Source organism: Paenarthrobacter sp. FR1 (genome assembly GCF_051106045.1).
Taxonomy (GTDB): Bacteria; Actinomycetota; Actinomycetes; order Actinomycetales; family Micrococcaceae; genus Arthrobacter; species Arthrobacter nitroguajacolicus_A.
In genome coordinates this window covers 1-113100 of the sequence record NZ_JBPFSF010000009.1, presented here as the reverse complement: position 1 = coordinate 113100, position 113100 = coordinate 1, and the positions used below count along the sequence as shown (strand labels likewise).

At 62.9% G+C, this 113100-nt stretch carries 106 protein-coding genes (1 of these 106 only partly in view); 54 read left to right on the top strand and 52 right to left on the bottom strand.

Features of this window, described 5'->3' with window-relative positions; all coding sequences use genetic code 11:
* From ACR30Z_RS17050 to ACR30Z_RS17020, 7 genes are all read left to right on the top strand, one after another.
* On the top strand, positions 1 to 511 hold the 3' portion of the coding sequence (locus ACR30Z_RS17050; RefSeq protein ID WP_144652266.1) for a TetR/AcrR family transcriptional regulator. The gene continues 212 nt to the left of window position 1, outside the view; only the last 511 of its 723 coding nucleotides appear in the window; its start codon lies off the left edge, out of view; its stop codon occupies positions 509 to 511.
* Positions 512 to 577: 66 nt separating this feature from the next.
* Entirely contained in the window at positions 578 to 2617 is a 2040-nt protein-coding gene (locus ACR30Z_RS17045; RefSeq protein WP_434373747.1) for a PTS mannitol transporter subunit IICBA, read from the top strand.
* Entirely contained in the window at positions 2617 to 3765 is a 1149-nt protein-coding gene (locus tag ACR30Z_RS17040; protein WP_434373746.1) for a mannitol-1-phosphate 5-dehydrogenase, read from the top strand. The genes ACR30Z_RS17045 and ACR30Z_RS17040 overlap by 1 nt, the downstream gene beginning before the upstream one ends.
* Before the next feature lie 171 nt (positions 3766 to 3936).
* Complete coding sequence (locus ACR30Z_RS17035; protein ID WP_434373744.1) at positions 3937 to 4887, top strand: siderophore ABC transporter substrate-binding protein; 951 nt, start codon at positions 3937 to 3939, stop codon at positions 4885 to 4887.
* A gap of 26 nt (positions 4888 to 4913) precedes the next feature.
* A complete protein-coding gene (locus tag ACR30Z_RS17030; RefSeq protein ID WP_144652262.1) occupies positions 4914 to 5921 on the top strand; it encodes an ABC transporter permease in 1008 nt (335 codons plus the stop codon).
* Complete coding sequence (locus ACR30Z_RS17025) at positions 5914 to 6963, top strand: iron chelate uptake ABC transporter family permease subunit (RefSeq protein ID WP_434373742.1); 1050 nt, start codon at positions 5914 to 5916, stop codon at positions 6961 to 6963. The genes ACR30Z_RS17030 and ACR30Z_RS17025 overlap by 8 nt, the downstream gene beginning before the upstream one ends.
* Before the next feature lie 13 nt (positions 6964 to 6976).
* Positions 6977 to 7735 (top strand): iron ABC transporter ATP-binding protein, encoded by a 759-nt coding sequence (locus ACR30Z_RS17020; protein ID WP_144652261.1) that lies wholly within the window; start codon positions 6977 to 6979, stop codon positions 7733 to 7735.
* Positions 7736 to 7834: 99 nt separating this feature from the next.
* On the opposite strand, the gene cycA is transcribed toward ACR30Z_RS17020, so the two are convergent.
* The 5 genes from cycA to ACR30Z_RS16995 all read right to left on the bottom strand — a co-directional run bounded on the left by cycA (position 7835) and on the right by ACR30Z_RS16995 (position 11689).
* The gene (cycA, locus tag ACR30Z_RS17015; protein WP_208760033.1) at positions 7835 to 9295 is read right to left on the bottom strand and encodes a D-serine/D-alanine/glycine transporter; all 1461 of its coding nucleotides are present in this window, start codon (positions 9293 to 9295) and stop codon (positions 7835 to 7837) included.
* A gap of 163 nt (positions 9296 to 9458) precedes the next feature.
* Positions 9459 to 10220, bottom strand: a complete 762-nt coding sequence (locus tag ACR30Z_RS17010) for an ABC transporter permease (RefSeq protein WP_144652259.1) — start codon at positions 10218 to 10220, stop codon at positions 9459 to 9461.
* Positions 10217 to 10996 carry an ABC transporter ATP-binding protein gene (locus tag ACR30Z_RS17005; protein ID WP_434373739.1) on the bottom strand — a complete coding sequence of 260 codons (780 nt, stop codon included), beginning with the start codon at positions 10994 to 10996 and terminating at the stop codon, positions 10217 to 10219. Before ACR30Z_RS17005 ends, ACR30Z_RS17010 begins: the two co-directional genes overlap by 4 nt.
* A complete protein-coding gene (locus tag ACR30Z_RS17000; RefSeq protein ID WP_144652257.1) occupies positions 10993 to 11358 on the bottom strand; it encodes a DUF1048 domain-containing protein in 366 nt (121 codons plus the stop codon). The genes ACR30Z_RS17005 and ACR30Z_RS17000 overlap by 4 nt, the downstream gene beginning before the upstream one ends.
* A gap of 1 nt (position 11359) precedes the next feature.
* Positions 11360 to 11689, bottom strand: coding sequence for a PadR family transcriptional regulator (locus ACR30Z_RS16995; protein WP_144652256.1), 330 nt, complete (start codon positions 11687 to 11689; stop codon positions 11360 to 11362).
* A gap of 103 nt (positions 11690 to 11792) precedes the next feature.
* Between ACR30Z_RS16995 and ACR30Z_RS16990 the strand changes: the two genes are divergently transcribed.
* From ACR30Z_RS16990 to ACR30Z_RS16975, 4 genes are read left to right on the top strand one after another with little or no spacing between them, the layout of a single operon-like run.
* Complete coding sequence (locus tag ACR30Z_RS16990) at positions 11793 to 12299, top strand: GNAT family N-acetyltransferase (RefSeq protein WP_434373737.1); 507 nt, start codon at positions 11793 to 11795, stop codon at positions 12297 to 12299.
* A gap of 60 nt (positions 12300 to 12359) precedes the next feature.
* A complete protein-coding gene (locus ACR30Z_RS16985) occupies positions 12360 to 13964 on the top strand; it encodes an HNH endonuclease (protein WP_434373736.1) in 1605 nt (534 codons plus the stop codon).
* Between the two features lie 60 nt (positions 13965 to 14024).
* Positions 14025 to 14468: a MarR family winged helix-turn-helix transcriptional regulator gene (locus ACR30Z_RS16980; protein WP_144652920.1), complete on the top strand. Its 444-nt coding sequence runs from the start codon at positions 14025 to 14027 to the stop codon at positions 14466 to 14468.
* A gap of 29 nt (positions 14469 to 14497) precedes the next feature.
* Positions 14498 to 15736: an MFS transporter gene (locus ACR30Z_RS16975; RefSeq protein WP_144652919.1), complete on the top strand. Its 1239-nt coding sequence runs from the start codon at positions 14498 to 14500 to the stop codon at positions 15734 to 15736.
* Positions 15737 to 15784: 48 nt separating this feature from the next.
* Here the strand turns inward: ACR30Z_RS16975 and ACR30Z_RS16970 are convergent, their stop codons facing one another.
* The 3 genes from ACR30Z_RS16970 to rraA form a co-directional block, all read right to left on the bottom strand.
* On the bottom strand, positions 15785 to 17254 hold the full coding sequence (locus ACR30Z_RS16970) for a sugar porter family MFS transporter (RefSeq protein WP_144652918.1): 1470 nt from the start codon (positions 17252 to 17254) through the stop codon (positions 15785 to 15787).
* A gap of 494 nt (positions 17255 to 17748) precedes the next feature.
* On the bottom strand, positions 17749 to 19401 hold the full coding sequence (locus ACR30Z_RS16965) for an MDR family MFS transporter (RefSeq protein WP_144652917.1): 1653 nt from the start codon (positions 19399 to 19401) through the stop codon (positions 17749 to 17751).
* A gap of 132 nt (positions 19402 to 19533) precedes the next feature.
* On the bottom strand, positions 19534 to 20007 hold the full coding sequence (rraA, locus tag ACR30Z_RS16960; RefSeq protein WP_144652916.1) for a ribonuclease E activity regulator RraA: 474 nt from the start codon (positions 20005 to 20007) through the stop codon (positions 19534 to 19536).
* A gap of 158 nt (positions 20008 to 20165) precedes the next feature.
* Here rraA and ACR30Z_RS16955 point away from each other — a divergent pair, with 158 nt between their 5' ends.
* Complete coding sequence (locus tag ACR30Z_RS16955; protein ID WP_144652915.1) at positions 20166 to 21470, top strand: MFS transporter; 1305 nt, start codon at positions 20166 to 20168, stop codon at positions 21468 to 21470.
* A gap of 2 nt (positions 21471 to 21472) precedes the next feature.
* Here the strand turns inward: ACR30Z_RS16955 and ACR30Z_RS16950 are convergent, their stop codons facing one another.
* From ACR30Z_RS16950 to ACR30Z_RS16930, 5 genes are all read right to left on the bottom strand, one after another.
* Complete coding sequence (locus tag ACR30Z_RS16950; RefSeq protein WP_434373732.1) at positions 21473 to 22663, bottom strand: FG-GAP-like repeat-containing protein; 1191 nt, start codon at positions 22661 to 22663, stop codon at positions 21473 to 21475.
* A 158-nt stretch (positions 22664 to 22821) separates the two neighbouring features.
* On the bottom strand, positions 22822 to 24105 hold the full coding sequence (locus ACR30Z_RS16945) for an FG-GAP repeat domain-containing protein (RefSeq protein WP_434373731.1): 1284 nt from the start codon (positions 24103 to 24105) through the stop codon (positions 22822 to 22824).
* A 143-nt stretch (positions 24106 to 24248) separates the two neighbouring features.
* Positions 24249 to 26096: an FG-GAP-like repeat-containing protein gene (locus ACR30Z_RS16940; protein ID WP_434373729.1), complete on the bottom strand. Its 1848-nt coding sequence runs from the start codon at positions 26094 to 26096 to the stop codon at positions 24249 to 24251.
* A gap of 16 nt (positions 26097 to 26112) precedes the next feature.
* On the bottom strand, positions 26113 to 27261 hold the full coding sequence (locus tag ACR30Z_RS16935; protein ID WP_434373727.1) for an FG-GAP repeat domain-containing protein: 1149 nt from the start codon (positions 27259 to 27261) through the stop codon (positions 26113 to 26115).
* 51 nt (positions 27262 to 27312) lie between these two features.
* Positions 27313 to 28419: an FG-GAP repeat domain-containing protein gene (locus tag ACR30Z_RS16930; protein WP_434373726.1), complete on the bottom strand. Its 1107-nt coding sequence runs from the start codon at positions 28417 to 28419 to the stop codon at positions 27313 to 27315.
* Between the two features lie 227 nt (positions 28420 to 28646).
* Between ACR30Z_RS16930 and ACR30Z_RS16925 the strand changes: the two genes are divergently transcribed.
* The 3 genes from ACR30Z_RS16925 (at position 28647) to ACR30Z_RS16915 (ending at position 31334) form a co-directional block, all read left to right on the top strand.
* A complete protein-coding gene (locus ACR30Z_RS16925) occupies positions 28647 to 29255 on the top strand; it encodes a TetR/AcrR family transcriptional regulator (RefSeq protein WP_144652909.1) in 609 nt (202 codons plus the stop codon).
* A gap of 281 nt (positions 29256 to 29536) precedes the next feature.
* Entirely contained in the window at positions 29537 to 30727 is a 1191-nt protein-coding gene (locus tag ACR30Z_RS16920) for an NAD(P)-dependent malic enzyme (protein ID WP_144652908.1), read from the top strand.
* 103 nt (positions 30728 to 30830) lie between these two features.
* Positions 30831 to 31334 (top strand): DUF456 domain-containing protein, encoded by a 504-nt coding sequence (locus ACR30Z_RS16915; protein WP_014923055.1) that lies wholly within the window; start codon positions 30831 to 30833, stop codon positions 31332 to 31334.
* Positions 31335 to 31409: 75 nt separating this feature from the next.
* Here the strand turns inward: ACR30Z_RS16915 and ACR30Z_RS16910 are convergent, their stop codons facing one another.
* Positions 31410 to 32405: a polysaccharide deacetylase family protein gene (locus ACR30Z_RS16910; protein ID WP_434373724.1), complete on the bottom strand. Its 996-nt coding sequence runs from the start codon at positions 32403 to 32405 to the stop codon at positions 31410 to 31412.
* Positions 32402 to 33931 carry a purine-cytosine permease family protein gene (locus ACR30Z_RS16905; protein ID WP_434373722.1) on the bottom strand — a complete coding sequence of 510 codons (1530 nt, stop codon included), beginning with the start codon at positions 33929 to 33931 and terminating at the stop codon, positions 32402 to 32404. Before ACR30Z_RS16905 ends, ACR30Z_RS16910 begins: the two co-directional genes overlap by 4 nt.
* A gap of 108 nt (positions 33932 to 34039) precedes the next feature.
* Here ACR30Z_RS16905 and ACR30Z_RS16900 point away from each other — a divergent pair, with 108 nt between their 5' ends.
* Positions 34040 to 35509, top strand: a complete 1470-nt coding sequence (locus ACR30Z_RS16900; protein WP_434373721.1) for a PucR family transcriptional regulator — start codon at positions 34040 to 34042, stop codon at positions 35507 to 35509.
* A gap of 93 nt (positions 35510 to 35602) precedes the next feature.
* Here ACR30Z_RS16900 and purU read toward each other — a convergent pair whose 3' ends face one another.
* Genes purU through glyA form a run of 7 tightly spaced genes read right to left on the bottom strand, consistent with a single transcriptional unit; the run spans position 35603 to position 44556 of the window.
* A complete protein-coding gene (purU, locus tag ACR30Z_RS16895; RefSeq protein WP_144652904.1) occupies positions 35603 to 36499 on the bottom strand; it encodes a formyltetrahydrofolate deformylase in 897 nt (298 codons plus the stop codon).
* Positions 36500 to 36501: 2 nt separating this feature from the next.
* A complete protein-coding gene (locus ACR30Z_RS16890) occupies positions 36502 to 37905 on the bottom strand; it encodes an L-serine ammonia-lyase (protein WP_144652903.1) in 1404 nt (467 codons plus the stop codon).
* Entirely contained in the window at positions 37905 to 38555 is a 651-nt protein-coding gene (locus ACR30Z_RS16885; protein ID WP_144652902.1) for a sarcosine oxidase subunit gamma, read from the bottom strand. Before ACR30Z_RS16885 ends, ACR30Z_RS16890 begins: the two co-directional genes overlap by 1 nt.
* Positions 38548 to 41493 (bottom strand): 2Fe-2S iron-sulfur cluster-binding protein, encoded by a 2946-nt coding sequence (locus ACR30Z_RS16880; protein ID WP_434373719.1) that lies wholly within the window; start codon positions 41491 to 41493, stop codon positions 38548 to 38550. The genes ACR30Z_RS16885 and ACR30Z_RS16880 overlap by 8 nt, the downstream gene beginning before the upstream one ends.
* A gap of 2 nt (positions 41494 to 41495) precedes the next feature.
* The gene (locus ACR30Z_RS16875; protein WP_144652900.1) at positions 41496 to 41912 is read right to left on the bottom strand and encodes a sarcosine oxidase subunit delta; all 417 of its coding nucleotides are present in this window, start codon (positions 41910 to 41912) and stop codon (positions 41496 to 41498) included.
* Positions 41913 to 41929: 17 nt separating this feature from the next.
* Positions 41930 to 43150 (bottom strand): sarcosine oxidase subunit beta family protein, encoded by a 1221-nt coding sequence (locus ACR30Z_RS16870; protein WP_011776430.1) that lies wholly within the window; start codon positions 43148 to 43150, stop codon positions 41930 to 41932.
* On the bottom strand, positions 43147 to 44556 hold the full coding sequence (gene glyA, locus ACR30Z_RS16865) for a serine hydroxymethyltransferase (protein WP_434373717.1): 1410 nt from the start codon (positions 44554 to 44556) through the stop codon (positions 43147 to 43149). Before glyA ends, ACR30Z_RS16870 begins: the two co-directional genes overlap by 4 nt.
* A gap of 151 nt (positions 44557 to 44707) precedes the next feature.
* Here glyA and ACR30Z_RS16860 point away from each other — a divergent pair, with 151 nt between their 5' ends.
* From ACR30Z_RS16860 to ACR30Z_RS16840, 5 genes are all read left to right on the top strand, one after another.
* The gene (locus ACR30Z_RS16860; RefSeq protein WP_434373715.1) at positions 44708 to 45379 is read left to right on the top strand and encodes a GntR family transcriptional regulator; all 672 of its coding nucleotides are present in this window, start codon (positions 44708 to 44710) and stop codon (positions 45377 to 45379) included.
* A gap of 682 nt (positions 45380 to 46061) precedes the next feature.
* Positions 46062 to 47420, top strand: a complete 1359-nt coding sequence (locus tag ACR30Z_RS16855; RefSeq protein ID WP_434373714.1) for an MFS transporter — start codon at positions 46062 to 46064, stop codon at positions 47418 to 47420.
* Between the two features lie 27 nt (positions 47421 to 47447).
* Positions 47448 to 48704, top strand: coding sequence for an aminopeptidase P family protein (locus ACR30Z_RS16850; protein WP_144652896.1), 1257 nt, complete (start codon positions 47448 to 47450; stop codon positions 48702 to 48704).
* A gap of 86 nt (positions 48705 to 48790) precedes the next feature.
* Complete coding sequence (locus ACR30Z_RS16845; protein WP_434373711.1) at positions 48791 to 49606, top strand: IclR family transcriptional regulator; 816 nt, start codon at positions 48791 to 48793, stop codon at positions 49604 to 49606.
* Between the two features lie 216 nt (positions 49607 to 49822).
* A complete protein-coding gene (locus ACR30Z_RS16840; protein ID WP_434373709.1) occupies positions 49823 to 51871 on the top strand; it encodes a glycosyl hydrolase family 28 protein in 2049 nt (682 codons plus the stop codon).
* 144 nt (positions 51872 to 52015) lie between these two features.
* Here the strand turns inward: ACR30Z_RS16840 and ACR30Z_RS16835 are convergent, their stop codons facing one another.
* Positions 52016 to 52495 carry a DUF4383 domain-containing protein gene (locus ACR30Z_RS16835; protein WP_144652893.1) on the bottom strand — a complete coding sequence of 160 codons (480 nt, stop codon included), beginning with the start codon at positions 52493 to 52495 and terminating at the stop codon, positions 52016 to 52018.
* A 155-nt stretch (positions 52496 to 52650) separates the two neighbouring features.
* Here ACR30Z_RS16835 and ACR30Z_RS16830 point away from each other — a divergent pair, with 155 nt between their 5' ends.
* From ACR30Z_RS16830 to ACR30Z_RS16820, 3 genes are all read left to right on the top strand, one after another.
* On the top strand, positions 52651 to 53622 hold the full coding sequence (locus tag ACR30Z_RS16830; RefSeq protein WP_434373707.1) for a hypothetical protein: 972 nt from the start codon (positions 52651 to 52653) through the stop codon (positions 53620 to 53622).
* A gap of 96 nt (positions 53623 to 53718) precedes the next feature.
* Positions 53719 to 54084, top strand: a complete 366-nt coding sequence (locus tag ACR30Z_RS16825; RefSeq protein WP_144652891.1) for an ArsR/SmtB family transcription factor — start codon at positions 53719 to 53721, stop codon at positions 54082 to 54084.
* On the top strand, positions 54081 to 54548 hold the full coding sequence (locus ACR30Z_RS16820) for an SRPBCC family protein (RefSeq protein WP_434373704.1): 468 nt from the start codon (positions 54081 to 54083) through the stop codon (positions 54546 to 54548). The genes ACR30Z_RS16825 and ACR30Z_RS16820 overlap by 4 nt, the downstream gene beginning before the upstream one ends.
* On the opposite strand, the gene ACR30Z_RS16815 is transcribed toward ACR30Z_RS16820, so the two are convergent.
* The gene (locus ACR30Z_RS16815) at positions 54545 to 55201 is read right to left on the bottom strand and encodes a LysE family translocator (RefSeq protein ID WP_144652889.1); all 657 of its coding nucleotides are present in this window, start codon (positions 55199 to 55201) and stop codon (positions 54545 to 54547) included. The genes ACR30Z_RS16820 and ACR30Z_RS16815 overlap by 4 nt on opposite strands.
* Positions 55202 to 55303: 102 nt before the next feature.
* Here ACR30Z_RS16815 and ACR30Z_RS16810 point away from each other — a divergent pair, with 102 nt between their 5' ends.
* Positions 55304 to 55759: an Lrp/AsnC family transcriptional regulator gene (locus ACR30Z_RS16810; RefSeq protein ID WP_144652888.1), complete on the top strand. Its 456-nt coding sequence runs from the start codon at positions 55304 to 55306 to the stop codon at positions 55757 to 55759.
* Here the strand turns inward: ACR30Z_RS16810 and ACR30Z_RS16805 are convergent.
* The gene (locus tag ACR30Z_RS16805; RefSeq protein ID WP_434373887.1) at positions 55756 to 56223 is read right to left on the bottom strand and encodes an Lrp/AsnC family transcriptional regulator; all 468 of its coding nucleotides are present in this window, start codon (positions 56221 to 56223) and stop codon (positions 55756 to 55758) included. The two genes, ACR30Z_RS16810 and ACR30Z_RS16805, sit on opposite strands and share 4 nt — an antisense overlap.
* Positions 56224 to 56572: 349 nt before the next feature.
* Between ACR30Z_RS16805 and gluQRS the strand changes: the two genes are divergently transcribed.
* The gene (gene gluQRS, locus ACR30Z_RS16800; protein ID WP_434373701.1) at positions 56573 to 57460 is read left to right on the top strand and encodes a tRNA glutamyl-Q(34) synthetase GluQRS; all 888 of its coding nucleotides are present in this window, start codon (positions 56573 to 56575) and stop codon (positions 57458 to 57460) included.
* A gap of 36 nt (positions 57461 to 57496) precedes the next feature.
* Here gluQRS and ACR30Z_RS16795 read toward each other — a convergent pair whose 3' ends face one another.
* On the bottom strand, positions 57497 to 58108 hold the full coding sequence (locus ACR30Z_RS16795) for a TetR/AcrR family transcriptional regulator (RefSeq protein ID WP_434373699.1): 612 nt from the start codon (positions 58106 to 58108) through the stop codon (positions 57497 to 57499).
* A gap of 97 nt (positions 58109 to 58205) precedes the next feature.
* Here ACR30Z_RS16795 and ACR30Z_RS16790 point away from each other — a divergent pair, with 97 nt between their 5' ends.
* Both ACR30Z_RS16790 and ACR30Z_RS16785 read left to right on the top strand, forming a co-directional pair.
* Positions 58206 to 58997, top strand: a complete 792-nt coding sequence (locus tag ACR30Z_RS16790) for an SDR family NAD(P)-dependent oxidoreductase (RefSeq protein WP_434373697.1) — start codon at positions 58206 to 58208, stop codon at positions 58995 to 58997.
* Positions 58998 to 59080: 83 nt separating this feature from the next.
* Positions 59081 to 59617, top strand: coding sequence for an HD domain-containing protein (locus ACR30Z_RS16785; protein ID WP_144652884.1), 537 nt, complete (start codon positions 59081 to 59083; stop codon positions 59615 to 59617).
* Between the two features lie 10 nt (positions 59618 to 59627).
* On the opposite strand, the gene ACR30Z_RS16780 is transcribed toward ACR30Z_RS16785, so the two are convergent.
* The 4 genes from ACR30Z_RS16780 to ACR30Z_RS16765 form a co-directional block, all read right to left on the bottom strand.
* Positions 59628 to 60872, bottom strand: a complete 1245-nt coding sequence (locus ACR30Z_RS16780) for a low temperature requirement protein A (protein WP_434373695.1) — start codon at positions 60870 to 60872, stop codon at positions 59628 to 59630.
* 115 nt (positions 60873 to 60987) lie between these two features.
* Positions 60988 to 62286 carry an ATP-binding protein gene (locus tag ACR30Z_RS16775; RefSeq protein ID WP_434373694.1) on the bottom strand — a complete coding sequence of 433 codons (1299 nt, stop codon included), beginning with the start codon at positions 62284 to 62286 and terminating at the stop codon, positions 60988 to 60990.
* A 99-nt stretch (positions 62287 to 62385) separates the two neighbouring features.
* A complete protein-coding gene (locus ACR30Z_RS16770) occupies positions 62386 to 63147 on the bottom strand; it encodes an SDR family NAD(P)-dependent oxidoreductase (RefSeq protein ID WP_434373692.1) in 762 nt (253 codons plus the stop codon).
* A 3-nt stretch (positions 63148 to 63150) separates the two neighbouring features.
* On the bottom strand, positions 63151 to 64071 hold the full coding sequence (locus tag ACR30Z_RS16765) for a fumarylacetoacetate hydrolase family protein (RefSeq protein WP_434373690.1): 921 nt from the start codon (positions 64069 to 64071) through the stop codon (positions 63151 to 63153).
* 141 nt (positions 64072 to 64212) lie between these two features.
* Here ACR30Z_RS16765 and ACR30Z_RS16760 point away from each other — a divergent pair, with 141 nt between their 5' ends.
* Genes ACR30Z_RS16760 through ACR30Z_RS16740 form a run of 5 tightly spaced genes read left to right on the top strand, consistent with a single transcriptional unit; the run spans position 64213 to position 68919 of the window.
* The gene (locus tag ACR30Z_RS16760) at positions 64213 to 65517 is read left to right on the top strand and encodes an L-fuconate dehydratase (protein ID WP_434373688.1); all 1305 of its coding nucleotides are present in this window, start codon (positions 64213 to 64215) and stop codon (positions 65515 to 65517) included.
* Complete coding sequence (locus ACR30Z_RS16755) at positions 65514 to 66809, top strand: alpha-L-fucosidase (RefSeq protein ID WP_434373686.1); 1296 nt, start codon at positions 65514 to 65516, stop codon at positions 66807 to 66809. Before ACR30Z_RS16760 ends, ACR30Z_RS16755 begins: the two co-directional genes overlap by 4 nt.
* A complete protein-coding gene (locus ACR30Z_RS16750) occupies positions 66802 to 67116 on the top strand; it encodes an L-rhamnose mutarotase (protein WP_434373684.1) in 315 nt (104 codons plus the stop codon). The genes ACR30Z_RS16755 and ACR30Z_RS16750 overlap by 8 nt, the downstream gene beginning before the upstream one ends.
* A complete protein-coding gene (locus tag ACR30Z_RS16745) occupies positions 67113 to 68051 on the top strand; it encodes an aldo/keto reductase (RefSeq protein WP_434373682.1) in 939 nt (312 codons plus the stop codon). Before ACR30Z_RS16750 ends, ACR30Z_RS16745 begins: the two co-directional genes overlap by 4 nt.
* Entirely contained in the window at positions 68044 to 68919 is an 876-nt protein-coding gene (locus ACR30Z_RS16740; RefSeq protein WP_434373680.1) for an amidohydrolase family protein, read from the top strand. The genes ACR30Z_RS16745 and ACR30Z_RS16740 overlap by 8 nt, the downstream gene beginning before the upstream one ends.
* On the opposite strand, the gene ACR30Z_RS16735 is transcribed toward ACR30Z_RS16740, so the two are convergent.
* The 11 genes from ACR30Z_RS16735 to ACR30Z_RS16685 all read right to left on the bottom strand — a co-directional run bounded on the left by ACR30Z_RS16735 (position 68920) and on the right by ACR30Z_RS16685 (position 83651).
* Complete coding sequence (locus tag ACR30Z_RS16735; RefSeq protein ID WP_434373678.1) at positions 68920 to 69591, bottom strand: FadR/GntR family transcriptional regulator; 672 nt, start codon at positions 69589 to 69591, stop codon at positions 68920 to 68922.
* Positions 69592 to 69735: 144 nt separating this feature from the next.
* Complete coding sequence (locus tag ACR30Z_RS16730; RefSeq protein ID WP_144652873.1) at positions 69736 to 71244, bottom strand: amino acid permease; 1509 nt, start codon at positions 71242 to 71244, stop codon at positions 69736 to 69738.
* A 144-nt stretch (positions 71245 to 71388) separates the two neighbouring features.
* Positions 71389 to 72804: an aspartate ammonia-lyase gene (gene aspA, locus ACR30Z_RS16725; RefSeq protein WP_434373676.1), complete on the bottom strand. Its 1416-nt coding sequence runs from the start codon at positions 72802 to 72804 to the stop codon at positions 71389 to 71391.
* Positions 72805 to 72817: 13 nt separating this feature from the next.
* Entirely contained in the window at positions 72818 to 73846 is a 1029-nt protein-coding gene (locus ACR30Z_RS16720; protein WP_434373674.1) for an asparaginase, read from the bottom strand.
* Positions 73843 to 74571, bottom strand: coding sequence for a FadR/GntR family transcriptional regulator (locus ACR30Z_RS16715; protein WP_144652871.1), 729 nt, complete (start codon positions 74569 to 74571; stop codon positions 73843 to 73845). Before ACR30Z_RS16715 ends, ACR30Z_RS16720 begins: the two co-directional genes overlap by 4 nt.
* Positions 74572 to 74663: 92 nt before the next feature.
* Positions 74664 to 78062, bottom strand: a complete 3399-nt coding sequence (locus tag ACR30Z_RS16710) for a DEAD/DEAH box helicase family protein (RefSeq protein ID WP_434373672.1) — start codon at positions 78060 to 78062, stop codon at positions 74664 to 74666.
* A 70-nt stretch (positions 78063 to 78132) separates the two neighbouring features.
* Positions 78133 to 79398: a HipA domain-containing protein gene (locus ACR30Z_RS16705; RefSeq protein WP_434373670.1), complete on the bottom strand. Its 1266-nt coding sequence runs from the start codon at positions 79396 to 79398 to the stop codon at positions 78133 to 78135.
* A gap of 23 nt (positions 79399 to 79421) precedes the next feature.
* Positions 79422 to 79646: a helix-turn-helix domain-containing protein gene (locus tag ACR30Z_RS16700; RefSeq protein ID WP_434373668.1), complete on the bottom strand. Its 225-nt coding sequence runs from the start codon at positions 79644 to 79646 to the stop codon at positions 79422 to 79424.
* Positions 79647 to 79752: 106 nt separating this feature from the next.
* Positions 79753 to 80946, bottom strand: coding sequence for a restriction endonuclease subunit S (locus tag ACR30Z_RS16695; protein ID WP_434373666.1), 1194 nt, complete (start codon positions 80944 to 80946; stop codon positions 79753 to 79755).
* A complete protein-coding gene (locus ACR30Z_RS16690) occupies positions 80943 to 82439 on the bottom strand; it encodes a type I restriction-modification system subunit M (RefSeq protein WP_434373664.1) in 1497 nt (498 codons plus the stop codon). Before ACR30Z_RS16690 ends, ACR30Z_RS16695 begins: the two co-directional genes overlap by 4 nt.
* A 96-nt stretch (positions 82440 to 82535) precedes the next feature.
* The gene (locus ACR30Z_RS16685) at positions 82536 to 83651 is read right to left on the bottom strand and encodes a thermonuclease family protein (protein WP_434373662.1); all 1116 of its coding nucleotides are present in this window, start codon (positions 83649 to 83651) and stop codon (positions 82536 to 82538) included.
* Between the two features lie 208 nt (positions 83652 to 83859).
* On the opposite strand from ACR30Z_RS16685, the gene ACR30Z_RS16680 reads away from it, so the two are divergent.
* From ACR30Z_RS16680 to ACR30Z_RS16665, 4 genes are all read left to right on the top strand, one after another.
* Positions 83860 to 84366: a hypothetical protein gene (locus ACR30Z_RS16680; RefSeq protein ID WP_434373660.1), complete on the top strand. Its 507-nt coding sequence runs from the start codon at positions 83860 to 83862 to the stop codon at positions 84364 to 84366.
* A 75-nt stretch (positions 84367 to 84441) separates the two neighbouring features.
* Positions 84442 to 84855 (top strand): hypothetical protein, encoded by a 414-nt coding sequence (locus tag ACR30Z_RS16675; RefSeq protein ID WP_434373659.1) that lies wholly within the window; start codon positions 84442 to 84444, stop codon positions 84853 to 84855.
* The gene (locus tag ACR30Z_RS16670) at positions 84842 to 85051 is read left to right on the top strand and encodes a hypothetical protein (RefSeq protein WP_434373657.1); all 210 of its coding nucleotides are present in this window, start codon (positions 84842 to 84844) and stop codon (positions 85049 to 85051) included. The genes ACR30Z_RS16675 and ACR30Z_RS16670 overlap by 14 nt, the downstream gene beginning before the upstream one ends.
* A 65-nt stretch (positions 85052 to 85116) precedes the next feature.
* On the top strand, positions 85117 to 85578 hold the full coding sequence (locus ACR30Z_RS16665; RefSeq protein WP_434373655.1) for a DUF3817 domain-containing protein: 462 nt from the start codon (positions 85117 to 85119) through the stop codon (positions 85576 to 85578).
* Between the two features lie 169 nt (positions 85579 to 85747).
* Here the strand turns inward: ACR30Z_RS16665 and ACR30Z_RS16660 are convergent, their stop codons facing one another.
* From ACR30Z_RS16660 to ACR30Z_RS16635, 6 genes are all read right to left on the bottom strand, one after another.
* Positions 85748 to 86164, bottom strand: a complete 417-nt coding sequence (locus ACR30Z_RS16660) for a hypothetical protein (RefSeq protein ID WP_434373653.1) — start codon at positions 86162 to 86164, stop codon at positions 85748 to 85750.
* 228 nt (positions 86165 to 86392) lie between these two features.
* Complete coding sequence (locus ACR30Z_RS16655) at positions 86393 to 87208, bottom strand: hypothetical protein (protein WP_434373651.1); 816 nt, start codon at positions 87206 to 87208, stop codon at positions 86393 to 86395.
* Between the two features lie 125 nt (positions 87209 to 87333).
* A complete protein-coding gene (locus tag ACR30Z_RS16650) occupies positions 87334 to 87957 on the bottom strand; it encodes a DUF6318 family protein (RefSeq protein WP_434373649.1) in 624 nt (207 codons plus the stop codon).
* A gap of 235 nt (positions 87958 to 88192) precedes the next feature.
* Positions 88193 to 88570, bottom strand: a complete 378-nt coding sequence (locus tag ACR30Z_RS16645) for an RNA-binding S4 domain-containing protein (RefSeq protein WP_018779945.1) — start codon at positions 88568 to 88570, stop codon at positions 88193 to 88195.
* 159 nt (positions 88571 to 88729) lie between these two features.
* On the bottom strand, positions 88730 to 89833 hold the full coding sequence (locus tag ACR30Z_RS16640; protein WP_434373646.1) for a sulfite oxidase: 1104 nt from the start codon (positions 89831 to 89833) through the stop codon (positions 88730 to 88732).
* Positions 89834 to 89997: 164 nt separating this feature from the next.
* Entirely contained in the window at positions 89998 to 91032 is a 1035-nt protein-coding gene (locus tag ACR30Z_RS16635) for an aldo/keto reductase (RefSeq protein ID WP_434373644.1), read from the bottom strand.
* 278 nt (positions 91033 to 91310) lie between these two features.
* On the opposite strand from ACR30Z_RS16635, the gene ACR30Z_RS16630 reads away from it, so the two are divergent.
* Positions 91311 to 91802 (top strand): flavin reductase family protein, encoded by a 492-nt coding sequence (locus ACR30Z_RS16630; protein WP_434373642.1) that lies wholly within the window; start codon positions 91311 to 91313, stop codon positions 91800 to 91802.
* A gap of 26 nt (positions 91803 to 91828) precedes the next feature.
* Here ACR30Z_RS16630 and ACR30Z_RS16625 read toward each other — a convergent pair whose 3' ends face one another.
* Positions 91829 to 92740, bottom strand: a complete 912-nt coding sequence (locus ACR30Z_RS16625; RefSeq protein WP_434373640.1) for a hypothetical protein — start codon at positions 92738 to 92740, stop codon at positions 91829 to 91831.
* Between the two features lie 135 nt (positions 92741 to 92875).
* On the opposite strand from ACR30Z_RS16625, the gene ACR30Z_RS16620 reads away from it, so the two are divergent.
* Positions 92876 to 93331: a YchJ family protein gene (locus tag ACR30Z_RS16620; RefSeq protein ID WP_144653315.1), complete on the top strand. Its 456-nt coding sequence runs from the start codon at positions 92876 to 92878 to the stop codon at positions 93329 to 93331.
* A 4-nt stretch (positions 93332 to 93335) separates the two neighbouring features.
* On the opposite strand, the gene ACR30Z_RS16615 is transcribed toward ACR30Z_RS16620, so the two are convergent.
* Positions 93336 to 95300, bottom strand: a complete 1965-nt coding sequence (locus ACR30Z_RS16615) for an acyl-CoA dehydrogenase family protein (RefSeq protein ID WP_434373639.1) — start codon at positions 95298 to 95300, stop codon at positions 93336 to 93338.
* A 62-nt stretch (positions 95301 to 95362) separates the two neighbouring features.
* The gene (locus ACR30Z_RS16610) at positions 95363 to 95665 is read right to left on the bottom strand and encodes a hypothetical protein (RefSeq protein ID WP_144653312.1); all 303 of its coding nucleotides are present in this window, start codon (positions 95663 to 95665) and stop codon (positions 95363 to 95365) included.
* Positions 95666 to 95956: 291 nt separating this feature from the next.
* Here ACR30Z_RS16610 and ACR30Z_RS16605 point away from each other — a divergent pair, with 291 nt between their 5' ends.
* The 3 genes from ACR30Z_RS16605 to ACR30Z_RS16595 are packed head-to-tail and all read left to right on the top strand — an operon-like array spanning position 95957 to position 101758.
* Positions 95957 to 97414, top strand: a complete 1458-nt coding sequence (locus ACR30Z_RS16605) for a DUF3375 family protein (RefSeq protein WP_434373638.1) — start codon at positions 95957 to 95959, stop codon at positions 97412 to 97414.
* Positions 97407 to 98288, top strand: a complete 882-nt coding sequence (locus ACR30Z_RS16600) for a DUF4194 domain-containing protein (protein WP_434373637.1) — start codon at positions 97407 to 97409, stop codon at positions 98286 to 98288. Before ACR30Z_RS16605 ends, ACR30Z_RS16600 begins: the two co-directional genes overlap by 8 nt.
* Complete coding sequence (locus tag ACR30Z_RS16595; protein WP_434373635.1) at positions 98285 to 101758, top strand: ATP-binding protein; 3474 nt, start codon at positions 98285 to 98287, stop codon at positions 101756 to 101758. The genes ACR30Z_RS16600 and ACR30Z_RS16595 overlap by 4 nt, the downstream gene beginning before the upstream one ends.
* Positions 101759 to 101846: 88 nt before the next feature.
* Here ACR30Z_RS16595 and ACR30Z_RS16590 read toward each other — a convergent pair whose 3' ends face one another.
* Positions 101847 to 102341 (bottom strand): FBP domain-containing protein, encoded by a 495-nt coding sequence (locus ACR30Z_RS16590; RefSeq protein ID WP_434373633.1) that lies wholly within the window; start codon positions 102339 to 102341, stop codon positions 101847 to 101849.
* Positions 102342 to 102783: 442 nt separating this feature from the next.
* On the opposite strand from ACR30Z_RS16590, the gene ACR30Z_RS16585 reads away from it, so the two are divergent.
* From ACR30Z_RS16585 to ACR30Z_RS16555, 7 genes are all read left to right on the top strand, one after another.
* Positions 102784 to 103854, top strand: coding sequence for an iron-siderophore ABC transporter substrate-binding protein (locus ACR30Z_RS16585; RefSeq protein ID WP_144653302.1), 1071 nt, complete (start codon positions 102784 to 102786; stop codon positions 103852 to 103854).
* A 5-nt stretch (positions 103855 to 103859) separates the two neighbouring features.
* On the top strand, positions 103860 to 104975 hold the full coding sequence (locus tag ACR30Z_RS16580) for a FecCD family ABC transporter permease (protein WP_434373631.1): 1116 nt from the start codon (positions 103860 to 103862) through the stop codon (positions 104973 to 104975).
* Positions 104972 to 106084, top strand: a complete 1113-nt coding sequence (locus tag ACR30Z_RS16575) for a FecCD family ABC transporter permease (protein ID WP_434373630.1) — start codon at positions 104972 to 104974, stop codon at positions 106082 to 106084. The genes ACR30Z_RS16580 and ACR30Z_RS16575 overlap by 4 nt, the downstream gene beginning before the upstream one ends.
* A gap of 1 nt (position 106085) precedes the next feature.
* On the top strand, positions 106086 to 106910 hold the full coding sequence (locus ACR30Z_RS16570) for an ABC transporter ATP-binding protein (RefSeq protein ID WP_144653296.1): 825 nt from the start codon (positions 106086 to 106088) through the stop codon (positions 106908 to 106910).
* The gene (locus ACR30Z_RS16565; protein WP_434373628.1) at positions 106907 to 107959 is read left to right on the top strand and encodes a siderophore-interacting protein; all 1053 of its coding nucleotides are present in this window, start codon (positions 106907 to 106909) and stop codon (positions 107957 to 107959) included. Before ACR30Z_RS16570 ends, ACR30Z_RS16565 begins: the two co-directional genes overlap by 4 nt.
* 161 nt (positions 107960 to 108120) lie before the next feature.
* Positions 108121 to 108957, top strand: a complete 837-nt coding sequence (locus ACR30Z_RS16560) for an SGNH/GDSL hydrolase family protein (protein WP_434373626.1) — start codon at positions 108121 to 108123, stop codon at positions 108955 to 108957.
* On the top strand, positions 108954 to 109775 hold the full coding sequence (locus ACR30Z_RS16555; protein WP_434373624.1) for an SGNH/GDSL hydrolase family protein: 822 nt from the start codon (positions 108954 to 108956) through the stop codon (positions 109773 to 109775). Before ACR30Z_RS16560 ends, ACR30Z_RS16555 begins: the two co-directional genes overlap by 4 nt.
* Here the strand turns inward: ACR30Z_RS16555 and ACR30Z_RS16550 are convergent.
* Positions 109751 to 110038, bottom strand: a complete 288-nt coding sequence (locus tag ACR30Z_RS16550; protein ID WP_090824495.1) for a YciI family protein — start codon at positions 110036 to 110038, stop codon at positions 109751 to 109753. The genes ACR30Z_RS16555 and ACR30Z_RS16550 overlap by 25 nt on opposite strands.
* A 68-nt stretch (positions 110039 to 110106) precedes the next feature.
* Between ACR30Z_RS16550 and ACR30Z_RS16545 the strand changes: the two genes are divergently transcribed.
* The 5 genes from ACR30Z_RS16545 to rpsN all read left to right on the top strand — a co-directional run bounded on the left by ACR30Z_RS16545 (position 110107) and on the right by rpsN (position 112509).
* Positions 110107 to 110586 (top strand): MarR family winged helix-turn-helix transcriptional regulator, encoded by a 480-nt coding sequence (locus ACR30Z_RS16545; protein ID WP_090824497.1) that lies wholly within the window; start codon positions 110107 to 110109, stop codon positions 110584 to 110586.
* Between the two features lie 46 nt (positions 110587 to 110632).
* Complete coding sequence (locus ACR30Z_RS16540) at positions 110633 to 111397, top strand: SGNH/GDSL hydrolase family protein (protein ID WP_144653289.1); 765 nt, start codon at positions 110633 to 110635, stop codon at positions 111395 to 111397.
* A 398-nt stretch (positions 111398 to 111795) separates the two neighbouring features.
* Positions 111796 to 112032, top strand: a complete 237-nt coding sequence (gene rpmB, locus ACR30Z_RS16535) for a 50S ribosomal protein L28 (RefSeq protein ID WP_011776361.1) — start codon at positions 111796 to 111798, stop codon at positions 112030 to 112032.
* A complete protein-coding gene (rpmG, locus tag ACR30Z_RS16530; RefSeq protein ID WP_003798558.1) occupies positions 112032 to 112199 on the top strand; it encodes a 50S ribosomal protein L33 in 168 nt (55 codons plus the stop codon). Before rpmB ends, rpmG begins: the two co-directional genes overlap by 1 nt.
* A 4-nt stretch (positions 112200 to 112203) precedes the next feature.
* Positions 112204 to 112509 carry a 30S ribosomal protein S14 gene (gene rpsN, locus ACR30Z_RS16525; RefSeq protein WP_011776360.1) on the top strand — a complete coding sequence of 102 codons (306 nt, stop codon included), beginning with the start codon at positions 112204 to 112206 and terminating at the stop codon, positions 112507 to 112509.
* The last annotated feature ends 591 nt before the right edge of the window (positions 112510 to 113100 follow it).

Genomic DNA, 113100 nt, shown 5'->3' with positions numbered 1-113100 from the left:
GCGCGATTTTGCGCCGTCCGGGGAGCCCTTGGAAGACGTCCGGCGGATGTGGGACAACCACGTCCAGTTCGGGCTGACCCAACCCCATCTGTATCTGGTGATGTTCGGCAACATCAGGCCGGAAAGCCGCCCAGCAATCGTGGCCGATGCTGAAGCGCTTTTGGAAGAGATGCTGAACAAGGCCGCTATCTCCGGTCAGATCAACGTGCCGCCCCGCGAAGCGGCACGCAGCATCCTGGCTGCCAACGTGGGTGTCACGCTCATGTTGATCGCTGAACCGGTGGAAGAACGGAACCTCGAGCTCTCAACGATGACCCGGGATTCCATGATTTTTGCCGTCTCCACGGAAACCGCCCGTGGCGCTGCAGCGGACGACTCCGGTAAGTCGTCAGTAGTTGTTGCGGCAATCGCCCTGAATGCGGCACTGCAGGCCTCGCATTCGGACCAACTGTCCAGCTCTGAACTGAAGCTCTTCCTTGAATGGCTTCACCGCATTTCCAGCAGCTCCTAAGGCTGTTCTCTCTCGATCTATATCGACTGACCCCGCGCCGCCGCGGGACACACGTTAGGAATTCACATGGCAACAGAGACCGTTGCGAAGCCCCGCACCAGCGCGCGCGTTGGTGTTCAAAAGTTCGGAACATTCCTGTCCGGCATGATCATGCCCAACATCGGCGCCTTCATCGCCTGGGGCCTCATCACGGCCCTGTTCATCGAGAAGGGCTGGATTCCCGTGCCTGCCCTCGGTGGCTTCGGTACAAACGCCGATGGTGATCCCAACGGAGGCATCGTTGGCCCCATGGTCACGTACCTGCTTCCGATCCTGATCGCGTACACCGGTGGACGGATGGTTTATGACGTGCGCGGCGGCGTGGTGGGCGCCATCGCAACCATGGGCGTCATTGCCGGCACGGATTCTCCTATGTTCATTGGCGCCATGATCATGGGCCCGCTGGGCGGCTGGACCATGAAGAAGATCGACGCCATCTGGGATGGCAAGATCCGCCCCGGCTTCGAGATGTTGGTTAACAACTTCTCCGCCGGAATTTGGGGTGCAGCCTTGGCCCTGGGTGGTTTCTATGGCCTGTCCTGGGTTGTCCAGCGCTTCACCGAAGGCGCGGGGGCTGTTGTCGAATTCCTGGTCAACAATGGCCTGCTGCCGCTGACCAGCATCTTCATTGAGCCCGCCAAGGTCCTCTTCCTTAACAACGCCATCAACCACGGCGTGCTGACTCCGCTTGGCATCCAGCAGTCTCTGGAACAAGGCAAGTCCATTTTGTTCCTTCTCGAGGCCAACCCCGGCCCCGGTATGGGCATTCTGTTGGCCTACATGTTCTTCGGCCGCGGTGCTGCCAGGGCTTCGGCTCCCGGTGCCGCAATCATCCACTTCCTTGGTGGCATCCACGAGATCTACTTCCCCTACGTCCTGATGAAGCCGATCCTGATCCTCGCCGCCATCGGTGGCGGCATGACGGGCATCGCCACCCTCGCCATCACCAACTCCGGCTTGGTTGCTCCGGCCGCGCCAGGTTCCATCATTGCCGTGCTGGCTCAGACGGCCCGCGACAGCTACGTCGGCGTGATCCTCTCCGTCATCCTGGCCACTGCCGTGTCCTTCCTCATTGCTTCGGTCATCCTCCGCGCTTCCAAGAACAAGGGGGAGGACGACCTCTCGGCAGCAACGTCCCGGATGGAAGCCATGAAGGGCAAGAAGAGCTCCGTCTCCTCGGCACTGACCGGTGACCGCGCCGGTGAGCGCGCCGGAGCGCAGGGCGGAGCCGTCCTGACCCGTCCGGTCCAGACCATCGTGTTCGCTTGCGACGCCGGCATGGGCTCCAGTGCCATGGGTGCCTCGGTGCTGCGCAACAAGATCAAGGCCGCCGGCTTCCCGGACGTCAAGGTCACCAACTCGGCCATCGCCAACTTGAACGACACTTACGATGTTGTGGTCACCCACGAGGACCTGACCGAACGCGCACAGCCACGCACGTCCAGTGCGGTGCACTACTCGGTGGACAACTTCATGAACAGCCCCAAGTACGACGAAATCGTCGAACTGGTGAAGTCAAGCAACAGTGAAGAAGGCACGACGGCGGCCCCCGCCGAAGAAGCCCGGCCCGCCGCCGCTGCCACAACTCCTGCCCACGGTGCGCATGCCGCTGAGCCGGCTGCCGCCGTCGAGGGCAAGGGTGTCCTGCTCCGCGAAAGCGTGATCCTGAATGGAACGGCAGCCGACCGCGACAGCGCGATCGACGAGGCCGGAAAACTCCTGTTGGACCGCGGCGCCGTGGATGTCAGCTACGTCCACGCCATGCACGAGCGCGAGGAATCCGTGTCCACCTACATGGGCAGCTTCCTGGCAATCCCGCACGGCACCAACGATGCCAAGGAACACATCAACCACTCGGCCGTGTCCATCATTCGGTACCCGGAGGGCATCGACTGGGGCGGCAAGCAAGTGAAATTCGTGGTGGGCGTGGCCGGCATCAACAATGAGCACCTCCACATCCTGTCTTCCATCGCGAAGATCTTCACCAACAAGGCACAGGTGGCCCAGTTGGAGGAAGCAACCACGGTGGATGAAGTCCTGGAGCTGTTCGGAAAGGTTAACGCATAGTGAAGGCAGTCCATTTTGGGGCAGGCAACATCGGGCGCGGCTTCGTGGGGCTGTTGCTGCACGAAGCCGGCTATGAGGTGGTGTTCGCGGATGTCGCGGATGCGCTGATCAGCCAGCTTGCGTCGGCAACCAGCTACGACGTCCACGAGGTGGGCGAGAACCCTGCGGTGAAGACCGTGACAGGTTTCCGCGCACTGAACTCGAGCACGCAGGAAGCCGCTGTCGTGGAGGAAATCTCGACGGCGGAGGTGGTTACCACCGCGGTGGGGCCCCACATCCTGAAGTTCGTGGCACCGGTGATCGCCCGCGGTCTTGCCGCACGGGAACCGTCGTTGCCGCCCCTGCAGGTGATGGCGTGCGAGAACGCCATCAATGCCACGGATCTCCTGCACACGGAGATCCGGGCGGCCTGGGACGACTCCGCAGGCGACCTGGACGCCGTCGCAGTTTTTGCAAATACCGCAGTTGACCGCATCGTTCCCAACCAGGCGCCGGGCCAGGGCCTGGATGTCACGGTGGAAACCTTCTACGAGTGGGTCATTGACCGCACACCCTTCGGTGACAATGTGCCCACCATCCCCGGAGCTACTTTCGTGGACGAGCTGGGCCCGTACATCGAGCGCAAGCTGTTCACTGTGAACACCGGGCACGCATCGGCTGCGTACTTCGGGTACGCGGCGGGGCTCGAGAAGATCTCCGACGCCATGGCCGATCCTGGCGTGGCCGCAAAGGTCAGGGCTGTGCTGGAGGAAACCAAGGAACTGCTGGTGGCCAAGCACGGGTTCGTGGAGGCGGAGCAGGAAGCGTACGTGCAGAAGATCCTGCAACGCTTCACAAACCCGCACCTGCCGGACACCGTGAACCGTGTAGGCCGTGCCCCGTTGCGGAAGCTTGGCCTGCACGAGCGCTTCGTTGGCCCCGCAGCTGAACTTGCCGAGCGGGGCATCACTCCGGTGGCGTTGCTTGAGGCGATGTCAGCAGCCCTTCGTTTCGACGACGGTGCCGACGACGAAGCCGTGGAGCTCGCCAACATGCTGTCCGAGCTGGACGCGGCTTCCGCCGTCGAACGCATCACGGAACTGACGCCAACACACCCGCTGTTCCCAGCGCTGCAGAAGCTCGTAGAGGATCGTAAAGCCGAAGCCTAGGCACTGGACCGAATTGTCACAAAGGCTCTCCAGTGGGAGAAAAACACGTGAGTTCGCTCACTTTCTCCCGCTGGAGGGCCTTTCGGTTTTGAAGTTAGCCTCACCTTACTAATAGAGTCAAAAGGCAATTAGGCAACACATCTATGACTTATTAGTGAGTGGAGTAACGGCGTGAAAATGAGGCTGTCGAGCTACATTGGGGCACTGGCTGCAGGGGCAGCCTTGCTGACCGTCACGGCCTGCGGAGGCGGCGCCACCGCGTCGTCGCAGCCGGAAGAGTCCAGCACCATCACCATCGAGCACGCCCAAGGCTCCACAGCCAACGTCCCCGTGAACCCGGCCAAGGTTGTCACGTTCGACCTCGGCGTCCTGGACACCATGAACGCGCTCGGCGTCGAGCCCACCGGTGTTCCCGAGGCCAGCTACCCGGATGCGCTCAAGAAGTTCTCCGAAGCCAAGTACCCCAAGGTGGGCTCGCTCAAGGAACCCGACTTCGAAGCCGTCAGCTCCGCAGCTCCGGACCTCATCATCATCTCGGGCCGCACCTCCGGCGCCTACGAAGAGCTGAGCAAGATCGCTCCCACCATCGACCTCTCCGTGGACGCTGCCAAGCCCATGGAAAGCTTCAAGGCCCAAACGGAGAAGCTCGGCAAGATCTTCAAGAAGGAAGACGAAGTCGCCTCCAAGCTCGCCGAGGTGGACAAGACCGTTGCCGACACCAAGTCCAAGGCAGCTTCCGCCGGCAAGGGCTTGATCGTCCTCACCTCCGGTGGCGAAGTCACCGCTTACGGCGCCGGCTCCCGCTTCGGCATCATCCATGACGTCCTGGGCGTCCCGACGGCTGCCACGGTCAAGTCCGAAGGCGCCCACGGCGAGGCCGTTTCCTTCGAATACATCAAGGAAACCAACCCGGACATCCTCTACGTCATCAACCGCGACACCGCCATCGGTACCGCCGGCTCCACGGCCAACCCCATCCTGGACAACGAGCTCGTGAAATCCACCAACGCCGCCAAGAACAACAAGATCGTCAACCTGGATCCCGCCGGTTGGTACATCGTGGGCTACGGCTTGAACAACGTCCAGGCCATGGTCACCGCAGTGGCCGACTCAGTCGCCTGATACTTCCCTCCACCTGAAATTCCGTTGTGACAACTACAGCCGTGCGCCCCACGGCACCAGCGAGCCGCAATCGGACTGGCGAATCCGCCAGGCTGATTGCGGCTGCTGCCGTTGTGCTGGTGATTGCGGTTGGCAGTATCTTCGTGGGCGTCAGCGACGTCTCGCTGCCGGCTCTGTTGGCGAACGACGCCGGGGCCTGGGAAATCTTCTGGGTCTCCCGGGTGCCGCGCACCTTGGCCGTGGTCCTGGCCGGGATGGCCGTTGCCGTTGCCGGGTTGATCATGCAACTCATGGCCCGCAACCGGTTCGTGGAGCCGTCCACCGTGGGAACCGTGGAATCCGCGACGCTCGGAATCCTGGTGGTGACCGTGCTTGCTCCAGAGTCTCCGATCCTCACCAAAATGATCGTGGCCAGCGTCTTCGCGATCCTCGGCACGGCGTTGTTCCTGGCGATCCTCCGCCGACTCCCGGCCCGCAACACGCTGCTGATCCCGCTGGTGGGCATCATGCTGGGCGGCGTCATTGCTGCCGTCACCACGTTCTTTGCCTACCGCTTTGACCTCCTCCAAACGCTGAGCAACTGGATGATCGGTGACTTCTCGGGCGTGCTGCGTGGCCGCTACGAGCTGCTGTGGATCGTGGCCGTCCTTGTCTTGGTGGGCCTCTTTGCTGCTGACCGGTTCACCGTTGCGGGCATGGGCCAGGACTTCACCACCAACCTCGGCCTCAACTACGCGCGCACCATGCGGCTCGGCCTGATGATCGTGTCCCTGATTTCGGCCGTTGTTGTGACCACTGTGGGTGCCGTGCCGTTCCTGGGACTCGTGGTGCCCAATATCGTGTCCCTGCTGTTCGGTGACAACCTCCGCCGGGCCGTACCCTGGACCGCTTTGTTCGGTGCCGCGTTCGTGCTGGTCTGCGACATCATCGGCCGGACCATCCGGTTCCCCTACGAGGTGCCTGTCGGCATGGTCATGTCCGTCCTGGGCGCCATCTTGTTCCTCTTCCTGCTCCTGAGGAAACGCAATGCCTGAAACCCCTGTGTCCACGGCACCGGCTGCCGTTTCGTCCGTTCCCTCCCGCACACGTTGGTCTGCCCCAAAGTACTGGCGTGACGCCGTCCGAAGCACCCCGCCGGGACTGGTGATCGGCATCCTGGCGGTTGCCGCCGTCGTGCTTGTTGCTGTTTTCCTGACGATCGACCTCAAGGGCAACATCGCCTACATCCTGCCGCGTCGGGCCATCAAGGTGTCCGCGATGCTCCTGGTGGCCGTAGCCGTTGGCGTCTCCACGTTGCTGTTCCAGACCGTGACGGCCAACCGTATCCTGACGCCGTCCATCATGGGCTTCGATTCGCTGTACATCCTGGTGCAGACCGCGCTGGCCTTCGTGGCGGGTGCTGCGACGCTGGCCACGGCTCCGTCCACGCTCAAGTTCGGGCTGGAAATCCTGCTGATGGTGGGGTTCAGCGCGTTCCTGTACCGGTGGATGTTCACTGGGGCCACGCGCTCGCTGCACCTGCTGCTGTTGGTGGGCATCGTGCTCGGGACGCTGTTCCGGGGGATGTCATCGCTCCTGCAGCGGCTCATGGAGCCGAGCGAATTCATCATCCTCCAGGACCTGTTCTTCGCCAGTTTCAACAACGTGGACCCGGGACTCCTGGGTGTTTCCGCACTTTTGGTCGCTGCCGTATGCGTTGGCGTGTGGCGGATGCGGCACACCCTGGATGTGCTGGCACTCGGCCGCGAGGTGGCCATCAACGTGGGCGTGGACCACAAGCGCGTTGTGATGCGCGTACTGCTGGCGTGCTCGCTGCTGGTGGCGATTTCCACGGCACTGGTGGGCCCCGTGACGTTCTTCGGACTCCTGGTGGTCAGCCTCGGCTACCAGCTCTGCCGCGGATTCCGGCATGCGTGGCTTGTGCCGATCGTTGTGCTCATCGGGGCGATTGCGCTGGTGGGTGGCCAGTTGCTGTTGGAGCGCGTGTTCGGCTTTGCCACTGCTTTGAGCGTGATCATCGAGTTCACCGGCGGCATCCTCTTCCTTTACCTGTTGCTGAAAGGCTCACTGAAATGACCGGGGTCCGCCCATGATTACCGTCCGGAACGTCACCAAGCGCTACGGCGGCACCACCGTGCTGGACGACGTCAGCTGCGAGATTCCCCGCGGCGGCATCACGTCCATCATCGGCCCCAACGGCGCCGGCAAGTCCACGCTGCTCTCGTTGATCAGCCGCCTCCAGCCCATGGATGCCGGGGGAGTCTCCGTTGCCGGCTTGGACGTAACAGCTACGCCCAGCAAGGAGCTGGCCAAGACCATGGCCATCCTGCGGCAGGAAAACCACCTGACCATGCGGCTCACGGTCCGCGACCTCGTGGCCTTCGGGCGCTTCCCGCACAGCGGCGGCCGGCCGACGGTCGAGGACCTGGAGCACGTGGACGAAGCCATCCGACAGCTGGACCTCACGTCCATGGCGGACAAGTTCGTGGACGAGCTCTCCGGTGGGCAGCGGCAGCGCGCCTACATCGCGATGGTGCTGGCGCAGGACACCGAATACCTGCTGCTGGACGAGCCACTGAACAACCTGGACATGAAGCACTCCGTGGAGATGATGCGGCTGCTGCGGCGCTTGGCGGACGAGCTCGGGAAGACCATCGTCCTGGTGGTCCACGACATCAACTTCGCATCCTGCTACTCGGATACCATTCTGGCCATGAAGGACGGCCGGCTCATCCACCAAGGCGCACCCACGGACATCATGCGCGCCGGCATGCTGCACGACGTCTACGACATCGACATCCGCATCGAGGAAATCGATGGGAACCGCATAGGCGTCTACTTCGCCTGACGCTCGCTCACCAGCAGACAACAGAGCCCGACGTCGGCACCCACGGTGGGTGCCGACGTCGGGCTCTGTTGGTTGGAGAGTCAGCGCGTTATTGGACCGTTAGCGCGCTGCCGCGGTTTCGGCCTCTGACATGGCCTTCCATTCGGCCACGCGGGCCTGGTGGAGCGGCGTCTTGCGGACTACTGCATAGGCGACGCCGAGAATCGCGAACCAGATTGGGGTCACCAGCAGGGCGGTCAGCGTGTCCGGCTGCGTGGTCAGTGCCCAGACCAGGAACGCGAAGAACGCGAACACTACCCAGACCATCGGGATACCGCCGGGCATCTTGAACGGCGAGGCCGCGTGCAGCTCAGGGCGGCGCTTCCGGTACACGAGGTAGCTGGCCAGGATGATGGACCAGACGAACATGAAGCACACTGCGGACACGGTGGTCACCATGTCGAACGCCACGCCAACGTCCTTGCCCGCGTAAAGAAGCGCGACGCCGGCCAGCAACAGGACGCAGGAGAGGAACAGTGCGTTTTGGGGTACTTTGCGGCTGGAGAGCCGGCCGAAGAGCTTGGGTGCGTCGCCGTCGTTGGCCAGGCCGTACACCATGCGGGACGTCGAGTAGATGCCCGAGTTGGCTGACGACATTGCCGATGTGAGGACTACCAGGTTCACCACAGTCGCTGCCATGCCAAGACCGGCCAGCGAGAACATGGCGATGAATGGGCTCTGGCCTGCCTTGAACTCGGTCCACGGGGTGACCGACATGAGGATGATGAGGGCGCCTACGTAGAAGAGCATGACGCGCAGGGGAATGGCGTTGATGGCGCGGGGCAGGTTGTGCTCCGGGTTCTTGGTTTCTGCAGCCGCGGTACCCACGAGTTCAATGCCCACGAACGCGAACACGGCGATCTGGAAGCCGGCCACGAAGCCCATGAATTCCTTGGGGAAGAAGCCGCCGTGGTTCCAGAGGTTGGTGAAGCTGGCGGTGCCCGCGTTGGACTGGAAGCCGGTGAAGATCATCACCAGGCCCACCACGATCAGCGCCACGATTGCGATGATCTTGATCAGCGCAAACCAGAACTCGGTTTCGCCGAACGCCTTGACGGTGGGGAGGTTCAGGAGCAGCAGGATGATGATGGTGGCCAGGCCCGGGATCCATAGTTGGATTCCCGGCCAGAGTTCGTTGGCGTAGCCCGCGATGGCGATGACGTCCGCAACGCCGGTAACCACCCAGCAGAACCAGTAAGTCCAACCGGTGAAGAAGCCGGCCCACGGGCCCAAGAGGTCTCCCGCGAAGTCGCTGAAGGACTTGTAGTTCAGGTTGGAGAGCAGGAGCTGGCCCATGGCCCGCATCACGAAGAAGAGCATGAAGCCGATGATCATGTACACGAAGATCACGGAGGGGCCGGCAACCGAGATGGTCTTGCCGGAACCCATGAAGAGGCCCGTTCCGATGGCACCGCCGATGGCCAGGAGTTGGATGTGGCGGTTGCTGAGCGAGCGTGACAGGTGGGGCTCGCTGTCCCTGCTGGAGGCGCGGAGCTGCCCCTGTGTTGTCTGGTCGGACATTAGTTCAAGAACCCTTCGGAAGAACCGACACAATAGTGACGGCCGTTACAAATCTGTTCGATAAAGCTATAGCTAATGTCTGACCAATGGCGAATCGGTCTGCAGGGCGAAAGCTCCGCCCGGTTCCGGGGGAGCTTCGGCCTGTGTTTCGGGCTGGTTTGTGCTAGGCGATCTGACGCTTGTACGCGGCGGTGGCGAAGGCGTAGGAGATGACGAGGATCCCCAAGCACCACGCCAGGGCTACCCAGATGTCACCACCAACCGGACGCTGGGCGAACAGATCCTGGATGGTGTTCACGATGGACGTCACCGGCTGGTTCTCGGCGAACCACCTGACGGGGCCGGGCATAGTCTCCGTCGGGACGAATGCCGAGCTGATGAACGGCAGGAAGATCAGCGGGTAGGAGAACCCGCCGGCGCCGTCCACGGACTTCGCGGAGAGGCCCGCGATGATGGCGATCCACGTCAGGGCCAGGGTGAACAGCGCCAGGATTCCTGCAACGGAGAGCCAATCCAGCACGCTGGCCGAGGTGCGGAATCCCATGAGTAGCGCAACTCCCACAATGATCACCAGCGAGAGTCCGTTGGCCACCAACGACGTCAGGACGTGTGCCCACAGGACCGAGGAACGCGCGATCGGCATGGACTGGAACCGCTCGAAGATACCGCTTTGCATATCGGTGAACAAGCGGACTGCCGTATACGCGATGCCGGACGCAATCGCGATCAGCATGATGCCCGGGAGCAGGTAGTTGACGTAGTTCTCGGTGTCGGTCCTGATAGCGCCGCCGAACACGTAGACGAACAGCAGCATCAGGGCAATCGGCGTGATCGCCGTGGTGATGATGGTGTCCACGCTGCGGAAGATGTGCCGCATGGAACGGCCCAGCAGAACAGAGGTGTCTGCGAAGAAATGGGTGCTCATGACCTGTCCTTAACTGACTCGTTGTTGCCCGTGCCAACCAGGGCCAGGAAGATGTCCTCCAGGCTCGGCTGCTTTTCGACGTATTCGACCTTGGCTGGCGGAAGCAGTTGCTTGAGCTCCGCGAGGGTGCCGTTCGCAATGATTCGCCCCTCGTGAAGAATGGCGATTCTGTCTGCCAGTTGCTCGGCTTCGTCGAGGTACTGGGTAGTGAGCAGGACCGTGGTCCCTTGGTTGGCGAGCTTCTTGACGATCTGCCACACCTCCAGGCGGGCCTCCGGGTCCAGGCCGGTGGTGGGCTCATCCAGGAAGATCACTTTGGGGTTGCCGATCAGGCTCATGGCGATGTCCAAGCGGCGACGCATGCCGCCGGAGTACGTCGCCACCTTGCGGGATCCTGCCTCCGTCAGGCTGAACTGTGCCAGCAACTCATCCGCGATCTGGCCCGGATTCTTCAAGTGCCGCAGTTTCGCCACCAACACCAGGTTTTCCTTGCCGGAGAGGACCTCGTCCACCGCGGCGAACTGTCCGGTGAGGCTGATGGACTGCCTCACCTGGAGCGATTCCGCTGCGACATCAAAACCCTCGACGGCGGCTTGCCCACCATCCGCCTTGAGCAGCGTGGACAGGATCTTCACCATGGTGGTCTTGCCCGCGCCGTTGGAGCCCAGAAGGGCGAAGATGCTGCCCGTCGCTACCTCAAAATCCACCCCGCGGAGAACATGGAGATCCTTAAACGACTTCTCGATGCCCTGGACCCGAATTGCTGTTGCGGTCATGATTCCGCCTCCTTTGCCTTGTTGATGGCCTTTTCCAGGCGCTCGCGTTCCTTGTCGATCCAGCGTTTCCCGCCGTAGGCCTGTGCGAAGCTCTCTGCGAATTCGATGGGGTCGTCGCCTACAAGCTCGCTCACCGGCGTACCGTCGATGGCGGCGCGCTCCCAGAGGTCCGCCAGATCCGTGAACATCTGGACCATGGTGTCGCCCTCGGTGACGCCGCCGTAGTACATCAAGTACCGGTTGAAGGCCGTGGCCACAGTGAGGTACGGCTCGGGCAGGGCGTCCAACCGTGCTTTGGCTTGCTTGTACTGCTTCTTCTGCTCAAGCGATCCGGTGACCAGCTCGATCCATTTTGCCGCCATGTTATTTTCCTTCCTTGCGGAGCTGTTCAAGCCGTTCAGACAAGAAGCTCCATGTGTTCCAAAATTCGTCCAGTTCGGTTTTGCCCTGGGCGTTGAGCGTGTACACCTTGCGGGGCGGGCCCTTTTCGGACGGGCGCTTCTCCACGTCCACCAGCCCCTTTTGTTCGATCCTGACCAGCAGTGCGTACACGGTGCCCTCAGCGATCTCGGTAAAGCCCTGTGCGCGGAGCAGCGTGGTGATCTCGTATCCGTACGCCGCCTTTCCGGTCAGGAGGGCCAGAACAATGCCCTCCAATGTGCCTTTGAGCATCTCCGTCATTTGCTTGCCCATCGGACACCTCCTTCACTACTCGGTATTACTAGCTACCACTACATAGTAGAACTAAGTACCGGTACTTAGCAACACTGAGTTCCGAAAGAAATGGCAAGCTGGGGTGGTGACCGCTGACTCCGCCTCCGCGCCCGCTTTGCTGACTGCCGCCGTCGACTCCGGTACCTTCACCCTGCGGCGTGCCCGCAAGGACGACCTGCCGCGGATCCTCGCGTTACTCGCGGACGATCAGCTCGGTGCCACCCGCGAAAGTGCCGACGACCTGGCGCCGTACGAGCACGCCTTTGACGCGATCGACGGCGACCCGGCGCACCTTCTGGTGGTGGGCGAACTCGACGGCGATGTGGTGGCAACCTTCCAGCTCAGCTACCTACCGGGCTTGTCCCGCAGGGGGTCCTGGCGGGCGCAGATCGAGGCCGTTCGGGTGTCCGGGGTTCTGCGTGGGCAGGGTGTTGGTGCGCTGATGATCGAGTGGGCTATTGAGCAGGCTCGGGAACGCGGCTGCTCCTTGGTCCAGCTGACCACCGACAAATCCCGCGTTGCGGCGCACCGTTTTTATGCGCGGCTGGGGTTCGTGGCGAGCCATGAGGGCATGAAGCTGAAGCTGTAGGGGCTGGCGGCCTCACAGGCTCATTGGGGCAGGTTGTCCACATAGGGCGGTTGGGGTCTGATGGTGTTTCGTGCTGGCTGGAAGAGTTGGGGCATGGAGCTGATTCGGGACGGGCAAGCGGGCGCAGACGCAACGGGCGCGGCGCTTGCTCATGTTGCGGGTTGTTGGTCCAGTGCTTCGCCGCCGCGGGTGTCTGATCTCATCACTCTCCTGCGCTCCGTTCGTCTGGGTGTGGGCAGTGGTGAGTTGGTTGATCAGGTCCGGGGGTTGGAGGATTTGAAGTCTGCCATCACTGGGTTGCAGGCCCGGGCTGCGGTGGCTTTTGACCTTGCCCGGCGCGGGGAGCAAGAAGCCACCGGTGTCCCGGCGGCCGAGCGGGGTCAGGGGGTGGGTGCGCAGCTGGCGTTGGCGCGGCGGGAGTCCCCGAACAAGGGTTCCCGGCTGTTGGGGTTGGCGAAGGCGTTGGTGTCGGAGATGCCCCGCACCATGGCGGCCCTGGAATCAGGCCAGCTCAACGAGTGGCGGGCCACCCTGCTGGTGAAAGAAACGGCCTGTTTGTCCGTCGAGGACCGGTCCGCGGTGGATGAGGAACTCGCCGCCGATACCGGGACGTTTGAGGGCAAGGGCGACAGGGCGATCATCGCCGCGGCGAAGGCTGCGGCGTATCGGCGGGATCCGCGCTCGGTGGCCCAGCGCGCCGCCCACGCCGCGACCGAGCGGGCCGTGAGCCTGCGCCCGGCCCCGGACACCATGACCTACCTGACCGCGTTGCTCCCCGCCGCCCAGGGAGTGGCAGCCTACGCCGCCCTGACCCGGGCCGCTGATATTGCCCGGACCGGTGGTGATTCGAGGTCTGGTGGTGGTTCGCGGGCTGGTGGTGATTCGCGGTCCCGGGGCCAGGTCATGGCCGACACCCTCGTTGAACGGATCACCGGTAAGAGTGGCGGGATCAGCGGCGTTGAGCTTCAACTGGTTATGACCGACCGGGCCCTGTTCCAAGGCGATTCCGAGCCCGCCCGGCTCCAGGGGTACGGGATCGTCCCCTCGGAATGGGCCAGAACACTCGTCGGCGCAGGGCAGGAACCACCCGAGCCGGATCAGGCCGGTGGGATGGCAGGTCTCATGCAGGACAGTGACTTCGCCGTCTGGGTCCGGCGGCTCTACACCGCCCCCGCCACCGGTGAACTCCTGACCACGGATTCGAAGGCCAGGTTCTTCCCGCCACGGCTGCGGCGCTTCATCGAAACCCGGGACGACACCTGCCGCACCCCCTACTGCGACGCGCCCATCCGCCACATCGACCACATCAACCCCTGGCACGCAGGCGGGGCCACCACCCTGAGCAACGGCGCCGGGCTCTGCGAAGCCTGCAACCACACCAAAGAAACCCCCGGCTGGAGAAGCAAAACCATCCCAGCAGACACACCGGGCACCCACACCCTCGAAATCACCACACCCACAGGCCACAGCTACCGATCCACAGCCCCACCCCTGCCGGGACATGCACGCTCGGCGACTTCACCGCGCGCGAGGACCAAGGCGGCCCTGGCTACATCGGTGCCGGTGGAAGCATCGGAGTCGGGAAGTGCTGATTCGCGAAGCCCTGATTCGCGAAGCGGCCTGCGACCGCGCCAGGAGTTGGAACGGAACCGCGCCCACACTTAGGCAGAGGGGTGCGGTCCAAAGCTTGACTGTTAGGGCACCTAACTATTAGGCTACCTAAACATGAGCGATACTTTCGATCCCCGTCTCACCGACCTCGCGCAGGAATTTCGTGAGGCACTGCGTTTGGGTGTCTACATGTTTCGTCGACTGGACCCGGAGGGTGACCTTACTGCCGCGCAGCTGAGCTTGCTCTCCATGATCTCGGACGGTGGTCTCCGTGTGGGAGACATCGCCAAGAATTTGGGGATCAAAGTCCCGAGTGCCACCGAGCAGATCATCAAGCTTGAGCGCGTCGGCCTGGTGACCCGCCAGCCTGACCCCGACGATTCCCGCGCTGTCCAAGTGGCCATCACCCAAGCCGGGACCGCCGCCGTCGAGTATGCCAACCAGCGGCGCAATGCCATGGTGGCCGAGCTGCTGCAGGGCCTCAGTAAACAGGAGATCGAGCAGCTAGCCGCGGCACTTCCCGTCATCAGCAAGATCAACAGCTCATTCCAGAAATAGGAATTAACGCACCGACAAGGAGCAATTGAATGTCACGCCAGTTGGCTGACGCTTCAGCAAGCGCCGAAACAACCATCGAAACCACCCTTGAGGCCGAAAAGGCTTCACTGCTCAAACAGCCCAAGGCGGTGTGGGCCACGGCCCTCGCGGCCGTTTTCGCCTTCATGGGCATCGGGCTCGTGGACCCGATCCTCCCGGCGATCGCCAAGAACCTGGAGGCGTCCACCAGTGAAGTGTCGTTGCTGTTCACCAGTTACTTCCTGGTGACTGCGGTTGCGATGCTGATCAGCGGGTTCGTGTCCTCGAGGATCGGTGGAAAGAAGACGCTGTTGATCGGTCTGGCGATCATCGTGGTCTTCGCGTCGTTGTCCGGGCTCTCCGGCAGTGTCGAACAGTTGGTGGGCTTCCGTGCAGGGTGGGGTCTCGGCAATGCATTGTTCGTCGCAACTGCCCTGGCTGTGATCGTTGGTGTGGCCAGTGGCGGAACTGGCACCGCCATCATCCTCTACGAAGCCGCCCTCGGCCTCGGCATCTCGCTCGGCCCACTGCTCGGTGCCTTGCTGGGAGGTTGGCAGTGGCGTGCACCGTTCTTCGGCACGGCAGTCCTCATGGCGGCCGCGTTCATTGCCCTGCTGGCTTTGCTACCCAAAACAGCTGCTCCCGCAAAGAAGTCCCGTCTCAGGGATCCGCTCCTTGCGCTTGGTCACAAGGGTCTCCGCACCACCGCAGCCAGCGCACTCTTCTACAACTACGGCTTCTTCACCATCCTGGCCTTCACCCCCTTCATCCTGGGAATGGATGCGTACGGGATTGGGGGAGTGTTCTTCGGCTGGGGCGTTGCCGTAGCCGTGTTCTCGGTGTTCGTCGCTCCCGTACTCCAGAAGCGCTTTGGCGCCGTTAAAGTCCTCACCGGCACTCTGGGCGTCCTCATGCTCGACTTGATTGGCCTCGGACTGGCCGCTGGGCACTCGGTGACTGCCGTCGTCGTGCTCGTCATCGTGGCAGGTGCCCTGCTGGGCATCAACAACACGGTTTACACCGAACTGGCCATGGGTGTCTCCGATTCGCCGCGTCCGGTCGCGTCGGCCGGCTACAACTTTGTGCGGTGGATGGGCGGTGCGCTGGCCCCGTTCGCGGCAGCCCAGCTTGGTGAGCACTTCGGCCCGCAGGTGCCGTTCTTCGCCGGTGCGGCGGCCATGGTGATCGCCATCCTTATCGCCTTCGGCGGCCGCAGCTACCTATCGTCGCACGAGCCGCACCTGGTCTAATACACCAAAAAACGAGCCCCGCGGTATTCCGCGGGGCTCGTTGTGTCACTACTTGGATTCGTCCGAGGGGACCGGCAGTGGCGCCACCGGCGCTCCCTTGGGGACGAACAGCGTCTCGGCCTGTTCAAGGGACATGCCATTCGTCTCGGGAACCTTGAACATCACAAAGAAGAACGACGCCGCAGCGAACGCCGCGTACATGGCGTACGTCAGCGGCAGCGAACCAGCGGCCATGATGGGGAAGCTGAGTGTGATCGCAAAGTTTGCGATCCACTGTGCAGCAGCGGCCAGGCCGAGCGCGCGGGCTCGGATTCGGGATGGGAAGATCTCGCCCAGCAGCACCCACACGAGCGGACCCCACGAGGCACCGAAGCTGATCACGAACACGTTTGCCGCAACGAGCGCTACGGGACCCCACGCACCTGGCAGGGAAATCTCCGAACCCGTACCCGTAGCCGAGGAGAAAGCCAATGCCATGACACCAAGCGACGCTGCCATACCGACGGAGCCTGTGAGCAGGATGGGCCGGCGGCCAATGCGGTCCACCAAGGCGATAGCCACGAGCGTGACAAGGATGTTGGTGACGGACGTGGCGACGGAGATTGTCAGGGAGTCTTTCTCCTGGAATCCGACGGCCTTCCACAAGGTGGTGGAGTAGTAGAAGATCACGTTGATGCCGACGAACTGCTGCAGCACGGAGAGGATGATGCCGATCCACACCACGGGCAGCAGTCCGAACCGGTTACCGCGTAGCGAGCCCTTCTTGGTGGAGAGCTTTTCCTGCTGGATGGATTCGCGGATCTCGCGGATGTGCCGTTCGATATCGTCGCCGGGAATCAGCTTGTTGAAGATGGTGCGGGCTTGGTCTTCTTTGCCGTTGAGCACCAGGAAGTGCGGCGACTCCGGCAGGCGGAAGGCGATCCAGCCGTAGACAGCGGCGGGCACGGCGCAGGCGATAAACATCCAGCGCCAGGCTTCGATGCCAAACCACAACGTGCCGTCGGCGCCGCCGGCCGAGTTGGCAAGCACAGCGTCCGAAAGCAGTGCTGCGAAGATGCCGGTGGTGATGGCGAGTTGCTGGAGTGAAGCCAAGCGGCCGCGTACGTGCCGCGGGGAGATCTCGGAAATGTAGGCGGGGGCAATCACGGACGCCAGCCCAATGCCTAGGCCGCCCACCAAGCGCCAGAAGATCAGATCCCAGACGCTGAACGCCAAGCCGGTTCCAACTGCGCTCACCAGAAAGAGCAGGGCGCCGATCTTCATGGCGGGGATGCGGCCATAACGGTCGGCTACCTTACCGGCCAAGTAGGCGCCTGCGGCACAACCCAGCAAAGCGACAGCGACGGCGAACCCGGTGAGGGCCTCGCTCATAACGAACTCGTCCGCCATGGCATCAACGGCACCGTTCACCACGGACGAATCAAAGCCGAAAAGGAATCCACCCACCGCGCCGGCGACGGCCAGGCCGATCACCTTCCGGGAAACTTGGGGCGCGCCTTCGGTGCTGGGACTGGACATGGGTCTCCCTTGGGGAATGGTGTGTGGGATTGCGGTGCGGGACGTCGTCGGCAATTCCGACGGGGACGCCGGTGCACTCGCGCTACACAGTGTGGCACGTCATATCCGCCAAGTTCCAGTCAAGTGATGGACGTGACATGCATTCACTTTCTTAACCCAATGGGCTCTGGCCGTGAGCTGAACGTTCTCTGGGAGCCGCGAGGGGGCGGTTTCGAGCGCCAATCCCCTTCTTTGGATCCACTTATTGAACACAAAGTACGACGACGGCCCGTGGCTCTCGGATTCCGCTGCTCCTGACCGATCGGGACCTGCGCGGCGACGTGGAGCAGGCCCACCGGCTCGTTCGGGCCGCTCACTAATACCGCTGCACAGCACAAGAACGGCAGGCCGTCCGGAGACTGCCTGCCGTTCTGTGTCTAACTGCCGGTATCTGCTAAACCGTGAAGTGAGTGCGCAGGCCTGAACTCGCAAGCCTGAACTCGCAAGGTCTGAACCTAGTGAGCCGGAACAGATTCCTTGGCCGCGGCCTTGGGATCCGTCAGCTTCTTGTTCGGCAACGCGAAGCTGATCAGGAACGCGATGATCATCAGCCCGGCCGCGGTCAGCATGACCACGTCAATTGCTTGGGCGAAGCCCTCGGTGATCGGCCTGGTGAGCGTGCTGTTGGCCGTGTGGAGCCAGCTGGTGTCGTTCAGGGACTCGTTGTTGGCGCCGTTCTTAAAGAAGTCGAAGAGCTTGGCGTTCGCGGGGTCCGAAGCTACAGCGGGGTCACGCATTACAGCCTGGTAATCCGGGCTGGCGGCGGCGGTCTTCATGCCATCGGCGATCTTGTCCGCCGCTGTGCTGAACAGCATGGAGATGAATACGGCGGTGCCAACGGCACCACCCATGGAGCGGAAGAACGCAGCCGTGGAGGTGCCAACGCCCATGTCCTTGGGAGGAACTGAAACCTGCATGGCGAGTGTCAGGGGTTGCATGCAGAAGCCCAGGCCGACGCCGAAGAACACCGCAATCAGTCCGGGGACCCATAGCCCGGTGTCGACTCCAAGGACGAGGCCCATGACAGTGGCGGCAGCTGCCAGGATGGCTGTGCCCATGATGGGGAAGATCCGGTAGACGCCGGACGATGAGATGGTGCGGCCTGCCGAGATGGACCCGAAGAGGATGCCCACAGTAAACGTGATCATCATCAGGCCGGCCTCGGTGGGGGTGAGGCCCTTCACCAGCTGCAGGTACATGGGCAGCATGGCGATGGCGCCGAACATGCCGATGCCGATGATGAAGTTCAACAGCGATGACAACCCAAAGGTCATGTTCTTGAAGAGGCGCAACGGAATCAGTGCGTAGTCACCGGCGCGCTTCTCGGCGAGCAGGAACGCGACGATGCCGATCACGCCGAGTCCGTAGCAGAGCCACGATCCGGCGGACGCCCAACCCCAGGTGCGGCCCTGTTCGGCAACCAGCAGCAACGGCACGATGGCCAAAGTAATGGCGGCGGCACCCCAGTAGTCAATCTTCTGCTTCACATGCCGGGCGGGCAGGTGAAGATACAGGAAGACCACCACCAGCGCGGCGAGGCCAATGGGCAGGTTGATGAAGAACACCCAGCGCCAGCCATCGAAGCCCAGGATGTTGGACGAGCCGGCGAACGCGCCGCCAATCACCGGACCGAGCACGGACGAGATGCCGAAGACCGACATGAAGTAGCCCTGGTACTTGGCCCTGTCCTTCAATGCCACGATGTCACCGATGATGGTCAGTGCCAGTGCCAGCAAACCGCCGGCACCAAGGCCCTGGATGCCGCGCGCGATTGCCAGTTCGGTCATGGAGTGGACCGACCCCGCGTACAGCGAGCCAGCCAGGAAAATCACGATGGCAACGAGGTACAGCGGACGCCGCCCAAAGATATCGCTGAGCTTTCCGTAGAGCGGCGTGCTCACCGTTGACGTGATGAGGTACGCGGTGGTGGCCCACGCCTGGAGCGAGAGGCCATCGAGGTCGTTGGCGATGGTGTAGATGGACGTGGACACGATGGTCTGGTCCAGCGAGGACAGGAACATGCCGAGCATGAGTCCCACCATGACGGTGAGGGTCTGACGATGGGTCAGGACCTCTCCGGCGGCCCGGACGGGCGTGGTTTTGGACATATCTTCTCCAGAGATGGCAGAAAAGGGGATTAAGCAGGATAGTTGCTTTCAGTAACTATCATACGGCCCCGTTGATTCCCGAGGGGAGAATATTTCTTGGGCCCTGGCATTGAGTCGGCCGTGCCGGTAGGTTCAGCGCTCCACCAGGATGCCGTCCGGATCGCAGAAGATCATCACACCCGGCTGGATGCGGACGCGGTCAATCACCAGCTGCACATCCACTTCGCCGACACCTGTCTTGGCGCTCTTCTTGGGGTTGCTGCCAAGCGCCTTGACGCCGAGCGGCAGGCGGGAGATTGCCTCACGATCCCGGATGGCGCCGTTGATCACCACGCCGGACCAGCCGTTGGCCACGGCGCTTTCGGCAATCATGTCCCCCATGAGTGCGGTCCGGAGGGAGCCCTGCCCATCGATGACAAGCACGGCGCCTTCACCAGGAGTACTGAGGACAGTTTTCACCAAGGCGTTATCTTCGAAACACCGGATGGTGCGGACCGGGCCACTGAAGTGTGAGTGGCCACCGAGATTCTGAAATTGGACGGCTATGGATTCCAGCTCTTCGCCGCGCTCGTCGTAGAGATCGGCTGTATTCACGTGCTCGCTCACAGTGCTGCTCCTCTGTCGGTTTGAGGCCACACTAGCCCCTGTAACAGCGTGACGGCACGGCAGCAGTTGGGCGTATGTGGAAAAAGGTTGGACGGCGGTTTTGTGTAGTCCCGCCGCGCTAGGCTGAATCCGAACAATGAATCTAGGGGGAACCTGCCATGAGCTTGTCCGACTTGCCGGGTCCGGTGCCGGATCCTGCTGTTGTCCGCGGTGGGACCACCACAGCGCTCGCAGAGCCTGTCGCCCGTGTTCGGCCGATCTGGGTCACCGGCGTGGTGCTGGTTAATCTGGGCATCAACGCAGCATTCTTCGGTCCGTTGCAAGTGCTGTTGGGCCAGCAGGCAGCCCACTTCGACGATGGGCAGAAGGAAGCCATCCTGGCATTGGTGACCGGCTGTGGCGCTGCCGTTTCCATGGTCGCGAACCCCTTGTTTGGTGCCTTTAGTGATCGCACGACATCCCGGTTCGGCCGCCGTGTTCCATGGGTACTCATGGGTGCCATCCTGGGAGCTGTTGCGTTGGTTGCCCTGGCGGGTGCACCCAATGTTGCCGTGATGACTTTGCTGTGGTGCCTTGTGCAGGCCGGAGCCAACGCCATGTACGCCGCCATCACTGCCGCTGTGCCGGATCGCGTTCCGGTGCCGCAGCGCGGAACTGTGGGCGGACTGGCTGCCATGGGGCAGACGGTGGGTATTCTCGTCGGCGCGGTGATCGCCGCCGTCGTTGCCGGTAACTTCGCCGCTGGGTACTGGGTGTGTGCCGCAGCGCTGCTGGCCGGCGTCGTGCTTTATCTTTTCAAGAGCGACGATCAGCCCCTGCCGCCAAGCGAGCGTCCCGCGTTCCAACTGGCGACATTCCTCAAGGGCTTCTGGGTCTCGCCCAAACGCTATCCGGACTTTGCGTGGGCCTGGATGACCAGGCTCTTGGTCAGTACGGGCAACCACATGGTCACGCTGTATTTGCTCTTCTTCCTCAGTGATGCCGTGCACCTGGAGGAAACCGAAGGTATCAAACCAGAGTTCGGCGTTCTCATCCTCACCGGCCTTTACGCCATCACGGTGATCATCACCAGCGTCCTGGGCGGTAGGTTGAGCGACAGGATGGGAAAGCGCAAGCCGCTGGTCATAGCGTCATCCGTCATCATCGCGGTGGCGTCGCTGATCCTCGCATTTGCGCCCACGTGGATCGGCGGACTGGCCGGCGCAATAGTGCTGGGCATCGGGTTCGGAGCCTACCTTGCCGTGGACTTCGCGCTGATTACACAGGTCCTGCCCACCGCCATGGACCGCGGTCGGGACCTGGGGATCATCAACATCGCGAACTCGCTGCCGCAGGTGGTTGCACCGTTGATCGCCTACCCATTTGTGGCCTACTGGGGCGGCTACGTCTCGTTGTACGTAGCCGCCGCAGTCATCGGCCTCTTGGGGGCCGTGTTCGTGGTCAAGATTAAGAGCGTGGACTAGGCCTAGAAGACGGCGGTGAAACTACCCCAGCCCCAGCCGACGGTCGGGGAACCCTTCCATCGGAAACCGGCGATGCCGTAGTGCGAGTAACCCGATGTGTCGCCCAGGTACATCGTGAGCCGGCCGCTGCTGTCTATTCCGTAGACGTCGGAATTTCCATCGCCGTTGAAGTCACCGGCTACGCCGATTCGTGCCACTGACTCCCAGCCCCATCCGATGGAGCCGGCAAAACCACCAGACAGGCCATATTCTTCAAACCACCCGTTTCGGTGCGTGGTTCGCACCTCCAGGTTTCCCCAGAAGGGGCGGGTGAGAACAACGAGGTCTGGCGTACCCAGGAAATGTCCGGCACCGACGGCATAGTGGCGTTCCCATCCTTGACCGATCTTGCGCGGGGTAAGCCAACCACCGCGACCGTTGCCCGGATAGAGGACCAGATTGCCTGCGTTGTCCTTTGCAAGGATGTCGTTGGAGCCGTCTCCGTTGAAGTCTCCGGGGGTGATGAGATCCGCAAAGCCCTGCCACCCCTGCCCAATTTGGAGTGCCTTCTTCCAACCACCAGAACCGTTTCCTTGGTACAGGAAGAGCCGTCCCTGGGCATCCCGTGCCATGACGTCTACGGTGTCGTCGCCGTCGAAGTCACCGGGCGACACCAGCAAGTTGAAGTTGTTCCAACCCCAACCGATCACTTGGGTTGGCTGCCAGTTGCCGTGCCCGTCCGTGGGGTAGAGCAACAAACGGCCGGAGGAATCACGGGCGAAGATATCCAGCGTGCCGTCTCCGTTGAATCCGCGGGCACGGGCAGCTGCTCCTACCCGAAGCGGGTGAGCGGCTTGGATCGTGCTTACAGAATCGGCATCGTACGTAACCGTGACAGATGCCGCGACGACACGTCCCAAGTCGGCCGAAGTTGCGCGATAGGTTGGGCCGCCTGCCCCGGGAATCACCACGCCGTCGCGGGTCCAGGAATAGGAAACCGACGCGGACCCACCCTCGGGCGATACGTGGGCAAACGTATTCGAGACATCCACTTTCAGTAATCCACCGACGGTTGGGTCGCCGCCCAACCTGGGTGTGCCGCTGATGTAGACGTAACGGGCCGGTACCGCACCGGCTTGAACAGCCGCCTCCGCAGGCAGCGCCGAGGTGACGAGCAGACCCGCCACCACGGACGCGGCAAGAACCGAAAACAAACGCCGTCGCCTGCGCGCAACGGTAGGCAAAGGAGTGCTCGTCTCCAAAGGATTCCTCCAGGAAAGAGGCTGCCTCGGGCAGCCGTAGATGAGTTGGGAACTGCAGGCCCCGCCCGAATCCATCGGGCGGGGCCTATAGGTCGAAGTAACGCAGGTTTCTAGAAGACAGCGTTGAAGCCGCCCCAGCCCCAACCGACCACTGCCGAGGTCTTCCAGCCGCCTGAGCCGTTGCCGTAGTACATCCGCATCTGACCCGACGTGTCGATGCCCCAGACATCATTGGCTCCGTCTCCGTCGAAATCGCCGGCGCCGCCCAGCTTGGTGATCGCGTTCCAGCCTTGGCCGATCACGCCGCTGGTAGTCCATCCCCCGTGGCCGTTGCCACCGTAGAAGCGAAGGTTTCCAGCGGCGTCGCGGGCCAAAACGTCTGGCTTGTGATCGCCGTTGAAGTCCCCGGGAGAGAAGACGGACGTCATGCCGCCCCAGCCCCATCCGACTGTCGAGGCTGCCAGGAAGCCGCCATGTCCATTGCCCGGATACAGGACCAGCTCACCGGAAGATTTGCGTGCAAGGAGGTCGTTGTTGCCGTCGCCGCTGAAGTCGCCAGCGGCAAAGATGGAGTTGAAGATTCCCCAACCCCAGCCGATCTGCTGCCGCGCATGCCAGCCACCGCCGCCATTGGATGGATAGAGGAAGAGCGATCCGGCGCTGTCACGGGCGATCACATCATTTTCGCCGTCGTTGTTGAAGTCGCCGGCCGAGAATATGGTGTTAAAGATGTTCCATCCCGAGCCGACCTCGTAGGCTTGCTGCCACGTACCGTTGCCACCGGTGGGGAACAAGCCCAAGCGACCCCATGAGTCACGGATGAACAAGCTCATGGTGTACGGATCCCAGTACTCAGCACGGTAGAAGCCCGACGTGTGCGGACGATCAATGTCCACGGGAGTCACGTAGTTGAAATCCAAGGGCTCCAAGGACACCGCCGCGGTCCCCGAAGCCGGGAGGTTGCCTGGGTTGTGGATCAACGAACCATCACGCCAGTATCCGAGTTCCTGACCGGCCGCAGTTTGGATCTGCATGTACTGGGCAAGATAGGTCCCCGGAGGGGTGCCCTGGGCAAAGAAGACATCGAACGTGTACGTCGAGTCAGCAGCGCTGTACGAGCCCTGCGTCATCTGCGTGTGGAGTTTGCCGGTGGCTGTGTTCCGGAACAGGACATAAACGTCAGTGATGGGACCGGAGGCCTGGACGGTAACCCTGGATGTTGCTTGTCCTCCCGCAGCAATCGAATCCGGCGTCGTTGAGACGGCCACTGGAACAGGTGCGAAGGTGTCATCGGCGTGCGCTGCCGGGGCGAAACCCAGCCCTCCGACCAAAACGATGCTGCCCGCAAATGCGGCCAGCCAGTTGCGCACACGGCGCAGAGGAGTGCTCCCCATGGTTCCCCCAATTTAGGGCCGGTCCCAGATGGCCGGCGGGTGTAAGTGAATTGAGAGTACATTGGCCGAACCACAGTCTGGGAATTTGCTGGCAAAAATTGGGGATAAAGACAAGTCAAATCCCAAACTCAACCGAAATCGGCTTAGAACACCGCGGTGAACCCGCCCCAGCCCCAACCAACGACGCCTGCGCCTTTCCAGCCGCCCGCGCCATTTCCGTAGTACATGTTCAGCTGGCTGGAGCCGTCGATCGCCCAGACATCGTTGAATCCGTCGCCGTTGAAATCGCCGGCGCCGCCGATGCGGGACATGACGTTCCAGCCGGTGCCGATGGCCTTCGCCGTGGTCCAGCCCCCGTTGCCGTTGCCGCCGTACAGTCGGAGGTTTCCGGCGCTGTCCCGGCCCATGACGTCGGGGTTGCCGTCGCCATCGAAGTCACCGGGAGAGAAGACTTGGTTGAGGGCGTCCCAGCCCTGGCCAACCGCTCCTGGGGAACGGAAACCACCGACGCCGTTGCCGGGATAGAGCACCAGCGCACCTGAGGGTGTCCGGCCCAGGAGGTCGTTGTTGCCATCTCCTGAGAAGTCGCCCGCGGCGATGACGGAGTCGAAAACGTCCCAGCCCCAGCCGATCTCTTTGCGGGGCAGCCAGCCACCGGTCCCGTTGCCGGGGTAAAGGAACAAGGTACCGGCGTCGTCACGGGCTATGACGTCATTGAAACCGTCCGAGTTGAAGTCGCCGGCATTGAACACCAGGTCAAAAACGTCCCAGCCATAGCCGATGGTTTTCGCTGTTTGCCAGCGGCCGGCGCCGTCTGTCGGGTAGAGAAGAAGGTTCGCCGCGGCGTTCCGCGCGAAGAGGTCCAAGGAGGTCCCGGCGTCGAAACCTGCTGTGTGGGATTTGTTCCGCACCACGGTGCGGCTGAAGGCCGTGAACGGCCGCGTTGCTGTCGCCGGGTTGCCGGCTTGGACTACTGCACGGAAGCCCACGACGGCGCCGCGGTCGGCCGCGGTCAACGTGTAGGTTTTGGCGTTGGCCCCGTTGATTGGGGTTCCGTTCCGCACCCATTCATACTTGACGCTGACGGGCCCTCCGGCGGTGCCCGTGGAGACACTGGCTTCGTCGAAGACGCCGGTGAGTTTCTCTCCAACCGTCATCTTGCCTTGGAGTGTGGGAGCAGTCGCTGTGATGGGCGAGATGGGTGTCAGCGGGAGCGAGGATGCAGACACGGCCCGGTAGCCTGCCCGTGTGGCAGTGACCCGAACTGAGAGGGTTTGGTCCAAGTCGGCTTCCACCACCCTGTAGCTGTTGAGCGTGCCGCCAGTGATCGGTTGGCCGTTGCGGAGCCATTGGTAGGCGAAACCAGTGGGTGGGTACGTCCATGAGCCGTTGTCCGTGGTCAGCACTTGGTCGTATCGCGCCACTCCGCTGATGACCGGGGCCTTTTTGTTGGGATTGTCCACCAACGGAAAATTGGGGTTGTTGACCGCAAAATCGACGCCGTCCAAGGCGCCGGGACGCTGCGTGGGTGCTTCAAGGCCCGGGCTGAGGAACGTGACGTTACCGTCGCGGCCGTAGCGCACGGAGCCTTGTCCGGAAACAAGCACAACGCTGACGCTGAGGAGCTTGTATCGGCCTGTTCGCTTGAATGCGCTTCCGTTCACCGGAACTTTGGCTTGCGCACTGTACGGCCCGGGCGCTTGGCTGGTGGGCCCGTACAGGGTGGCCTGCTCAAGGGTGTCCTCGTTGACGTAGGTGAAGCCCACTTCCTGGGCGGGGCCGCTCAGGGTGAAGGACAACGAGATGGTATTTCCCGGGACCACGGTTGCCGGCGATGTCCGGGTCACGACCGTGGGGATGGGAACGCTGGCGCCCGCCGCTGAAGCGCGCGGCGCGGGGACCATGATGGCGAGGGCAACGCACAGCAGGGCTGCCATGAGGATGCGCAAACCGGTCATCGGTGCCGGGCGCAGTGCAAAAATTGCCGCCATTGTTTCCCCCCAAACCCTAGAAGACTGCGTTGAACCCGCCCCAGCCCCAGCCGATGGCTCCGGCGCCATTCCAGCCGCCGTCGCCGTCGCCATAATAGGCAAGCAACTGGCCGGATCCGTCCACTGCGTAAACGTCCGCATTTCCGTTGCCGTCGATGTCGCCGGCCGCGCCGATAGTGGTCATTCCACCCCAGCCCTGTCCGACGACGGCCATTCCGGCCCAGCCTCCAGCCCCATTGCCCTTGTAGAGGCGCAGGGCGCCGGCGGTGTCGCGGGCGAGGACGTCCACGTTGTTGTCGCCATCGAAGTCGCCGGGGGTGATGATCCTGTTGACCACATTCCAGCCGCTGCCCACAACGGACCGGGTCAGCCAGCCGCCGTCACCGTTGCCGGGGTAGAGGTAGAGGAGGCCGCCGGAGTCGCGGGCGAGAATGTCGTTGTGGCCGTCGCCGTTGAAGTCGCCCGGGGACACGATGGAGTTGAAGGCATTCCATCCGCTGCCCACTTGGCGTCCGGCCAAGAAGCCGCCGTCACCTGTTCCTGCGTAGAGGAAGAGGTTTCCTGCCGAATCCTTGGCGAGGATGTCGTTGGCGCCGTCGCCGTTGAAATCACCGGGGGAGACCACGGTTCCGAAGGCGTTCCAGCCCGGTCCAACGGTGCGGGGAGATTCCCAGGCGTTGCTGACGCGGGGATACATCATGAGGGTGCCGTCGGCGCGGCGGGCCAGCATCTCATAGGCGCCCCGACCGGTGAAGCCGTTGGCCCGGTTGGACGCGGAGATCGGCGCGGTCTCCTCGCTGGAGACTTCCTGCGGATCGCACCCGTTCTGGCTGGCTACGACGTGGGCGGCGATGGTCTTGCCACGATCTGATTCATCGAGCGTGTAGGTCCACCAGGCCCAGTGGTCTTGGGCTCGAACGCCGTCGCGGGTCCAGTAGATGCTGTAGTCCGGGCCGGCGGCCGCGCCGCAGCCACGGTAGGAGGCAGGATCGATTTCAAGGGTGAGCGTAGAGCCTACAAACGGCGCACCGTGAATCACTGGATTCGAGGGATCCATGGTGGCCATGGCGGGCGCGGGTGCGGAAGCTATGGCGGCAACGACGGCCGCGGCTATCCCAGCCACCATTCGGCGCACACCTGACGTAGGGCGTGTTGGTGCGTTCATGATGTCCTCCCCAGACTTTATGCGGCTAATTCTACCGCGATGGGGATTCCTCTAGAAGATCGCCGTGAAACCGCCCCAGCCGTTTCCCGCGACCTCGGAGCCGCGCCATCCGGTGCGGCCGTTGCCGTAGTAGATCACCAGGCGGCCCTGCTGATCGACGCCGTACACGTCATTGAAACCGTCATTGTCGAAGTCGCCGGCCCCGCCGGCCGCCTTCAGCGCGTTCCATCCGACGCCGATCAGCCACGAGCGTGTCCATCCGCCTGCCCCGTTGCCGCCGTAGAAGTACAGGTATCCGCTGCGGTCGCGCGCGAGCACGTCCACCTTGCCGTCGCCGTTGAAGTCGCCCGGCGTCAGTAGAGCGTCCATCACTTGCCAGCCTTGCCCGACGGCGGTCCGCGCCAACCAGCCACCGGAACCATTCCCCGGGTACAGGTAAAGGGCGCCGTTTGGTTCGCGGGCAAGGATGTCGTTGTGGCCGTCGCCGTTGAAGTCCCCGGGGCTGACGATGGAGTCGAAGATGTTCCAGCCCTTGCCGATGGTCTGGGCCGGTTTCCATCCGCCGGTTCCATCACCCGCATAGAGGTACAAGGTTCCTGACGCGTCCCGCGCGATCACATCGCCCTTGCCATCGCCGTTGAAGTCTCCCGGGGAGAGAACGGTGTTGAAGATGTTCCAGCCCCACCCCACGGTCCGGGCGGCCTCCCAGGCGTTGCCCTTGCGGCCGTACAGCTGCAGGGCGCCGTCATTGGCGCGGGCAAGGAGTTCGAAGCTGCGGCCTGTGAAGCCGGCTGCGCGGTTCGCGGCTCCCACGGGCTTGCTTTCGTCGCTGTGCAGCGATTCTCCGCCGCAAGCGGTTTTGCTGGCAGTGACGTGGACGGCCATCCGGGCTCCGGTGTCGTCGGGTTGCAATGCATAGCTCCGCGCTGTCTCGCCTGCCACCAGGAAACCATCCCGGGTCCAGTAGACGGTGAAGTCCGGCCCCTTCCCGCCGCCGCATCCGTAGAAGGTGTATGGGCCGATGTCTGCGGTTAGTGTCTGGCCGACGAACGCTTCACCGTTGAGTATGGGGTCGGGTCCGCTGCTTATTGCGGCCGACGCCGGCAGGGGGCTAAATGCCATGGCCGCCACAGTGGCGGTCAGCAGCGTTGCTGCCATCCGGCATCGTAATGTCCGCATGTGTTCCTCCCGTAGACCGCCCCTTAACCTTCCTGCAGTGTATGTGCGGGTCAGCGCAATAACCGGGAACGGCATGAACCCTTCAGGGCGGGAGAGTTCTCAGGAAACGGTCATTTAGCTCCCGTATCATTGATGCGATCGGCCAGCCGCGGGTCTTGAACTCCAGCCGGCCGCTTCCTTGTCAGCCTGCCAAGAGATCGCCGGAAATGCCCGTATCAAACTCACTGGAACCGTACTCCCTTGACCTGACCACGGGGTTGCCCCGTATGGCTGCCGCGCCCACCACGCCGCGACAGCAGCTGCGCTATGCCCGCATCCTGAAGACGGCGGCCGGGTTCGCGCAGCGGCAGTTCGATACCTTGAGCCTTTCCGACGTTGCGGCCCGCGCTGATGTTCCGCTGGGCACGCTGTACCGTTACTTCCCTTCCACGGCCCACCTGATGCTGGCCGTCTACAGGCAGCAATTGCGGGAGCTCCGGGACGGCGTTCGCCGGCGCGAGGGCAAGGGGCATGCGCTCGCGGGATTGATGATGGAGATCTTCCACCTCCGGGTCATGCAACCGGGTGTGGAGCACTGCCTGATCCGGCCCGCGGGTAAGGATGACGATTCGGCGCAGTTGCTCCGCGAGATCGATGCCCTGTCAGAAGAAGTGGTCGGTTCGCTGAGCAAGGACAATGGCAATGACACCGTCAGGGCCCGAATCTTGCTGCACCTGGTCAGCGGATTGGTCCAAGCAGTTCGGTGCCGCAGGCTGTCCCTCTTTGAAGCCGAGAAGGATCTGAAGAAAGCCTGCACGCTTTTGACTGGAGAGTGACGGTTTTTGACCGGTGGTCTAGACCGGAGTGATCTCAGAACACGGTTTTTCTCATGACCTGGATCACATTAAGCGCGGGTTGAACGTTTTACTCTCGAATCGTCTCTCTTGGTATTGAATCTTGTACCCCCGACGCTTCCCTAGGCTGGAAACACCGAAGCGGCTAGCAGCCCCCTACCTGCAGAAGCAACGCCGGGCCAGCCACCCTTGGCCCGCACCAGCAGTTCTGTTCCTGCCCGAATCATGCCGTGGGTCCACGGCTAGCCTGAGGAGACAAAGACGTGTCCATCGAGACAATTGCCACTGACAATGACGCCCTGGTACTGAGCGAAGAAGAGATCTTCGCCGCACACGAGGGCGGTAAGCTGACCATCTCCAGCACCGTTCCACTGAACAACAAGCGTGACCTCTCCATCGCGTACACACCGGGCGTTGCCCAGGTCAGCCGCGCCATCCACGCCAACCCCGAGCTCGCCCGCACGCACACCTGGGCCGAGCGCCTGGTTGTTGTGGTCAGCGACGGCACCGCCGTCCTGGGCCTTGGCAACATCGGGCCGAGCGCCTCACTGCCCGTCATGGAGGGCAAATCCGCTCTCTTCAAGTCCTTCGGCGACCTCGACTCCATCCCCTTGGTTCTCAACACCACCGATGTTGACGAGATCATTGAGACCCTGGTCCGCCTCCGCCCCAGCTTCGGCGCCGTGAACCTCGAAGACATCTCGGCCCCGCGCTGCTTCGAACTCGAAGAGCGCCTCATCGAAGCCCTTGATTGCCCCGTTATGCACGACGACCAGCACGGAACCGCCGTCGTGGTCCTCGCCGCGCTGACCAACGCCGCCAAGGTGACCCAGCGCGAACTCGCCGGCCTGAAGGTTGTGGTCTCCGGCGCCGGCGCCGCAGGCATCGCCATCGCCGAGATCCTCCTGGCGGTAGGCATCAAGGACGTCGTCCTGCTCGATTCCAAGGGTGTTGTGGATGCCAACCGTGCCGACCTCGTTGCCGACTCCGGCTCCGTCAAGGCCCGCATCGCCCAGCGCACCAACCCCCGCGGCATCACCGGCGGCCCGGGCGAGGCACTCACGGGCGCCGATGTCTTCGTCGGCGTCTCTTCCTCCAAGCTGGACGAAGAGCACTTGAAGCTCATGAACCACCAGTCGATCGTGTTCGCTTTGTCCAACCCGGACCCGGAAGTCCTTCCCGAGGTCGCCCAGCAGTACGCAGCCGTAGTTGCCACAGGCCGCAGCGATTTCCCCAACCAGATCAACAACGTCCTGGCCTTCCCGGGCATCTTCCGCGGCGCCCTCGATGCCGGCGCCCGCCGCATCACACCCGCCATGAAGATCGCTGCCGCCAACGCCATCGCTGAGTTGGCGGCGGAAGACCTCTCGGCGGACTACATCGTGCCGAGCCCGCTGGATGCCCGTGTGGCACCGGCGGTCACCGCGGCTGTTGCGGCCGCAGTCACCGAGTAGCGGTTACCTACGCAAGACCGACGACGGCGACGCTTCCCGGGCGGGGAGCGTCGCCGTCGTCGTCGTTAAAGGCGCATGGATTAGCGGCCCATAGACTTGGGCCATGAATGCCGAACTTATCGTGACCATCCTGTGCGGCCTGGCCATCGCAGTCGGCGTGGCCGGAACCATCATTCCCGTGCTTCCGGGCAGTATCCTCATCGGCGCGAGCCTGCTGGCGTGGGCTATCTGGGGAGGCGCAGGACCGCTGGGCTGGGTAATCTTCGCCGTCGGAATGGTGTTTGTGGTGGCTGGAATGGCCGCCAGTGCGGTGCTGACCGGACGCAAGCTGAAACAGCACGGCATTCCCAACAGGTCGGTGCTGATCGGCGTCGTCCTGGGCGTCGTGGGAATGTTCGTTATTCCGGTGGTGGGCCTCTTTGTGGGCTTCGCCGTTGGGCTTCTCCTGAGCGAAGTTCAGCGGACGCGTGATTTCCGGACGGCCGTCCGTTCAAGTGGTGCCGCGCTCAAGGCCACGGGTATCGGCATCCTGGTGGAGTTCGGTCTCGCATGCGCAGCCGCGAGCACGTGGATCATCGGAGTGTGGATCAACGCCGTCAACGGTTAAAACCCCCGCCGAGTTGGCATTAGGTGACAGTTCCAAGCTTCAACATTGTCATCTTTTGCCAACTCGGCGATGTTTTTAGCGGAGGGCGGGCGCTCCGGCGGGCGCTCCGGTGGGCGCTCCGGTGGGCGCTCCGGTGGGCACCTTGACTTCCGCTGCGCGGAACGTTGCTCCCGCGCCCGGGAACAGTGGGATATCGACCCGGGCGTGCGAGTGGACTTCCCGGATTGTGTCCTTGGTGTGCCGGGCAATCTCGGCCAAGGTGGTGACCCACATGCCGTCCAGGCCCTTGACCCGTTCGATCAGCTGTTCCAAGGCCACGGCGCGGGATGGCCGGCCGGAGATGAACGGGTGGTTGGTGAGGACGAAGCAGCTGCCCTGGGTGTGGTGGGCCTCGGCCTCCAAGGTCCACATCTCAAGTGCCTTGGCCGGGCTCTCAATGACGCCACTGCCCGTGACTCCGGGGTAGAAACCGTATTGCTCCCAGTCGTCCAGTGCCCAATCCACGGGGATTTCCACGATGTCCCGCGGGTCGTCCTCGGCGACGGCCATCCGGTAGGGGGCGTCGCCGTCGAGCAGGCTTGAATCGTAGAGGAAGCCACGGTCCGCGAGCAGGGCCGGTGATTGCCAGTTCAACTCCCACCAAGGTGCCCGGTAGCCCACCGGACGGATGCCGGCCACGTTGGCGAGTGCCTCGAGGCCGCGATCCAGGTAGCTGGCTTCGGTGGCGGCATCAATGCCCTGCATTGGTTCGTGCAGATAGCCGTGATGGGCGATTTCGTGCCCGGCATCAGCGATCCTGCGAACGACGTCAGGGTAGCTCTCTGCCGTGAACCCCGGGATGAAGAACGTACCTTGGATCTCCTGTCGATCCAGGATCTGCAGCAATCGGGGAACAGCTATCTTTGGCCCATAGGACTGGTGGCTCATGAGGGACATGCGCCGCGTGCTGGAGGGGTCATGGGCGATGGTGCAGGACTCGGCATCGACGTCGAAGGTGAAGGACGCTGCGGCCTGGAAGCCCTCGGGCCACATGATCGGGTGGAGCGCATCAGCGAAGGCGGGCTGGTTCATGCTGTGGTCCTTTCGGAAACTGAAGGTGCGGCTGGCTGTGTCACTGATACGTGGTTCGAGTCCGCGAGGAGGTACTTTTTGTGTGCGCGGGGGCCCAGGATCGCGTAGGCAGCGGCGCTGGTGAGCCCGCCGGCCAGCCACGAAAGGTCCCAACCGCCCAAGGCGACGGCGATGGGGCCCTGCATGGCGGGAACCAGGCCGTACATGAACAGCCACGTGGAGAAGATGCCCACCAGGAGGGATACGATTCCGGCCCAATTGATGACGGGAAGCCGGTGGGTGCCGACGCCGTCGAAGAGCCGATCCACCTTCGCCGGCCAGCGTTTCTCAAGCCAGAAGTAGTGCACCAGCATGACTCCGCCCCAAGCAGCAACCCAGGCGACCAGGCCAATCAGCCAGGCGTCGAGCACTGCTGCGAAGTCCTCCTGGAAGATGAAGAACACGACGGCGATGAGCGAGAAGACGCCCACGAACAAGTTCAGCTTGCGGCGGCTGATGTTGATGTCCAAGGCCTGGGTGGCAACGGAGAAGGTGTAGATGTTCAGGATGTTGGTAGCGATGGGGCCGTGCAGCACCATGAGCAGTACGGGGAGGGCAAGAACTCCGAAGTTTTGGACAATCAGCTTGCCGGGATCGATCTCGCCGCTGTTGGTGGCCAAGCTTGCGCCGAGGATGCCCAGCCAGACGACGGGGATGAACTGGCCGAGGACCGAGGCCAGGTAGAGCTTGCGCTTGGGAACCGAGGTGCTGACGAAGCGGGAGTAGTCGGCGGCGTAGGTGAACCAGGTGATGCCCCAGCCGATACCGATGGCGGTCATGACTGCGCTCATGGCGGCGATCCGCTCTGAGCCTTCGAGGATGTTGCCGGCCGGTCCTGCGTAGCCCCAGTCGATCTTCATGCCGAACCAGGCCACGGCGGACATCACGGCCAGGATGATGATGGTGGGCGGAACCGTCCACTTCTCAAAAGCCGCGATGGCTTTGTAGCCGAACCAGGCGATGGCGACCTGCGCGGCCATGATGGCCGTGGCGACGCCGATCTTCCAAGCGTAGTTCTGTGCGTTGGGATCCACCCAGCCGAGGGTTCCGAAGAGCGCCATGACCAGGTCCAGGATGATCCAGGTGTTGACGGCGCACCACCCGATGACCAGAAGTGCCTGGATCGCGGCCGGCAGGTAGTTGCCACGACGGCCAAAAGCCGCCCGGGCCAGAACCATTCCTGTGGCGCCGGTCTTTTGTCCAAGGAGGACGAAGCATCCGAATAAGAGCATGCCGATCAGGTTTCCCAGGACCAGGACTATCACGGTGTCTGCGAAGCCGAGGCCCAGATGGATGCCCAGTGCACCCAGCACCCAGTTGATAGGAGCGAGGTTGGCGCCGGCCCAGATCCAGAACTGTCCGGAAACCTTGCGGGTGCGGTCTGATTCGGGGATGGGTTGGAGCCAGGCTTCGCTGTCATGGGCCGGCGCCGTTGCTGGCCCTGACTGCGCTGAAGGTGAAGGCGAAGGGGAGAGGTTGTCTTGCATGGGGAGAGCCTCCGTGTGTGAAAGGGACCCTTTCAGCGTATGTGCGCCACATCACAGCAACAAGATACGATGTGTCGAAACAAATCACCCCAAACCGTACGGAGTGTCATGCCGATTCTGCTGGGCGCGGCTCTGGAGTACCAAAGCCTCAGATCTGCCGAACCGAAGCTGCTCAATGACGTGCCGGAGGCGCTGTCCCGGCCTGTCCGATGGGTGCACTCCAGCGAGGTCCTGGACATCGCTCCGCTCCTCAGCGGCGGCGAACTGCTCCTCAGCGGTGGGCAGGCGCTCGCCGGCGTGACGGCAGAACGGCAGGCTGACTATGTCCGCGACCTCGCGGCCCGGGGAGTCGCTGCACTGGCCCTCGAGACGGGTCCGGCCCTGCCCCAAGTGCCTGCGGCCATGTTGGAGGTCGCCGAGGCTGCCGGATTGCCGGTCATCGAGCTCCGCCAGGTAGTCCCGTTCGTCGGCGTGATGCAGGAAATCAATTCGCTGCTGGTGAGTGAATCCGTAGAGCACCTCCAGCGCGGTGACCAGGCAAGCCATGCCATGGCCGCCGAACTTGCCCACGGCGGCGGACTCGATCAACTCCTCGCTGTGTTGGCCGAAAGGACAGGCGCCAGCGCCAGGCTGGTCTCGCCGTCGGGCCTCACGCTCGGGGCGGCCGGCGGCACCTTTTCGTCCGACGACGACGGCAGCGTCACCGTGGTGGACGTGCCGGTGCGGGGCGTCCTTGCCGCTCGGCTCGAGGTGAAAATGCCCGACGGCGGCGATGCCGGCCTCGCGCGCGTGGCCGGCGAACGGTCCGTGGACATCCTTGGCCTGGCGCTGCTGCAGCGCATGCCTCCGGGATTGAAGGAACTGGCAGGCATCGAGCTCATGCGGGCCATCAATTCCGGAAGCCAGGAGTGGCAGCTGCAACAGCTTGGACCGGCGTCAGGCTTCCCCGTGGATGGTGCGGTGGCCGCCGTCGTGATTCGATCCACCAGCGCGGGACATCTGCGTCCGGCCGTTGACGCGCTGCTCCGCGGCTGCGTCCCGCACAGTGCGAGCTATGCCAATAACGCGGAGCTGATCGCGCTCGCGTCGCTGGGTGAGGGGGCTGTTGCGAGGGTCGCGCTGATGGAGGCGCTGCGCGGGTTCGATGTTCCGTCGGGGTCGGTGGTTGCCGTGGGGCCATCGGGCAGGGGAGTCGGTGAAGCGCCGTGGTCATTGGCTGAAGCACGGAGAGCCTTCGACCTCGATACGACTGGACGCGGAGTGGTGGATGCAGACACCCTCGCCGTTGAACTCCTGGCTGGCGAATCCCTGGACCCGGCCACCCGCGAGGGGTTTGTGCAGCGGCAGTTGGGTGCCGTCGTCGAGCATGACCGCCTGAAGAAGTCCGAACTGATGCGGACCTTGGCTGTCTGGTTGGATACGGGCTGCAACACGGCCCAGGCCGCCCGGGAATTGCACCTGGAGCGGCAGTCCTTGCACCACCGTCTTCAGCGGATCTTTGAGCTGTGCGGAGGAGATCCCCGGGGATCGGGGCGGCTTGCAGCGTTGCATCTGGCTACCCGGTTGGAGCGGCTGTAGCTCCTTAAACGCCAATTCGCGGGTCCACTGACCACTTCGCCGTTGCGGAACGGCGAACGTGCAGCGGACCCGCGATCTCGGCGCAACAAGGCCCTACTTCAACACAATCGTCCTATTCCCATTCAGGATGATCCGCCCCTCGCAGTGCCAACGAACGGCGTTGCTGAGGGCCTTGCATTCGGTGTCCCGACCGGCGGCTACGAGATCGTCCGGTCCGAACGTGTGGTCCACCTCCACTACCTGCTGGGCGATGATGGGTCCTTCATCCAGCTCGCCATTGACGTAGTGGGCGGTGGCGCCAACAGTTTTAACGCCGCGCGCGTATGCCTGGTGGTACGGCTTGGCGCCCTTGAAGCTCGGCAGGAACGAGTGGTGGATGTTGATTGCCCGGCCGTCGAGCTTCCGGGCAAGGTCATCGCTGAGCACCTGCATGTAGCGCGCCAGCACAATGAGTTCCACGTCGAGTTCGTCGATGAGTTCCAGCAAACGCGCCTCGGCCGCCGGCTTGGTGGCGGCCGTGACTGGCACATGGAAGAACGGAATCCCGTGCCACTCCACAATGCCCTGGTGATCGGTGTGGTTGGAGACGACGCCCACCACATCGATCGGGAGCTCACCAATCCGGGCACGGAACAGGAGGTCGTTCAGGCAGTGCCCGAACTTCGAGACCATGATCAGCACCTTGCGCTTGGACCCCTGACGCTCCAGCTGCCAGTTCATGGCGTACTTCTCGCCGACCGGGGCGAAAGCCTCCCGCAGCGCATCAAGCGTGGAGGCATCGCCGTCGGACGCGAAATGCACGCGCATGAAGAAGTGCGCCTCGGCGCGATCGCCGAACTGCTTGTTGTCGATGATGTCGCAGCCGTGTTCCAGCAGGAAGCCGGACACGGCGTGGACGATTCCGGGCCCCTCCGGACAGTCGAGGGTCAACACGTGTTCCACGGTGGTCTCGGAAGAAACAGCGGACGTTTCAGTTTGGATGGCAGTCATGGCTAGCACTCCACTACGTTGACGGCGAGGCCTCCGCGGGAGGTCTCTTTGTACTTGGATTTCATGTCGGCGCCGGTCTCGCGCATGGTTTTGATGGCTTTGTCGAGGGACACTTTGTGGCTGCCGTCGCCGTGCAGGGCAAGGCGGGCGGCATTGATGGCCTTGACGCTGGCAATCGCGTTGCGCTCGATGCAGGGGATCTGCACAAGACCACCCACGGGGTCGCAGGTGAGGCCCAGATTGTGTTCGATGCCAACTTCGGCGGCGTTTTCCACTTGCTCCGGCGTTCCGCCGAGGACTTCGCAGAGCCCGGCAGCAGCCATGGAGCAGGCAGAACCTACCTCGCCTTGGCAGCCCACTTCGGCGCCGGAGATGGACGCGTTGATCTTGAACAGGATTCCGACGGCGGCCGCCGCGAGCAGGAAGCGTACGACACCGTCGTCGTTGGCCCCGGGAACAAACTTTGTGTAATAGTGCAGGACCGCCGGGACAATTCCGGCGGCACCGTTGGTGGGCGCGGTGACAATCCTGCCGCCCGCGGCGTTCTCCTCATTCACGGCCAGAGCGAACAGGTTCACCCATTCCATGGCGAGGAGGGGGTCCGAAGGATTGGATGCAGCCCCGTCGGCCTTGTTTGCGGCGTCGGTGGCCGCGAGCGTCTTGAACAACGACGGCGCCCGTCGCCTGACCTTCAAGCCGCCAGGCAGGATGCCCTCTGCAGAGCAGCCGTTGTCCACGCATTCCTGCATGACAGCCCAGATTCCCAGCAGCTTTTCGCGAAGTTCTTCCTCGGAGCGCCACACGAGCTCGTTGGCCAGCATGATGTCGGAGATGGACTTGCCTTCGCGCATGCAAATGGCCAGCAGTTCATCAGCGGTGGTGAAGGGGTACGGGAGAACGGTGTCGTCCACCACCACTTTGTCGGTACCGGTTGCGTCCCCATCCACCACGAAGCCGCCGCCTATGGAGTAATAGCTGCGTTCCCGCAACACTGCCCCGGTGTGGTCCAACGCCCGGAAAGTCATCCCGTTCGGGTGGGCAGGCAGCGACTTGCGGCGGTGCAGGACCACGTCCTCGTCCCAGTTGAAGTCCACCCGGTGGTTGCCGCCCAGGCGCAGTTCGGCGTCGAGCGCCGCAGCTGCAACCTGGTCGTCAGCCGTGGCAGTGTCCACAGTCTCAGGGGAGTGGCCTTGCAGCCCCAACACCACGGCCTTGTCTGAGCCGTGGCCCCGGCCAGTGGCGCCCAGGGAGCCGAAGAGCTCGGCCTGGACGCGCACTGTGGCCGGGAGTTGGCCGGACGATTCAAGACCGTCCGTGAACTGCTTTGCCGCGCGCATCGGGCCGACCGTGTGTGAGGACGACGGCCCGATGCCAACAGAAAACAGGTCAAGCACACTCAGTGCCATTAGGGGACCTCGGGGGAGGCGTACTCCCGCATGGCGTCGAGGAGCCAGCGTCCCAGGAAGTCGGCAAACGAGGCCCGGGGAAAGATCCGGTAGCTCTCGTCAGAGGTCTTCCACAGCATCACCGGGATGTGGGCGAGCTCGGTGGAGACAGCCGTGCCGGCCTTGAAGACACGGGGGTGCAGGTCCAGCGCGCAGGTCTTCTCGAGCACCGCCCGGGCATGGCTGCCCGAGAGCTCGAACGTGGTGCGGTTGGCGGACAGGTCCACCACCTGACCCGCATCGTTGCCCAAGGCCGCGAGCAGATCGCTGACCAAGGTGCCCCCGAGTGAATCGTGGGCCTCCTCCGGTGCGACCACCAGGAACTCGGTGGGGCCAAGCCACAAGGTGTTGACGGAGTCCTTGTCCGAAACGGCGCCCGTCACCTCACCGCAAGCAGCAGGCAAGCCGCCGGTCACGGACGCAACGCGGGCAGCGGCGTCGGACGTTCGGTCAACCCGGATCCCCACCATGGCCTGGTACGGAATCTCGGTGAGCGTCACCGTGCCCGGCACGGAGCCGGAGGTGAAGGCGTCAGCCAAGTGCTCGGCCGGGCTGCGGCGGGCGCCCCGTACACGGTTGACTGTTTCTGATGGTGTTGCTGTTTCAGCCATCTTTGCGGGTCCCTTCAGCATCGAAAAGTACGGTTTCGCCAACAACCACGTCCACCAACTGGTCTCCCAGCGAAGCCACGAGGGTCTCGCCGATGCGGTTGCGGCCGTTTTGAATGAGTGCCAGGGCGAAGGAACGGCCCAGCGCGGCGCTGTGATAGCTGGAGGTCACGAAGCCCTCCATGGGAACGGGTCCGTCAGCCGGGTTGACCGGGATGCCCTTTTCCACCAGCTGTGTGCCTTCCGGCAACCGCAGCGAGTGGTCCACGGGAAGAACACTGACCAGGTGCTTGCGGTCCTCGCGGCTGGCGTCCTCACGGAGGTAGGAGCGCTTGCCGATGAAGTCCTTGGCCTTGGAAACGATCCAGTCCATGCCTGCGTCCTGAGGGGTGACTGTACCGTCGGTGTCCTGCCCGACGATCGGGTAGCCCTTTTCGGCGCGGAGCACGTGCATGGTTTCGGTGCCGTAGGGGGTGATGTTGAACTCGGCGCCCGCGGCCGCAACGGCTTCCCAGGTGTTGAGCCCGTACCAGGACGGGATATTGATTTCGTAGGCCAGTTCGCCGGAGAAGGAGATGCGGCAAACGCGGGCCTGCACTCCTGAAGCCAGCGTGGTCTCGCGGAAGGTCATGAACGGGAAGGCCTCGGCATCCAGGCCGCCATCCACGGCGAGCTCGGGTGCAAGCTTCGCGATCACGGCGCGGGACTTCGGTCCGACGACGGCGATGGTGCTCCACTGCTCGGTCACGGACGTGCAGACCACATCCAGTTCCGGCCACTCCGTCTGGTGCCACTCTTCCAGCCAGTCCAGGACCTTCGCTGCGCCGCCGGTGGTGGTGGTCATGAAGTAGCGGTCTTCATCCAGGCGCAGGGTCACGCCGTCATCGAAGATCATGCCGTCCAAGGTGCACATCACGCCGTAACGGGCGGATCCCGGGGCGAGCTTCTTGAACGCGTTGGTGTACACACGGTTCAGGAATTCGCCGGCGTCCTTGCCGCGGATCTCGATCTTGCCCAGCGTTGTGGCGTCCATGAAGCCCACGGATTCGCGGACGGCTGCGCATTCGCGCAGGACGGCCGTGTCCATGTCTTCACTGCCCTGCGGGTAGTACCAAGGACGCTTCCACTGTCCAACATCTTCGAATAGCGCGCCCTGAGCAACGTGCCAGGGGTGGATGGAGGTGACCCGGGCCGGGTCGAAGAGCTCGCCGCGCTGGCGTCCGGCCAAGGCTGCGAAAGCCACGGGGGTGAACGGTGCACGGTAGGCGGTGGTGCCGATCTCGCCGACGCCGGGAACGCTTTCGGCGCCACCGAACTTCAACGCGGCGGCAATGACGCCGATCGCGTTGACTCCGGAGGTCTTGCCCTGATCGTTGGCCGTGCTGATGGAGGTGTACCGCTTCACGTGCTCCACGGACCGCATGCCGGCACCGGTGGAGCGGAGGACATCCGCCACGGACTGGTCACGCTGGAAGTCGACGAAGTGGTGGTGCCACTCACCGGGCTCACGGGACTGGCCGGGAACCAGCCACAGCTGGCGGCTCGGCGCGCTCGCCACAGGGGCCTGCAGTTCCACCGGGGTGGTTGCGGATTCGAAGCCGGCAGCGATGGACGCCGCTGCTCCCGCCGAGATGCCTTCAGCCAGGCAGTCCTGGAGTTCGTAGCTGCCACGGCCTGCGCCCACAACCTGCTGGTCTCGGACCGGCGTGGTGGGGATGAAGGCGGCGAGCTCGTCATCCCAGCGCAGCTTGCCCTGGCGCTGGCTGTGGAGGTGGACCACCGGGCTCCAGCCACCTGAAACGGCGAGCAGGTCGGCAGCCAGCTGTTCGACGCCCGAGGTGAGTTCGCCGTCGTCGTTGATACTGCGGACGGTGACGCCGTTGAGGCGGCCGGTGGCATCCGCGGACGTGTCGGCCACGGCGCTGCCGATGAGGACACGGACACCGGACTCGACGGCGGCAGCGGCCTTCGCGCTGATCTGCGGACGGGCATCGACGACGGCGGCAACCGCCACGCCTGCTGCCAACAGGTCCGCGGCAAGCGCGTAAGCGGAATCGTTGGTGGTGCCGATGACGACACGTGAACCGGCTGCCACCGCGTAACGGTTCAGGTAGGTACGGGCGGCCGAGGCGAGCATGATGCCGGGGCGGTCGTTGTTCTCGAAGACCAGGGGACGCTCATGGGCGCCGGGAGCCAGGACAACCTGCTTGGCACGGATGTGCCAAATACGCTGGCGGGAGACGCCCGAAGCGGCCGGAACGCTCAGGTGGTCCGTGCGGTTCTGGGCTGCGATGAAGTAGTTGGAGTCGTAGGAACCGAAGGCCGTAGTACGGTTCAGCACCGTGCATTCGGCGGCGGAAACCAACTCTGCCTCAACGTCTGCCACCCATTCGAGTGCCGGCTTGTCTTCGATCTGCTCGGCGAGTCCTTCGGCGGTTGAACCGGAGAGCAGCGAGCCGCCGAGTTCGGGCTGGTCGTCGATCAGGATGACGCGGGCGCCGGTGCGGACAGCCTCGCGGGCTGCTGCCAGGCCGGCGATGCCGCCGCCGACCACCAGGACGTCCGTGTGGACGTACTTCTTGTCGTACTCGGCTTTGTCCTCGTTCGGGTCAAGCTTGCCCAAGCCGGACAGGAGCTCGATGTTCATGCCGTCCACCAGCGAAACCGCAGTGGCCGGGAGCATGGATTCGGCAACATGGCCGCGGAAACGGGGAGCGATCTTGACCAAGGCGTTGGACTCTTCCACGCCGGCGGCCATGATGCCGCGGGGGCGGTCCTCGTAAAGGGAGTTGCCGGCGTTGATGTGGCCGTTGGCCAGCAGCGCCGAAGCTATGGTGTCACCCGGGTGGCCGGTGAATTCCTGACCGTCCACGGTGAAGCGCCAAGAGATGCTGCGATCGATGCGTCCGCCGGTGGCGAGGCGTGCGTTCTTGCTGGTCACTTCTAGACTCCTTCCGAGGAGATGGGGGTGGTGGCCGTGGGTGAGGTGGCGCCGGGAGCCAGGCCTGGTTCGCCGGCCTGGCCGAAGTCGCCGGACTGGGTGAACTCGCCAGGCTGTTCCGGTTCGCTCTTGGGGCTGGTTGTCTTCAGATCCGGGCGGGGCTGGCCCATCGCGTAAATGGCGTGGATGTCGTAACTCACGGTGTCGCGGAGCATGTTGAACCACTGCCGGCAGCCTGTGCTGTGGACCCAACGCTCGGCGAAGGTGCCCTTGGTGTTCTCGCGGTAGAACAGGTATTCAGCCCATTCCCGGTCCGTGAGGTCATTCGGGCTCTCGGGGTAGGCGATGTGCGCCTGGCCACCGTAGTGGAATTCGGTTTCGTCGCGTGGCCCGCAGTTGGGGCATGAAATGAGGAGCATGTCTTTTCCTGTCCTGGCTAGTGGGCCACGGCTGCGGCGCCGTGTTCGTCGATCAAGGCACCGGTCTCGAAGCGTTCCAGCGCGAAAGGCTTGTTCAGCTTGTGCGGGGCACCGGTGGCAATGGTGTGCGCGAACGTCAGGCCTGCTGCGGGGGTGCCCTTGAAGCCGCCGGTTCCCCAACCACAGTTGACGAACATGTTCTCCACAGGGGAGAGGCCCACAATCGGAGAAGCATCCAGGGTGGTGTCCACAATTCCACCCCAGGTCCGGAGCACGTGGGCCCGGGCGAAGATGGGGAAGAGTTCAACGGCCGCGGCCATCTGCTCCTCGATCACGTGGAACGAACCACGCTGACCGTAACCGTTGTAGGAATCGACGCCGGCGCCCATCACCAGCTCGCCCTTGTGGGCCTGGGAGACGTAGACGTGAACGTGGTTGGACATGACCACCGTGGGGTGGACGGGCTCGTGCAGTTCGGACACCAGCGCTTGGAGCGGATGGGACTGGATCGGCAGGCGGAAGCCTGCCATCTCTGCCAGCACGGAGCTGTGTCCGGCGGCGCAGAGGCCCACCTTTTCAGTGTTGATGGTGCCGCGGGTGGTCTGCACGCCGGTTACCCGGTTGCCGTCCTTGATGAAGCCGGTGACTTCGCAGTTCTGGATGATGTCCACACCGAGTTCATCGCACTTGCGGGCGAAGGCCCACGCCACGTGGTCGTGCTTGGCGATGCCTGCGCGCGGCTGGTACGTGGCGCCCATGACGGGGTAGCGGATGTTGTCGCTGATGTTGAGGATGGGGCAGAGTTCTTTGACCTGCTGCGGGTCAAGCCACTCAGCGTCCACGCCGTTAAGCCTGTTGGCGCCCACGCGGCGAACGCTTTCGCGGACGTCGCCCAGGGTGTGCGCGAGGTTCATGACGCCGCGCTGGCTGAACAGGAAGTCGTACTCCAGCTCTTCCGGAAGGATCTCCCAGAGCTTGAGGGCATGCTCGTAGATTGCTGCGCTCTCGTCCCAGAGGTAGTTGGAACGGATGATGGTGGTGTTGCGGGCCATGTTGCCACCGGCCAGCCAACCCTTTTCCAGGATGGCGATGTTGGTCATTCCGTGGTTCTTGGCCAGGAAGTACGCGGTGGCCAGGCCGTGCCCGCCGCCGCCTACGATCACGGCGTCGTAGCTCTTCTTCGGATCCGGGTTGCGCCAGAGGAAGTCCGGGTGCTCGGGGAGGTGGTCTGCACTCACTGGGCTGCTCCAATCAGTTCTGCTTCGGTTGCGGTTGCGGCGGCATTGCCGAGATGCGGGTAGAGGGGGAACTTGTCCGCCAGTGCGGTCACGCGGTCGCGGAGTTCGACGGCGGTCGCGTCGTCCAGCGCGACGTCACCTTCGCTGCCTGCTTCTGTGCCTGCTTGGGCGCCGCTGTCTTTGGTGCCGCTGTCTTTGGTGCCACTGTTCGCTGCGGCGATCAACGCCGTCGCAATAATGTCCGAAACTTCGGTGAACTCTTCAGCACCGAAACCGCGGGCGGCGAGGGCCGGGGTACCGATGCGGAGTCCGGACGAGACCATCGGAGGGCGGGGGTCGAAGGGGACAGCGTTGCGGTTGACCGTGATGCCGATGCGGTGCAGGGTGTCCTCGGCCTGCTGACCGTTAAGCACTGAGTGACGGAGGTCGGCGAGGACCAAGTGGACGTCGGTTCCACCGCTGACCACGGAGATGCCGGCGGCGGCAACATCGTCCTGGAGGAGGCGCTGGGCAAGGATCTTGGAGCCTTCCAGCACGCGGACCTGGCGTTCCTGGAACTCGGGCTCGGCTGCCATCTTGAAGGCAACAGCCTTGGCTGCGATCACGTGCTCCAGTGGGCCGCCCTGCTGCCCGGGGAAGACTGCGGAGTTGACCTTCTTGGCGATGTCGGCGTCGTTGGTCAGGATCACGCCGCCGCGGGGGCCGCCGAGGGTCTTGTGCGTGGTGCTGGTAACGATGTGGGCGTGCGGGACCGGCGACGGGTGCAGGCCAGCGGCTACCAGGCCGGCGAAGTGCGCCATGTCCACCATCAGGTAGGCACCCACCAGGTCCGCGATGCGACGGAACTCTGCGAAGTCCAGCTGCCGCGCATACGCGGACCAGCCGGCCACGATCAGCTGCGGCTTGCTCTCAAGGGCGAGGCGCTCCACCTCTGCCATGTCCACGGTGTGGGTGTCTTCGCGGACTCCGTAGGGGACAACCTTATAGAGCTTGCCGGAGAAGTTGATCCGCATGCCGTGCGTCAGGTGGCCGCCGTGGGCGAGGTTCAGGCCCATGATGGTGTCGCCCGGGGTGATCAGTGCGTGCATCGCCGAAGCGTTGGCCTGTGCACCGGAGTGCGGCTGGACGTTGGCGAATTCGGCTCCGAATAGTGACTTCAGGCGGTCGATGGCCAGCTGTTCGATCACATCAACGTGTTCGCAGCCGCCGTAGTAGCGCTTGCCGGGGTAGCCCTCGGCGTACTTGTTGGTCAGCACCGAGCCCTGGGCTTCCATGACAGCCGTCGGGGCGAAGTTCTCAGAGGCGATCATTTCCAACGTGGACTGCTGTCGGATGAGTTCCTGGGCGATCGCCTGATCGACCTCCGGGTCCGCCTGTGCGAGCGGGCGGATCAGCGGTTCAACCATGGTGTTCTCCTTCTGAAGTACTTGAAGCGGCCATCTGTTAGGCAACTGATATATTAGAACTATTGCCATAGTATGTTGGAGATCACATAGTCGTCAACAGGTCTTCGGTAACTCATCCAACAGACTGGGATTACGACAACGGGAGAGAGCAATGAGCGCAGCATTGGAAGCACTGGAGACAGCTCCGCAGGGCACGTCCCTCGCAGAGAATGCATACCTGCTGCTGCGCGACCGGCTCATCATGCTGGACATCAAGCCCGGCGATCCCATCAATGACGGTCAGATCGCTGCGGAACTCGGCATTGGGCGAACCCCCGTCCGCGAAGCCATCAAACGCCTCGAAAGCGACCACCTGGTGGTTTCCTACCCTCGGCGGGGCACCTTCGCTACCGGCGTGGACATCACGCAGCTCGCCGAGGTCTCCGAAATCCGCGAGCTCCTGGAACCCCTGGCCTCCCGGAAAGCGGCGCGCATGGCAAGTCCGGGCATGCGTTCAGAGCTCCGTGCTGTCGCTGCGGCGATTCGCGAGCTTGAGGGCCAGGATGCTTCCTCGCAGGAACTCATGCGCTACGACATCCAAGTGCACCGGCTCATCTACAAGGCCTCCGCCAATGCGCACCTGGAAGACGTCCTTATCCGCTACGACAACCTCGCCACCCGCATCTGGTGCCACATGCTCGAGAAAATGCCCTCCGTCTCCGGCCACATCTCCGAGCACGCCGACCTCTTGACCGCCATCGCCGACGGCGACGAAGACCGCGCTGGCGAGCTCGCCCTGCACCACGTGGTCAGCTTCGAAGAGACCATCCGCAAGGTCCTCTGACCCCCTACTCACGTCCCGACCGGTTTTTCGGGTCGCTCTCTCACGTCCCGACCGGTTTTTCGGGTCGCTCTCTCACGTCCCGACCGGTTTTTCGGGTCGCTCTCTCACGTCCCGACCGGTTTTAGGGGGTCGCTCTCTCACGTCCCGACCCGTTTCTCGGGTCGCTCTCTCACGCCCGGCCCGACGGACCGGCGCGTCCGTCAGTCGCGACTTTCCTCGCCTTGGCTGCGGCATCGTCCTTACTTGTCGGGCCTTCTTCACCCAGGTGAGAGAGGGTCGGTGGGAAGGGGGTGGGATGTGAGAGAGGGCCGGTGGGAAGGGGTTGGGATGTGAGAGAGGGTCGGCGGAAAAGGGGTTGGGATGTGAGAGAGGGTCGGCGGAAAAGGGGTTGGGATGTGAGAGAGGGTCGGCGGAAAAGGGGTTGGGATGTGAGAGAGGGTCGGCGGAAAGGGGTTGGGATGTGAGAGAGGGCCGTGAGGATGGGGCATCTTGATCCACTTGTTGCAACAGTGTTTGTTTGAATGCAACAGATCGCAAAAGGGCCCCGGCACTCTCGGTGACTTCAGTGGAGTTCAGCCACCTGCACCAGCAAAAAAAATAGCCCTTGACCGTGGCGGCGCTCACACATACTCTGGTGCAACAGCGTTGCGTTGAATGCAACCCCAATGATTTTGGTGGACACATGAGCAATGAATCCTCTGTGGCAGCCGAGCAAGGCATCTCACCCGCCTCCGGCCACAACCACACACCCAGCCCCAAGAACACAGTCAGCAAGGACACTCGACGGCGAGTTGTCACTGCCAGCTTCATCGGCAACTTTGTCGAATGGTTCGATTACGCCGTCTACGGTTATCTGGCCGGCATCATCTCCTCAGTCTTCTTCCCTGAGTCCGACCGGCAAACGGCCCTGCTCGCGACCTTCGGCGTCTTCGCCATCAGCTTCTTCGTGAGGCCCCTCGGCGGTTTCATCTGGGGGCATATCGGCGACAGGCTCGGCCGCAAACAAGCACTCAGCCTCTCAATCGTCCTGATGTCGGTGGCCACTTTCTGCATCGCACTGATCCCGGGTTACGCCACCATCGGCGTCATGGCGCCGATCCTGCTCCTCCTGGTCAGAGTGGTCCAAGGCTTCTCCGCCGCAGGCGAATACGCAGGCGCGTCCGCCTTCCTGGTGGAGTACGCGCCGGCCAATCGACGCGGACTCTATGCCGCCGTCGTGCCTGCAAGTACCGCAGCCGGACTGCTGCTGGGATCCCTGCTGGCCGCCCTGCTGAGTTCTGTCCTCACCACAGAACAGCTCAACGAATGGGGATGGCGCCTGCCCTTCCTGCTCGCGGCACCCATGGGCCTGATCGGTCGGTACATCCGGACCAAGCTGGAGGATACGCCGGCATTCCGTGAACTGGCCGAGAAGGACAATGCGGTGAAGGCCCCGGCGTTCGCCATGTTCAGGACTTACCGGAAGCAGCTCATCATCGCCACCGGTGCGGTGCTGCTCAACGCCGTCGGCTTCTACGTGATCCTCAGCTACATGCCCACATACCTGTCGGAGGAGCTGGGCTTCGGAGCCACGGAGTCGTTCCTGGCCACCACCATTGCTTTGGCCAGCTACATCGGCTTTATCTTCCTGACCGGCATTGCATCGGACAAATTCGGCCGCAAGCGCATGCTCATCACGGCATCAGTCCTCTTCATACTGCTGACCGTCCCGGCCTTCATGCTCCTGGACACCCGCAACTTCCTGGTGATCGTGTTGGTGCAGATCCTGTTGGGCGGGATGCTCACCCTTAACGACGGCACCTTGCCCAGTTTCCTCGCCGAACTCTTCCCCACGAAGGTCCGCTACACCGGCTTTGCTGTCAGCTTCAACCTTTCCAACGCCCTGTTCGGCGGCACCGCACCGTTCATGGCAACACTCCTGATCGGCATGACCCACAGCAAGCTGGCCCCCGGCTGGTACCTCGTGGCCGCCGCCCTCGTTTCCCTCATCGCAGTCCTGTTCGCCGCGGAGACTTCCAAGAAGCCTCTGCTGCAGGACTAGAACAACCAACCCTTGAAAGGAACCACCATGACCATCACCCAGAACGAGTCCGTCAACGATGTCGCCAAACTCGAGCGCACCAAGGTCCTCAACAATGGCGGGAAAGTCTCGCTGACCTTCTCCGACGCTGAATTCGAGCGCCGCCTCGCAGGCCTTCGCCGGATCATGGCCGAGAAGGACCTCGACGCCGTCATCCTCACCAGCTACCACTCCATCAAGTACTACTCCGATTTCCTCTTCACCTACTTCGGCCGGTCCTACGGCATGGTGGTCACCAAGGATGACACGGTCACCATTACGGCAAATATCGACGCCGGTATGCCTTGGCGCCGCAGCTACGGCGACAACCTGGTGTACACGGACTGGCGCAGGGACAACTACATCTACGCCATCCAGGAAGTCCTGCGGGCCCGCGGCATCAACCCGCGCCGCATCGGCGTCGAGGATGACTCGCTGCCCTTGGACAATCGGAACAAGATCCAGGCCGCGTTCTCCGGCGCGACGCTGGTGGACGTTGCGCAGTCGGCCATGCGCCAGCGCATGATCAAGTCCGACGAAGAGATCGCTGTCATCAAACACGGCGCGCGCATCGGTGACTTGGGCGGCGAAGCCATCCGTAACGCGATCACTGCAGGTATCACGGAGTACGAGGTTGCCCTGATCGGCACCGAGGCCATGGTCCACGAGATTGCCCGGACCTTTCCGGACTCGGAAATCCGCGATACCTGGGTGTGGTTCCAGTCGGGCATCAACACCGACGGCGCCCACAACTGGGCCACCACCCGCAAGATCCAGGAACACGACATCCTGTCCCTGAACTGCTTCCCGATGACCAGCGGCTACTACACCGCCCTGGAGCGCACCCTGTTCTACGGCGAACCGGACGCCCGCTCACTGGAACTGTGGAACGTCAACGTTGAGGTCCACAAGCGCGGCCTTGAACTCATCAAGCCCGGCGCTGTCTGCAAGGACATCGCTGCGGAGCTCAACGAGATCTACATCAGCCACGGCCTCCTGGCGAACCGGACCTTCGGCTACGGCCACTCGTTCGGTGTGCTTAGCCACTACTACGGACGTGAAGCCGGGCTGGAGCTGCGCGAGGACATCGACACGGTCCTCGAGCCCGGCATGGTGGTTTCGATGGAGCCCATGATCACTGTGCTGGACGGCCAGCCGGGTGCCGGCGGATACCGCGAGCACGACATCCTGGTGGTAGGCGAAGACGGCGCGGAGAACATCACCAAGTTCCCGTTCGGCCCCGAGTACAACATCATCGGAGCCTAGGTGGAACGGCCGGCGGGCGCAGTGCACGGCGTCCGCCGGCCCCGGTTCGGAACTTCCGGACGGCCCCGGCGAAATATAGTGATCCCATGACTCCCACGGAAACCAGCGAGACTCCTGACGGCAACAACGCTAACGGCGACAGCAAGAGTACGTCCGTCATCGTCAACGCCATCGCGGTGCTGAGGAGCTTTACGGCAGACGAGCCGCTCCTGGGAGTCACCGAAATCGCGGGCCGGATCGGCCTGCACAAGAGTACGGTTTCGCGCATCCTGGCCACGCTGGAGCAGGAAAACCTGGTAGAGCGCGACGTCGATTCGCGCAGGTTCCGCTTGGGGTTGGGGATGATCGCGATGGCGGGCCCCCTCCTGGCGGAACTCGAAGAGCGACGCGTGGCCTACCCTGTCCTGCGGGAGTTGACCGAACGCACGGGCGAGACGAGCGCCCTCATGGTGTGGAACGGCGTCGAGTCAATGTGTGTGGAGCAGATTCCCAGCCGCCACCAGGTGAAACACCTGGCCCCGCTCGGAGCCCGCTACAACGAGGCGTTGAGTTCTTCGGTGCAGGTGTTCCTCGCCAACGAAGACAAGGACAGGGTGCGGAACCTGCTGCGCAGTGGTTCCATCACCCTGCCGGGACTGGACGAGGCTTCTGTGGAAAGTTACCTGGCTCGGCTTGGGGAAGCCGCAAAGCGGGGCTGGGCCGCCAACTTTGGCGAAACCTCCATCGAAGAGGTGGGGGTTGCTTCGCCGGTCTACGACCACAGGGGTGACATCGTGGCCTCCGTCTTGATTCCTGCCCCTAAATTCCGGGTCTCACAGGACACCTTGGCCAGCCTCGGCGAAGCCTGCGCCGCAGCGGCGGCAAAGGTCACCACGCGCCTGGGTGGCCGCTCCCCGCGGTAGGCGCCCATCCGCCGTCGAGATGGCAGTTGATGACAATCCGCCGCTCCCGGACTGTCATTAAGTGCCACGTCGGCGCGGATCAAAGTGCTTGACCCCGCCCTCAAACCTTCCTAGGGTGTTCTGAGAAAGCGTTTTCTTACCGTTTCTCAACCATTCCCGGAGAGCCTGAGCCTCCAAGTACTGGGGCACGCCGTTGTGCCCCGGGAAGGATCATCCATGCGATCGACCCGAAGAAAACCGGAAATACGCCGAAGCGTGGGAGGCCTCGCGCTTGCAGCAGTGATGGGGTTAGGTTGCGTCGTGGCCGCGGGCCCGCCAGCCACTGGGGCTCCCGCAGGCAAGACAGACAGCCCGGCGTGTTGCAGCTCCAGCATCCAGCTTGATTCAGGCACCGGCAGGGCGCCACAAAACCTTTGTGTCCCTTCGCAAGCCACCGGCAGTGACAAGACTCTGCTGGTGTGGAACAAGCCGGACCTTTACGACGACGTCGTGGACTACCGCGTCTACATGAACGGCAGGGCGTTGGGAACCGCGGAGGAGAACGCGCGGATCTTCTCGCCGGCCCAGGAGTACGTGGACGCGTTCCGGGCCGCCGACAAGGATGGATTCCACATCCGGACCGTGGCCCATAACTTCACGGTGACCGGCCTGTCTCCGCGCACCAGCTACCAGTTCACTGTCACCGCTGTGAGGAAAGACGGGACTGAATCTGCGGCGAGTGCGCCGATCACCGTGACCACCACCCCGTCACGGCACAAAGTCACCATCACCAATCCCGCGTACAAGGCGGTGGGCGATGGAAAGACCCTCAACACCAAAGCAATCCAGAAGGCCATTGACACCTGTCGAACACCGGGCTGCACCGTGGTGGTTCCTGCAGGCACCTTCACAACGGGGGCACTTTTCCTCCACTCGGACATGACCCTGGAACTCCAGGAGGGCGCACGTCTGCTCGGCTCCGACCAGGCGGAGGACTACCCCTTGGACAAGGGCTATTACCTCTACCCGGTACCTGAGCCCCTCCCCGCCGAGGCCGAATACCGGAACTACCGCCGGCCGCCGTCGCTCCTTAATGTCCTTCCGGAGGACAACGGCCGCTCGACGGCGGGGCGCGAGCCAGGCGCTGCGGCCAGCAATGTCCGCATCGTCGGCAAAGGCGTGGTGGACGGAAATGGCTGGAAGCGGACGGCCGGGGGGTCGATAACTGACGAAGCGGGCAACGAACTTCCCCAATACGCAGCAAGTTCCGCCGGAAAAGTATTGGACGATGGCTTGTTGGCGGCCGAGCAGTTCCGTAATGCGAAGGAGAATCCGGACTTCCTCACCGGCGTGGTCAACAAGCCTGAAACGCTGGAGGATTCTGTTCTCTACGGCCAGTACCGGTCAAGCCTTATGACGTTCATGGGCGTGGAGAACCTGTACATCGAGGGAGTCACCGCGGACAACCCGGCCTTCCATGGCGTGATGATCCTGGACAGCCGGAACACCACTGTGAACGCCATGCGCCACACCACCTACAACGCCAACAATGGTGACGGCCTGGAGTTTGGCGGGACCAGCAACGGGATTGTGCTCAACAACTTCTTTGACACTGGCGATGACCAGGTCAATTTCGCGGCCGGCCAAGGCAAGTACGGAGCCCAGGGGAGGCCCAGCGAGGACGTCTGGATCTTCAACAACTACATGCGCATGGGCCACGGGGGAGTCGCTGTCGGTTCGAACACGGCAGCCTGGGTGCAGCGGGTCCTCGCTGAGGACAACGTCATGTACAAAGTTGAAACCGGCGGCCTCCGGATGAAAAGTACCTCGGACATGGCGGGAGGCGGCCGGGACTTCCTGTTCCGCGATACTGCGATGGCGTGCATGGGCAGCAGCGCGTTCATCATGTCCCTCAGCTATAACCAGTCACCGTCCGGGTATGTCGCCGCCGAATCGGCCACCTTCAAGGACGTGGTGGTCCGGAACGTTTCCGTGGACGGCAACAACTCGCCCACCTGCGGCATGGCTGTATCCGACAGCAAACCGGTGATCGATATCCAGGCAGGGCCGTCCCTCGGCGAAGGAACGGCCAGCCTCAGTGCCTTCACTTTCCAGGATGTGGTGTTCCGGAACGTGAACCCCGCCAGCATCAAGGGCCTGCAGGATTCCACGTTTGACGGCGTGACGTTCCAGAGTGTGCGGAACAACGCCAATCCCTGGCGCCTGGACCAGTACTCGACGGGAAACACGTTCACGGATGTTCGTCCCATGCCGGCTGCCCAGTAGCGCCCAGTAGCGCCTGGCGCTGCCGAGGTGGCAATTAATGACAGTCACGGGCGCAAACATTGTCATCAACTGGCATCTCGGGACACGAAAAGGCGGCCGTCCCCGGGAAGGGGTCGGCCGCCGTCGTTGGTTAATCCACGGGTGCTACATGTTCCTCCGCGCCGTGGGTGATTCGTCCATGGCATCCCTGCCCAGCCAAGCGCCCAAACCGATCATGGCAACGCCAAGGATCAGGTGCAGCCAGTTATCAGCGGTGTTAAACGGGACGAAGTTGGCGCCCGTTTCCTGGTTGATGACCAGGCCATAGATCCAAAGAACGATGTACACAGCGCCGCCGCCCAAGAGGAACAGGCGGGCCATGCGTGCGTTCCTTGCCATGGCCAAGCCGGCCACGCCAAACAGCAGGTGAACGATGTTGTGGAGTATGGACACTTGGAAGACTCCAAGCAGCATGGCGCCGGATTCATGTCCCGCGAAGGTCATGGCGCCGTAATTGGTGGTGATTCCCGGAATGAAGCCCAGGATGCCTACCAGCAGAAATACAATGCCAACGCCCATGGCGGTGTTGCGAAGTGTCAACCCCATCATGTGGTGGTGTTCGGCGGGGTGCGAAGCGGTGGTCATCAGTCCTCCCTTTCACGCGGTTATCCGGCTCTTCTCATGGAGAGCCGACCTGCGGCAAGGGGTGTGGCAAAACCTTGCCGACGCCGCCATAATACTCCTGAAATGCCTCCGATAGCAGGGGATGAGCCCAGTTCAGGGCCGGTTAGCATGGTTTTATGAGCCAACCCCCGAATGGCCGATTGCACACGATCTTCCATGACACGCGGGATTTCACGCCTTTCCGCGAGGGTTATGTCCGGACGCCCGTGCGCGGATTGGCGGACGGCATGAATGAGGTGCTTTCCGGTGTCCTTGGCGGCCGTGACCATGCCAGGCTGTCCGTGGTGGGGAATGTTCCGCGGTTGAAGATGTTGTCGTCCAAGCCCGCCAAGGCCATGCACGAAGCGGTTTTTACCTCTACGGAACCTGATTCCCTGCTGGCGTTCGGCCGGATGAACCCCGGGTGGGCCGGCTTGTGCCACGTGATGGCAGGCCTGCTGGCGTACAAACACGGCGGGTTCTTGAGGGCTTCCGAGCTGCTGCAGCGCGGTTTAACAACAAGGATCGACGACGACGCCAGCCAGTTCTCGGCGATCTACCTTGGGCAGGTGGTCACTCGGGTTGAGGTCACCGAACGCATAGAGGTTCCGGTTCTGTTCAGCGAGGAGTCGGTGTTCCTTGCCCTGGCCCACTGCCTTCGGGAGATGGGTATGACGGAGTCGGCGCTGGAAGCGGTGGTGGGGTTGCCGCCGTCGTTGCCCTCAGCTTTAGCGCGTTGCACGGCGGCGTATTCGCTGGACCGTCACCGGGACGTGGTGCTGTGGACCGAAGGGCTGTTAAACACCGACGACCTCTCGGCTGCCTTGTTGCTGATCCGGGCGCGGTCCCAGCGCGCACGTGGTGATTTCGAGTCGGCCCAAGTTGCGTTGAAGGAAGTACTCCGACGCCGGAAGACCAACCTGGCGTTGAAGAATGATGCCCTCACCGACCGGGCGCTCCTTGCGTTGGATCAAGGCCGGCGCACGCTGACGCCGCGGTCCAAGCGCCCGGCCCCTCCCGCGGAGCTCGAGACGATGGAAGTCATCCGCAAGGACGCTGAGATGCGCCGGTTGTGGGAGAACGATTTCAGGCAACTGGGCGGCGAGTAAGGGGACCATTGTGCTCTTCTGCAGGAAGGCGTAACGTTGTAATCAACCAAATCATTGATAAACGATTCGGTTGATTACGAAAGGATTTACGCGGCGATGGAACAAGATGCTCTCGACAAGGCCTTCATGGCCTTGGCCGATCCGGTGCGGCGGGCCATGGTTGCCCGGCTTTCCCGCGGAGACGCCACTGTCAACGAGCTCGCAGAACCATTCACCATCACCAAACAGGCAGTTTCCAAGCACATTCAGGTGCTGGAGCACGCGGGGCTCGTGACGCGTTCCCGTGATGCGCAGCGCAGGCCGGTTCACCTGGACGCGGCAGCCCTGGAGCACCTGACGGCCTGGATTGACCAATACCGATTGATCGCCGAATCGCGTTACCGGCAGCTCGACCAACTGCTGGGCGCAGGCACTGAAGAACCGCATGAGAAACCAGCAAAGAAGAAAGAGGAACTGAAATGAGCAATCCAACAACAATCACCGCTGACGATGGCGTCCCGTTCGTTGACACAGTCCGCGAATTCGATGCCCCAGTCAGTGCAGTTTTCAAGGCCCATGTGGATCCCGACCTGCTGGCCAAGTGGCTGGGCCCACGCAGTACGGTCACCAAAGTCACCGAATACAACGCGACCACCGGCGGCAGTTGGCATTACGAGAGCGGAGATGACAGCGGAATGTATGGCTTCCGCGGCATTTTCCACACCGTGGATGCTGATGCGCTGATCATCATGACGTTCGAATTCGATGGCGCCCCGAACCAGATTGGCCTCAGCACCACCACGTTTGAGGAAGTGGACGGCCGCACCCGCATCGTTGCCCACGAGGTCTACCCCTCGGTTGAAGCGCGGGATATGGCGCTGGCCACCGGGATGAACTACGGCGTGGTGGAAGGCTACGAGCGCCTGGACGAGCTGCTGGCGGCCTAGGTGCTTGCCGCAGAAATCTGCGGAAGAAGCGGAAGGAGTTGCTCCGACAGCAGCACTGCCCCCAGCCCGATCATGATGATTCCGCTGACCAGTGTCACTACCTTGGCGGCACCCGGCCTGGAAGCCAACAATTTCCGGGAGGTCAGGGCGACCGCCGTGTAGACGGTACCGGCGAGTATCACGAAGGTCAGGCCCAGCAGGCCTGACTGCAGCGGAACGGGGAGTGCTGCTTCCGGACTCACGAACTGCGGAACCAGCGCTACAAAGAACAGCAAGCCTTTGGGGTTGATGCCGCTGGTTCCCATACCTTGAAAGAACGTGCGGACTTGATTGCCGGAATGCACGACGGCGTCTTCCGCGCTGAAGCTGGCACCTCGCCAGGAGCGGATGGTGCCGATGCCGAGCCACAGCAGGTAGGCAGCGCCGGCAATTGTCAGCCAGCCCAGAAGTCCCGGGACTCCTGCCAGGAGGGCGGCCAGCCCCGCAACCATCAGCAGCGTATGGACCACGTAGCCGCTGCACAGGCCCGCAACCGCCGGTACGAAACTGCGCTGACGAAGACCAGCTGAAATGGAGTAGGCCCAGTCGACGCCGGGGGTGCACGCCAAGGTGACGGCTACAAGAATGAAGGCGAGGAACAGTTGCGGATTCACGGGTCTCTCCGGGGTTAGGGGGTAAGAAAACTCTAGGGAAAATTTGCCCATAAGTGTTCCCTCATTTAGCCCTCGCGCACTGATTCTCGGTAAGATATTTGCGTGATTGATGGAATCGATAGAAGTATTTTGCGCCACCTCGCAGAAGATGGTCGAATGACTGCCACGGCTCTCGCTGCAAAGGTGGGTTTGACTGTGGCTCCTTGCCACCGTCGGCTCCGCGATCTGGAGTCCTCGGGTGTGATCCGTGGCTACCGGGCCGACATCGATCCTGCCGCGGTGGGGCTGGGTTTCGAGGCGATCGTTTTCGTCACCCTCCGGCAGGTGGAGCGCACCATCATGGCGGACTTCGAGGAGCGTGTGACAGCGAGTCCCAACATCGTGGAGGCCCAGCGGCTCTTCGGCTCCCCGGACTACCTGCTGAAGGTCATCGCCGCGGACCTGCCTGCCTACCAGCGTTTCTATGATGACGAACTCGCGGCCCTGCCAGCTGTCGAGCGCCTGACCTCAACGCTGGTGATGAAGAATCTGAAAACCAACATCGGACCGCCGGTCTAGGGCTGGCTGTCTTCCAGCAGGCCCGTTGTCCTGTAGGGGATCACTTCGCGGAGAAACATGCTGGTTGATGTGCGCACAATTCCAGGGCACAGCCGGATTTCCTCGGAGACGCGGTAGAGATCATCCGGGCTCCTGGCCACAACCCTGATGATGAGGTCGGTGTCACCGGCAGGCGCATGGCATTCGAGGACTTCGGGGATGTCCCGAAGTGCTGCGATGGCCTCATTCAAATGGCTTTGGTCGAGCTCCGCGCTGACTGCCGCAGCCACCCCGCGACCCAGCGTCGTGGGCAGGACCCGGCTGCTGTTGGCGCGCAAGGCTCCGGATGCCGTCATCCGTTCAAGGCGCGATTGCACGGTGCCGCGCGCGAGGTGCAGCTTCTGGGCCAACACCATGATGGGGACCCTGGGATCCTCGTCCAGCGCGGCGAGGATGCGTCGGTCTGTGGCGTCGAGTTCCTGCAAAGTGACCACTTCCTGTCTGGTTTTTCGGTTGGTACTGGTCAGATCGACCAAGTTTTTCCTCGTCCATTGCACCTACTGTATGTCTCCTGTTGAAATGGTGACAACGAAGCAGGGCGAGGCTACCGCCGGATCCCGCAGGCACCAGGCACCCGGCACACCACCCGGAACCCTGCAGAGGTTTCCCGCAAGGAAACAGCCGCTGATTGACTCTTGTTCACAGCATTGTCATTCTGCACCCGCCCGTCGTCAGGGCGGCACAAAGTAAGAGCCCCTGAGCCACCGGATCGTTGCGGTAGCTGAGGGGCTCTTGCGTTGCCCTGCCCCGGGCGGGGACACATAGGCTTGGGGCATGACTTCCGCTGGCCGCTTCGCCCCGAGCCCTTCCGGTGAACTCCACGTTGGGAACCTGCGGACTGCCATCCTGGCCTGGTTGTTCGCGAAGTCGAGCAGCCGCAACTTCCTGCTTCGCGTCGAGGACCTGGACCGCGCCCGGTCAGGCGCGGAAGCGGAGCAGCTCCGCGATTTGCAAGCCGTCGGTGTTAACTGGGACGCCGCCGTCGTTCGCCAGACTGAGCGCGCGGCGCTCTATGACGACGCGATTGCCCGCCTGACCGCTGAGGGCCGTACCTACGAATGCTTCTGCACGCGGCGGGAAATCCAGGAGGCGCCGTCCGCACCGCATGCGCCGCAGGGCGCGTACCCGGGGACGTGCCTGCGGTTGTCCCACGCCGAACGCGAGATCCGCAGGGCGTCGCGTCCCGCGTCGATCCGCCTTCGCTCGGACACCGCTGAGTGGGCTGTTGAGGACCAGTTGCACGGCACCTTTGTGGGGATGGTGGACGACTTCGTGCTGCGTCGCAATGACGGCGTCACCGCTTACAACCTCGCCGTCGTCGTGGATGATGCCGCCCAAGGGATCGACCAGGTAGTGCGAGGTGACGACCTTCTTCCTTCCACGCCGCGGCAAGCGTATCTGGCAACGCTCTTGGGCCTGCCGGCCCCGGAATACGCCCACGTTCCGCTGGTGGTGAATCACGACGGCGCGAGGCTGGCCAAGCGCGACGGCGCGGTCACGCTGGGCGACCTCGCCGCCGTCGGAATTCCAGCGCAACGCGTGCGGGACCTGATCCTTGAGTCGCTGGGGCTGCCCACAGGAACCTTGCGGGATGCGCTGTCGGAATTCGATCCGAAGAAGCTGCCCAAGACACCCTGGGTGTGGAAAAATCCCCGGGCATAAGCAGCCCACCAAGTCGGCTGTCTGGATGCTGTCGGCTTAGCTGAGCTGCGCGGCGGGAACGCCGGCGGCCATGCCTGCCCAGAGTGTGTCGGTGGTGGCAGCCACGACGTCCTCCACGGTGGTTCCGTCCAAGTGTTTGCCCGCGGCCAGAACGGCAGCGCCGTGGAGGCTCACGAAGCACACCATGGCAAGTGTTTCCGGGTCGCCGGCAGCCAGGTCACCTGCCTCCTGGGCCTCGGTGATCATGGCCTGGGCTACCTGTATCCCTTGTTCGCCTGTGCTTCGCAGCTCGGCGCTGGAGTCAGGGTGATGCTTGGTGGAGTACATCACGGACAGGAGCGCCGGGTGGGCTACAGCGAAGTCAACGTACGCCTGCGCTACGCCGACGAATCGGCCGCGGAGGTGGTCTCCCGATTGGGCGGCGCCGTGGATGCGACGGTTCATCGACTCAAAGCCAGCCAACGCCAAGGCGTCAATCAGGGCTTGTTTGTCGCGGAAGTGCTTGGCAGGAGCGCCATGGCTGACGTTCACATCCCGGGCAAGCTGACGCAGGGAGAGGCCGTCCACGCCAGCTTCTTCGATGGTTTCCATGGCGCGCTCCAGCAGGGCCTCGCGGAGCTTGCCGTGGTGGTAAGGCTGGTCGGTCATGGGCCAAGTCTAGGCCAATGTAGCCATTGACAACAAAGTAGACACTGCCTACCATGTTGACAGCGACTACATCAGATTCCCAATGATTGGACATGCCATGACAATGACTTACTCCGGGACCACTGCTCTCATCACCGGCGCCAGCTCCGGGCTCGGTGCCGAGTTCGCCAGTCAACTCGCAGCCCGCGGCTCCCACCTGGTCCTGGTGGCCCGCCGCGCAGACCGCTTGGAAGAAGTCGCCCAGGGCCTGCGTTCCAAGCACGGCATCAATGTGACCGTCCTGCCGATGGACCTGGGGCGTCCAGGCGTTGGCCGCGAGCTTCTCAGCGAACTGAGCAGCCGCGACATCACCGTGGACACTCTGATCAATAATGCGGGCTTCGGCACCCACTCTGCCTTCGTGGACGAGGATCCGGAGGGCATTGCCTCTGAGATCTCCCTCAACGTTGCTGCTTTGGTGGACATCACCCGCGCTTTTCTTCCCGGCATGTTGTCCTCCGCGAAGGGCGCCCTGGTGAACGTTGCCAGCACGGCCGCCTTCCAGCCCATTCCGGGGATGGCCGTGTACGGTGCCACCAAGGCTTTTGTCCTGAGTTTCACGGAGGCCGTTGCCCACGAGACCAAGGACTCCGGACTCAACGTCCTCGCTCTTTGCCCCGGAGCGACGCGCACCGAGTTCTTCGACGTTTTGGGCAGCCAGTCCGCTGCGGTCGGCCGGATGCAGACCTCGGCGCAGGTTGTAGGAACGGCCATCAAGGCGCTCGATCGCAAGGGAACGCCAGGCAGCGTGGTCTCCGGCTGGGTCAACCGGGTGGCGGCAGGCTTCGCGCAGCGCCTGCCCAGGGCCGTCACCGTCGCCATTGCCGCAAGGGCCGTGCAGGACTGGTAACCCAGGTGTTCCCTGTCCGGGGAAGCCGATAGCCTGAAGGCAGGACCGATCACTGTCGGCACCTCACCAATCCGGAGGCCAACATGACCGAACCACGATTCACCGTAGAGACAGCCCAAGTCCTGGCAGAGGTGGCCCACAACCGGCAGAAGGACAAACTCAAGCGACCCTACAGGGAGCACGTTCTGGCCGTGGGTGATGCCCTCGCCGACTTCGACGACGACATCCAGATCGCGGGCTACCTGCACGACATCGCAGAGGACACGCCCATCACCCGGCAGGCCCTGCTGGACATGGGGGTCTCGGAGCGGGCCCTTGCCATTATCGAGCGCGTCACCCGCCGCTTTCACGACGATCCCGAGGATTACGACGCCGGCATCCGTTACGTCGCCGAGGACCACGACGCCACGTTGGTGAAGATCGCGGACAACGCGCACAACTCACTTCCCGAGAGGGTCCAGGCGCTCGCCGAAAAATGGCCGGACAAGCCGCCGACAACCCGCTACGCCGACGCCCGTCCGGTCCTGTACACGGCCGTGCCCAGGGAAGAGGTCCGGATGATCCTGCAACGGATCAATCCGCATCTGCTTGCCGAGCTGGACGAGATCGTTCCGGAGTAGTCGCGTGGAGCTAGCCGGCGGCGGTTTCCAGTCGTCGGAGCGCTGCTGCCCGGCCTTTGTGTCCGCGTCGCTCATCGTAAGCAATGGACAACCCCAGGACCACCATCATTTCCAGCATGCACAGAGGGACGGACGCGCCTGCTGCGGCCATGGCGATACTTGCACCCAATCCCAGGACCACCAACGCCGAGCTCCAGAGCAGTTCCCGGTCCGGGCCGAGCATGATGCTGTAAAGGGTGGTGAGCGAGACCTTGAACAGGATGATCGGTATGGCGATGGAAGCCACTGCACCTGCAGCGGAAATGTGCGCTTCGTGGTCGATGAAGTAGGCAGCGATATGAAGGCCGGCGCCGGTGGCCGCGATGGCCGCGAAGACTAAAATGTGTCCGTAGCCGAAGATCCAGGAGCGGTGCCGTTGGAAATGGAGTGCAGGCCCTGAAGGCAGGATGAAGTAGATCCACCACATGGCGAAGGCCAGCCCGGTTCCGCTGAACCCCACCAAAGCAGCGTCCAGGGTCCAGCCGTGCAGGGCCACGATCGCCCGCAGGGTCTCAATGGCTCCGATCAAGCACTCGCCCAGCGCAATGATGGCCAGGAGCCCGTACCTTTCGGCGATGTGATGTGCATGCCACGGGGTGCGGATCTTGCGCTCGGCGAAGTAGGGAGTGGCCATCTCCAGGACGAACAACGGGGCCGCCATGAGGAACGTGGTGAGGACATCCGTCTCGATGACCAGGGCGATGACCCAGCCCACCTGCACGATCGCCAGGTACTTCGCGTACCGGAGGCAGGTCTCGCGGCGTTCGGGATCCTGCCGGGCGGCGCGCAGCCACTGGAAGATCAGTGCGACGCGCATGATGATGTAGCCAATAAGGATGGCCACATTGTTGACGTGGTCCCCTTCCACGATCGAGTGGAACATCGGCTCAATGCCCATGGCCAGGATCAGCACACCCACCATCTGGACCATGGTGACTACACGGAACACCCAGTCATCGGTGTCGTAGGCGCTGGCGAACCAGGTGAAGTTGATCCATGCCCAGATGACGGCGAACATGGCGAAGCCGAAGCCCAGAAGGCCGGCTCCCACATGGGCTTCAGCCACGGCGTGGGCGAACTGGCTGCCGGCAACACCGAACGCAATGACGAACGTCAGGTCGAAGAACAGCTCCAATGGGGTGGCTGTGCGGTGCTTCTCATGGGGATCGCGGCCGCCCATGCGTGAAAGGGCATGGCGAAGGGGATTCGTGGACATGGCTCAAAGATTACCGGCTCGCATTGGATCCACGCCGAGATCGCGGGAATGCGTCCATCTCGCCGGATAGGCACGGCGATCCTGCAGCATTCCGGCGATCTCGCGGCCAGAAGCCCTACACGCGGCCCAGCACGTCGATGTCCTCAAGGAAGTCCTGGTGCACCTCGGCGCTCACCGTTGTCCGGGTATCAGCGATCGCGTCAAGGTAATCCTGGGTGATCGGCCCCTTGCGTCCGTTGGTCGCAAGACCGGAGCCCTCGTCGTCGTATACAGCTTTTTCCAGGGCCCGCTGGGAGGCACTGCGCGCCGCGAACTCGATGTCGGCGGGGGAGAAGCCCTCCGTCCGCTCCACCAGCTGGGCGATGTCCACGGTGTCCACCACGGTGGAGGGAATGAAGCGCTGCCACATGGCTTCGCGGGCGTGGACATCCGGGAGGCCGATGGGGATGACGTAATCGAAGCGGCCGTGACGCAGGAACGCGGTGTCCAGCGCGCGGATGAAGTTGGTGGCGCAGACCAGCAACCGGCCGGGCTGTTCGCGGAAGGCCGGAATGATCTTGAGGAGCTCGTTGGTGACGCCCTGCAACGGCGATGGCGGATCCCCGGCACGCTGTGACGCGATCTCCTCCACCTCGTCGATGAACACCACGGCGTGCTCCAGCTCGGCGATTTCCAGGAAGGTCTCGCGCAAGGCCCCCGCCAAGCCCTTGGGATCCGAGGCCAGGCGGGAGGGGAAGACCTCAACAAACGGCCATTCCAAACGGGACGCAATGGCTTTGGCGAAGGTGGTCTTGCCCGTGCCCGGAGGGCCAAACAGCACCACTGCCCGCGGAGGGACCACACCGTATTCGTCGGCGAGGTCGGCCTCGGCCAGGGGAAGGACCAAGCGGCGCTCCAGCAGCTCCTTCTCGCGGCGCATGCCTGCCACGTTCTCCCAAAGATCCCGTGCCAGGATCCGCCCGCCCAGCAGCCCCAACGCGCCGAGCTCCTGGCGCTGCACGGGAATGGTCCGCTCGAAATACCGCAGGTTCTTCTTGACCACGAAGCCGCGGCCCAGGAATGCCTCCACCCGGGTCTCGGTTTCCGGCATGAGGGCGGACAACTTGTTGAGGCCGTGCGGAGCCATGCGGTTCTCGACGGCGGACAGCAGCGAGGTGCCGATGCCGCGGCCCCGGAACTCGGTCAGCGTGGCCAAGAAGACGATCCAGCCCTGGTCATGTGCCGCGCGACCGACGGCAGCACCCACCACCTGCTCACCCTGCACCGCCACCACCGCGTGGTCCTTCTCGCAGGACGCAAGGACCTCGGACAACGCGTAGACGGGCTCGACGCCGTCGGCCTTGAGTGACTCCCAAAGGTGCAGGATGCCGTCCAGGTCGGACGAGTGGAAGTCCCTGATGCGCCAGTTGCTCATGGCCGTGTCTCCTTGGTGGATCGCCGTTGATTCCTTGGAGTTGAGCATAGGCGAACACTGACGGCAGGACGTTGCGGGACAGTTGCGTTACGCAGCCCCCTACTGAACCGGCCTCAACCGCAAGCCCTGCATGCCGCCGTCGACCGCCAGGGAGGTTCCCGACGTCGAGCCTGACAGTGGGCTCGCAAGGTAGGCAACGGCGCCGGCTACCTCGACGGGGTCCACCATCCGACCGTGTGGCTGGCGGGCGTTGAGGGCCGCGCGCTCGCCGGCGGGGTCGGCGGCGGAGTCCAGCAGCCGGCCCACCCATGGAGTGTCTACGGTGCCGGGGTTCACGCAATTCACCCGGATGCCCTCACGGACGTGGTCCGCCGCCATGGCCAGCGTCAGCGACAGGACCGCACCCTTCGACGCCGAATAGAGTGCCCGCTGAGGGAGCCCTGCCGTTGCCGCGATGGAGCAGGTGTTCACGATCGCGGCCGCTGGAGACTGTCGCAGATAGGGCAGGGACGCACGGCTGACGCGGGCGATGCCCACCACGTTGATGTTGAGGACACGGAGCCATTCGTCGTCGTCGTTCGCGGTGATGTCGCCTTGGGCGCCGATTCCGGCATTGTTGATCACGATGTCCAGGCGGCCGAATTGGTTTACAACGGTCTCGACGCCGGCACGCACCGAGGCGTCGTCGGCTACGTTGCACTGCACGCCGAAGTGCGGACTGCTTTCGGGTGCGAGGTCCAGGACCGCTACCTGTGCCCCGCCGGCTGCGAGGCGGTCGGCGATGGCCGCCCCGATGCCGGACGCGCCGCCGGTCACGAGGGCTGCGAGGCCGTCGAAATCGTTGCCCACCGAGGGTGCCATGCCTTAGGCGTGGGTGCCGGCGAGGGAGACGGCCTGTGCAGCGCCAGCCTGTGCTGCGTTGGTTTGGAAGTACTCTTGGCGCTGGCGTCCCAGTCCCTCGATTTCCAGTTCCACCACGTCGCCAGGCTGGATGAACGGGAAGCGGCCGGACAAAGCCACGCCCTCGGGGGTGCCGGTGATGATCACGTCACCGGGCTCGAGAACCATGTACTGGCTGAGGTGGTGCACGATCGTGGCGGGCTCGAAGATCATGTCCGAGGTGTTGGAGTCCTGCCGTGGTTCGCCGTTGACCAAGGTTTGGAGGCGGAGGTTGCCGGCATCAATGTCGTTGGCTGGAACCAGCCACGGACCCAAGGGAGTGGAACCGGGCAGCGATTTGCCCTTGGTCCACTGTCCTGCAGCGCCGGGAATCTGGTACTCGCGCTCGGAGAGATCGTTGGCCACCGCGTAGCCGGCAATGCAGGCCGCCGCCTCTGTAACGGTGGAAAGGTATGACGCTTCCTGGCCAATGACGATGGCCAGTTCCACTTCCCAGTCGTACTTTGTGGACGACGGCGGGATGGGAGCGGCATCGAAGGGGCCACTGATGGTGTTGGTCGGCTTCAGGAAGACAACAGGAACCTCGGGCGGCGTGGCGCCGGATTCGGCGGCGTGCGCGGTGTAGTTGAGGCCGATGGCCACCACGGCGCCCGGGCGGGCGACTGGTGCGCCAATGCGGAGGCCTTCCGGAGAGATTTCCGGAAGTTCCCCCTTGTTCAGGGCTTCACGGGTGCGTTCGATGCCGTCCGAGGCGAGGAAACCGCCGTCGATGTCGTTGGTCAGGGCCGTAAGGCTGAAGTACTTCTCGGTACCGTCGGCGTCCTGGGCAATGACGGCCGGTTGTTCGTTTCCGGCCGTACCCAGCCTGGCGAATTTCAAGGTCATGGCTTCCTCCGTGCGTTCGGGACTAACATCCGAGCTCTAGTGTGCTGTTTTCCCCCATAATACGGAAATGTGACCCATTGACAAGGCAGACATCGGATGTTTAGGCTCGGTGAAGAATCATGACGCACTTTCAGGAGCCGTATGAGCATCATTACCGCGGTGGATACATTCGATATCCGCTTCCCAACATCCTTGGAACTGGACGGCTCGGATGCCATGAATCCGGACCCCGACTACTCAGCCGCCTACCTCATCATTCGCACGGACGCCGGTGACGGCCTTGAAGGCCACGGCTTCGTGTTCACCATCGGACGCGGCAACGAGGTGGAAACGGCTGCGCTCAATGCTTTGCGCGGCCACATTCTTGGGCAGGACGTTGACTCGTTGCTCGGCGACATGGGCGCGACGTGGAAACTTTTAACCCACGATTCCCAACTCCGTTGGCTGGGGCCCGAGAAGGGCGTCATGCATATGGCCATCGGTGCGGTAATCAACGCGCTGTGGGACCTGAAGGCGAAGCGTGCCGGGTTGCCCCTGTGGGAGTTGCTCGCTGGGATGACCCCGGAAGAGCTCGTGGCTCTGGTTGACTTCCGCTACCTCACCGACGCCCTCACTCCCCAAGACGCACTGGCCATTCTTCGCGCCGCCGAACCCGGCAAGGAAGCGCGAAAAGCCGCACTTCGTGCCGAAGGCTACCCCGCGTACACCACGACGCCGGGCTGGCTGGGTTACAGCGACGAGAAACTGACACGGCTGGCCAAGGAGGCCGTGGCTGACGGGTTCGGGCAGATCAAGTTGAAGGTGGGGGCATCCTTGGAGGACGATATCCGCCGTGTCAGGGCTGCCCGGGCTGCTGTCGGACCCGATATCAGGATTGCCGTCGACGCCAATCAGCGCTGGGACGTCCAGGATGCCATCGAGTGGATGGCCCACCTCGCCCCCTTCGACATCGCCTGGATCGAGGAGCCCACCAGCCCGGACGACATTTTGGGCCACGCTGCGATCGCCCGTGGAGTGGCGCCAATTCCCGTGGCCACCGGGGAACACGTCCAGAACCGGGTGGTGTTCAAGCAGATGCTGCAGGCCGACGCGCTCCAGATCCTGCAGATCGACGCCGCCCGCGTGGCAGGGGTGAACGAGAATATCGCCATCCTGCTCCTCGCTGCCAAGTTCGGCGTGCCCGTATGCCCGCATGCCGGTGGCGTGGGCCTGTGCGAGGCGGTGCAGCACCTGTCCATGTTCGACTTCATCGCCGTATCCGGGACCAAAGAAAACAGGACCATTGAGTTCGTGGACCACCTCCACGAACACTTCGTCACTCCCGTGGACGTCCACGACGGCGTGTACTGGCCGCCGTCCGCTCCTGGAGCCGGCAACGAAATGTACCGTGAAACACTGGCCGCCTACAGCTTTCCGGACGGCCCGGTATGGAAGGAAACCCGTTGATCCAGCATGCACCTTGGTTCGAAGAAGCACGCTTTGGAATGTTCGTGCACTGGGGCCTCTACGCGCTCCCGGCACGCCATGAGTGGGTGATGAACCGGGAAGAGACCACTGTTGAGGAGTACTCCCAGTACTTCCGGCGCTTTGACCCTGATCTCTACGACCCCCGCGAGTGGGCACGTGCCGCGCGCCAAGCCGGCATGAAGTATGTGGTCCTCACTACCAAGCACCACGACGGCTTCTGCCTGTGGGACTCGGCATTGACGGACTACAAAGCCACCAACACGCTCGCCGGCCGTGACCTGATCGCACCGTACGTGCAGGCACTCCGGGCCGAGGGGCTGAAGGTCGGTTTCTACCACTCGCTCATCGACTGGCACCACCCGGACTTCACCATCGACGGCGTACATCCGCAACGCAACGCGGCCGACGTCGAAAGTTTAAACAGCGGACGGGACATGGCCCGCTACCGGGACTACCTGCATGGCCAGGTGCGTGAGCTCCTGAGCAACTACGGCACCATCGACTACCTGTTTTTCGACTTCTCCTACGCCGGGCTCGGCCACGAAGAGGAATTCTGGGGTGGCAAGGGCCGAAAGGACTGGGACTCGGAAGCGCTGCTCGCCATGGTGCGGGAGCTGCAGCCGGGCATCGTCGTCAACGACCGCTTGGACATCCCGGGAGATTTCGTTACGCCCGAGCAGTACCAGCCCGCCGGCCCCATGATGCTCGACGGCGTGCCTGTCACCTGGGAGGCCTGCCAGACCCTGAACGGCAGCTGGGGGTACGACCGGGACAACCTGAACTACAAGTCCGTGGACCTGCTCCTCCGGATGCTGGTGGACGGCGTGTCCAAGGGCGGCAACCTGCTGCTCAACGTTGGCCCCACCGGCAGGGGCAGCATTGATCCCCGGGCCTTGCATTCGCTGGAGGGCATCGGCGAATGGATGAAGCTGCACTCACGGGCCATCTACGGTGCGGGGGCTTCAGCCTTCACTGCCCCGGCTGACGCGCGCTACACCCAGCGTGGCGACCGGCTGTATGTACACCTGTTCGCGTGGCCGTTCGAGTACGTCCATCTCCCGGAGCTGGCGGGCAAAGTGGAGTACGCCCAGCTGCTGAACGATGCGTCAGAGGTGTTCCTCAAGGAGGTGGATCCCGCGCAGCAGGCCATGAACATGACCCCGGGCGGCCAACCTCCTGGAACGCTCACCATCAAGCTGCCGGTGCAGCGGCCGGACGTCGCCGTGCCTGTGCTGGAACTGTTCCTTAAGCCGGAGGACACCGATGACTGAAAGCATCGCCCTCCACACCCGCCTCAAGCCGGGAGCCGAAGAGGAATACGCCGACGCCCACGCGCACATTCCCCCTGAACTGGTTACGGCCCTCAAAGAAGCCGGGGTCAAGAACTGGCGGATCTGGCGCAGCGGGCTGGACCTCTTCCACGTGGTGGACGTCGAGGACTACCAGTCCATGCGGCACGCGCTCGCCGATCACCCGGCCAACGTCCCGTGGCAAGCCCGAATGGCTGAACTTTTGGCGGTCCAGGACGATTACTCGGGGGAGGACGCGGGTATTCAGAAAGTATGGGAACTGCCATGAACTCACTCGATCTCGGCAAGCTCGGCTTCGGCGGAGCGGGCATTGGAAACTTGTATCGGGCCATCCCGGACGGTGAAGCCCTCGCTACAGTACTGGCCGCCTGGGATGCGGGCATCCGCTACTTTGACACCGCGCCGCACTACGGCCTGGGTCTGTCCGAGCAAAGGCTTGGAGCCGTTCTCCGGGACAAACCACGGAACGAATTCATCATTTCCACCAAGGTGGGCCGACTATTGGAACCTAACTCCTCCGGCGGCCAGGATCCCGAGGGTTTCGATGTTCCGGCCACCACCCGCCGGGTGTGGGACTTCTCCGAGGCAGGGATTCGACGCAGCATCGAGGACTCCCTTGAAAGGCTCGGACTGGACCACGTGGACATCGCCTACCTGCACGACGCTGATGTCCACGATCTCCAGGCCGGAATCTCCCAGGGTCTCCCAGCATTGGAGAAGTTGCGCGACGAAGGGGTAGTGCGGGCCATTGGAGTTGGGCTCAACTCAGCGGAAGCCGCCCTCGAATGTGTCGAAGCCGCGGACCTGGACCTTGTGATGCTCGCCGGCCGTTACACGCTGCTGGAGCAGCCCAGCGTCCCGCTGCTTGAGCGCTGTGTGGAGCGCCGCACCGGCGTCGTCAACGTGGGCGCCTACAACTCGGGTTTGCTGGCCCGGCCGGAAGTCCCCGACGACGCGCATTACAACTACAACCAAGCGCCGCCGACCGTCCTGGCGCGAGCGCGCCGGCTTGCGGCAGTGTGCCGCGACTTTGGCGTTGACCTTCCGACGGCGGCCCTGCAGTTCCCGCTACGGCATCCGGCCGTGGTGAACGTGACCGTAGGGGCGACTTCTCCTGAACAGGTGGTCACTAATGCGGCCCGGATGGGAGCGCCTGTGCCGGAAGAGTTGTGGGCGGCTTTGGAGGCCACGCGGCGTGATTGATACGCACCTGCACCTGTGGACGCTGGACACGTTCGTAACCGGCGGTCCGCGCCACTACTCGTGGCTCGGACCGCAGCACGGCGAACTTTTCCGCAGCTTCGGCGAAGACGAGGCCCATGAGACGTTGGATGCCGCCGGCGTCACGGGAGCTGTGCTGGTCCAGGCTGATGACACTGTTGCCGACACCGAGAGCATGTTGGCTGTGGCGGAACGCAATCCATGGGTGCTCGGCGTAGTGGGCTGGGTCCGGATGGACACCCCGGACCAAGCTGCAGAACAGTTGGACCGATTTTCCACCCATTCCTCTTTCAAGGGCGTGCGGCACCTGGTTCACGACGATCCTCGGGACGACTTCCTGGACCTCCCCGCCGTCCGTGAGTCGTTGGCGCTGGTGGCGCAACGCGGGCTCGCTTTCGATGTTCCGGACGCGTTTCCGCGGCATCTGGGCGCGGTCGCCCGGCTTGCCCGGGACGTTCCGCAACTGACCGTGGTACTGGACCACCTTGGGAAACCACCGCTCGCCGACGTTGTCGCGATGGATGCGTGGCGCAGTGACTTCAAGGCCCTCGGCCGGGAGCCGAATGCGGTGGCCAAGCTCTCCGGACTGCACCTTCCGGGTGTTGAGTACACTGCGGATTCCTTACGTCCGCTGTTCGAAGAAGCGCTGGCGGCCTTCGGTCCGGGGCGGTTGATGATCGGCGGGGACTGGCCGGTCAGCACCCTCGGGGCGCCCTACGGCCGGACGCTCGATGTGATGCTGGAACTGGTCTCCTCGCTAAGCCCAGCCGAGCAGGATGCGGTGCTGGAGGAGACGGCGATCCGCACGTACAAGCTCGACGGTGCCCCTCTTAGCCAGACCGCCGTCTAGCTAGAGCGCCTGCCGCAGCCAGTTCTCCACGCCGCTGATGTGCACGGTCACGAGGGCCCGCACCAGTTCCGCGTCGCCACGCTCCAAAGCGTCAGCGATGGCCCGGTGCTCCGCCAAGGTGTGCGCCACGGCCTTTTCCTGCGTCAACCCACGCCAGATGCGGGCCCTCACGGTGCTGCTCGAAAGGGCTTCCAAGAGGCTTCCCAGGTAGTCGTTGCCTGCGGCTTCGGTGATGATGCTGTGGAACTCAAGGTCATGGGCAACCAGTTCCTCCACGTCCGTGTTCTCGTCAATGCCGTCCATGGTGCTCCGAAGCGCCAAGAGCTCATCCGGAGTAATTTTGCTGGCCGCCAAGTGGGCCGTAGCGGGCTCCAGGATTCGTCGGACCTCAAAGAGCTCAAGAATGGAGCGGTCTTGGTGCAGGTCAACCACGAACGCCACTGCCTCGTTGAGGAGTTTGGCATCGAGGCTGGTCACGTAGGTCCCATCGCCGCGGCGGACGTCCAGCACGCGAATCAGTTCCAGCGCCTTCACGGCTTCGCGCAGCGAACTCCGTGAGAGACCAAGCCGCTCGCTCAGTTCCTTTTCCGGCGGAAGTCGGTCGCCGGCCTTGAGTTCCCCGCGGATCAGCATGTCTTTGATCTTGCTGATCGCCTCGTCTGTGACAGCCATGGACCAATAGTAGCCACGATTGATCGGATGTCTGCTGATGTCGCGTCCTCCCCCTGTTTGGGGGCGTTAACCAACGACGGCGGCACCCAAGTTCCGCTGCTACGGAACCCGAGTGCCGCCGTCGGGCGCTTATGGGTACTGCTGCTATTTATCGCTGCCAGGCAGCGGGCGGTTGGCGATCACCGGGGCGCTGCCCGTGTAGCCGTCGCGGGTGGCAGCAAGCTCATGGATCTGCTTGCGGCACAGGAACCAGCCCCAGACCATGAGTCCACAAGCTACGGCAGTGACCAACATGGTGAGGGGAGACTCGATGAACACCATGACCAGGACACTTGCCAGGAAGATCAAGGACAGCCAGCCCGTGTACGGGGCACCGAACAGGCGGAAGGAGGGACGCTTCAACCAGCCTTTGTCGGACCAGCGTTTGAGCTGCATCTGGCACAGGACGATGGTTGCCCACGTGACGATGATGCCCACGGAAGCGACGTTCAGAACGATCTCGAACGCCTCGGAGGGAACCAGGTAGTTCAGGGGGACACCCAGCAGCGAGACACCGGCAGTGATGGCGATGCCACCGTACGGCACACCTGCCTTGTTCATGCGCTGGGCGAACTTCGGAGCCGAACCGGCCACGGACATGGATCGCAGGATACGGCCGGTGGAGTAGAGGCCGGCGTTCAATGACGACAGGGCTGCGGTGAGGACCACGAGGTTCATGATGACGTCCACGCCTTCCACGCCGATGGAACCGAAGAACGTCACGAAGGGGCTGACACCCTTCTCGTAGGACGTGTACGGGAGCAGCAGTGCAAGCAGGATGACGGAGCCGACGTAGAAGACCGCGATGCGGAAGACCACGGAGTTGATGGCCTTGGGCATGATCTTCTCCGGGTTGGGAGTCTCACCCGCCGCGGTGCCCACGAGTTCGATCGAGGCGTAAGCGAACAGCACACCCTGCATGAGGATGATCATCGGAAGGATGCCGTTCGGGAACACGCCGCCGTTGTCCGAGATGAGGCTGAAGCCAACTTCCTGGCCATCAACCGGGGTGCCGAAGATGACGAAGTAGGTGCCCACCAGAAGGAAGGCCACCAGCGCGGCCACCTTGATCAGCGCGAACCAGAACTCCATCTCGCCGAAGACCTTCACGGATACCAAGTTGAGGCAGAGCACTACCACCAAGGCAATGAGCGCCCAGGCCCACTGCGGCACGGCTCCCATCCAGGGAATGTATTTGCCGAAGAAGTTCATGTAGAGCGCGGCCGCGGTGATGTCCACGATGGTGGTGGTGGCCCAGTTGATCCAGTAGAACCACCCCGAAACGAAGGCAGCCTTCTCGCCGTAGAACTCACGGGCGTAGGAAACGAAGGAACCCGAGGAGGGGCGGTGGAGCACAAGTTCACCGAGGGCGCGGAGGATCAAGAACGCGAAGAAGCCGCACACTGCGTAGGCGATGACGAGGGACGGGCCAGCCGCGTTGAGCCGACCGCCGGCGCCCAGGAACAGGCCGGTGCCGATGGCGCCGCCGATCGCGATCATTTGGATCTGGCGGGGCTTGAGGTCCTTGTGGTAGCCGGAGTCCTCCTTGTGGAGGGCTTTCTCGCTGGCGTGCGCTTGGGCCGGGACCGTGTGGTCCGTGATGGGATTGGTCATTGGAATCCTTAGGAGTGTCCTGTTGGGGGTGTCCTGGGCGCGTCCGGTCGGGGATCCGGGCACGCAAGACAACGCCTCGTGGCGGTATGCCTCATCGGGCGGGACGGCTGGCTGAAGCCGCTGGGCTTAGTGGTCAGTTTCGACCTATTTGCTGAGATTTGCCAGACGTTCGGGGCTGAGGAGTTCTTCAAGCTGGGCTGCGGTCAGCAGGCCATGTTCCAGAACGAGCTCTGCCACACCCTTGCCCGTTGCCAGCGCCTCCTGGGCGATAGCGGTGGCGGAGGCGTAACCGATATGGGGGTTCAATGCCGTGACGAGACCGATCGACTGCTCCACGGTAAGCCGTAGCCGTTCGGTGTTTGCGGTGATGCCCCGGACGCAGCGTGCCGTAAGGGTGCGGCACGCTGCTTCCAGGTGGGAGATGCTCTTGTGCAGGCTGTGCACAATGATCGGTTCGAAGGCGTTCAGCTGGAGCTGGCCCGCCTCCGCGGCCATGGTGACGGTGACATCGTTGCCGATGACTTCGTACGCCACCTGGCTGACCACTTCCGGGATCACCGGATTGATCTTGCCGGGCATGATCGACGAACCGGACTGCACCGCCGGAAGGTTGATCTCACCCAAACCCGCACGCGGTCCGGAGGACAGCAGGCGGAGGTCGTTACAAATCTTGGAGAGCTTCACCGCGACGCGCTTCAGCACACCGGACAAGTGAACGAACGCGCCCACATCCTGGGTGGCCTCAATGAGGTCCGCGGCGGTGAGCAGGGGGAGGCCGGTAATTTCAGCCAGATGGCGGCACGCGGCTTCCGCGTAGCCGGCCGGGGCGTTCAAACCAGTGCCGATGGCGGTGGCACCCAGGTTGATCTCGTGGATCAGCATGTGGGACTCGTCCAGGCGTGCCCGGTCCTCGCCGATGGTCACGGCGTAGCCACCGAACTCCTGGCCCAGCGTCATGGGAACCGCGTCCTGCAGCTGGGTACGGCCCATCTTCACGACGGTCCGGAACTCCCGGCCCTTCTCGGCGAACGCCAGCTCCAGTTCTTCCAGGGCTTCCAGGAGCTCCTTCACGGAGAAGATCGTGGCGAGGTTCACCGCCGTCGGGTAGACGTCGTTGGTGGACTGGCTCAGGTTGACGTGGTCATTCGGGTGCAGCTTGGAGTAGTCGCCCTTGGGGTGGCCCAGGATCTCCAACGCGCGGTTGGCGATGACCTCGTTGGCGTTCATGTTGGAGCTGGTGCCGGCGCCGCCCTGGATTACGTCCACCATGAACTGGTCCTGCAGCATGCCGTCCATGATGTCCTGGCAGGCCTGCTCGATGGCACTGGCCCGTTCGGCATCCAAGAGGCCGAGTTCATGGTTGGTACGGGCGGCAGCCTGCTTTACCGCGGCCAAGCCCCGGACCAAGTGCTTATTGGTGGAGAGCGGCTGCCCGGTGATGGGGAAGTTCTCGATTGCGCGGAGCGTGTGGACGCCCCAGTAGGCATCCGCGGGGACATTACGGTCGCCCAAGAGGTCGTGTTCGGAACGGAGGGGGATCGCCTGATCGACGGTGGTCATAGCTGTCCTTGGTTTAGTTGCTGAAAATTTGGGCTGCGCGGAGCTCGCCGACCGGAAGGCCGCCGCCCAGCACAGGTGGGCTCTGAAGCGTGTCCAAGCTGCCGCCGTCGACACCCAACCGGCGAAGAACCTCAACGGTGACGGGCATGCGGGCGCGATCGCCGCCGTCGGAAATCTTGACCGCCAGCCCGGTGCCATTCGGGAGGCCGACCAGCTGGAGGCCTTCGAAGCCGTCCTTGGCAAGCAACCCGGGGACCGCACGCATGAGGGCGGTGACATCGCGGCCTTCGCCGGCCACCATTTCCGGGAAGCGGCGCATGGCGTGGGCAACCTTGCCCTCGTTGGTGTCCTCGTCGGCCGCGGCGAGGCGGCCGTAGGCGCGGGCCATGCCGTGCAGGGAATGCGCAAAAAGCGGCGTCCCGCAGCCGTCAGTGCTGACTGCCGCGGCTTCCTCGCCGGTCAACTCCGTGATGGTGTCGCGGACCAGGACCTGCAGTGGGTGCTCCGGGTGCAAGTACCCCTCCACAGGCCAGCCGTTGACGACGCAGACAGCAGTCATTGATGCGTGCTTGCCGGAGCAGTTCTGCGCGATCTGGGTGGGTCCGTTGCCTGCGCGGAGCCATTCTTCACGTTCCGCGACGCCGTACGGCAAGTCCGTGCTGTTGCCCAACGCCGCTTCGGTGAGGCCGTGCAGCCTCAGGATTTCGGTGGCGCCGTCGCGGTGCGTCTTTGCGCCGGAGTGGCTGGCGGCCGTCAGGGCGAGGAGTTCCTGGGGGATGTCCAGGCCGGCTTTGAGGAGCGCCACGGCCTGCAGGGGCTTCAGGCTTGAGCGCGGGTACATCGGGGCGTCCGGCTCGCCGGCATCCATCGCTGTGTTGCCGTCGGCTTTGAGCGCGATCAGTGAGCCGTAGTGGATGCTCTCCACCAAGCCGTCGCGGGTGACCTCGACAAGCGGGACGTGGTTTGGCGCTTTGATGTTCTGCGTCGCGGCCTGATGGGCCGGTGCTGCGGGGACGGGCATGGTGTCCTTTGGGTGTGTCATTTGTTGAGGATCGTGTCCAGTGCAACGCTGACGGCCTGAAGATGGTCGGCCATCGCCTTGCTTGCTGCTTCAGAGTCGCCGGCTTCAATAGCGTTGAGCACGGCCACATGTTCCTCGTCCGAGCGGTGCTGCCTGTCAGCAACGAGGTTGAGGGTTTCCGACTGGTGGGCCAGCGCTTCGCGAATATCCGAGACGACGCTGGCGAACACGCGGTTTCCGCTGGCGCGGGCGACGGCGGAGTGGAAGGTGGCGTCCAGGTTCACCCACGCTTCGGGGTCGTTCTCGTTGAGCATTTCCTGGACGATGTCCTTGAGGTGCTCAAGCTCTTCATCCGTCCGCCTTTGTGCGGCAAGTCCGGCCGCCGGGATTTCGATGTGCGGACGTGCCTCGTTAAGATCACGCGCACTGTACTGGCCCAAGGTAAGGTCGTTAGCAACCTTGTTGGCCACAATGAACGTGCCCTTGCCAGTCTTGGTCATGGTGAGGCCCAAGGTGTTGCAGGACCGCAGCGCTTCTCTGATGACGGAGCGGCTGACGCCGTATTGTGCCGCGAGCGTCGCTTCAGAGCTCAGCTTGGTGCCGATGTCGAACTGACCGCCCTCGATGGCTCGCCGGAGGGCCGCAAAGACCGCTTCAGCTGCGGAAATGCGTGAGATAGGCGTATGCGCAGCGGAGTTGCCCGGGAATTCGGGTTGTCCGGCTGTCCGGCTGTCTGACAGGTTCACGCTTTGAATATGGCACGGGTCACAAGGGGCTGTCAACGCTGAAAGAACCGCTTCACGGTTGGGGGGTCGACGGCGGCAGCTGCCGTGGGTTTTCAGCTCACCTTCGCGTGGTTCTCAATGGAGCGGAGGATGCTGATCAGCTGCCCGATTTTTTCATCGCCGAACAGCACATCCGGCCCGGACGGGGCCAGCTCGTTGTACGGGGAATTGAACAACGCCTTCGGGCTGACCTTTCCGTTTTCCATCAGGTGATTGGTCAGAACGTTGAGGAAGTTGAGCTGCTGGGCTGTGAGCGTAGTACCAGCCACAAACTCTGACAACGCTTCCTCGACGGCCTCGCGGTCCAAACCAACCAGGGAACGGACAAAGAGGCCGAGGCCATCGTTGGCGGCACGATTCAAGTCTTCAAGCGAACCCAAACCGCTTTCCAGAAGAATGCGTTCAAGCTCGGCGAGGTCCAACGCCGTCAGTTGCTTGTTACGCCGGAGCCGTTGAATGGTTGCATGCTCCTCGTATTGCGCCAAGTACGAACGCATTTTTTCTTTGTACCGAGGGAGGTCGACGAAGCCATTGGTTGTCCCCACCAGTTCGACTTCCTCAAGCACGCCGAGCTCGTCCTGGAAGTTTGTGTAGACCACTTTGCGCTTCCGCTTCTCGATCAGATGGACCAATCCGCGGAGCCGCTTGCGGATGTCCTCCAGCCATTCCAACGAAACGGATTCCCATTCGTCGTCGTGGAGAATGGTTTCCAGCAGGGGCAACTGAGCGGCGATGGCCGGGATGCTCTGCTGGTCCTGCAAGGCCGAGGCGATGGCTTGGATCTTTATCCGGAACGGCCCAACCGCCGATCCCTGCAGCGACGCCAACTCTGCCTGAAGCATCAGGTAGTCGAACCGCCTGGCCTCTTCCGTGTCCGCAGGCGCGCCGATGGTAGCGAGCCTGGCGATCTGGGTTTGCAAAGCTTGGAAGTCCTCGGCTGCCAACGATTTCCAGGCTGCTTCTTCGGCGAACTTGTCCACCCATTTGCGTGCCGGTTTAACGAGGAAGTTGTCCAGCGGGAGCCGGTCAACTGCGTGTTTCAGGGTTTGCCGGAGGTCGGCAACAACGGGCGCTTGGGGGTCCCATTGAAGGTCAGTGAAAGTTTGCAGGAGCTGGACGCGCGCAGCGAACGTAGTCTCCGCGAGTGACTTACCCACAGAGCCTTCATTGCTGGGCATTCCCGCATTGAAGAACTCGGCGTTGCGGCAGAGGTCGAAGATAAAGAAGTCCTTCTTGTCCTCGCCCGGCCCATACAGTTCCGGCCGGAGTCGCGTTCCGCGGCCCACCATCTGCCAGAACTTGGTCTTGGACCGAACCATCTTGAAGAAGACGAGGTTGACGACGTCCGGCACGTCAACGCCGGTGTCCAGCATGTCTACCGAAATAGCGATGTGGGGATCACTCTCGGTGGTCGAGAATTGGTCGATGAGAATCTGGGCGTAGTTCACCTGATAGGTGATGACGCGAGCAAACTGACCCTTGTAAGCCGGGTAGTTCTTGTCAAAGCGTTCAGCAATGTACTCCGCGTGTCTGTTGTTCTTCGCGAAGATGATGGTCTTGCCCAGGCGATCCCCGCCGGCGACTTTGTGGCCGCGGGTCATAAGGACTTCCAGCGCCTTATCCACTGTATCGGCGTTAAACAGCCAAGTATTGATAACGCTTGAATCGACAGAGTCCGGGATCTCGCCGTCTTCGTCCCATTCAAGCTCGTCCCACTGCTCTTTTTCAGCTTCTGGGAGGTCCTCGTACGAGATGCCTTGGTCAGGAAACTTCAGCGGAACCGGAACGACCCGCGGTGGCACAAGATATCCGGCCTCGATGGCCTCGCTGAGCTCATAAGCAAACGTTGGAACGTTGTCCTCGATGCCGAAAAGGCTGTAAGTGTTGCGGTCCACCTCTGACTGTGGCGTGGCTGTCAGCCCGATGAGGAGTGAATCGAAGTACTGGAAGATGGCCCTGTATTTTTGGTAGACCGACCTGTGGGCTTCATCAACGATGATGAGGTCATAGTGGCCAATGCCAAAGGTCCGCTGGCCAAGCTTTCCCTCGGTCCGGTTGATGAGGTTCATCATCGTCGGATATGTAGCCACATGGATGCGGCTGTCTGCTTCGTCGCCCGAGCCCAGAATGACAGGGCTGGAACCGGGAAGGTGGGCCTTGAACGCGTTGGCCGCTTGCTTGACCAACGCAACCCGATCCGCGAGGAACAGAACGCGTTTGGCCCAGTTGGCTTCCTGCAGGAGCTTGGCGAGTGCGACGACGGTGCGCGTCTTGCCCGTGCCTGTCGCCATGACTACAAGCGCCTTGCGCTCGAAGTCCTTTTCGTAGGCTTCCGTGACGGCCCGGATGGCGTTGTGCTGGTAGGGGCGTTCGACGATGGAGTTGTCGATTGCCTGTTCAGCGAGAGGCTTTCGGCTCTGACGGCGGTTGATCAGCAGTTGAAGTTGATCCCTGGTGTGGAAGCCCTGCAACGAGCGCTCCGGGTACATGGTGTCGTCCCAGATCCATGTCTCGTAACCGGAGGTGTAGTAGATGATCGGTCGTCGACCATAGCGACGTTCCAGGCAGTCGGCGTACAGCTTGGCTTGTTGCTTCCCTACATGGGGATCCTTGGTTGTCCTTTTCGCCTCGACCACTGCGAGGGGCAGCCCGTCAGCGCCCCACAGCACGTAATCCACGTAACCCACTCCGCTGAGCGTCCCGCTCGCCGTGGGCATGGTGTCTACCTTGAACTCGCGGTCTTCTGTATTGGTGAGCGGCCAGCCTGCCTCGTTCAGCTCAAGATCGATGAGGTGCCTGCGGGTCAGGGCTTCGTCATAGTCGTGGTGGTCAGGGACGGTCTGGTTCTGTTTTTTGGCCTCCGCGACTTCAGCCTGCAGAATCTCCAGCTGGGCCTTAAGGTCTGCCGAATCCGCTGCTGCTTGTGCAAGGGCCTCGTTTTGGGCTTTGAGTTGGCTCTCGAGTGCCTGGAGTTCTTCGGGCGACTGCTGCTGTGCCGGCGTCTTCGGCTTTGGGGCCAGGATACTGGCGTCGAAGACCAACGACGGCGGCAGCTGGCTACCGGCTTTGGCGTAGTTCCTCGCGAGCCAATAGCAAACGTGGTGCAGCTCGCGGAGCACGAGCTCAGCGCCTTGGATGGTGGGGCCAACGGAATTGTGGACCGCATTATTGCCGGCTTTGCGAATGATCGTGAGCTTGTTGGCAATAGGACCGCCCACAAGATTCTTAAAGGTGGGCTCGTTCAGTAACGCGTTGAGGTCATCTTTGTAGGGGGTCACCAACCCGGGCTCCACTTGGTAAAGCCACTCAACAATACGTTCGATGGTGTAACGGGCGTAGAACACGGAAGCGCGTGGATCGACCCGGGCGAATTGTTCGGCCCGGCGTGCTTGCTGGGCCAACTCGGGCCACTCGCCCAGCATGAACCCAAAGTTGCTGGTAACTGCCCCCATGCAGCCGTCTCCGATCCGTTGCTCCGATGTCCTGAAGGTAGTCAATCACGGGACTGCGACCGTTAATGCCCTATTTCAGACCCGTGGCCTCGACGAGTGGCAGCAGTCGTACCTTCGCAATAGTGTCATCGGTGATTTTCGGCAGGGATCCCAGCTGGGATTTCAGCTCTTCCCTGGCAGCTTCGAATGCTTCCACTATGCCGCGAGAATAGTGTTCGACCATTTCCCGGGCTGCTTCAGCATCAACGCCAAACTGAGTGCTTGTCGAGACCAGCATCTGCTTGCTGATCTTCTGAAGCCTGTATTCGGCTTTCACACTCATGGCCAAGTCGATACCTGAGTCCGCGTCCCAATACGGGGCATAGGTGGCGAGGTCGTAGAGGGGCGATAGCTGCGCTCTACTGCCATGGAGGAGGAGGGAGTAGTTTTTGGCGTGCGCGTCGGTGCAACCGGCCACGGTGTTGAAAACAAAGGCCCGGTACAGCCCTGCTCCTGCTGCTCGGCGGTCCGCTTCAAAAGGAAGCGATCGGATAAGGGCGGCCATATCGCTCGCGCCCGGCCCGCCGTCACGGTGCTGGTATTTCTTGGCTGGAGAAACGCTCAATGCCTGGCAAAAGTCTTCTTGATGGATGCGGCGCCAGGTTCCACCCACTTCCTGGCGGTCATAGCGACGTGTCACAAAGACGTCCCAGTTGCCGATGCGGCGGAGTTCGGACTTGGCCACCTCGAGCCCCAGAAAAGCTGCTGCCCTCATGGTCAGCTGTTCCACAATATCCAAGCGACTGAATGTGCCAGCTGCCGGTTTGAGGATGTGCGTCGTGGGGGTAGCGTCTTCGGGTACCGCCCAGTCGCCGTTGGAAAGTTGGTGCAGGGCGATCTTTGGCTGAGCCCCGGCGAGGCTGAAGCGTCCTGCGGAGTCGTCGTAGGGCGTGCCGTCTTTGTACTCAGTCACGACGTGGTCCAGCATCTTGGCCACATCCCTGTCCGAAACTGGCTTCACCGCCGTTCTTGCGAGGATGCCATCCGAAGATCCGGTGCCCGGCCGCATGAATTGGAGCGCACCCGCGACATCGGCACCGATATGTTCGAGGATGGTGAAGGGGTTGGACGGGGACACCCGGAACCGTCGGGCAATCGTCTGGAGGGCCCCTTCACTGTCGGGCAAGAGGCCCTGCAGAAAGGGCAGGACGTTGCGCTTCTTGTGGATTGTGGCGGCCAAGGGCATGGACAGTGACAGCGGGGTCGCGTTGGGGGCTGCCTGGTATTCGGGGTAGTAGCGGAACGTCAGATTCCCCGACGACGACTGTTCAACCCGGCCGCAAAGTGTCCCGTCCATGAACACTTCAAGAGCGCGCGCACTCACCACCGAACTGCGCCCGTCTTGCTGTCGCGTATGGCGATCTCGAAACCAAGGGCTTGAAAGACATCCATGAACTTGGACGTTTCCACCGATGCTTTACCGGATTCGAGATCGATGACAAAAGTGCGTGAGACGCTGGCCCGTCGGGCCAACTCTGCCTGTGACCAGGCTCGCTCTTCCCTGAGTTCCCGGACCAAGGGCCCTGCCTCTCGGACTGTACGCAATAGCTGCTCCTGTCGCCGTACGGCAACTTTGATGAATGTCGCCGTACGCCGACTTTAGCATTTGTTGCCGTACGGCGACAGACCTGTCTGATCGCCGGATTCCTGCCTAGAGTTCGCCCTTGAACGCGCGGCTCTGGAGCGAAGCGAAGAGCGCGTCCAATTCCGCCAGGTGCTTGCGGTGGGTTTCGTTCAAGCGCTCGACGGCGGCAACTCGGTTTGCGAAGGTCTGCTGCAGTGCGAGTGGGGGGACGCTCACTGGCATGTTCTTGATGATGCCCATATTCAAACCGCCCATAATCGCTCCCTTGGTTGTCTGCCTTAGATATGACCGAGCTGTTTCCGACTGAAGAAAGTATGCATGGAGCCATTCAGGCACTACGAGGTCCCGATTGAGCGTGATGCAGCAGAGATGCTTTGTGTTAATCGCCTTGGGAACGTCTCGTGGAACGACGGCGCATCGGCCAAGAGTCCCCATAATCGTGATGAGTAGGTCACCGGGCCAAACTCTATATCGCCGCAGTTGGTCGTATTTCTCTTCAGAGATGTATCGACGCTGCGCCCAAGCAAACGTGTTGGTGACGGCGTTGTCTATGCCTAGAACCGCCACTCCATCATCCGTAAATTCGCTTGTCAGCAGCTGACTGCCGAAAGGACCGGTTCTGATTGCTCCTTTTGGGGAGGCGGCGAGATCCTCAATAGCTAGTTCAGCAGACGTCGGAGAGGGGGAGCCGAACATGGAGTGGAAGATCGAGTGGGTGAGCGCGTCCAGGTGGGCGATGGCTTGGCGGCGCTTGGCGCGGAGTTCGTCGGCCTTGTCCAGAATCGCCGCAATCCGCTGCTGCTCGGCGATTGGTGGCAGCGGGATACGGATCGATTTGATCGACTTAGCCGACAAATGTTTGACGGTTGCGAACGGCGTTTGGTGCCAAATATCCATGAGTGGGTAGGGAAGAAAATGGTATAGATATCGTTGATCAAGGGTTTGAGCCTGTGCTGTGACCCTGCATACTCGTTGGTTGAGCAAAGCCGGCTCGCTCGTCCAGAGAGCACGATTGAAATCCCCGTCCATACCGACGAGGAGATCGCCCGGCTGAACTAAGTACTTTTCTTCGTAGGCGCCTCGGTAGCGCGTTTCCGTATATCCGCGAACCACATCGCGAATACGGATAAGGGGTATGCCGTCGGTATCAGAGAAGAGACTGGCATCGAATGCGAACCCGGACAGAATTTCAACGTGTTCACCAAGCAAGGCCGTCTGGCTGAGGTCACTTCTCAGTAGAGTCTGTGCACTTGAGCTCACTTCAGCAACTCCCGCAGCTCAGCCATCCCCTGCGTTATTTCAGACTCGAGCCCTTCCAGTGCGGCAAGAATCTCCTCAGGGGCAGCATGCTCGACCTCTTCGTACTCGATCTCCTTGTACCGGTTCAGCGACAGGTCGTAGTCGTTCGCCACGATCTCTGAAAGCGGAACACAGAAGGACTGTTCCGTGCGCGCCCGCTCAAGTTCCGCCGTCGTGCGCTGATTCCAACGTGAGAGGACGTCCTCAAGGTCGGAAGAGCCGAGCGGCGTCCGTTTGTCGTCGAGGCTGAACCCGTCCGACTTTACGTCGTAGAACCAGACGTTATCCGTGCCGCCGGAGTTGGTTTTCGTGAAGAAGAGGATGGCGGTGGAGACACCGGCGTAGGGCTTGAAGACGCCGGACGGGAGTTTGACGACGGCGTCGAGCTTGTGGCCTTCGACCAGTGTCTTGCGGAGGGACTTGTGTGCGCCGGTGGAGCCGAAGAGGACGCCGTCGGGAACGATAACCGCAGCGCGCCCACCTGGCTTAAGCAGCTTGATGAAAAGTGCCAGGAAGAGGAGTTCGGTCTTCTTCGTCTTGACGACGTTCAGCAACTCTTTCGACACATTCTCGTAGTCCAAGCTGCCGGCGAACGGCGGGTTGGCGAGGATGACGTTGTACTTCTCTTCCTCGACGGAGTGCAGGTCGGCAAGTGAATCGCGGTAGGAAACATCCGGGTTCTCGACCCCGTGGAGCAGCATGTTCATTGAACCGATGCGGAGCATGGTGGAGTCGAAGTCGAAGCCATGGAACTGCTCGTGATGGAAGAACTTGCTGGTCTCGTCATTGGTGAGGAGATTGCTGTTGTTCTTACGGAGGTATTCGCCGGCCTGAACCAGGAAGCCGCAGGTGCCAGCGGCCGGATCGCAGATGGCTTCGAGTGGCTGGGGTGCTGTCATCGCGACCATGAGGTCGATGATGTGCCGTGGGGTTCGGAATTGTCCGTTGGTACCCGCCGATGCCAGCTTCGACAACATGTACTCGTAGAGATCGCCCTTGGTGTCGCGGCCCTCCATGTTGATGGAGTCAATGACATCCACCACCTGCTTCAAGACACCCGCGTTCGGGATCTTGAACTGCGCATCCTTCATGTGGTGGCTATAAGTGGAGTCTTCGCCGTTGGACTGCTTGGTCAGCTCAGTTCGGAGGAACGGGAAGATGTTCTGCTGGAAGACCGTGAACATCTCAATCTGACCAAAGTCCTTGAAGTTCGACCAGCGGAGGTCCGAATAGGGGCGGCCCTGGGGGTCAACACCCTCGGGAAACACCGCGTTCTCGATCGGCTCGCCCAAGATGTTGGCCTGCTTCTCCGCCCGAGTCTGGTTCTCGTCCAGGCGCTTGAGGAACAGAAGGTACGTGATCTGCTCGATGACTTCCAGCGGGTTCGAGATACCGCCGCTCCAGAACGTATTCCAGACTTTGTCTACTTGGGACTTGATTTCACCTGTGATCACTCATGCGAGTTTAGTGCGTCCTCATGTGAGCCACGCCCATCGGTGAGAAGGCCTGGCATCCCCTAAGGGACACCAGGCCTTCAGCCAAGCCGGTTGTCAGCAGGGACGCCAGGACTTGCCGCCGGGAGCGTAGCAGCGGGGGCCCGTGTACCCCGGGTAGGGATTCGATTGGGCCGGTGGCGCCGGCGGTACGTAATTCTGAGCTGGCGGAACATACGGCTGGACTGGCGGAACATAGGGAGCTGGTACGGGTAAGTTGCGTATCCGTTCAGCCTCGGCAGCCGCTGCTGCTGCCCGAGCCTGTTCCGCCGCGGCGGCCTCATCGGCAGCCTTCTTTGCTGCCGCCTCTGCTTCCGCAGCAGCCTTTCGTTCTGCCTCCGCTCGCGCCACAGCGGCTACTCGTTCTTCCTCTGCCTTCTTCTCGGCTGCGGCAAGTGTCTTCTCTTGTTCCTTGAGCTGGTTGTGTGCAGACTCAGCCCGGGTTATTCCTGCGGTCAGGGCGGTCAACTTGGCGGTTGATTCGCTGGCAGAGTACGCCGCCCAAAGGATGGAGTTCTCTGTTTCTCTGGCTGCGGACAGAAGGTCCTTTGCTGCCTTGGCAGTAACGATGGCCGTCGCCAGTCCAGTAGCCGATGCTCCCGCTCCGGCCGACGTGGTTGCCGGCGCCGCACTCTGTGCCGCTGTCAGTGCTTCGTTGGCAGCTGCCAGTTGCGCAGGGAGGGTGCATTCGATGCCCTCTGCGAAGAGCCCGGACTTGGCAGTACGCGCTTCCTCAAAGGCGGCTTCGACAGGAGGCAGGAACTTTCGGTTTTCCCCGACGACCATTGGAACCCCCAGTCCCCGGCGTGCGATCTCTGCGTTGACCAGCTGGTTGCTGGCATTGAAGACCCCCGCCAAGGTTCTGCCGTATTTGTCATGGCGTTCGACGTCGAACTCCAACCTGACCTTGCTGCCCACCGGCAGTACTCCCTCGAGATGATCTGTCGCCTCCGGCCCAAGGCATTCGGTGGGCTTGTTCGGATCCTTAGTTTCCGGAGTATTGATGTTCAGCAGGCGAACTGTCTGATCGATGTTGTTGATGGATACGACTATGGTGTCGCCGTCGACCACCCTGACGACGGTTCCGCTGTCGGCATTGGCGGCAGCCGCCGCTACCAGGGAGCCAGTCACGATCGCGACTGCTGCCGTAGCTCCAATGATTAGCTTCCGCATGATGTCTGGCCTCCCACAACTGGGGCTTGAAGTGGAGGGTGGCTGTGGGACAGCCGGTTCTGGGTGCGCAAATAGTCCCCCTATTTATGCGAATGGAGTGATGAGTCGGCTGCTCAGCAGCCGTGAACACTTTAAGCTACAAGTGGTCTTGGCGAGGCTTCGGGCCGGTGGTAGCGGGATGTGTGACGGGTGCTTGACACAATGGATCATGCTCTTCACCAAAAAGACCCTCATTGAGGACGGATTCACCGGATTTCGCGTGTTCGATGAACTCGATCTCATGCGCGTCCCCCAAGGTCCCGGCGTCTTCTTCATCCTTCGCCCCGCTGATTTCGAACCCATCTTCCTGAGTAAGAGCACCGCCGGCACGTTCAAGAAGAAGGACCCATCTCTGAAACGCGAAGCACTTGAGGCCGAGTGGCTTACAGACGCGTCAGTGCTTTATATCGGCAAAGCCAGCGCCGGAAGCCAGGGCAACCGAGGGCTACGCAAGCAAATCCAGGAGTTCATGGATTACGGCCGCGGACGACCCACCGTCGTCTGGGATGCCCGGCTTATTTGGCAGCTCCGCGATGCCATGGACTTGGTCATCGCCTGGAAGGAACTCCCCGCCTCCGAGGTCAACGCTGCCGAAGCTGCGTATCACGCTGAATTTGTTGCGACTTTCGGGCGGCTTCCGTTCGCGAACCTGGTTCAGGCCCGCACCAAGAAGTAGTGAGCATACGACGGCGTCAGGTGAGTTGCGTCGTCGGCCTGCCGCCCGCAGCGCATCCGGCGCATAATGTGATCCATGACGGCCCGCGACGCCCATGGAAGCACACCGGACGGACTTCGAATCACAGTGGAGGCGCCCGTCCTTCGCGTAGGAGCAGGGGCTTCGGACTACGAGGGACTCACCAAGTACGTTGACTTTCTCCGCAAGCCGCAGGGTTTGCACATGACGCTGCTGCACGTGGGAATCCTCGACGATCTTGCCAGTGACATTGCCACATGGACCAAGGGGCGTTCAGCGGCGGATGCGGTGGTCCCGGAAATCGCCAGCTGGTTGACCGAGTTGCCAGTGATGGAAGGGTTCCTGGGGAAGTCGGACAAACTGGTTCCCTTGGGTGGCGGGCGCCTCATGGGACTCGAGGTGGAGGTGCCCCCAAGACGTACACGACTACCAGGCACTCTTGGTTCAGGGTCTCCACGTGCTCTTAGATGAGCTTGGTATCGACAACATTGACGACTTCATCCTGAGTTCACCCGCCCTTGGCTACAGGTCGCCCCGGTGGCTGCCCCACATCGCGGTTGGCAAGGCGCGAACCCGGCACGAGCCAACCATGGAGATCGCACCCGTGGCGATTGAGTTTGGCGATTCCCGGATCCGGAACCGGGCCGCCCTTCCAACGCAGGGGTGATTCTGGAGGAGTGCGTCCACCACGGTAAATTGGGTGTGTCTCCCGTTTCCCACCAGAGGACTTCCATGCAGCCCCGCACTTTGTTCCGTACCGTCGCTTTTGCCGAGGCCGTGACATGGACGCTGTTGCTGATCGGGCTGTTCCTTAAGTACGTCACGCGAACCACCGATGTTGGCGTGAGCATCGCCGGCGGCATTCATGGATTCGTGTTCCTTTGCTACGCCGCGACCGCGGCCTTCACATGGATCAATCAGAAATGGTCCATGCGCACCGGTTTGCTGGCCATCGGCTCAGCCGTGATTCCCTACGCCACTATCCCCATGGAGAAGTCACTCGACCGTCGTGGCCTCCTCGATGGCGGATGGCGTTTGGCCGCTGGGGGAGAGCATCCCCGCGGTGGCTTTGAGAAAGCTCAGGCGTGGGTTCTTCGCAATCCGATCCTCGCGGTTGTGGTGACCTTGGTTGCTGTGGGTGCAGTGTTCAGCTTCCTGTTGTTCATGGGCCCTCCAGGCACCTGGTTCTCCTAGGATTCAGCTGGCGGAAAGCATCGGTTCTTTGGAACTGGTGCTTTTCTTCTTTAGGGCTCACTCCCGGCGTTGGCCTTCACACCCACTTTGAATCCTGGACGGCCTGGACACGCCGTGTTGTGGGTGTGTTGCCGGGGCGTCGGTGGTCAAGTGGTGGTGGGGCTGCGTGTTAGGCATGGGGATCGTAGAAGCATGTCGGCCCGCCGACGGGAATCCAGTCCTGCCACCCGGGGTTGGCTATCGTGCGGAGTGCCCGCTTCCAAATGACTGGACGGCCCTCTGTAGCGCCGTCTGCGGTGGCTGGACATTCCAGGGTCAAGCATCCGGCGTCCTTGGAGTCAGGACCCTCGTCACGGCAGTGGAAATCCGGCATGAGTTGATAGAGGCCATCGGCCGACACGATGGAACCCGACGCCAACTCTGGATATTTGGACGTCGGATCGGCCGACATCCGATCGGTAGTTGCCGAATCAGCCGGGTTCCCGCCGCTCTGGCACCCGCTCAAGAGAAGCACCCCCGTGATGGCCTGCGCCGCCGTGCGCCAGTGAACAGATGTTGTGACGCGGGCAATGAGGCTCAGATCCATGTGTTGGTCTCCCAGTGGTTTTGGCGATGTGTTGAGATGTGTCGAACAGCCTAAATCGGTTGAATGGAACCAGGCGATGTGATGGTCCGGGCCCTGTGGATATCGTTCGGAGTGGCGCCAAATCCGGTCTGGTCTACAGCGGTGGAACCGGTCTGTGACTCCACGGCTTTTGGGCATGTCGGAACGAGGCAGCCTTCATTCGTGAAGAGTGCCGGATCGCCGTCAGTCCTAAGTCCCGGGGCAGCCCCAGGAGTTGGGGTTTTGTTGGCAGGTGTCGGCGACGAGGGCTCTTTGTGTTTTCCAGACGTGGATGGTTTTGGTGGGTGTGGTCAGGTTCAGGGTTCCGTTGATGGGTAGTGGTGGGCCGTTGTTGACGGAGTAGGTGCCGATGAAACCGGTGGTGATGGTGGCGGGGTAGTTTCCGGTTTCGGTGTAGCTGTGGCTGGTGCGGGTGTCGGTGGTGAGCCATTCGGTTTCGGGGATGGGGTAGCCGGCGGCTGGTGTGGGGCCCAGGGTGGTGCCGTCTCCGTAGGTGTAGGTGTAGCTGGCCGGTGTGGCGGTGAGGTGGACGGCTTGGCCGAGGATGGTGATGTCGAAGGCCTGTTCGCCGGCGGTGGTGTAGAAGTTGGTGGGTCCTCCTTTGAGGGTGTGGGGGAAGGGCTGGACTTGGAGGGTTCCGGGGTTGATGGGGAGTTGGCGGAAGTCGTTGAGGATTCTGGCTGCGATGTTGGCCAGGACGTTTTGCGGCTCTGCGTCATAGAGACACGCGGGTTTACCATCGACAGGCTGCCAATCGGTGAATGTCGGGTTAGTGACGGCTTTCGGTGCTTTCAACCAGATGACAGGTGAGCCCTTCTCACCGTCGGGTGTTGTAGGTGGGCATTCAAGGGTCAGGCAGCCCATTTCGCGTGCGCCGGGGCCACCGAGACTGCATCGAAAGTCCGGCTTGTATTGGTAGGGATCTTCCCCGCCGGCATCATTGCCAAGCTCGGCGGTGGGTACTCCGGTTTTGCCATCGAGTATGTAGTGGGCGCTCAAGGTCATCCCCGTTTCGCCTCTATTCGCCCGGATTTCCGGCTCATCTGCCGCTATCGCGGCCGTTGGGCAAATCGGGACTAACAGCGCGATGCCGAGAAGGAGCATGCCCGCAGCGCATCGATGGATTCGCGTCATGAGCCCAAGATCAGGCCGTTGTCGATTACTTGCCAAGCGCCGTTTCTGAAGGTGACTTTTACGGCCTCGGCTGTGTTTGATGCTTCCGAGGTCCGCTGTCTGACAGTTGCATTTGCGTCCAGATAACCTATTTCCTCCTGGATAACCTGCACTTTGGCAACTTGGGAGCCAGCTCCCGGCTGCCAAAGCACCTCAATCCTAGGTACGGAAATCCGCCCTCCCACCAGCCAGCTTCCGCTGGCGTAGTTTGCATCGATGGCCTTCTTATAGGCGGCTCCGGACTCCGTAGCCGTATCAGTTGCCAGACTCCATGGGCCGAGGTCACCGGTCTCAGTCGCATAAGAGTACGTCGCGTACCAATACCCAATAAACGCTTCCAGTCCCGCCTTGGAGTTCTCCTTCGCCAGCTCGGGCATCACAGGCACCGGCACATTCTGGGCTTTCCCCTTCGCATCCGCCGGTTTGTACGCAGCCGACTGAGACGGAGCAGCCGAAGCAGCGGGTGACGAAGCGCTTGAGGTGGGCGACGCCGTCGTCGTGTGTGTTTCCGAAGGGCCCGCACCGGGCGACCCGTTCTGGCAACCGCTCAGAAGCACCGCCGCCAGGATGGACGACAACATGGCAGACGAAAGGCGTGACATGACAAGCTCCCCAACAGCTGTTCGACGGTGTGGCGGCCAGTCTAAGCAGCGTGCGCGGGGGGATTCACGTCAGAAAAATGGTCCTGTGGATAAGTGCCAGGTAATTTCTGCTGGATGATCGGGACGTCGATATCGCAAAATGCTTGGGATTCCGCGGTTTCTGGCCGGCGCCCAGCCTGATGATCCAGCAAAATTTGCGTGGTGCACCGCAAGGTTACCCCCGCAGCTTCTCCATATCCCTGCGGTCCTTCTTGGTGGGCCGGCCGGCACCGCGGTCGCGCTGGGGAAGGCCTAGCTTGGGCGCTACGGGGCGCGGCGGAGTGTGGTCGGTGAAACAGTGGGAGGCGGCTTCGGCTCCGACGCGCTTCGCGATGAGCCGCCGCACTTCGAGGATCCGTTCCCAACCCGATTCCCGCACACGGATGGTGTCGCCGATGATCACGCTTTGCGATGCCTTGACCGGATTGCCATTGATCCGGATGTGCCCCGCACGGCAAGCGGCCGTGGCTGCGGAACGGGTCTTATAGGCTCGGATCGCCCACAACCAGGCATCAACGCGGACGTTTGCTGGGGATGACGACGGAATACTCATGATCTGAACGAGTCTAACCGGGCGTCACGCGCACGACGAGAACGCTGGAAGAAGTCCGGAACGCGGGAAAGGTGCCGAGTTCGCTGGAACGCTCCACCGTACTCGCAACGTTCCAGCGAACTCGCACCGTCGCAGCGCTCTCAAGGGGCGCCAAGGAAACTACCGCACCGTCACCTCAACCCGCTGCGCCATGTTGTTCCCGATGCCCTGATAGTTCCACACCTGCTCGGTAGGCTGCAGCGCGCCCGAGGTATCCATCGCCCGGCACCGCAACACGTGTTCCCCTGGGCTCGCGACCCACACCATGGACCACGACCGCCACGCGAAGTCCCCCAGCGCCGGATCCAAGTGCGCAGGCATCCATTCGCCGTCGATCCCCACTTCCACCCGCTCCACTTCACCGTGCCCGGACCATGCACGGCCGTGCAACATCACCGGACCGGCGTCCACGATCCGTCGCCGGGTGAAGAACTCCGGGATCCCCGGCGGCACCATCAGGGAGCGCACGCGGATATGGGTAACAGGAATGCCAGGCCCGTCCGGACCCTGCAGATAGTGATAGGCCACAGACTGCTGCCACCCCATGAACCGCGATGTCACCGCTTCGATCGACGTCAACCACTTCACACTTGCCATCCCGTACCAGCCAGGGACCAGGAGCCTCAAGGGGAATCCATGCTGCAGTGGTAAAGGCTGGCCGTTCATGGCGTAAACCAGCATGACTTCCGGATGCATGGCCTCGGCGACAGAAAGACTGCGCGCATACGGCTCTTCGGCTCCGCCTTGGATGCCGTTATCGGCACCGGTAAAAACAAGTTCGACGGCGTCACTCGCCAACCCTGCCTCCTCCAGCAGCGGTGCCAGGGGAGTTCCGGTCCACTCGGCTGTGCCCACCGCGCCAAGCACCCACGGTTGGCTTAGGGGGCGGGGTTCCAGAAGCGAGCGGCCGTTGCCCGCGCATTCAAGAGTGACGGGCATGGTGACAGCCGGCCGGGCTTTGATGTCCTCGAGGGTGAGTTCAAGGGTATGGTCAACAGCCCCGCCCAGTCGCAACCGCCAAGTCTCAGGTGACAGGTGCGGGATGTCGAAGTGGATCAGCAGGTAATGCAGGCCCGCCGGGGTGATGTCGTCCTGCAGGGCCTCCAGCGGCATGGAATGGTTCCGCCCGGAAAGCTGCAGTTCTTCGTGGGTCAGGGGACCTTCGGTCGGCTGCCCGGGGGCTGCGGTTTTCGCTGCTCTTTGCTTGGTGTGGTGTTTGGACATGGGACGGCGGCGTTCTACTGGAAGCTAAACGCTGCGGAGTGCCGCAGCACTTAGGACAAGGATCACGCCGGGGGCGAACCTGCGTCAATACCTCGTTGCGAGGCCCGCTCTGCGCGCTTAGACGGGCGCAAAGAACGCAGAGTAGGCCCCACAACGGAAGGTGGCTACCGGCGTCGTAATTCCGGGTACTCAAGGTGCGGGGCAACGGTGCCGGCGTCGCGCTCCAGGAAGTTGACCGCGGGAGCCACGATGTCGTCGATGTCGTCGAGGATGGCTTCACTGAGCACCACATCCGCGGCCTTCAAATAGTCGGTGAGGTGGTCCTCCGTGCGCGGCCCGATAACAACGCTGGTCACTGCAGGGTGGTTTAGGGCGAAGGCGACGGCGAGCTGGATGAGCGTGAGACCGTGGCGTGCCGCAAGCTGCGCAAGAGCGTCGGCGGCGTGCAGCTTGCCTTGGTTGAAAGGCGCGTTCACGTCGAAGCGGCCGGGAACTGCCGCGGACCGGGAGCTCTCGGGCTGCCCGGCGCCAACGCGGTATCCGCCGGCCAGCCACCCGCCGTCGAGCGGACCGTAACTTAAGACCCCGACGCCGTACTGCTGGGTGATGGGGAAAACGTCGCGTTCGTTGGCGCGCACCAGGAGCGAGTACGGAACCTGGTCCACCACCGGCGGGGTCAGGTGGTTGGTGTTGGCGATCCACTGGGCCTCGACAAGTTGGGCGGGGCTGAACACGGAGGTGCCGTAGTAGAGGATCTTGCCCTGCCGGATGAGGTCGTTCAGGGCCGTAATGGTCTCAAGGAGGTCGGTGTTGTAGTCGGGGCGATGCGCTTGGTAAAGGTCGATCCTGTCGGTGTTCAGCCGCCTCAAGCTGTCCTCCACAGCCCGGACGATCCACCTGCGCGAGTTGCCTGCGTGCGCAGGGTTGGAACCCATCTGCCCGTGGAACTTGGTGGCGAGGAAGACGTCGTCGCGGCGACTGTGGATGGCCTGGCCCACGACGGTCTCGGCCTCGCCTTGGGAATAGATGTCCGCGGTGTCGACGCTGGTGATACCGGCGTCGAGGGCTGCTTTGATGATGCGGATGCTCTCGGCAGGACCTGTGGGTGCGGCGCCGGTGCCGAAGTTCAGGGTTCCCAGGGTGAGGGGGCTGATCAGGGCGCCAGTGCGTCCAAGCGTTCGTAGCTCGTTGAGGCTCATGTCGGCTTCCTGTGGTGGGACAGTGCTGGTGTCCACGCCTGAGTCAGCGGTGTGGACGGGATGTTCAATCGAGGCTACACACGGCCGTCGGAGGCATAAACGCAAATGGTAGAAGTTCTTCGTTTTTCGTCTTGCGGGGTAATGGAAGCGGCCTTACTTCGCGATATTTCTTGACATGCGGCAACACAAATGTCTTGCGGATCAACAAATATTGCCGTTCCGGGAAGCACGTGAATTATGGGAAGGGAACTCAAGCAACGCACGAAGGGGACAGCGGAATGACACAGACCACAGTGGAAGAAACGGCGGCCATCAAGGCAGCATTTGCGCAGTTCCCGTCCGGAGTTGCTGCTTTCAGCGCGATGGTGGACTTCACTCCGGAAGCGCTGGTGGCCTCGTCCTTCACGGTGGGAGTCTCGCTGGAGCCGCCGCTGGTGATGTTCGCGGTGCAGAACTCCTCAACCACCTGGCCCAAGCTCCGCCAGGCCCAGCGGCTGGGGGTTTCAGTCCTCGCCGAGGGACAGGAAGCAGCCGCACTTCAGCTGGCCTCCAAGACCCGTGATCGCTTTGCCGGGCTCGATACCAGCGTGAGTGATTCAGGCGCGGTTCTCATAGACGGCGCAGTGCTGGGTTTCGAATGCGAAGTTGTGTCGGAGACGCCCGCCGGGGATCACGCGATCGTTGTCCTGGAAGTCAAAGCCACCACCATCAACCTCGAGTCCAAGCCGCTCATTTATCACGGCGCGGGCTTCCGCCAGCTGGCAGCCTAGCGGTCGCTGCGCAGCGGGGTCGTCAACTAGGAATTGCGGCTGGCGCTGCTCAGCGAACCTTTACGGATTGGGCTCGGAGCTTTTCCATTCTTGGAATTGTTCGTGCCCGACTTCTTTGCCCCGTTCCCTTGTGCTGGGCTCTTGGCGTCGCTGGGGGTCGAGGGTGCGTTGTCAGGGCGCTTGGCGGGGGCGTCGGGGCGTTTTGGGCTGGGTGTTTTGCCGTTGGGTGACGGAGCGGGATCGTCAAGGTCGCGCACTGTCACCTTGATGGATGGCGGCTGCCCGGCCTTTGCGCGGGCGGCGGCGCGTTCGTCAGCTTCAGCGACCGCGTCTGCCCAGTCCTTCGAGAGGACCGGTGGCTCCTTCGCGGCGGCCACAACAATGGGATGGTGTGCAGTCTGGTGTTCGACCACGGTCTTGACTTCCGCCGGCTTGGGCAGGTTGCGGGGGTCCACCTTTGCCTTCCACGCGCCGTCCTTAACTGCAGCTGACGCACCCGAGAGTCGACGTCGAACATCACCAAGGAGGTCCCGTTTAGGGGCCGCCGGTGCGGACGGTCCAGGTGCCGCAGGTTTCGGTGCCGCAGGTGACGGTGCCGCAGGTGTCGGGGCCGAAGGCTGCACCTGGGGCGTGGACGCCGTCTCCAGGTAGGCGAGGTCGTCCAGCGGGGACTCAACCGAAGGGGCAGAATCAACGACGCCGGAACTCGCCGGAACCGGGACGCGCGCCGGCCGCGGGGGCAGGTGAACGATGGGAGTGGTTTCCTTCTTGGGGAAGATCCCAATCAGTGCCAGGAGGACAACCGATACAAGTCGCCCCACTCCGGCCACGACCAGAGTGATGATGATGATCAACCCGAGTCCGAGGAACATGAGGACTGCGAGTCCCAGCGTTCCCAAGTACGTCAGGTTGATGGCGAGTGTTGTCGGATCCTCCACGTAGCCTCCCCTGGCTGTCGTTTTGTGATGCGCGCATTGCCCACCCAGCTTGCTTATCTAGCCTAAGGTCCAGCACCGACGGAATCACGCCCCGCCCCTCACTCTTGGCGGGTTGTTTCGAAGCTGTTATCTGACATGGGAAAATATGTTGCCCAGCTCTCATTTACCGCCTCAGATTGGGACGTCGTGACCCCTGACCTTGCCCGACTCCGCAACGGTGCCTGCCCCTGCCTCTCCGGGGAGCAGTACGACGATTGTTGTGCCCGATTCCACCGCGGCGAGGCCGATGCGCCCACGGCGGAGCAACTTATGCGTTCCCGGTACTCGGCCTTCGTCGTCCTGGAGCCGAACTACCTCCTGCGTACCTGGCACGCCTCAACCCGCCCGGACTCCATGGAGCTCCACCCGGACATGCAGTGGCGGAGGTTGGACATCGTTTCCACCGCCGATGGCGGCCCTTTGGACACTTCCGGCACGGTCGAGTTCGCCGCGCACTACAGGCTCGACGGCGAACGCGGCGTCCAGCGCGAACTCTCCCGCTTCGTGCGGGAGGACAAGCACTGGTACTACGTGGATGGGGACGTTCGCTAGTGGGTCACCGATAGTTGCGGTGCAGGTTCTCCTTGGTTGACGCGCCCGGCGCTGCGTCGCCGATCCACGGGCCTGTTCCTTCGGACTGATCCAGAATCCCCGCCTCAAGCCAGGCGTAATCCCCGGCGAGGACCTTGCGCGAGAGGTCGTGGTCGCCGTCGTCAGTGTTCCTCCACAGTTGGTCGAAGTACTCGTCCACCCGCACGCGCGCCTGCTCGCAGAACGCCTCGGCCAGCTCGAAAGCGGCGGCGCCTTGTTCGGGGTGCTTGCGGAGCAGCATTTCTGCCCGCGAGCAGCACGCGGCCATGGCGAACAGCTCGGCCCCGATGTCCACGATCCTGCCCAGGAATGCCTGCTTGTGTTCCAGCTTGGCCTGCCACCGGCCCATGCCATAGAACGTCTGCCGCGCCAGTCGCCGCGACGACCTCTCAACGAATCGCAACTGCTTTGCCAGCCGCCCGAACTCCGCGTAGGACCGTGGGTCCATCCCGGCACCGGCAACCAGTTTGGGTAACCAGCGGGCATAGAAACCGGAGGCGCCGACGGCGGCCCTCGCCTTGTCCTGCAGGCTCGCATCCGCTGAGGCGAGGTCGCCGGCCGCGGCGAGGTGGGCATCCACGGCTTCGCGGGCGATGAGCAGCTTCATGATCTCGCTGGAGCCCTCGAAAATCCGGTTGATGCGAAGGTCCCGGAGGAGTTGCTCTGCAGGCACGGCACGCTCGCCCCGGGCTTCCAAGGAGTCGGCAGTTTCGAAGCCCCGGCCGCCGCGGATCTGCACCAACTCGTCGGCGATCCGGCAGCTCAATTCCGTGGACCACAGCTTGGCCAAGGCGGCCTCGATCCGGATGTCCTTCAGGCCGGCGTCCGCCATCTCCGCGGACAGTTCAAACACGGCCTCCAACGCAAACGTGGTGGCGGCAATGAACGCGATCTTCTTGCCCACGGCCTCGTGCTTGCCCACCGGGCGGCCCCACTGAGTCCTGGCGTTGGACCATTCGCGGGAGATCTTCAGGCTCCATTTTCCTGCGGCCACGCAGAGGCCCGGGATGGAAAGTCTCCCTGTATTAAGCGTGGTGAGCGCGATCTTGAGTCCTTGGCCCTCGCGGCCCAGCCGGTTGGCGGCAGGCACGCGGACCTGGTGGAATCGGGTCACGCCGTTCTCGATCCCGCGCAGTCCCATGAAGGCGTTGCGGTTCTCCACTGTGATGCCGGGGGAGTCCATCTCCACCACAAAAGCGGAAATGCCGCCCTTGTGCTCGGTACCGTCAGCGTCTGTATGTGCAGGAACCCTGGCCATGACCACCACGAGTTCGGCAATCACACCGTTGGTGGTCCAGAGTTTCACGCCGTCCAGAAGGTAAGAACCGCCGTCGTCGGAGAGTGCGGCAGTGGCGCCCATGCGCGCGGGGTCGCTGCCGACGTCGGGCTCCGTCAGGAGGAACGCGGTGATGGCGCCGGCGGCGCAGCGCGGCAGGTATTCCTGCTTCTGCTCGGGCGTGCCGAATTCCTTGACGGGCTCGGGAACGCCGATGGATTGGTGGGCGGAAATCAAGGCGCCGAGGCTGGGATGAACCGATCCCAGCAGGGCAAGGGCGCGGCCGTAATAGACCAGGGACAATCCCAAACCGCCGTATTCGCGGGGGATTTTCATGCCAAAAACTCCAAGCTCGGAGAGCCCCCTGAGATATTCGTCAGGGATCTTGGCGTCGCGCTCGATCACGCGGCCGGACATGGTTTTGGCAAACGCCAACAAGCGGGCCATGAACTCTTCGCCGCGCTCCACATCCTCCGCTTTGGCTTGTGGCCAAGGGTGAATAAGACCGAGGTCGAAGCTGCCCAAGTACAAGCCCTTGGCGAAGCTGGGCCGGTTCCACTCTGTTTCCCGGGCGGCTTCGGCGACGGCGCGGGCTTCTTCTGCTGTGGCGTTGACGCTTGCGGCGGTGAGGCTGCTGTCAGTGGCGGACGTCATGGGATAACTCCTCTAGCCGGTTGTGCCGGATGGAGCCAGGGTCCGCCTTGGGTGGGAACCCTTCAGCTGTCCCTCAATGCTACCCGCGAGTAGCTACCTGTACTAGGGGAAACCTGGGGCTGAAATTCGGCCGGAATTTCCACTTGTCCGGCGTGGTGGACCAGGCGGTCCCACGCAAAGTTAATGCCGTGGACAAGGCCGCCGAGGACACCCTTGGCGGTGTACCAGACCATGCCCATGGCCCCGATAAGAATGATTGTTGCCATTGCTGCTGCTGCGATGAAAGCCACCAAGATTGCAGCGAAGACCAGCGTTCCAATAACTACGTAAGTGCCTGTTTCCAGCGCAGTGAAATCGAAATCCATGGTTCCCCCCGGAGCTACGGTGCGTGGGTCGGCGCGGCGTGGCTGCGTCGATGATCTGACACTAGGGGTGGGGGTCCTTTCCGACCAGTGCAGAATCGCGCCGCGACTGCGTTGATATGGGATCGAAACCGTACCGGACGGTAGGTTACGAAATGGTTGCGGCCGCGTGCCGCAAAAGGGTTCGACGGCGGCAGTTCAGGGCCGTCCGACGCCCCCGCGACGCTCTGCGTTAACCTTGTACGGGGCAGTTTTCGCTGCCAGCCAGGTTTCGCAGCAGCTGAAGGAGAGTAGTTGTCCCGTTCAGCCATGTCCTCCGCCGACGCCATTGGCGCGCGGCTTCGCGATCTTGAACAGCTGACCAAGGGCCCGGCGTGGGCGCTGACGCGTTCGGCGCCGTGGGTGATCGCGGTGCTGCAAGCATCCTTTACCCGCACCCGGCCGCAGCTTCCCCTCGAAGAGTTCCACGCCGACGTCGACGCCTTCCTTGAGCAGCTCCGCCGTCAGGATCCAGCGCTGGGCGGCCAGCAGAACGGGAAGCTTTTTGGCGACGAATGGACGCGTAAGCAGTTCCTGACGCGTCGCAACCAGTCGGGCCAGATCGTCTACGAAGTCACCGAGCCCGCTGCCCGTGTGCTCGCGTTCCTGGACAGCCTCTCAAGCGAGAGGTCCACACTGAACGGCTCCCGGCTCGGCACGCTGTTGGGTGACGTGGAGAAGCTTGCCAACGAGACCAACCCGGACCAGAGCGCACGCTTGGAAGCCCTTGAAGAGGAAATCCAGGAGCGGCAGCAGTTGGTTGAGGACATCAGCTCCGGTGAGTTCGATGGCCTTCTGGATGACGAGGAAGCTGTGGAAGCTGCCGGCAACATCCTGGACCTCGCGGCGAGCCTGCCGGCGGATTACAAGAAGATGCGCGACCGCATTGAGGAACTGGTGGGCGAGCTCCGCAACCAGATCATCGAGGAGTCACTGAGCAAGGGCGCCACCATGGCCCAGGTTTTGGAGGCGGACAAGCGGTTGCGGCAAAGCCCCGAGGGCCGAACTTTCCGATCTTTCACGGCTTTCCTGGAGGACCCGCAGCAACAGTTGCGGTTCCGGTCGGCGATCGGCGAAGTGCTGAGCCGGCAGTTCGCGGACGATCTCTCCCACGAGGACCGCGAAACGCTGAAGAACCTCGTTGCCGAGCTGCGCTATCAGCACAGCCAGATCCAGCGCATTTACGGCAAGCTCTCGGAGAGCCTGAACACGTACATCCAGAGCGACGACGTCCGTCAGTCCGTCAGTCTACGGAAGGTCCTGGCCGAGGCCGAGCAAGCCATCCGATCCCTGCCGTACGAACGCGACCGGCCCGGCTTGGTGCCGGGGCCCGTGTTGTACAACGCCGGGTTCGAGTCCCTGGCCATGGTCAAGCTCTTCGACCCCGACGAGTTCGCCACACCGCCGCGGCTGGCCGACCCCATCGCGTTCAGCGATTCGGACAGGGTGCGGTCCGCCCGCACCGGCAAGGCGCGGCCCGATGTTGTGCGGGCTGCCATGGCCGGTTCTGCCACCTTGGCCGAGGCCTGGGAAAACCTGCCTGCCGAAGAACGCCACATCAACACGGTCCGGACCTTGCTGTCCATGGCATTGCAGACAGGCGCAGCCTTTGACCGGGCAGCCTGGGAACACATCGACTTCGAACAAATCGACGGCAGCATCCGCACCGCGTACCTGCCTGTCGTCACGCTGAAGAGGGATTCTGATGACTGAGGAAATCACGACGACGGACGTCACCGAAGAGGACCACGTCACCGTTGGGGGGACGGACAGCGAGGAACCGTCGGCTGAAACTGGCGACGAGGCTGAGCCCGCGGCCGGCCACGCTGACCCGTTCCGAGTCACGCCGCGCGATTCCTTCGTGGACGGCGCTGCGCTGTTCCCCGGCGATACCGGCGTGCTGCCCATGAAGGTTCGCCACGCACTGGTGAAGCTCCTGAAAGGTCCGTACATTGATGGCGGCCGCGACGAGAAACTGTGGACCACCCTTCTGGACAATCAACTGATTCTCCGCAGCCGACTCTCCGAGCTGTTCCTCACCCTCCAGCTGGACCACGACCGCAAGATCGCCGTCCTCCGGCCCGTTGATCCGGAAATCATCGGGGCGAGCTCCCGCTCCAGCATCCTGCGCCAGCAGCGTGCACTGAGCCGCGTTGAAACCATCGTGCTGCTCCGCCTGCGCCTCCTCCTTGACCGTCACATCACAGCCCAGACGGACCCAACCATCACCCGCGAAGAGATCTCCGACCTCGTAGCCAACTACACCCCCGCCGGCCAACAGGACGCCCTGCGCGACTCCGACGTCGTCACCCGCACCATCACCAAACTCCTGGCCCGCCAACTCCTCCTCCCCACTCCCCTGGACGACACGTACACCATCAGCAACGCCCTCCCCCTGGCCCTCCCCTTCGAAAACATCGGCGACATCCCAGCCCAAATCGACGCCCTGGTGGCAGTAGCCGCGGACGAATCCGGCACGGAGCCTTTGCTGGATATGGAAACTGACTCCAGCCCCACTTCCGAAGACGGGGACGACGACGCCGATGCCGGAGCGGACGCAACCACGACTGACGGGACACAGAAGTGACCATCGCAAGCATGCTCCCGCTCGGCGAGCTCACGAACCCCGGCCAGATGCGGCTCGCCTTGGTGCAGGTGGTCAACTGGGGCACCTTCCATGGCGCCCACACCATGCACGTGGATCGCAAGGGAACCCTCCTGACCGGTAACTCGGGCGTGGGCAAGTCGACGCTTTTTGATGCCATGCTCCGCGTGTTCGATGCCCGCCCACGCTCCAATGAGGCCGCTGCCCAACGAGCCGGCGGCGCTGTGGAGGACAAGAGGACCACGTTCACGTACATGCGCGGCAAGGTGGGTGATAAGGCGGTGGGAGACAGTTCGGCGAGTGCCTTCCAACGCCCTGGTGCCACCTGGTCCGCCGTCGCGCTGACGTTCGATAATGCGGCCGGCACGAAGGTGACGGTGTCTGCCCTTTTCGACCTGCCGAAGAACGGCACGGAGTCGAGCGTCGGGCGCTTCTATGTGATCGACAGCAAGCCCCTGGACCTTGAGGCTATCGAGGGCATCGCGCAAAAGCGGTTCACCAAGGGTGCGCTGGAGTCGATCTTCCCGGACGGCCAGGTGTTCGATGTTCACAAGGCGTTCGCCGAGAGGTTCCGGCGGCTCCTGGGTATCAACTCGGACCAGGCACTTCCGCTGCTGCGCGTTATCCAGGCCGGCAAGGGCTTGGGCGGCAGCGTCAACACGTTCTTCCGGGACCAGGTGCTGGATGCCCCGGCCACGCTGGCTGCCGCGGACGACGTCGTGGAGGAATTCAGCAACCTGATGTCCATCCGGCAGCGGCTGGAAGATGTCCGGCAGCAGCGCGACCAGTTGGCACCGGTCCCTGCGCTGAACAAGGAGTACGCGCAGGCCCTGCTGGACGCCAACCGGCTCCGGGAGTTGGCTGGCGAGGAGTTTGAGGCCTACAAGCAGCAACTGGCTGTCACGGTCCATGCCAAGACGCTCGCCCGGTACAAGGACCTGGCCCAATCCAAGGCCCAGGAGCTCGCCGCCGAGCGCACTGTCCGGGATGCCCTGTCCAAGGAGCTCCGAGACCTCGAGCTGGACTACAACAACCGCGGCGGCAACGCGATATCCGCGATTGAGCAGTCGTTGGAGAACGCCAAAGTGGGCCTGAAGTTGCGCCGGCAAGTTGAGGACTCGGCCAAGAAGGCTTTGGCCGACGCCGGGTTGAACCTTGAGTGGTCCGCCGAGGGTTGGGACCAGGCGCATGAGCAGGCGGCTGCCCGTTCGGCCGAGCTGAAGGACGATTCGGAGACCTTGAAGGAACTCCGATTCGAGGCATTCGACGGCCACGCGACCAAGAAACGCGAGTTGGCTGCGGCTCAGCAAGAGCTGCTGTCTTTGCGGTCGCGCAAGTCCCTGCTGCCGCCGTCGAGCATTGAAAACCGGGCGGCCATCTCGGCGGCAACCGGCGTCCCGGAAGAGCGGATGCCGTTTGGCGGCGAGCTGATCGACCTCGCCGAGGGGCAGGATCAGTGGCGCCCGGCCGCCGAACGAGCGTTGCGCAACCTGGCCACCACGTTGCTGGTGCCCGGTGAGCATTTTGCCGCCGTCACGCGATACCTGAACGACAACACCGTTCGGGGCGCCCTGCGCGCTGTTGATGTTTCCAAGCCGCTCGCCGGCGGCGCGCTGGCTGTTGAGGACGTGTCCGACGGCGACCTCTTGACTAAGTTGAGCATCCTCACCACAGGAGCCAACGCCGACGCCGGGGAATGGATCCGCGAGCGGATCGCCTTGGATTTCGCGTACCCGTGCGTGGAGGACCCCGACGAGCTTGCCTCGATGGACAAGGGCCTGAGCCTGGGTGGCGTAGTCAAGCGCAACCGGCACACGGTGGAGAAGGACGACCGTTTCACCAGTCGGCAGGACTACGTCCTCGGCTTCGACAACGCTTCAAAGCTTGAGCTCGTGGCGGCACGGGTGGGTGAGCTGGAAAATGAGCTGGCCAAGGCTGCGGAACTGGCGCAATCCCGCGAAGATTCGCACCAAGGCATGGCTCGACAGCTGGAGGCATTGCGCCGCGTGGCTGACGATGAGCGGCCGTGGGAGCAGGTCTCGGCAGCGGTTGCGGCAGATGAACTGGCCCGGATCGAGCAGCGCCTGGCGGATGCGCTGGCTGCCCAGGCGGACCTTGAGCCGCTCCGCGCCAACATCGAAGCTGTGCGCGAAAAGCACCAGTCCTCCACAGGTGCGGCTGCCGTGCTCCAGAGCGAATACAAGGCTCTCGACCACAACATGACCACAGCCGACGGCTTGCTCGATGCCGCGAGGCTGAAGCTCGAGCAAGCACCGCCGTCGGCCTCTACCGTCACCGCGCTGGAACCGTACTTCGCAGGCGTGGCAGACGTGTCCGAGCTTTACGAACTCGACAACCTGGCCAACAGCGTCCGCAACACGTTGCTGGACGAGCTTCACGGCGCGGAGTCCCGGGGCCAGGCGACGGCTGAGCGCCTGACCCGCATGTTTGAGGCCTTCGTCCGCGACTGGGGAAGCGCCATCAGCGCGGACCATGGCACGTCCATCGGTGCTGCCGGGGACTTCGAATCGCGCTACCACGCAATCGTGAGCGACGGCTTGCCCGCGCAGGAGGCCGAGTTCCGTCTGTTCTTCAACCAGCGCACGCATGAGTCGTTCAGCACGCTCCTGCATCTGCTGGATGAGGAACGCCGCAGCATCACCAGCCGCATCCTGCCACTCAACGGCATCCTGTCCCAGGTGAACTTCCACGAGGGCAGCTTCCTGGAACTGGACATCAAGCAGACCCTGCCGCCCACTGCCAAGCTGTTCAAGGACGCCATCCAGAACGCGTTGAAGGCCAAGCACACCCGGCCGTCACGCGGCGCTGCCGCTGGTCCAACGGCAGAAACCGACGACGACGCCGAGCTCACGGCCCGCTACAAGTCGCTCGAAACCTTGGTGAAGCGGCTGGGATCCCAGACACCGGAGGATCGTCGGTGGCGAGCCGAGGTGCTGGACGTCCGCGGGCACCTGTTTATCCAGTGCAAGGAACACCGCGAGGTGGCCAAATCAGGGAAGACCGGCGCGGCCAAGTCCGGCAAGAAGAAGACCGAAGTCTTCATGCACGCCGACACCGGCTCCATGTCCGGTGGTGAGCGCCAGCGCTTCACGGCCTTCATCATGGCTGCTGCCTTGAGCTACCAGTTGGGCATCGCCGAGCAAGGCTTCACCACCTACGGCACCGTGATGATGGACGAAGCCTTTGTGCTGGCCTCCGAAGAATTCGCGGGTGCGGGCATCAAGGCGCTGCACGAATTCGGGTTCCAGCTGTTGCTGGCCGCTCCGGAGAACGTGATCGACCTGTCCAGGCACCTCGGCTCCGTTACGGAAATCCTGCGGGACAAGCGAACCAACCGGTCGGGCGTCCTCACGGCTCCCGTCATCGCCGGGCCGGGAGAGCCTGGCGCTTGGCGATCCGAGGCGAACCCCGTGGACATCGTCCTGCGCTAGGTCGCATCCCGACACGGCTGGCCCAACTGACTGGCAGTAGTGGTTGTTCTGAGCCCTCAAAACAACCACTACTGCCAGCTACATTGGATTACTTGTCGCGGACGCGGTCCAGGAACTGCTCAGTCCTGGACTCCAGCCCTGAAATTTGTCGAACCACCACGACGGCTGGATCCGGGGTGATCTCGTTGACGGGCGGTTCCTTGCGCACGTTGGCGCTGCAGCCAAACTCGGCGCAAATCAGTGTTCCTACGGTGTTCCCGTCCTTGCCCGATTGTCCGGCTTTCTTGGCGACCCACAGGTAAACGTCGTCCTTGGAGAAAACGTCGCGGCAGAGTTCGCAGAGGACCACGCGCCTCTTTCCGGATCCACCTTCGGGAGCCCGGAGCAGGATTCCGGTGAGCTTGCCCCGGTGTGGAACCACGAGGTACCCGCGCTGGGGCATTTTCTCGTCGCGCCAGCCGAGGAACTCGAGGTTGTCCCAGTCGAGGGTCTCGAAGTCGCGGGGGAGGTTGACCTTGGCTGCCTCGGACCTGCTGGCGTTGATGAAGGATGAACGGATCTGTTGAGCAGTAATTTTCTGCATGGCAAAGCTTCTTTCGGAAATGGTCGACGTCCGCGCGCTCGGAGGGAGCGGCGGAATGGCAGAAGGCGTCGGTCATCTCATCAAGCGAAAGGGCACAGCAAGGGAACCCTGAAGCGGGCTGCGTGAAGAGGCTAGAGAGCTACCGACGTGCGGGGGAGTGCCAAGCAGGCCAAAGCGGCCACCTCGCCAACCATGGCTGCAGCAACTGAAACAGTGCGCACGCTCATCCCCTCGTCGAATTCCTTGGAAAGCGGTAGTCCGCTGCCGCTATCCTCCCAAAATTCCGGGGATGCTGTCCACCGACGGGCACAGGGCGTGTGATCTGTGTCGCAATTGACGGAAAACTCCACCCGTAAAGGGATTACGTGACGCAAACGTTTCCTATTTATCCGCAGGCTAGGCTAGCCTTACTTAGGTTCGCATCACTTACCTAAGGAGTACCGTGGCATCCCTTCTCCCACGCCGCGCCCTGCTGAAAACCGCAGGTACCGCGACGGCCGTCCTGGCCGCCGTCGCCCTTTCCCTCACTGGCTGCTCCACAGGACCGGCCACGTCGACGCCGGCAACCGAGCAGGCCGAGTCCGCCGCGTTCCCCGTCACCATCAAGAACGTCTTTGGTGAGACCACCATCAAGGAACAGCCCAAGCGCGTAGTCACGGTCTCGTGGGTCAATGACGACATTGCGATCGCCCTGGGCGTTGTCCCGGTTGGTGTTCCGAAGAACGAGTGGGGCAACAACGACAAGGGCTCAACCCCTTGGAAGGACGCAGCACTGGAGAAGCTCGGTGCCGGCTTTGGCACCGACAAGGCTCCGGTCCAGTTCTCCGAGGCAGACGGCATTAACTTCACCGAGATCGCCAAGCTCAGCCCGGACGTTATCCTGGCCGCCTACTCGGGCCTGGAAGAGGCTGACTACAAGAAGCTCAGCGAAATCGCCCCCGTTGTGGCGCAGCCGGAACTCGCTTACGGCACCCCGTGGCAGGAGAGCACCACCCTGATCGGCAAGGCCCTGGGCAAGGAAGCCGAAGCCAAGAAGCTGATCGAGGACACCGAATCCACCGTCAAGGACAAGGTTTCCAAGTTCCCGCAGATCAAGGACAAGACCTTCATCTATGGCAACCTCGAGCCCGCCAAGGGTGACGGAGCCAACGTCTACACCGCCATCGACAACCGCCCGCGCTTCCTCTCCGAAATCGGCATGAAGCTGGCCCCCGTCGTAACGGAAAACACCAAGTCGAACACGGAGTTCTTCATCCCGTGGTCCGCGGAAAAGGCCAACGAGCTTGAGTCTGACATCTTCGTGACCTGGGTTCCCGAGGCTGCAACGGCCGACGCCATCAAGGCCGACCCGCTGCTGGGCCAGATCCCGGCCATCAAGAAGGGCGCCCTGGTTGCCGATTCGGACCAGACCCTGACGCTCTCCATCTCCGCTTCATCTCCGCTGAGCCTGCCGTGGGCGCTGGACACGTTCCTCCCGCAGCTTGGCAAAGCAGCAGACGCAGCAGGCAAGTAACTGCAATGAAACTGAGTACGACGGCGGCAGTCCAGGGGCGGGGCAACGGCACTTTGGTGCCGGCTGGCCCGGGAGGCATCACCCCTGACACCGCGGTAACCGGAGGGGGAACCGGTTCCCGCGGCACTGCAGGCAAGCGAACCGCTTGGCTGCTGGTGGCCGTCGTCGTACTCGCCGCAGTAAGCACCGCATCCCTGGCGATCGGCGCACGCGGACTCCCGCTCAACACTGTGTGGGAAGCCCTCACCAACTTCAATCCGGCGGACGGCAACCACGCAGTGGTGATCGCCCGGATACCGCGGACGGTGCTCGGTCTGCTCGCCGGAGGTGCACTTGGCCTGGCCGGTGCGGCCATGCAGGGCGTGGCCCGCAATCCTCTGGCAGACCCCGGCATCCTTGGCCTCAATGCCGGTGCGGCGCTTGCCGTCGTCATCGGAATCTACGTCTTTGGCGTTGGCTCGCTGTCGGGCTACATCTGGTTCGCCTTCATCGGTGCCGCGGCGGCCGCCGTCGTGGTTTATGCCATCGCTTCCAGGGGGCGTGACGGCGCGACGCCGGTAAAGCTCGCCCTCGCCGGTGCAGCCCTGAGTGCCGGCTTGTTCTCCCTGATGAACGTCATCCTGGTCTCGAGCCAGGACACTTTCGACCGTTTCCGGTTTTGGCAGGTTGGCACCATTGGTGGACGTGACTGGTCCGTCCTCCTGCCCGCACTGCCGTTCTTTGCCGTCGGGGCCTTGATTGTCCTGGCCGGCGGCCGCGTTCTGAACAGCCTTGCCCTTGGCGACGACATTGCCCGGGGCCTGGGCCAAAACGTCGCCTTGGCCCGTGGCATCTCCGGGCTGGGCATCGTCCTTCTCTGTGGATCCGCCACAGCCGTGGCCGGACCCATTGCCTTTCTTGGCCTTGTCATTCCGCACGCCGTCCGTTCGTTGACCGGGCCGGACTACCGCTGGATCCTGCCGTTCTCCTTGGTCTCGGCACCCATCCTGCTCATCACCGCCGACATCATCGGCCGCGTCGTCCTGCTTCCGGGCGAGGTTCCGGCAGGCATCATGACCGCGCTGATTGGAGCCCCTGTCTTCATTTGGCTCATTCGCCGCGGAAAGGGGGCCGGACTGTGACCACAGTTCACAAGCTCCCCACCGAGTTGGCACTTAATGCCAATACTTCCCCCAAACACCCTCATCTTCTGTCAGCTCGGCGAGTGCTGAGCCCCACCTTCTTCCTGGGCCTCGCGGTCATCGTCATGTTCGCCGTGTACGTGCTCCTGGGCAGCTACACCGTGACCATCCCGGACTTCTTCACGATCGTGATCAACCACCTCACGGGTGGTGAGAAGATTCCCGGCGCGAGCTTCATCGTGATGGAGCACAAACTGCCCCGCGCGGTGGTGGGAACCATGATCGGCATTGCCTTTGGCCTGGCAGGCGCACTCTTCCAGACCATGCTGCGCAACCCGCTGGCAAGCCCGGACATTATCGGCATCAGCTACGGCGCCAGCGCGGCAGCCGTGACGGCCATCGTGATCTTCGGTGCCTCCGGTGCAGTCGTTTCCGGGGCGGCCCTGGGCGGTGCGCTCGGCGTTGCAGCCATCATCTACGCGATCTCCCGGGGCACCGGTTCCGGCGCCGGGGGAGGCAGCCGCGGCAATGCTGCAGGCAACCGGCTGATTCTTGCCGGCGTGGGTATCGCCGCAGCCCTGCACGCGGTGGTCAACTTCCTCATGACCCGCGCCGATATCCGCACGGCAGCGGATGCCCTTATTTGGCTCAACGGCTCGCTGAACTCTTCCAACTGGGAGCGCGCTGGCGTTCTCGGCGTTTCCTTGCTCGTTCTGGTGCCCGCGGTCATCATCCTGGCCGGGCCGTTGCGCATCCTCGAACTCGGAGACGACGCCGCCGCCGGCCTGGGCATCAGGGTCAACGCGGCCAGGCTGGGACTAGTGTTGACCGCCGTCGGACTTGCCGCCGTCGCAACTGCTGCCGCCGGACCGGTAGCTTTCGTCGCTTTCCTCGCCGGGCCGATCGCCCGCCGCGTAGTCCGCAAACCCAGCCTCCCGGCGTCGGCCCTGACTGGCGCCCTGATCGTGTTGCTTGCAGACTTCTTCGCCTCCAACATCGCCCCCGTCATCCTTGACGGAACCGTCCTCCCGGTCGGCGTCATCACCGGCGCCCTCGGTGCACCCTTCCTGCTGTGGCTGCTGGTCACGTCGAACCGAAAGGAAGCCTGACATGGCCATCCTTAATGCCAAGGACCTGACGCTCCAGTACGAGCAACGCAAGGTGGTGGAGGGACTGTCCACCGAAATCCCCGAGGGCAAAGTGACCATGATCGTGGGCGCCAACGCCTGCGGCAAGTCCACGCTCCTGCGCGGCTTGTCGCGGTTGCTCAAGCCGGCAGGCGGTGCTGTGACCCTTGACGGCAAGGACATTCACACCCGCCCAGCACGAGAACTTGCCCGCACGCTCGGCCTGCTCCCGCAGCACCCCACAGCTCCCGACGGCATCACCGTGCGCGACCTCGTGGGCCGCGGTCGCTACCCGCACCAAGGTTTCTTCCGCAGCTGGAGCGCAGCCGACGACGCCGCGGTGCAGCGCGCGCTCGACGCCACCGCCACGCTGGAACTCGCTGAGCGAAGCATCGACGAACTGTCCGGCGGGCAGCGCCAGCGCGTATGGATCGCCATGGCCTTGGCGCAGGAGACCGAAGTCCTGCTGCTGGACGAGCCCACCACCTACCTGGACCTCGCGCACCAGGTGGAAGTCCTGGACCTGGTCACGGACCTCAACCGCAGCCGGGGCACCACGGTGGCCATCGTGCTCCATGACCTCAATCTGGCTGCACGCTACGCCGACCACGTGATCGCCATGAAGGGCGGGTGCATCGTGGCTGAAGGTCCCGCTCCCGTCGTAGTCACCGAGGAACTCGTCTTCAACGTCTTCGGCCTTGAATCCCGGGTGGTTCCGGATCCCATTTCAGGTACACCGCTGATCGTCCCCATCGGACGCCACCACGCACGCCCCGCTTCAACCAACGAACTGGAGATCGCCTCATGAGTGCACAACCGACACGGGCCAAAGCAAGTGCCGCCGTGGAGCCCATGACCCTCGCCTTCGACGTCACCGTGACGGCCGTGCAGGAGCTGAGCCCCAACTTCCGCCGGATCACGTTCGGCGGCTACTCCCTGCGCGATTTCGGCGTGGCGGGCGACACCTTGGACCTGCGCGTGAAGCTGATGATTCCGTCCTTCGACGCCGATGGCAACGTCATTCCGCTGCCTCCTTTCAAGATGGAAGAAGCCGGCTGGTACCAGGAATGGCTGGCCATGGACCCGTCCGTCCGCGGCGACATGCGCACGTACACCGTCCGCTCTGAGCGCCTGGACGCCGTGTACCCCGAAATCGACATCGACTTCGTCATGCACTTCGATGACGAAGGCCATGGCGGCCCCGCGGCCAACTGGGCCAAGGAAGCCAAGCCCGGCGACGCGTTGACCATCATCGGCCCCAACAACCGTGCAGCACAGTGCACCACCGCCGGGGCCTACGGTGGCATCGAATGGCGTCCGGGCCTTGCCCAGCGCGTGCTGCTGGCCGGCGACGAAACCGCTGTTCCCGCCATCAGCGCCATCTTGGAAAGCCTCCCGGCGGACATGACTGGCCACGCGTTCCTCGAAGTACCCGAAGCCGGCGACTTCCAGGACATCTCCATGGCAGCCGACATCGAGATCACTTGGCTTGCACGCGGGGCAGCCATCGGACGCTCCCGTCCCCACGGCGAACTCCTCAAGGAAGCCGTAGCGAAGGCAGTGCCCGTTCCCGGTTGGGTGGGCCTCAAGGGCTCCGACGCTGCCGGCCCCGAGCCGGAAGATGTCAACGTGGACCAAGAGATCCTCTGGGAAACCCCGCAACGCATGGACGCGGCAGCCATCGAGGCCACCAAGAACCCCACGCTGCCCGCGGGTGCGCTGCCGTTCTACGCCTGGATCGCAGGTGAAGCGTTCGTGATCAAGGAAATGCGGCGGTACCTCGTGCGGGACGTTGGCATTGACCGTAAGCAAGTGGCTTTCATGGGGTACTGGCGACGCGGCAAGGCCGAGGGCTAAGCCTTTTCCAAGGGCGGCCGGATGCCCGACAACCGGCCCTGCAGTGACGGACGCTCTCTCACTTCCCGTCTGGTTTTGGCGAACCTTCTCTCATATCCCGCCACTGGCTTGTTCACTCCCGGTTGGTTCGGGCTTAACCGGGGGCGGGTAGCTTCGGTGGGGTGCGGGAAGATTTCGGAGACGGGAACAGCGCTCGACGGCGGTTTGTCGCCATCGGGGATTCCTTCACCGAGGGCGTGGGGGACCCGAGCAAGGTCCTGCCCAACGGAGTCCGCGGATGGGCCGACCGTGTGGCCGAGAAGTTGGCCAAGGCCCAGCCCGGATGGGAGTACGCCAACCTGGCCGTGCGCAGTAAGAGGCTCCGGCACATTATCGACGAACAGCTCGAGCCCGCGTTGGCCATGAAGCCAACACTGATCACGCTGTACGCAGGTGGCAACGACATCCTGGACTTCGGGACCGACATGGAAGCGCTGCTCACCGACTACGAGCTCCTCGTCGCCAGGCTCGCCGATACCGGTGCAACCTTGGTCCTGTTTACAGGATTCGACGTGAAGGTATCCGCTGTGTTGGAGCCCTTCAAGAAGCGCAACACCCTGTACAACCAAAGGGTCCGGGGCATCGCCGCCAAGTACGGCACGGTGTTGGTGGATTACTGGTGCTTCGACGCCTACAAGGACCAGCGCATGTGGGCTCCCGATCGGCTCCACATGTCCAAAGCGGGCCACAAATACCTGGCCGCCCAAGTTCTTGACCACCTCAACGTCCCGCACAAAATTTCGCCCAAGGAATGGGATCCGCCCAGTCGCATGTCCCTGCGCGAATGGGAACGCCGGCAGCGCCGCTGGGTCAACGACTGGGTGGTGCCGTTATTCGGGCGCAAACTTAGGGGCGTCACCCTGGGGGATTCGCTCCAGCCCCGCTGGCCGCATCCGGTCAAAGTCCCCCGCAAGGGCGGTCTGAAGAAGCTCATGGAAAACCGGGAGGCAGCACAATGACCATGCCGCGGAGATTCGTAGCTCTGGGAGACTCCTTCACTGAAGGCGTTGGAGACATTGACCGCAGACTGCCCAACAACTGCCGCGGATGGGCTGACCGGGTTGCCGAGGAACTGGCACGGAACGATGAAGGAACCCGGTACGCCAACCTGGCCATTCGCGGCAGGCGGCTTCACCGGATCATCGACGAACAAATCGAACCCGCCCTGGCCATGGACCCCACGCTGGTCAGCTTCTACGCAGGCGGCAACGACCTCTTGATGGCGCGGCTCAACATGGCCAAGCTCATGAGGGATTACGAAGACGCCGTCAAGCGCCTCAAAGCCAGCGGAGCCACCATTCTGCTGTTCACGGGCTACAACGTTCCCCTGTCACCGTTGCTTGAGCCCCTCAAGTTGCGCACGGCCATCTACAACCGCAATATCCGGCGGATCGCGGCGAAGTACGGAACGCTCCTTGTTGATTACTGGTGCTTCGAGAAGTTCCAGGACCCGCGGATGTGGGCTCCCGACCGCCTGCACATGTCCACTCCCGGCCACAGCTACATGGCGAAGAAGGTCCTTGAGGTCCTCGGGGCGCCGCACGCCCTGAGGTCGCCAGCCCTCGCGGCTCCCCGTTCGCGGACCCACGCCGAAAACATCGCCGACGACGTCGCCTGGTTGAGGCGCGACGTCGGCCCTTGGCTTTCGCGGCGGCTCCGCGGCGTATCCAGCGGCGACCACCTCGGGGCCCGCTGGCCCGGGCTCATGCCGGTAGTGCTGCCGGAGCGGTTGGGAACTGCCCGTGCAAGGGCTCAGCTGTCCAGCAGGTTTTCGTAACCCTCGGCCACGCTCGTGGCGGTGAATTCGATGATCTCGAACTCGGCCACACCGTTGCTGTAGAACGGGTCCTCGGCCAGTGAGGCATCCAATGTGGCTCTGTCCACTTTGGACAGCAGCACGCCTCCCGTGGCTGGGACGCGACGTCCGGACGCAAGGAAGATCCCGCCGTCGAACGCGTCCTTAAGCCAGGCCATATGGCCCGGGCGGTGAAAATCGACGATTTCGTCGGGAACCTTGTAGGTCAATGAGACGACAAACATGCCGCCAGCCTATCGCTTGCTCCGCTGCAGGGATCTTGGAAAGCATGAATTCTCCTAAGATGGACTGCATGACTCAACCCCGCTGGCTGAACGCCGACGAACGCCGTGCCTGGCTGGCCCTCCTGAGCATCAACACCTTGCTCCCCTCGGCGTTGGATACCCAGCTTCAGTCGGCCGGCAAACTGTCACTGTTTGACTACAACGTGCTGGCAATGCTCTCTGAAACCGAGGGCCGGTACCTGCCCATGAGCGAGCTCGCTGCGCGGACTAGTGCCTCGTTGTCGCGCCTCTCGCACGTGGTGACCAAGCTGCAGAAGCGCGGCTGGGTGGAGCGGCAGGCGCACCCCGGCGACGCCCGGGTCACCGTAGCGCACCTGACCGACGCCGGCATGTCCACCATCGTGTCCCTCGCCCCGGGGCACGTGGAATCCGTTCGCGCGCTGATGCTTGACTCGCTCAGCCCGGACGACGTCGCGGACCTCGCACGGATCGGTGAGAAAATCGTTGCCCGGCTGGACAACAACCACTGGATCCTTCGCGACTCCTGACGCAGGAGCTTTGTGGCCCTGCGCGATGAAGTGGCAGACTGACGGCATGGATTTTTCTGCCCGTTACGTTGCCCTGGGGGACTCCTTCACTGAGGGCGTCGGAGACGACGATCCCACCCGTCCCAATGGCGTTCGCGGCTGGGCGGACATAGTGGCCGGGCAGCTCGCTCACAGCAATGCGGACTTCGGCTACGCCAACCTCGCCATCCGCGGCCGCAAGCTCCGCCAGATCATGGCCGAGCAAGTGGATGCAGCCGTGGCGATGAAGCCCACGCTGGTGACGCTGTACGCAGGGGCGAACGACATCCTGCGGCCCAAGATCGATATCGACTCGCTGCTGGAGGAGTACGACGCCGGGATCGCCAAGTTAAGCGCGACGGGCGCCACCGTGGTTCTCTTCACGGGCTTCGACGCCAAGGGCTCGAAGGTCTTCAGCGCCATGCGTGGCCGCACAGCCATCTACAACGAACTGGTGCGCGAGATCGCAGAAAACCAGGGCGCCCTGCTGGTGGACTACTGGCGGTTCGACGAATACGACGACTGGCGTATGTGGGGCGAGGACCGGATGCACATGTCCACTGCGGGCCATATCAACATGGCCAAGCGCGTGCTGGATGTCCTGGAGCACGAGCATGTGATCGACGTTCCCGAACTCGCGCCGCAACGACTGACCAACCGGGTTGAGGCCTTGAAAGCCAACGCTCGCTGGCTGAAGGAATCGGCCGCTCCCTGGGTGGCGCGGCGCGTACGTGGCGTCTCATCCGGTGACGGCCTCAGCCCGAAGTACGCCGAACTGATCAGGCCCCTCTAGGCCGAAACGAGGAGCGACCCGCCATAGGCAGGTCATTGTAATAACGGCGGGCTGTGGGGGCGTATGATGCCGGATTGGTCTTAATTTGGCCTGGCCCGTAGAATAGTTAGGCGCTAGGTAGTGCGGATCGTGTGCAATTGCTCCGGTTGGTGGTGAAGTCAGTCTGACTGACATCCCGTTGGCCGGTAGTTAGGGGCTCAAGTTGCGTGCATTCCTGTATTCGCCCGGTATCCCAGGACCTGATTCAGTGTTCCACTGACCATCCTGAGGCCAGCCTTCTTCGCCGCACTTGCTGCGGAAACTACCGAAATGGTCTGGATCCGGCTGCGGACACTGCCTGTCGCACGGTAACGCAGGAACATCTGCACGCCGTTACATTCAATCTTTGGAGGAGAGTCATGGCAGCACACTGCCAAGTGACCGGAGCCGAGCCGGGCTTTGGGCACAGCATTTCGCACTCGCACCGTCGCAACAAGCGTCGGTTCGACCCGAACATTCAGAAGAAGCGCTACTGGGTTCCGTCCCTGCGCCGTAATGTCACGCTGACCCTGTCAGCCCGTGGCATCAAGACCATCGACGTACGCGGCATCGACTCAGTCGTCGCCGACATCCTGGCACGAGGAGTAAAGCTCTAATGGCAAAGGACAAGGACGTACGTCCGATCATCAAGCTGAAGTCCACTGCGGGCACGGGTTACACCTACGTAACGCGCAAGAACCGTCGTAACGACCCGGACCGCCTGGTCCTGAAGAAGTACGACCCCAAGATCCGCCAGCACGTCGAATTCCGAGAGGAGCGCTAAACACATGGCAAAGAAGTCCAAGATTGCTCGCAACGAGCAGCGCAAGGTCATTGTTGAGCGTTACGCTGCCAAGCGTCTCGAACTGAAGAAGACCCTGGTTGACCCCAACGCGACTGACGAAGCACGCGAAGCTGCACGCCTCGGCCTGCAGAAGCTGCCCCGCAACGCCTCCCCGATCCGTCTGCGTAACCGCGACCAGATCGACGGCCGTCCCCGCGGCACGCTCCAGAAGTTCGGTATCTCCCGTGTTCGCTTCCGCGACATGGCACACCGTGGTGAGCTCCCGGGCATCACCAAGTCTTCCTGGTAATCACGAAGCTCTGAAAGGGCCGGCAACCGTTATGGTTGCCGGCCCTTTCTGCGTTTAAGCGCTTGTGGCGTGTGTCGGCGGCTTCGACGCTCTCTCACCTAATCGCCGTTTTTGGCGGACGCTCTCTCACTTTGGGGTGGGCGGTGGGTGTTCGACGGCGGGTGGTTGGGTCTCTGTGATGGGGTTCACTGGGTGGGTTTTGTGCGGGTTTTGGTGGTGTGGTGGGGTTGTTTGGCTTGTGTTTGCGGGGTTTTTGGGTGGTGTTGGGGTGGATTTGTGCCGGGGCTGGTGGGCGTGTAATGTCTTCTGAGTCGCCGCGAGTGAGACAGCTTGGAGCTGGGAACTGCGGAGGCCAACCCCTTTTGATAACAGCCTGGAAATGGCCGCTTTTGAGCGTGCTTGCTTTGGGTGGGGGCCGAAGATTGGGTCTGACATGGCGGTAACGCTGATTTGCGAAGATCCGGTTGTTCGGGTAAGTTTGAAAAGTTGCTCCGGAGCGATCCTGGACCCTGTGGGGTGTGGGTGGTGCCGGTTGTGTCTGTTGTTTGAGAACTCAATAGTGTGCCAAGTTTGTTGATACCGATTGTTTTT

Bases quoted from the DNA above. Each gene is read 5' to 3' on its own strand.
- ACR30Z_RS16640 (WP_434373646.1), bottom strand. From the start codon at position 89,833: ATGTCCAAACACCACACCAAGCAAAGAGCAGCGAAAACCGCAGCCCCC.
- ACR30Z_RS16680 (WP_434373660.1), top strand. From the start codon at position 83,860: ATGCTCTTCACCAAAAAGACCCTCATTGAGGACGGATTCACCGGATTT.
- gluQRS (WP_434373701.1), top strand. From the start codon at position 56,573: ATGACTTCCGCTGGCCGCTTCGCCCCGAGCCCTTCCGGTGAACTCCAC.
- ACR30Z_RS16540 (WP_144653289.1), top strand. From the start codon at position 110,633: ATGGATTTTTCTGCCCGTTACGTTGCCCTGGGGGACTCCTTCACTGAG.
- ACR30Z_RS16570 (WP_144653296.1), top strand. From the start codon at position 106,086: ATGGCCATCCTTAATGCCAAGGACCTGACGCTCCAGTACGAGCAACGC.
- ACR30Z_RS16635 (WP_434373644.1), bottom strand. From the start codon at position 91,032: ATGAGCCTCAACGAGCTACGAACGCTTGGACGCACTGGCGCCCTGATC.
- ACR30Z_RS16705 (WP_434373670.1), bottom strand. From the start codon at position 79,398: ATGGACGGGACACTTTGCGGCCGGGTTGAACAGTCGTCGTCGGGGAAT.
- aspA (WP_434373676.1), bottom strand. From the start codon at position 72,804: ATGACCACCGTCGATCAGGCGATCCCCCTCCGTTCCGAACACGACCTC.
- ACR30Z_RS16845 (WP_434373711.1), top strand. From the start codon at position 48,791: ATGACTCCCACGGAAACCAGCGAGACTCCTGACGGCAACAACGCTAAC.
- ACR30Z_RS16655 (WP_434373651.1), bottom strand. From the start codon at position 87,208: ATGACCTTGAGCGCCCACTACATACTCGATGGCAAAACCGGAGTACCC.
- ACR30Z_RS16710 (WP_434373672.1), bottom strand. From the start codon at position 78,062: ATGGGGGCAGTTACCAGCAACTTTGGGTTCATGCTGGGCGAGTGGCCC.
- rpmG (WP_003798558.1), top strand. From the start codon at position 112,032: ATGGCAAAGGACAAGGACGTACGTCCGATCATCAAGCTGAAGTCCACT.
- ACR30Z_RS17005 (WP_434373739.1), bottom strand. From the start codon at position 10,996: ATGACCGCAACAGCAATTCGGGTCCAGGGCATCGAGAAGTCGTTTAAG.
- ACR30Z_RS16945 (WP_434373731.1), bottom strand. From the start codon at position 24,105: ATGGGGAGCACTCCTCTGCGCCGTGTGCGCAACTGGCTGGCCGCATTT.
- ACR30Z_RS16790 (WP_434373697.1), top strand. From the start codon at position 58,206: ATGACAATGACTTACTCCGGGACCACTGCTCTCATCACCGGCGCCAGC.
- ACR30Z_RS16685 (WP_434373662.1), bottom strand. From the start codon at position 83,651: ATGCGGAAGCTAATCATTGGAGCTACGGCAGCAGTCGCGATCGTGACT.
- ACR30Z_RS16910 (WP_434373724.1), bottom strand. From the start codon at position 32,405: ATGAACCAGCCCGCCTTCGCTGATGCGCTCCACCCGATCATGTGGCCC.
- ACR30Z_RS16885 (WP_144652902.1), bottom strand. From the start codon at position 38,555: ATGGCTGAAACAGCAACACCATCAGAAACAGTCAACCGTGTACGGGGC.
- ACR30Z_RS16600 (WP_434373637.1), top strand. From the start codon at position 97,407: ATGACTGAGGAAATCACGACGACGGACGTCACCGAAGAGGACCACGTC.
- ACR30Z_RS16875 (WP_144652900.1), bottom strand. From the start codon at position 41,912: ATGCTCCTCATTTCATGCCCCAACTGCGGGCCACGCGACGAAACCGAA.
- ACR30Z_RS17010 (WP_144652259.1), bottom strand. From the start codon at position 10,220: ATGAGCACCCATTTCTTCGCAGACACCTCTGTTCTGCTGGGCCGTTCC.
- ACR30Z_RS16840 (WP_434373709.1), top strand. From the start codon at position 49,823: ATGCGATCGACCCGAAGAAAACCGGAAATACGCCGAAGCGTGGGAGGC.
- ACR30Z_RS16850 (WP_144652896.1), top strand. From the start codon at position 47,448: ATGACCATCACCCAGAACGAGTCCGTCAACGATGTCGCCAAACTCGAG.
- ACR30Z_RS16645 (WP_018779945.1), bottom strand. From the start codon at position 88,570: ATGAGTATTCCGTCGTCATCCCCAGCAAACGTCCGCGTTGATGCCTGG.
- ACR30Z_RS17000 (WP_144652257.1), bottom strand. From the start codon at position 11,358: ATGGCGGCAAAATGGATCGAGCTGGTCACCGGATCGCTTGAGCAGAAG.
- ACR30Z_RS16930 (WP_434373726.1), bottom strand. From the start codon at position 28,419: ATGGCAGCAACGCTGCTGACCGCCACTGTGGCGGCCATGGCATTTAGC.
- ACR30Z_RS16745 (WP_434373682.1), top strand. From the start codon at position 67,113: ATGAACTCACTCGATCTCGGCAAGCTCGGCTTCGGCGGAGCGGGCATT.
- ACR30Z_RS16980 (WP_144652920.1), top strand. From the start codon at position 14,025: ATGAGCGATACTTTCGATCCCCGTCTCACCGACCTCGCGCAGGAATTT.
- ACR30Z_RS16580 (WP_434373631.1), top strand. From the start codon at position 103,860: ATGAAACTGAGTACGACGGCGGCAGTCCAGGGGCGGGGCAACGGCACT.
- ACR30Z_RS16835 (WP_144652893.1), bottom strand. From the start codon at position 52,495: ATGACCACCGCTTCGCACCCCGCCGAACACCACCACATGATGGGGTTG.
- ACR30Z_RS16900 (WP_434373721.1), top strand. From the start codon at position 34,040: ATGCCGATTCTGCTGGGCGCGGCTCTGGAGTACCAAAGCCTCAGATCT.
- ACR30Z_RS16780 (WP_434373695.1), bottom strand. From the start codon at position 60,872: ATGTCCACGAATCCCCTTCGCCATGCCCTTTCACGCATGGGCGGCCGC.
- ACR30Z_RS16825 (WP_144652891.1), top strand. From the start codon at position 53,719: ATGGAACAAGATGCTCTCGACAAGGCCTTCATGGCCTTGGCCGATCCG.
- ACR30Z_RS17025 (WP_434373742.1), top strand. From the start codon at position 5,914: ATGCCTGAAACCCCTGTGTCCACGGCACCGGCTGCCGTTTCGTCCGTT.
- ACR30Z_RS16665 (WP_434373655.1), top strand. From the start codon at position 85,117: ATGCAGCCCCGCACTTTGTTCCGTACCGTCGCTTTTGCCGAGGCCGTG.
- ACR30Z_RS16720 (WP_434373674.1), bottom strand. From the start codon at position 73,846: ATGACACACCCAAAGGACACCATGCCCGTCCCCGCAGCACCGGCCCAT.
- ACR30Z_RS16860 (WP_434373715.1), top strand. From the start codon at position 44,708: ATGAGCGCAGCATTGGAAGCACTGGAGACAGCTCCGCAGGGCACGTCC.
- ACR30Z_RS16730 (WP_144652873.1), bottom strand. From the start codon at position 71,244: ATGACCAATCCCATCACGGACCACACGGTCCCGGCCCAAGCGCACGCC.
- ACR30Z_RS16915 (WP_014923055.1), top strand. From the start codon at position 30,831: ATGAATGCCGAACTTATCGTGACCATCCTGTGCGGCCTGGCCATCGCA.
- ACR30Z_RS16555 (WP_434373624.1), top strand. From the start codon at position 108,954: ATGACCATGCCGCGGAGATTCGTAGCTCTGGGAGACTCCTTCACTGAA.
- ACR30Z_RS16995 (WP_144652256.1), bottom strand. From the start codon at position 11,689: ATGGGCAAGCAAATGACGGAGATGCTCAAAGGCACATTGGAGGGCATT.
- ACR30Z_RS16785 (WP_144652884.1), top strand. From the start codon at position 59,081: ATGACCGAACCACGATTCACCGTAGAGACAGCCCAAGTCCTGGCAGAG.
- ACR30Z_RS16935 (WP_434373727.1), bottom strand. From the start codon at position 27,261: ATGAACGCACCAACACGCCCTACGTCAGGTGTGCGCCGAATGGTGGCT.
- ACR30Z_RS16615 (WP_434373639.1), bottom strand. From the start codon at position 95,300: ATGACGTCCGCCACTGACAGCAGCCTCACCGCCGCAAGCGTCAACGCC.
- ACR30Z_RS16925 (WP_144652909.1), top strand. From the start codon at position 28,647: ATGCCCGTATCAAACTCACTGGAACCGTACTCCCTTGACCTGACCACG.
- ACR30Z_RS16750 (WP_434373684.1), top strand. From the start codon at position 66,802: ATGACTGAAAGCATCGCCCTCCACACCCGCCTCAAGCCGGGAGCCGAA.
- ACR30Z_RS16970 (WP_144652918.1), bottom strand. From the start codon at position 17,254: ATGTCCAGTCCCAGCACCGAAGGCGCGCCCCAAGTTTCCCGGAAGGTG.
- purU (WP_144652904.1), bottom strand. From the start codon at position 36,499: ATGACTGCCATCCAAACTGAAACGTCCGCTGTTTCTTCCGAGACCACC.
- ACR30Z_RS16770 (WP_434373692.1), bottom strand. From the start codon at position 63,147: ATGGCACCCTCGGTGGGCAACGATTTCGACGGCCTCGCAGCCCTCGTG.
- ACR30Z_RS16965 (WP_144652917.1), bottom strand. From the start codon at position 19,401: ATGTCCAAAACCACGCCCGTCCGGGCCGCCGGAGAGGTCCTGACCCAT.
- ACR30Z_RS16765 (WP_434373690.1), bottom strand. From the start codon at position 64,071: ATGACCTTGAAATTCGCCAGGCTGGGTACGGCCGGAAACGAACAACCG.
- ACR30Z_RS16550 (WP_090824495.1), bottom strand. From the start codon at position 110,038: ATGTTTGTCGTCTCATTGACCTACAAGGTTCCCGACGAAATCGTCGAT.
- ACR30Z_RS16675 (WP_434373659.1), top strand. From the start codon at position 84,442: ATGACGGCCCGCGACGCCCATGGAAGCACACCGGACGGACTTCGAATC.
- cycA (WP_208760033.1), bottom strand. From the start codon at position 9,295: ATGTCCGACCAGACAACACAGGGGCAGCTCCGCGCCTCCAGCAGGGAC.
- ACR30Z_RS16955 (WP_144652915.1), top strand. From the start codon at position 20,166: ATGAGCTTGTCCGACTTGCCGGGTCCGGTGCCGGATCCTGCTGTTGTC.
- ACR30Z_RS16975 (WP_144652919.1), top strand. From the start codon at position 14,498: ATGTCACGCCAGTTGGCTGACGCTTCAGCAAGCGCCGAAACAACCATC.
- ACR30Z_RS16775 (WP_434373694.1), bottom strand. From the start codon at position 62,286: ATGAGCAACTGGCGCATCAGGGACTTCCACTCGTCCGACCTGGACGGC.
- rpmB (WP_011776361.1), top strand. From the start codon at position 111,796: ATGGCAGCACACTGCCAAGTGACCGGAGCCGAGCCGGGCTTTGGGCAC.
- ACR30Z_RS16735 (WP_434373678.1), bottom strand. From the start codon at position 69,591: ATGGCTGTCACAGACGAGGCGATCAGCAAGATCAAAGACATGCTGATC.
- ACR30Z_RS16590 (WP_434373633.1), bottom strand. From the start codon at position 102,341: ATGCAGAAAATTACTGCTCAACAGATCCGTTCATCCTTCATCAACGCC.
- ACR30Z_RS16620 (WP_144653315.1), top strand. From the start codon at position 92,876: ATGGGAAAATATGTTGCCCAGCTCTCATTTACCGCCTCAGATTGGGAC.
- ACR30Z_RS16820 (WP_434373704.1), top strand. From the start codon at position 54,081: ATGAGCAATCCAACAACAATCACCGCTGACGATGGCGTCCCGTTCGTT.
- glyA (WP_434373717.1), bottom strand. From the start codon at position 44,556: ATGGTTGAACCGCTGATCCGCCCGCTCGCACAGGCGGACCCGGAGGTC.
- ACR30Z_RS16830 (WP_434373707.1), top strand. From the start codon at position 52,651: ATGAGCCAACCCCCGAATGGCCGATTGCACACGATCTTCCATGACACG.
- ACR30Z_RS16545 (WP_090824497.1), top strand. From the start codon at position 110,107: ATGACTCAACCCCGCTGGCTGAACGCCGACGAACGCCGTGCCTGGCTG.
- ACR30Z_RS16905 (WP_434373722.1), bottom strand. From the start codon at position 33,931: ATGCAAGACAACCTCTCCCCTTCGCCTTCACCTTCAGCGCAGTCAGGG.
- ACR30Z_RS16565 (WP_434373628.1), top strand. From the start codon at position 106,907: ATGAGTGCACAACCGACACGGGCCAAAGCAAGTGCCGCCGTGGAGCCC.
- ACR30Z_RS16940 (WP_434373729.1), bottom strand. From the start codon at position 26,096: ATGGCGGCAATTTTTGCACTGCGCCCGGCACCGATGACCGGTTTGCGC.
- ACR30Z_RS17045 (WP_434373747.1), top strand. From the start codon at position 578: ATGGCAACAGAGACCGTTGCGAAGCCCCGCACCAGCGCGCGCGTTGGT.
- ACR30Z_RS16760 (WP_434373688.1), top strand. From the start codon at position 64,213: ATGAGCATCATTACCGCGGTGGATACATTCGATATCCGCTTCCCAACA.
- rpsN (WP_011776360.1), top strand. From the start codon at position 112,204: ATGGCAAAGAAGTCCAAGATTGCTCGCAACGAGCAGCGCAAGGTCATT.
- ACR30Z_RS16610 (WP_144653312.1), bottom strand. From the start codon at position 95,665: ATGGATTTCGATTTCACTGCGCTGGAAACAGGCACTTACGTAGTTATT.
- ACR30Z_RS16650 (WP_434373649.1), bottom strand. From the start codon at position 87,957: ATGTTGTCGTCCATCCTGGCGGCGGTGCTTCTGAGCGGTTGCCAGAAC.
- ACR30Z_RS16660 (WP_434373653.1), bottom strand. From the start codon at position 86,164: ATGGATCTGAGCCTCATTGCCCGCGTCACAACATCTGTTCACTGGCGC.
- ACR30Z_RS17020 (WP_144652261.1), top strand. From the start codon at position 6,977: ATGATTACCGTCCGGAACGTCACCAAGCGCTACGGCGGCACCACCGTG.
- ACR30Z_RS16630 (WP_434373642.1), top strand. From the start codon at position 91,311: ATGACACAGACCACAGTGGAAGAAACGGCGGCCATCAAGGCAGCATTT.
- ACR30Z_RS16795 (WP_434373699.1), bottom strand. From the start codon at position 58,108: ATGACCGACCAGCCTTACCACCACGGCAAGCTCCGCGAGGCCCTGCTG.
- ACR30Z_RS16890 (WP_144652903.1), bottom strand. From the start codon at position 37,905: ATGGCACTGAGTGTGCTTGACCTGTTTTCTGTTGGCATCGGGCCGTCG.
- ACR30Z_RS16855 (WP_434373714.1), top strand. From the start codon at position 46,062: ATGAGCAATGAATCCTCTGTGGCAGCCGAGCAAGGCATCTCACCCGCC.
- ACR30Z_RS16985 (WP_434373736.1), top strand. From the start codon at position 12,360: ATGGTGTTTCGTGCTGGCTGGAAGAGTTGGGGCATGGAGCTGATTCGG.